We start from the raw sequence: 114148 nt of genomic DNA, 5'->3' as shown, positions 1-114148 counted from the left end.
GTCGGCGGCCCGGCGCAGCGCCTCCAGCGTCACGGCCACCGACAGCGGGGAGCGAAGGGAGATCTCCTCACCGGCAGCACGGGCCGCCGGGTCCGGGTGCGCGCGGAGTCGCTCGACGACGGCCGCGGCGTCGTCGCCGGCATAGCACTCGTCGATCCACGGCCGGGCGGAGCGGATCGCCGAGCCGTCCCCCTTCGTCGCACCGGAGGGGACCGGCTCGACCGGGCCACGGGCAGCGACGGCCGCGAGCAGCTCGGGTACACGGGCGGAGTCGACGACGGCGTCGGCGAGGCCGAGGTGGACGGCGTCGGCGCCCGTCACGGTCGTGCCGGTGAGCGCGACGTGCGTGCCCGTCTCGCCCGGGGCGCGCGAGAGCCGGTAGGTCGCGGCGACGTCGGGGAAGAAGCCGATGACGGTCTCGGGCATCGCGATCCGCGACCGCTCGGTGGCCCAGCGCGCCGTGGCAAACATCGAGATGCCGAGCCCGCCGCCCATGACGATGCCGTCCATGACGGCGATGACGGGCTTGGGGTACTCGGCGATCTGCGCGTCGAGCGAGTACTCGTCGGCCCAGAAGTCCACTCCCCCACTGGTGCCCGCGAGGTGCGCCTCCCGCACCTGGCGCACGTCGCCGCCCGCACACAGCCCGCGCTCGCCCGCGCCCTCGAGGGAGACCGCGGCGACGGCGTCGTCGTCGGCCCACGCCACGAGCCGCTCGGACATCGCGCGCACCATGTCGCGGGTCAGCGAGTTGATGGCCCGAGGGCGGTTGAGCAGCACCCTGCCGAGGGACCCCTCGACGGCGAAGAGCACCTCGTCGGTGCCGGTGGGCCCGGGAGCGAAGTCAGACATGGGCGAAACCTTGGCACAGGCCCGCCCGGTCGATCTCAACCGGGTCAGCTCCTGGCCGGCGCGGCCGCGGTGGACGCCCGGACGACGAGCTCGGGCTTGAACATGTACTCCTTGGCCGGGATCGGCTCGCCACCGATCGCGTCGGAGAGGGCGGCGACCGCCGCCGCGCCGAGCCCCTGGACCGGTTGCCGGACGGTCGTGAGCGGAGGGTCGAGGAAGCCGACCATCGTCGAGTCGTCGAAGCCGACGACCGAGACGTCCTCGGGGACCGAGAGGCCCATGTCGCGCACCTCGCGGATGGCGCCGATCGCCATGAGGTCGGAGGCGCACACGAGCCCGGTGGCGCCGCGCTCGACGAGGCTCCGGGCGGCGGCGGCGCCGCCCTCGACGGTGAAGAGTCCCTCGTCGACCCACTCGGAGGCCTCCTCCGCGGACAGTCCGAGGTGCCGCTGCAGAGCGCTGGTGAAGCCGGCGAGCTTGCGGATCGAGGGCACGTAGCGCCGCGGCCCCGTAGCGAGCCCGATGCGACGGTGCCCGAGCTGCGCGAGGTGCGCGACCGCGAGCGCCATCGCGTCCTCGTCGTCGGTCGAGAAGAAGGGGACGTCGATGTCGTCGACGAAGCCGTTGATGAAGGCGACGGGCATCCCGCGCGCGACGAGGCTGCGGTAGCGCTCGTGGTCGGCCGTCGTGTCCGCGTGCCGCCCCGAGACGAAGATGATGCCGGCGACGCCGTGGTCGAGGAGCGACTCGACGTACTCGTCCTCCGAGATGCCGCCGGGCGACTGGGTGCAGAGCACGGGCGTGTACCGGCGCCGGGCGAGGCCGTCCTCGATGACCTGGGCGAAGGCGGGGAAGACCGGGTTGTCGAGCTCCGGGACGACGAGCCCGACGAGGCCACCGCTCCTGCGACGCAGCTTGGCCGGCCGCTCGAAGCCGAGGATGTCGAGCGCGGTGAGCACCGACTGCCGCGACGACTCGCTCACCCCCGACTTGCCGTTGAGCACGCGACTGACGGTTGCCTCGCTGACGCCGGCCTGAGCGGCGATGTTCGACAGGGTGCCCATGGGTGCATCGAACACCTCTTTCACGACTTGCGCAAGGTCTTCCAAATCATGCAAGACCTTGCTAGGTTCCGATAACGCCCTTCACGGGTTCACCCTTCGCCACCTCTCCAAGGAGCACGCCATGCGTCGTTCGTTGCCCGGCATCACCGCTGCTGCCGGCGCTCTCGCCCTCGCCCTCACCGCCTGCGGTGGGAGCGGCACCAGCGGGAGCGACTCGTCGTCGAAGAGCCAGGCCGAGGTCGACCCGGCCACGCTCAAGGCCGAGCTGACGTGGTGGGACACCTCAGACCCCACCAACGAGGCGCCGGTCTTCAAGGACCTCATCAAGCGCTTCAACAAGAAGTACCCGAACGTCAAGATCAAGTACCAGTCCGTCCCCTTCGCCGACGCGCAGAACAAGTTCAAGACCGCGGCCGAGGCCGGGGAGGGCGCACCGGACGTCATGCGGGCCGAGGTCGCCTGGGTCCCGGAGTTCGCCGCCGCCGGCCACCTCTACGCCCTCGACGGCACCTCCCTGCTCGAGGACAAGGACTTCCTCGAGACGCCGCTGTCCTCGAACGTCTACAAGGGCAAGACCTACGGCGTCCCGCAGGTCACCGACACGCTCGGCCTCATGTACAACAAGAAGCTCTTCAAGGAGGCGGGCATCAACAAGCCCCCGACCACCTGGCAGGAGGTCGAGGAGGCCTCGAAGAAGCTCAAGGACAAGGCCGGTGTCGACGGCATCTACCTCAACAGCGCCGGGTACTTCGTGCTCCCCTTCATGTACGGCGAAGGGGGTGACCTCGTCGACGACGAGAAGAAGCAGATCCTCGTGGGGTCGGACGAGAACAAGGCGGGCATCAAGACCGCCGTCGACCTCATCGACTCCGGCGCGGCGCCGAAGCCGGACGCCAACGACGCCTACGGGACGATGATGACCCTCTTCAAGGAGGGCAAGGTCGGGATGATCATGAACGGTCCGTGGGAGGTCGCGAACATCATCAAGGACCCGGGCTTCGGAGGCACGAAGAACCTCGGCATCGCCCCGGTCCCGGCTGGCTCGAAGGGGGCCGGCTCCCCCGTGGGCGGTCACAACTACGTCGTCTACTCGGGCCTGGACGAGAAGAAGGCCGACGCGGCCACCGCCTTCATCGAGTACATGAGCTCGCCGGAGTCGCAGGCCTACATCGCCGACGAGCTCGGCCTGCTGCCGACGAGCGAGAAGGCCTACGAGCTCGTCAAGGACAACGCGCAGGTGACGGCATGGGAGGAGCCGCTCAAGGTCTCCAAGCCCCGCCCGTGGATCCCCGAGGGCGGCCTCTTCTTCACGCCGCTCGACGCGATGGCGACGAAGACCCTCGTCAAGGGCGACGACGTCTCGAGCACGCTCGACGCGACGGCGAAGACGTACAAGTCCGACGTCGTCCCGGATTACGAGCTGCCGTGACCTCGTCGATCACCGCGGAGCCCGACCTCGAGTCGGGCTCCGCCCCTCGGGGCCGGGTCCGTCAGCTCCTCGACAAGCACTGGTACGCGTGGGCGATGGTCCTGCCCACCGTCCTCGTTCTCGGGGTGCTCGTCATCGCCCCGCTGCTGCAGGGCATCTACCAGTCCTTCACGAACCTCAACGAGTCCAACAACCGCGACGTCGTCTGCACGAAGACGCTCGGCGGCGGCCAGGAGTGCGTCGACAACCCTGACTCAGCGCACTGGGTCGGTCTGCACAACTACGTCGAGCTCCTCACCGGCGGCCAGGGCAACTTCTGGATGCTCTTCGTCAACACCGTCGTGTGGACCGCCTCGTGCGTCGCCCTGCACTACCTCGTCGGACTCGGTCTCGCCGTCCTGCTCAACCGCAACTTCCGCGGGCGCTCGCTCTACCGCGTGCTGCTCATCGTCCCGTGGGCCGTGCCCGCCTTCGTCAGCGCCTTCGCGTGGAAGTTCCTCTTCAACCCGCGCTTCGGGATCATCAACTCCACGCTGAGCGGCATCGGGCTCGACCCCGTCGACTGGTTCAACCACCGCTGGACCGCGATGTTCGCCGCCATCGTCACCAATGTCTGGCTCGGTGTGCCCTTCATGATGGTCGCCCTGCTCGGCGGGCTGCAGTCCATCCCCGCCGACCTCTACGAGGCGGCCGAGATGGACGGAGCCACGCCGTGGCAGCGCTTCCGCGACGTGACCCTGCCCGGCCTGCGACCCGTCAGCTCAACGGTCATCCTGCTCGGCACCATCTGGACCTTCAACATGTTCCCGATCATCTTCTTCGTCACCGGTGGAGAGCCCGCCGGCGAGACCGAGATCCTCGTGACCGGGGCCTTCCGCGCGGCCTTCGAGGGCCTGCGCAACTACTCGCTCGCGGCGACCTATGGCGTGCTCATCCTCTCGATGCTCATCGTCTACGCCGGCATCTACCGCCGCATCCTCAGCAAGAAGGGAGAGGTCTGGTGAGTCGTCGTCCCCGCGGTCGCGGGCAGCGGAGCGTCGGTGCATCGATCGCGCTGCACGCCACCCTCATCACCGCCACCGTCATCGCGCTCTTCCCCGTCGTCTGGGTCTTCCTGTCCTCGCTCAAGCCGAGGAGCGCCATCCAGTCGAGCCGGATCACCCTCTTCGACCAGCCGAGCCTCGACAACTACCGCCGCGTGCTCCTCGAGACGAGCTTCCCGACGTGGTTCCTCAACTCGATCGTCGTGGCCGGGCTGACGATGGTCTTCGGCCTGGCGATGTCCGCCACCGCCGGGTACGCGTTGAGCCGCTTCAACTTCCCCGGCAAGCGCGGGCTCATGTGGCTCTTCCTCGTGACGCAGATGTTCCCCGTCGCGATTCTCATCGTGCCGATCTACACGATCATGGCCAACCTCGGGCTCATCGACACCAAGCTGTCGCTCGTCATCGCCTACTGCTCGGTCGCCGTCCCCTTCTGCACCTGGATGCTCCGGGGGTACTTCGACACGATCCCCCGCGACCTCGACGAGGCAGCGGCTCTCGACGGCCTGGGCCCCTTCGCGACCTTCTGGCACGTCGTCCTGCCGCTCGCCAGGCCGGGGCTGGCCGTGACCGCCTTCTACACCTTCCTCACCGCGTGGGGCGAGGTGGCCTACGCCATCGCCTTCACGCTGAGCGACTCGAAGCTGACCCTCGGTGCGGGGCTCCAGCAGTTCGTGCCGCAGTACAACCCGCAGTGGGACCTGCTCACCGCTGGAGCGGTGCTCATCATGGTCCCCGCGTCGCTCGTCTTCTACTTCGCCCAGAAACACCTTGTCGCCGGCCTCACCGCTGGTGGGACCAAGGGATAGGAGCCCCGATGTCCACCCCCGTCCTCTTCGACTCCGCCAGCCGGGTCTACCCCGGCTCGACCACGCCCGCCGTCGACGCTCTCCACCTCGACATCGACCCCGGTGAGTTCCTCGTCCTCGTCGGCCCCTCCGGGTGCGGCAAGTCCACGAGCCTGCGCATGCTCGCCGGGCTCGAGGACGTGACCTCCGGCTCGATCCACGTCGGTGGTCGGGACGTGACGCACCTGCCGCCGAAGGACCGCGACATCGCCATGGTCTTCCAGAGCTATGCGCTCTACCCGCACCTCACCGTCGGGGAGAACATGGGCTTCGCCCTGAAGATCGCTCGCGTGTCGAAGTCCGAGATCCGCTCGCGCGTCGCCGAGGCCGCAAAGGTGCTCGACCTCGAGCCCCTGCTCGACCGCAAGCCGGCCGCCCTCTCCGGCGGTCAGCGCCAGCGCGTCGCGATGGGCCGGGCGATCGTCCGCGAGCCGCAGGTCTTCCTCATGGACGAGCCGCTGTCGAACCTCGACGCCAAGCTTCGCGTCCAGACCCGCACGCAGATCGCGGCGCTCCAGCAGCGCCTCGGCGTCACGACCGTCTACGTCACGCACGACCAGGTCGAGGCGATGACGATGGGCGACCGCGTCGCGGTGCTCAAGGACGGCGTCCTGCAGCAGGCGGCCTCGCCGCTCGAGCTCTACGACCGTCCGACCAATGCCTTCGTCGCCGGCTTCATCGGGTCCCCGGCGATGAACCTCGGGACCTTCCGCGTCACCGACGGCGCGGCGGTCGTGGGAGGCGCCAGGGTCCCGCTGTCCCGCGCGACCATCGCGGCCCTCACCGAGGACGAGGTCGTGCTCGGCTTCCGCCCCGAGGCCGTCGAGGTGGTGAGCCAGGGCACCGAGGGCGCGCTGGCCATCGAGGTGCTCGTCGCCGAGGAGCTGGGCTCCGAGGCCTTCCTCTACGGCAACCTCGTGGGCGGCGAGCTCCACGCGCCGCACCTCGTCGCCAAGGTCCCGCCGCGCAGCGTCCCGGAGAAGGGCAGCCTGGTCCACCTGCGGATCCAGCAGGACCGGCTGCACCTCTTCTCCGCGAGCACGGGCGAGGCGCTGCCCTCCTGACCCGATCGAGCGGCCCTGACCGGCTCGGAGGTCAGCGCGGGGCGGGACAGCGTCGGTCGAAGTCGTCCTTCAGCAGCTGCGGCTGGAAGTCCGGGTTGTCCTTGGACCAGAAGTAGACCTCGATGGTGGAGGAGTCCCGCTCCATGACCTCCGAGACCTTCATCGTCGTGTCGGCCGCGGCCCGCGCCTGGGTCCACCGCTCCCGCTTGCCGGACGCGGAGTCGGTCTCCGGGAGCGTGTAGACGACCTTGAGGTCGGTCGTCGCGAGCTTGCGGGCGACCTCGCCGAGCGGCTCGTCGTGCAGGGCCATGCAGTGCAGCGGCTGCCCCTCGGCGAAGAGCCCCTCGGGCGCGGGGACCACCGGCGTGGCCTTGGACGTCGACCGGGTTGTCGTCGACGTGGACGTCGAGGCAGGAGCGGCCGGCACCGTCGCGGGTCCGCTGGGCCCGCCGTCGGACGCGGCCCACAGGGCGACCCCGACGAGGGAGGCCGCGACCCCGGCCGCCGCCAGTCCGGCGATCAGCCGCAGGGGTCGCCCCGTCCTGCCGCGGCCGGATCCGGTCGCGGACCCCAGCGGTCGGTCGGCACCGTCCAGCGCGGCGAGCCGCTCGCGGGCCGCGGCCACCTGCGTGTCGTCGACGCCGGTCAGGTCGGCGCGGTGGCCCTGCACCGCCACGAGGTCGTGGTCGTCGTGGTTGATCTCGTCGTGCTCGAGCACATCCCGGCTCATGGGTGACCCCCCTCGGTGTCGTGGTCGGTGCCGTCGTGGTCGGTGAGCGCCGCGCGGACCCGGGCGCGTGCCCGGTGCAGCCGTGAGCGCACGGTGCCGATGGGCAGGTTGAGCGCCTCCGCCACCTCCGCGTGGCTCATCTGGGCGTGGGCGACGAGCAGCAGCACGTCACGCTCGTCGTCGCGCAGGTCGGCCAGCGCGCCGGCGAGGGCCCGCCCGCGGGCCTGCGCATCGACCCGGGCGTCGATCTCGCCGAGGCCGGTGTACCCCTCGACGAGCGGGTCCGCACCGAGTCGCGCGTGGGCCCGGTAGCCGCGAACCTCGCTGCGCCGGTGCTTGGCGAGGAGGTTGGTCGCGATGCCGAAGAGCCAGGCGCGATGACCTCCCTTCGTCGGGTCGAAGCGGTCGCCGTGCTCCAGCGCGCGGACGAAGGTCTCGCTCGCGAGGTCCTCGGCCGTGTGGGCGTCCACCCGTCGCGCGAGGTACCCGTGGACGTCCCGGTAGTGCTGGTCGAAGACCTCGAGCAGCGTGACCGGGCGCGAGGTCGCCCCTGCGCGGCCTCATGCCCGGTCATCACTGCTCCCTTCGTCGCCCATGTCGCCATGGTGCTCTCCGTCGCGCTCACACCTGTTCTTCCCCGCACGTCGCGGATCGGTTCCCGCCCCCGCTCGACGGGCCGCGACCGGCTGGCACACTGGGCTCGCGATGACGGAGCACCGGGCGGGGAGACGCTGGAGGACGCTGCTGGCGTGGGCCGGCTTCGGCGTCCTCGTCCTGTGCGTGCTCGCCGTCGCCGCCATGTACCTGCGCGGTGGCCGCACGAGCATCGGGGTCGTCATCGCCGCCGCCCTGCCCGTCGTCGTCGGGGTCGCCCTGGTGGCCGCGCTCGTGTCGTGGCGCCACCTGCGCTGGTGGCGGCTCGCCCTCGTCGCCGCCCTGCTGCTCAGCCAGGCACCGCTGCTCGACCACGTCGTCGCCGACCCGCGGCCCGCGGCCGAGGACGGGCCGACGATCACGGTCGCGACGCTCAACACGGCGTGGGCGGGCCCAACCGACGCGGAGCTCGTCGACCTCGCCGACGGCGCCGACGTGCTCGCCCTGCAGGAGTGGGACCCCGGACGCACCGATGGCCTGGGTCGCGCCCTCGGCCCGCAGTGGCGGCTCGCCGCCAGCGACCACGACGACTACATCGGGACCGACGTCGACGTCTGGGTGCGCAGCCCGTGGACGGTCGCCTCGTCCACCCCGCTCGCCGGTCGGCAGCCCGGAAGTGCACTGCGGCTGCGCCGGGGTGGCACGGAAGTCACCGTCGTCGGCACGCGCCTGCAGAACCCCGCCTTCCTCGCGGCCGACCGCTGGGGCGAGGGGCTGGACTCCCTTCGTCTGGCGACCGAAGGGAGTGACGGTCCGGTCATCGTCCTCGGCGACCTCAACGCACCGCCCAGCGCGGTCGCCTACCGGCGGTGGGTGAAGCGAACAGGCTTGCGGGACTGCACCGCTCAGCTCGGGTCCGGGTTCCCCGGCACGTGGGGGCGGACGCGCGGAGCCGCCTACGGGCCGGTGCCGATCGACCACGTGACGACCCGCGGGGCCGCGTGCACCGCGCTCGAGGTCACCCGCGAGCGCGGCAGCGACCACCGCGCGCTGACCGCGACGGTCGCGCTGCCCTGATCAGCCGAGCCGGGCGAAGGCGCCGTCCTGAGGTGCGCGGGCCCCCGGGCCCGAGCCTCGAAGGGGGGCCGCCGCCTCCAGCTCGAAGGCGAGCTCGAGGAGCAGCCGCTCCTGCCCCCTTCGCGCGGAGAGCATGACGCCGATCGGGCGACCGTCGTCGGTGTGACCGAGCGGGAGCGAGATCGACGGCTGCCCGCTCGCATTGTGCAGCGGGGTGAAGCCGACGTAGTCCGGCAGGCGCGCGAAGTGGGTCTCGAAGTCGAGGTCACCGGACAGGTAGCCGATGCGCGGGGTGGTGTGCGCGAGCGTCGGCGTGAGGATGACGTCGACCGCCGGGAAGTTGCGCTGCGCCACCGGACCGACCGCGGCCAGGCGGGCGAGGTAGAGCGGGGCGCGGTACAGCCGCTTGGTGGCGCGCTTGGCCAGGCCGAGGGTGAAGGGGTCGAGCTGCGCGGCGTCGAAGCCTTCGCCGTAGACCCGGCGGCCCTGCTTGGCGGAAGCGAGGGCGAGCAGCCCCCAGTAGTCCTCGAAGTCGGTCTTGAAGAAGGCCGGCACCGGCACCTCGACGTCGTCGACGTCGTGGCCGAGCCCGTCGAGCAGCCGGGCCGCCCCCTCGACGGCCTCACGGGTCTGGGAGTCGGTCGGGGGGACGAGCGGCGAGTCGATCATCACGCCGACCCTCCGGCGGCGGGATGACGGGCCCTCGACGAGGCCGACGGGCGGCAGCTTGCGTGCCGGCTGGTGCTGCTCGGCCGCGGCGACGAAGGCCGCGGTGTCGCGCACGGTGCGGGTGAGCACGCCGTTGACGACGATCGGGATCGGCGTCTGGTCGGTGCTCGGGTCACCCTGCAGTCGGCCGCGGCTCACCTTGAGACCCACGAGCCCGCAGGCCGCGGCGGGGATGCGGATCGACCCGCCGCCGTCGTTGCCGTGGGCGATCGGCAGGGCCCCGGAGGCGACGAGTGCCGCGGACCCGCCGGAGGAACCGCCCGAGGAGTAGCCGGTGGCCCAGGGGTTACGGGTGATCCGGCCGCCCGGCCGCTCGGTCGTCGCCGTCCAGCCGAAGGGAGGACAGGTCGTCGTCGCCACCGGCACCACGCCCGTGGACAGGTACTGCCGGACGAAGGCCCCGTCCTCGGTCGCGGGCCGGTCCGGCAGCGCGTCGGACCCCATGCGCACGGGCAGCCCGGCCACGTGGACGTTGTCCTTGAAGGCCGTCGGCACCCCGGCGAAGGGGGCCCGCGCCCCGGCCCCCTTGGCGTCGGGAGCGATCGCGGCGGCCCGCTCGCGGGCGCGGTCGGTGTCGAGGACGGTCGTCGCACCCAGCTCCGGGTCGACGGCGGCGACGCGGGCGATGGCGGCTTCGACGGCCTCGGTCGCGCTGATCCGGCCGGCCCGGATCTCCTCGGCGACGCCCGTCGCGTCGAGGGAGCCGAGTGCGTCGTCGCGGTAGGCCGACACCCGTCGGGACTCGTGGTCCTCGCGAACCTGCTCGTAGGGCACGGTGGGGCGGGTGTCGGCGCTCATGTGCCCGATGTTACCCGTGGGTCACCGTTGCGGCCCCTGAGGAGGGAGGCCGCCCGCGGCCGACCGTCTCGAAGGGACGGCCTACACCTGCGACCGGTGGAAGCCCGCGAACGAGCGACTCGCCGTCGGGCCCCGTTGGCCCTGGTAGTGCGACCCGTAGGCCGCCGAGCCGTAGGGGTGCTCGGCCGGTGAGGAGAGGCGGAAGAAGCACAGCTGTCCGACCTTCATGCCCGGCCAGAGACGGATCGGCAGGGTGGCGACATTGCTCAGCTCGAGCGTCACGTGCCCCGAGAAGCCCGGGTCGACGAAGCCGGCCGTCGCGTGGGTCAGCAGCCCGAGGCGACCGAGCGAGGACTTGCCCTCGACGCGGGCGGCGAGGTCGTCGGGCAGGGTGATCGTCTCGAGGGTGGAGCCGAGGACGAACTCACCCGGGTGGAGGACGAAGCCCTCGTCGGGCTCGACCTCGATGAGCCGGGTGAGCTCGGGCTGGTCCTGGGCCGGGTCGATGACCGGGTACTTGTGGTTGTCGAAGAGCCGGAAGAACTTGTCCAGCCGCACGTCCACGCTGCTCGGCTGGACCATCGTCGGGTCCCACGGGTCGAGCACGACCCGCCCACCGTCGATCTCGGCCCGGATGTCCCTGTCGGAGAGCAGCATGCTCCGACCCTAGAGCGGGAGGGGCCTCACTGGGTGAAGTTGATGTCGACCGGCACGGTCGGGACGTGGTCGAAGACGACCGCGGCCACCGGGGAGTCCTTGCCCCCCGAGCGCTCGAAGGTGACGCCATCCGGCGGATAGGGCTCCCCGGGCTCCGCCGCCATGTCGACACCGTCCTCGGGGTCGATGGTCATGGTCCCGCCGATCTCCCAGGCATTCGTCGTCCCGGAGACCGCCCAGAAACGCACCGGGATGCCCTCGGCATTGGTCGCCTTGGTCATCGCCTCCCAGTTCATCGTCTCGGGGATCTCGATGCGCACGCCCCCCTCGGGCGTGAGGGCGATGTCCTTGCGGTACCTCTCGATGACCTTGCGCTCGCTCGCGTCCACGGGCTCCCACACGCTGCCGGTGACGAAGGGAGTGGGGTTGGGGTTGGTCGGGGCGGCCGAGGAGCTCTGGTCCGAGCTGGTGGCCGGGGGCGCCGACTCGGGGCCGCCCGTGGCGACCACGACTCCCCCGACGACGACGGCGGCGGCCACGGCGGCCGCGCCGCCCAGCAGCCAGGAGCGGCCGCCCTTCCTGCTCCGGGGCTCGGCGTGGGAGCGGGCCCCCTGCACGCGCTCCCACGCGACCCGTCGCTGCGCCTGAGTCGGCCCAGGCACGTCGGCCCGCAGCTCGCGCAGCGCGTCCATCTCCGGCCCGTCGAGCAGGCCGATCTCGTCAGTGGTCATCGTGGCTCCCCTTGGTGTCGTCGAGCGCGGCCTGCACGATGCCCCGGGCGCGGTTGAGCCGGGAGCGCACGGTCCCGACCGGCAGGTCGAGGGCCTGGGCGACCTCGGCATAGGTGAGGCCCGCATGGGCGACGAGCAGCAGCACGTCCCGGTCGCCGTCGGAGAGGTCGGCGAGGGCGGTGACGAGAGCCGGCCGGCGTGACTGCGAGTCGACCCGGTCGATGGCTCGATCGGTCTCGTCGCCCGCGGTCACCAGCGGGTCGACGCCGGTGCGGGCCCAGGCCCGGTAGGCGCGGACCTCTTCGCGGTGGTGGCGGGAGAGCAGGTTGCTCGCGATGCCGAAGATCCACCCCCGCAGCGCCCCCCGCTCCGGGTCGAAGGTGTGCCCTCGGGTCACCGCCTGGACGAAGGTCTCGCTCGCGAGGTCCTCCGCGACGTCGGCCGGCACGCGCCGGGCGAGGTAGCGGTAGACGTCGGCGTGGTGCCGGTCGAAGACCTCGTCGATCGGTACCCCGCCGACGCTCGGCGACCGCCGCAGCGCCTTGACCTGCCCCATCGGCGGCCTGCCCGTGTCCGTCCCCAGTGTGCTCACACCTGTACTTGCCCGCAGGGCGAAGGGGGGTTCACGCCCACTCCTCGTCGCCGATCGATGTGCGTGGGTGACCCCCAGCGCACCCAGTTACATCAACCCAGTCCCCGACCCGCGCGCAAAAGCCCTCGGCCCCGTCACCGAGCGGTGACGGGGCCGAGAAACTGCTGAGGGGTGTTGCCCTAATTCGCGCCGACCCTAGCTTTCCAGGCTTCCAATCTGTGCCCGTCGCACCCTTCACACGCACGGTGCAACTTCTTCACATGCATGCGGGGAGCCCTACAGTGCCTCAGCTTCGTGGCGGCGTGCGAGTGTCGATAGGTCGGCGTGGTAGGTCACGGCCCCAACTCGCCGCGCACGGCTGCCCGACGCGCGGCAGCTCGCGCCTTATCCACTCGAGGCTGGTACCTCTCAACGCCGCGCGCGCCCAGTGCGGCCAAGTCGGCGTCGGACGACGCCGCCAGCTGGGCACATGTCTCAAGGTGCGCCGCAAGTCGCTCGTACTCCGTTCCGGTGCCCGTGCCGACCTCCAGGGTCCAGAGGAGATCATCAGGAGTCCATCCCATGGGTCGCAGGGCGCGTGCCAAGTCGGACAATGGAAGACGCACGTGGAACTGAAACTGCATCGCATGCAGGAGTTGGCCCACGCTGAGGGGGAAGCCAGGCTCAGCCACTTCCTTGGAGATCCAATCCGTGTCGTCGCATGCAAGCACCCAGAACGCGTTCGCCGCGCGTGGCGAGTCGCGGACCCTTCTCCATACAGCTTGCCGGTTATGGACCGAGAGTTCCGCGGCGGAGTCCTTCCAAACATCGTAGGACCCCATGCTGTCCGGTGACACTACGTGGCGAACCATCAGGTCCATGAAGGATTCTGGAGCAACTCTTGCCAGCGCCTTTAGAGCTTCGTTCTGGGCCCAGTTGTGTGGCGCGTCCTGATCAACGTCCAAGGCTTCCATCGCCTCAGCCCACTCTGCGTCAAGGACGGCGTCCTTCCGCCCCATCAAACGATCTGCCGCCCAGAGCACTGCGGTTCCACTCCGCACCTGAGGGCTCGGGTGCTGAAACAAGAGGGCCAGCGTAGATGCGCCCGCATTTCCGAGGGGTGCCCCCCACTCAAGGCTGGCGAGGTCCTCCCCCGACAAATCCTCGACGACCATGTCGACGAGGCTCTGGTCGTGACAGTCTGCGATGACCGCGGGCACGAACGCGGTTCGGGCGCCTCGGTCTGCCAACATCCGCCGCGACAGCGCTTCAGTCATGAGACCCAAATCGAGGCACTTGCGAATCACAGGCCCTGCCACACGACCAAGACCGTGGTCTAGCGCCGCCCGCAACCACTCCGTTGGGTTGGGCTCCGCAGCGAGGCGGGCAAACACCAGATGCAGCGCGGCCGCGCCCGAAACCATGGAGAGGTCTTGCTGATGTCCTTCAAGCCAGGCCATAAGGGTCTCAGCTGGCCTGACCAGGTAGGCAGCGAGCGCGGCATCGACGGACTCCGCGTGCCGGCGTTGGTCTTCTTCCCAGCCGCAGCCGAAGTCATGCTCGCGGGTCAGCGCGCGGAACAGGTCGTCCGGTTCATTCAGTGGCGCCGCCACCTCGCCCACTGCGCGGTTGAATACGGTTCGAAGACCCGGCGTCGAGATCTGACGACCGACATCGGCAGCTAGGGCGCGTGCGATCTCGGCCCCCGCGGACCTCTGTTCCTCCGTGGGCAGGCCCCCGAATGGAAGCTGACGCCCCGCAGCAAGACCAACGAACTTCTCAAGAAGCATGATGAGTTGCCGCAGTTGAGTGACGTCCGCCTGCTCAGCGCGCCCGGCCAGGCTGGTACGGAGGAGATCAAACAACTCGGTCAACACATGCGCGGGCCAGGTGAAGGACTGCAATACCCATCGAGCGCTCGACTCAGGGTCCTTGTAGTTCCCGTCGACGGTAGGGGTAAGGATTTCAACAGCCAACTCGAGCCACACCTGTCGTGGGAGCTCCGAGCACTGCGGGCCCGAGATGGCCATCGCAAGCCTCGTGATGGGGTCGGGAGACGGCCATTCACCGGGAGGGGCAGCACGGACTCCCTCGACCAGAGCCTTCACCGCAGCGCTACAGTCCCACCCCTGCCCGATGACAAGCACAAACGCCTCGAACAGTTGCCCTGTAGAGGTGTTGTCGTCTCGCTGGAGCGCCTCCGCCGTCCTATGAGCAAGCTCCACTAGCTGGCTTAAGGCAATTGCTGCCTGACCGGTCGCCACGGCGCTAGCTACGCCCTTCGCAAGATGGCCGTCGACGATATTGGCGTAGCGAGGCCCAATAAGGGCGTAGGTTCTGAGCAATTCCATTCGCTCAGAACTCTCACTGGTGCCTTCGAGCGCCGAGATGAACTCGACCTCAGTCGGGATCAGTGGCTCGTCCGCCCCAAGCAGAGCGGCATGAATCTGAGACTGCACTACGTGCGGCGAGAGCTCAGGTAGCGCCTCCTTGATGTCCCTGATCGAGATCGCAGGCGCGCTGGCAGCAAAGTAGACGTCAGAAGCAATACTGGCCGCGACAACTGGCGGTACCACTCGGTAGAACTCCTCCACCGTAGGCCCATCACCCTCCCACGTGGACCGGCGTTGCACATCCAGAAGTCCGGCGATGGCCACCGAACGAGTCAACCCTGCGCGCCGAGTGGGGGTCAGCTCAAACAACTTGCCCAACTCGCGCATTTGACGTTCGTTGACCCCACCTGCGAGCGCGACAGTAGCCAGCAGGTGAATTGCCTCATCTTCAGCGTTAGATCGCCGCAGAAATGAAAGAATTTGCTGGCGGAGGGCTCGACCTGACCACACGGATTGCCAGTCCCGACGGTCCACGAGGAGGTCCGCGAGGTTGATAGCCCACGCAGGACGGCCCTGCGCCTGATCGAGAATGTGCGCCAGAACCGCGGTACGGGTCACACCTCGTTCCCGCAGAATTGCTCCGAGTTCTTCGCGCGTCAAGAGATCGACCTCGCAACTGGTGGCGCCAGGCAGTGCGTCGCCAACTGCTCCAACCTCGTGTGGCCAACACGTGGCCACAATGCGAAAGTCGAGGTTCTCCGCCTCGCGGGCGCCCCAGAGCCGCTGGACATCGGCAGCCCGCGCGCCCGCGTCATCAACCACGACGACGTCCGGGGTCGTTGAGATTAGGTCATCCACCAGCTGCTCGGGCAGAGCATGCTCAGCGAGGAAGAGCGCACCGGGCAACTTCCCGGCGACGTGGCTCTTTCCCGCGCCCGGGACGCCCCAGATGACAAGGTCGTGATCAGTGGCCGCCGCCGTGGCGAGAAGTTCGTCGCGACCGATGGTCGAGAGTTGCGTCTCCTCGGGGCGCGCACCGCGGGCCGTCCGAGAGAAGCTGGAGAACCCTCCTGAGATGCCCAAGACCTTCAGTCGCCAGTCCGGGCTCCTGAGAAACTCATTCGCGAACCATGCACGGTCGAAGACCTGCATCAAGTCGCAGTCGAACTCGTTGGCGATCTTGGCCAGTTGAAGGCGCTTGGTCTGGTTGACCTCCGCGAGATTGGCCACCATCACGTGTTCCAACTTGCGGCCATGTTCCCGCGCGGACTTCAGGCTGCCACGCAGACTCTTCTTGGCTCCGTCCCAACTGCGGGACGACGTGACCACGAGCCCGAGCACGTGCCCGTTGGGTCTGACGAGCTCAGCATCGAGCCCGTGGTCCGTCCCGCCTGGAATTGGGGCCAGCCCCGGGTACAACCGCCCGATCAGTTCCGTCGCGCAGTCTTCGAAATCACCGGATTGAAGGCGATGCCCGTCGTCGTCCAGACGGCTCTGGATCCGATCGATCAGGTTCACGTGCTTCCCTCTCGAAGAGCGTCCGTGTCGTGGGAGAAGAACAACATCGCTGACGCTCCCATGTCTCCTCCTCGACTGATTCGCCACCGTCTGCTCAAGAAATAGCACGGAGCAACGACAACGTGGGCGGCCCGGCTGAGGGCCCGCTGGTCCGACCACCCGGCGAACCTACTTTCCTATGCCGAACGTGAACGCCAGCCTCTGTGAGCACGGACCGTCCAGGTCGCCCGCTCAATCGCCGACGATGCCTTGGGCGAGCGCTGCGTGTACTGCGCGGACCAGCGGGGTGCTCGCCAACCACACCGCGGGCGAGACGTCGGCGACTGCGGTCGCGCCGAAGGCCTCAGCAACCGTATTGCCCGGGATACGCCCGGACAACAGGGCGGCCATGTCTTCGAGCACCTCCTTGCGCACGATGGCGAGGTGGAGGCGTTCCGCAGCCTCCTCAAGATCGGCCAATACGTTCCGCAGGTACTCCAACGACATCTCGGCGATTCGATGCGGACGCTGTTGCGCGTCAACCCACCAGATGCCTTGGTCGAAGACACGGAGGTCCAGAGTCCCATTCGCGTGCTGTCCCCACGCGGTGAACGGCAACTCCCCGGGCAGAAGGTCTCGGTCAGACGGCACAGGGCTCGGTTCGAAGGGACCACGTGGCGCAGCGTGTGTGTCACTCATGCCAGGGAGGATGCTGACGACCCTCCAGCGCGTCAGTGGTGAGAGACCTACAGCGGGGTGAAGTTGTCCCACGCGGGGGCGAAGTCGTAGGAGATCGGAGTGAGTTCACCTGCGTCCGGGTCGAAGGGGCCGATGAAGAAATCACCCGACTCGGGGTCGATGTCGCCGTTCTCGTCCAGCTGGAGGAACGTCAGGATGCCCAAGATGCACGCATCCGGGTGACTCCGAGCGTGCGCAACTTCATTGCGCGTGACGATGACCGTGTCAGCGCTGCCCATGGTGCCCTTGGCCTCGAGGTAGCGCGTGGTCTCGCCCTTCGTAGCTAGAGCGTCGTACGGCTCCGTGTAGCGGACGTCGCGAACATCCCAACCAAGGTCCCGGTAGTACCTCATGAGTCGGTCTTGGGCCGCGTCCTCGATCTGCTTTCGCAATCTGGCGTCGACCACACGCCCCTGGCCGCGCCCCCCAGCGGGCGACGGCGCTACGCCATTGTCGACAGCACGGCCCACGAACTCGGCCCACATCGCGGCGAGGCCAGACACCACCTCAGGACGAACGCCCTGACCACTGGACTGAGGAGTCCAATGCTGCTGCGGGAACACCTCCTTCAGGCTCTCCAGCGGTAGGGGCGCGTCCTCGTCGACGACCGCAGTCCACGACACCTCCACGTAGCTGAGTTCTCCGGGTACCTCTGGGTCCCAGTGGTCGTCGACGAAGATCTCGCTCGTGACCGTGCCCGAGGCGACGATCCCTCGCGGCTCCTCCCCCTGCTTGAGCATGTACACGGTGTCGCCGGGACCAATCCCCTGAACCCGCTTGGCCACCGACCATCGGCCAGGTGCAGGCTGCCCCAACGAGATCGCCGCCTGCGCTTCCCGCGCCTCCAAGGCGTAGAAATCGTAGAGCGCCGGATTCATTGTCAGCAGGACTGCATTGCCTGGCTCAGGCTCAGTGACCTCGAGCTCGCTGGTGTCGAAGTAGGAAACCGGGTTCCGCCCGCTTGGCACCGTCCGCCCCATCAGCTCCTTGCTCACCGGGTGGGTGGCGGGCAGGACCTGCCCATGCAGAATCTTCAGGCCGTCCTCATCCGTGGTGAACCCGTCCAGCCGGGCGACCAAGCGCACTGTGCCTTCGAACGACATCGTTGCGTAGTTCTCCCGCGCGAGGCGCTCCGCGCTGACATTCCACTGCCCCCTGTTGACGTGCCAAGTGCCCTGCAAGGTCACGTTGTCGTCCCAGCCCGCCCAAGTTCGCCCTAGCGAGTCGTTCGCGTAGATGGGCACTTCACCGCGAGGTAGCAGCTTGAAGTTGATGGCCATCGAAACTCCTTTGTCTCTGATCTCGGTCAGATCCGGCCGTCAGGCTCGCCTGCCCAAGCCTGGGGCGCCCATCGTCGTGACCGTGTAGGCACGCTTGCCCGAACAAGTGCCGCAACGCTTGGCTGCCTTCGATCCAGCCGGCGGACGAAAGAGACGACCGCAGCGCGTGCACTCCCGACCGCCCTGAGCCCGAAGACACGTCGCGCACACGCTGTACCGCCCGAAGCGGGACCGTCGCCCGCACGTCGCGCACTTGCGCCGGATCTTCGACGCAGCCGGCTGTGCCGCGACAACGGGCACCCCTTGCAGCACCTCGGGCAATTGCTCTCGCTGCTTCTGGGAGACCAAGCGCTGTGACACGGGCTTCGCTGGCTGGCTCTTCTGCGCCTTCTGCGCTGTCTTCTTGGCCTTGGCTTCCGCGCGCCGCTGCCGACGAGCCAGCCCGTGCGCGCACTGCGCGAAGGGGAGGTTGCACAGGTCGCAGTGTTGCTCCCCGGTCACTGCTGATCCCTGATCTCCAGCGCCGGCAGCGCATCCACGATCTTCATCGTCTCCAGGCTCACTGTGACGATCCGGGCGAGCAGGTCAACGATGTAGCGCGGGTCCTCGACCTCACGCGACCAGTCGTTCGGGTCGTTGACAATGCCCGACGACTTGTCGGTCTTCACCTGGTAGCGGTCCATCACCCACTCGATCGCCGAGCGCGACCCAAGCATGTACCGGTACGCCTGCTCCGGGATCCCCGAGAGCGTGATGCGGTCGTTGTAGACGATCGTCGAACGGTCCGCGACCTTCTTGTTCGTCTCAGGGTCAAGGACCTTGGCGAACCTCATCTTCTCGACCCGGAAGAACTCGTACGGGTCCGATGGGCCGGGGTCCGTGTCGAGTCCGTTGAGGGCGTAGGGCGCAACGGACTCGTAGGAGAGGTGGAGTTCGGAGAGCTTGCCTCCGGCTTCGACAAAGGGACCAGCATCCATCACGAGCGGGATCCGCGGGAGGGACTTCTTCAGGTCGGCCGCGTACGTCTCCCGGTAGTCGGGCGAGTGGAGTAGTCCATATACGTAGGAGAAGACGTCGTCCTTCGTGAAGGATTCGCCGTAGGCGCGCACGAAGTAGAGCCAGATCTCGTCAGTAACGTTGTCAATTCTTTGGTGACCGTCAACCGTTTCGCGGGTGACGTCCTCAATGGCCAGTTGGTTTCCGCGGTCAGCAGATGCCTCGTAACGCCAGCGAGGAAACCCTTGGGTGGTGTCGATGACGTGCTGGTTCGGCTCATGACCGGTCATCAGTACTGAGAAGGGGGCGTGGGATGACACACCCGCCACGGCAATGCAGCGGTTCGATGCTCGCGGCGTGGGAAACGCCCACGGACCAAGCCCAGGGCGATGGATCCACCTACGATCTGGGTAGCGCAACCGTCGTTCGAAAGGTCGGTAGGCGGCTGGGAAGGGGGTCTCGTCTGAAGCCAGGATCTGCTCGCCCCGAACAAATCGCTGTTCCAGCGAGGACGACCACTTGATCCTCTTGGTGTCCAGGACGCGTTGACCATCGTGGAGGGACTGCTGATAGGCCGAGACCGCGGTACGCATGTTATTTGACAGGCCCAACGCCGATGATCCGTACACCCAGACATCCCGATTCGACTGGACTCCGGGACCGACACGACCAAATACGCCGGGTTCGTCCCCGGACCCGGACAGTGGGAGGAACGACTGGAACCGAGAGGTTCGGTGGCTCAACCAGTCGCCGTACTCGTTGGCCACAATCTTTCGCGAATCGAGACCAGAGTAGGTCCCGGCACGTGCGACCTTGTCCAGCTTCTCTCCGCGGTCCAAGAATTCGCCGATGTCGACGAAGGTGATATTCGGGGCCTCACTCGAAGGGCGGGGATCCTTCACAAGGATGGCGACAGCAACCGCAGTCGTGCTGCCTTGATCGAAGATCTTGCCTCCTTCGCGTTGCCAATCGCCTTTCTGGTCACCGCGCAGATTCAGGATGTAGATGTCGCTGAACTCTTGGGCGAGGGTCAGTCGCATGCCGTCGGCGGTGTTGGAGTCGAGCCAGCCGCCGTTGGTGACGTAGGCGATGACGCCTCGGTCCTTGATCCGCAGGGAGGCCCATTTGATGGCGCGGATGTAGGAGTCGTAGAGGCTGTTCTTGTTCGTCGCGGTCGAGCGGGCGGCGTAGGTGTCCCGGATGGCTGCATCGAGGGCGGGGTACTTCTCGTTGGCGTTGTCGTCGTTGGCCGAGTCTTGCCCGGAGGAGTAGGGCGGGTTGCCGACGATGACCGTGATCGGCAGCTGCCGTTGCCGGTTGATGCGCTCGTTGTTGACGGGGAACACCCCGAGGTCGTCCTCGTCGCCGTCCTCGTAGGACTGGAAGGTGTCCGTCAGGACCAGGCCTTCAAAGGGCTCGTACTCGGCCTGCCCGTCGCTCAGGTCGCCGCGGCGCAGGTCCTGGTACGTGGTCTCGATGTTGACCGCAGCGATGTAGTACGCCAGCAGGAGCATCTCGTTGGCGTGCAGCTCGTTGGCGTACTTGCGGGCCAGATCGTGGGGTTCGATCAGGCCGGACTGCAGCAGGCGGGTCATGAAGGTCCCAGTGCCGGTGAACCCGTCGAGGATGTGCACCCCTTCGTCCGTCAACCCCTGCCCGAAGTGCTGCCGCAGGAGCTCGTCGGCGGAGTTGAGGATGAAGTCGACGATCTCCACGGGCGTGTAGACGATGCCGAGCTTGTCGACGGTGCGCTTGAAGGCGGTGGCGAAGAACTTGTCGTAGAGCTCGACGATGATCCGCTGCCGGCCCTCGGCGTTGTCGATGCCCTCGACCCGGGCGCGCACGGAGTCGTAGAACTTCTCCAGGGCGGCGTTCTCGTCATCGAGGGAGTGCTCGTCGAGGACCTCGAGCATGCGCTCCATGGTCTGGGCGACGGGGTTGGAGTGCGCGAAGTCGTACCCGGCGAAGAGGGCCTCGAAGACCGGGCGGGTGATCAGGTGCTGGGCGAGCATCTCGATCGCGTCGGTCTGGGTGATGCCGTCGTTGAGGTTGCCGCGCAGGCCCTCGAGGAAGGCGTCGAACTCCTTGGCGGCGTTCGAGTCCCGGTCGGCCAGCAGTGCGGTGATCCGGGTGATGTGCTGCTGGGCGATCTTGGCGATGTCCTTTGCCCAGGTCTCCCAGTACCGCCGTTCGCCGACCTTCTTGACGATCCGCGCGTAGATCGCATCGCGCCAGCCCTCGATGTCGAAGGACAACTCGAGCTGGGTGTCGGCGTCATCATCGGCGGGGCGGTCGCTGACGTGCCCGATACCCAGACCCTTGGGCCGCTTCTTGTTCAGCTCGATCTGGTTGACCATCGCGTTGAACCGGTCGTCGTGGGCGCGCAGGGCCTGCAGGACCTGCCAGACGACCTGGAAGCGCTTGTTGTCCGCCAGGGCCGACTCCGGGCTCGCGCCGGCCGGCACGACGACGGGCAGGATGATGTAGCCGAGCTTCTTCCCTTCGGCCTTGCGCATCACCCGCCCGACGGACTGCACGACGTCGACCTGCGACCCGCGCGGGGTCAGGAACAGCACCGCGTCCAGAGCCGGGACGTCCACGCCTTCGGACAGGCAGCGGGCGTTGGACAGGATCCGGCAGGTGTTCTCGTCCTCGGGGGCGCCGTCTTTGAGCCAGGCGAGTTCCTGCCCGCGCTGCAGGGCGTTCATGGTGCCGTCGACGTGGTGGACGTCCACGCGCAGCGCGTCCTCGATCTCCTCGGGCTGGACGCCGGAGGCGACGGGTTCGGCGCTGATGTGCCGCTCGACGATGTCGGGGAAGGCGTTGGTGATCGACTTGGACGCCTTGATGCTGTGGGAGAACGCGACTGCCCGGCGCATCGGCTGCACGCCGACGAGGGCACGTTCGTCGTCGTCGATGTCGCCGAACTGCTTGGCCAAGCCGTTCCAGCAGCCGATGATCTTCGCCGCGTCCCCCAGCGGCAGCTCGCCGGCGGCGGCCATCTCGGTTTGGAAGTTGCGGGCGACGTAGTCCTCGTCGACCGTCAGCACCAAGACCTTGTAGTCGGTCAGCAGGTCCCGCTCGACGGCCTCGCCGAAGCCCAGGCGGTGGAAGACCGGCCCGAACACTGCTTCGTCGTCCATCGACGCCAGGACCGCGTCGGCCCCCTTCGCCTTGTCCTTGGTCTCGGGGTTGAACAGCCTCGGGGTCGCGGTCATGTACAGCCGCTTCGTGCCACGGATGAAGCCCTGATCGTGCACGCGCACGAACGGCGACTCGTCCTGATCAGCAAGTGTGACACCCGTGGTGCGGTGGGCCTCGTCGCAGATGATCAGGTCGAAGTCCGGCATCCCGGCTGCCTGGGCCTGCGCGACTACGTCGATCGACTGGTACGTGGAGAACACGACCGTGAACTTGTCGTCCTCGCCACGCGCTGCGATCTGGCTCGCCAGCGCCGTCGTGTCCGTGGTCGCTGGCACCACGAGGTCGTGTACCGACATGTCCTCGCTCGTGGAGTGCCGCCCGACCTTGACGTCGGAGCACACCGCGAACGCGCGGAAGGGGATCTCGGACTCTTGCTTCCACTCCCGCAGCGTCTGGTTCAGCAGCTGGATCGAGGGCACGAGGAACAGCACCGTGGTCGACTCGCCCTTGCGGGAGGTCGCGACTTCCTCCGCGGCCTTCAGGGACGTGAACGTCTTGCCCGTCCCGCAGGCCATCAGCAGCTGCCCGCGGTCGTGCTCGGTGAACCCGGCGCGCACCTGCTTCAAGGCTTCGCGCTGGTGCGGGCGCGGGGTCTTCTTCCCCGATGTCGGCAGCACCTCCGGCAGCGGGCTCGACCAGTCGATCGACTCCCAGTCGACCTTCGACTCCAGCAGGTCGCTCAAGCCGATGCGGGTGACCTCGGCGGCGTCGAGAACGTGCTTGGCGGTCGGACCCCAGCTCGTGGTCGTCGAGACGAAGAGCTTGCTGGTGAAGGCTTTGTTGCTCGCGGCACTGAGGAAGGTGTCGATGTCCGTCTTGTTGATGTGCGACTGGGGATCGTAGAACTTCGCCTGAACGGCGCACCACCCACCGGTGTGGATGTCCTTGGCCACGATGTCGATGCCATGATCAGCCTGCCCGCCACGCTCGGGCCAGTCCTGCCACAGGTACACGTCCTCGAAGCGGTCCGCGAACTCCGGAGCCGTGCGCAGGTAGCTCGCGATCAGGTGCTCGAACGAGGAGCCCTTCTCGACCGTGTTCTGCGCGCCGAACCAGATCTTGTCGAGCAGATCTTCAAGCGTGACCGACACCGTCGATGCCCCTTCCGTCCGTGAGGTTTGGCCGCAGCCTAACCAGTCGTCTCGGTGGCATGGCGCGATCGCCGGGGGGGCCTGTGCTCTGTGGAGTTGTCAAGGTTCTGACGCTGACGTGAGCGCGTATGTACTAGTCCGGTGTCGAGTCGGATCGGCAACCGGGGGTGTCGCCGGACGTGAAAGAAGGGGGAGCCAGTTGGCTCCCCCTCCTTCGGTCAGTGCCGTCCGGCTTTCGCTGGACGGCAGTTGATCAGGCCGCTTGCCACGGCGGGATGCTGATCCCGGCACGACGTGCGATGGCCTGGCAGATGCCGCACTCCGGGTGCAGGACGCTCGCGTCGTGCTCGAGGCTCAGGTCTGCATCCAGCCAGTCGGGGAACTTCTGGTCCGCGACCCCTGGGAACTCCCGGTCGATGGTGCTTTCGACCTGGAGCTGCTCCAGGAAGACGTCGACTGCGTCGTCGAGGTTGTGGCTCCGGCGCTCGATGGCCAGCCGGGCCAGCCTCCACCGAACGTCCAGGAGGGAGTCGAGCCTCGCCCGGCGGAGGCGGAGGTCGTCGGCCCTCGCAGTTGAGGGCCGTGAGCTGGTGCTGATCTTGTTTGTCGACATGCGGTGGCTCCTAGTGAGCCTTGGCGCCCGACCCGCCCGTTGCGGGCCGGTGACGCGGAGCGACGAAGCGCTCGCCGACACCTGTTGGCGCGTGTTGCTGTCACCCAAGTGGCGGACTCGAAATCGCCACGGCCTACCGGCGTGCCGGTGTCAGGGCGTTCGGGGCCGTTCCCGATAGGAGTTCATGACGCGCCACCATCCCCAGCGACTGCCGAGGTCGCCGTTGGCGAGGGGCAAGGGTGCGGCAGGGCTCTCCCACCATCCCGTGAAGTTGCCCGAGTCTCGCCACTCGAGGCGAACCCAGATGTACGCCAGAAAGTAGCCGTAGTCCAAGCCGCTGGTCGCCCCGTCTGTCTCGTATCGCGTAGCTGGCAATAGGCCGAAGAACGTCTCGAGCCCATCGCCACCGGCGGCGCACATCAACTTGTGTCCCTGGATCCCGCGCCAGTTGCGGGCCAAGGTGAAGTTGATGGTCGGGCACTGAGGCGAGCCGTCGAGGAACTGGATCAGTTCGTCGGGCATGGGCAGGCGGTAGGCCGCCAGCATGCACCCCATCTGCTTGCCGAAGTAGCGCGCAAGGTGCGCTGCATCCTGCTCCCAGGCCGGACCGTAGACGTCCGCCCACGTGAGTCGTCGCCATCGGCCCAAGACCTCAAGGTGAGTCAGAACGAAGGTCTCGAACTGGTCAAGCGCTCTGTCGAACGGTTGACTGCGGTCGTTGTTGCACGGGGCGCACAGGCTGGGCGGCCACCGGACCTCCGCTCCCTTTCGCAGACTGCGCAAATCGCCCCGGAATCGCTCGCTGCTCTTGAACAGGTTCGTCGGCACCACCTTGCCGTCATCGTTGGTGGCTGCTCGGCGCAACGAGCTGGCCTTGAACCGGTGCTCCGCCGTCGTCGCAGGCGCGCCACACCACCAGCACGCTTCTGACACAGAAGGACCTTCCGCCCAGTGCTGAAGCCCATCCCTCGTCATGAGGAGAATCATGCTCGTAGGCAACGACAACCTGGGATACCCCTCGCGCGTCAGCGCTCGGGGGGATTGACGCAGAGTCGCCGGCCCGGACGTTCCGGGTCATGACGAAGACTTCAGCACCCAAGATCCTGTCCGACGCCGACGTTGACGCGAAGATGTCCACCTACGTCCCCGCGAGCCTGCCCGCCGAGACGTGGGAGGCGTGGGAAGACGAAGTGGCGGACATGGCTCGAGCTGCCGAGCCGTCCAGCTTCCAGGACCTGACCTACGTCCTCGGCTCCATCTGTGCCTTCCTCGCGTGGTCGACCCCCACCCATGGAGACGACGATCTGGCTGCCCAGGTCACCCCGGACCAGATCACTCGATACTTGGCCGTCCTCGAGCAGGGCGGCACGGCGACGGGCACCCGTGAGAACCGACGCAGCCAGCTTTTCCGCGTGCAGCGGGGCCTGGCTGGGCGCCCCGCGCGCAAGGCCATCGCTCGCGGGCGTAGCCCCTTCGCCCCGCCCTACTCCCCCGCCGAGGTGGCCGCGCTGCGGGCCATCGACGCCCCGTCGGTGACGCTCGCGAAGCTGCTCGCGCTCCTGGACGACGACTCCACCGCTGCCGAAAGCGTCGTGGCCGCTCTGGAAGGCATCGCGACGGAGGCGATGTGTCGTGAGTTCGCGACGGCAGGTCTGAAGTTCGACCGTCGGCGCTGGCGGCCCACCTGGGCCAGTCGGCTGGTCAGAAACGACCTGGACTTCGCAACGTTGGCCCGCAGCCATGGGTTCAGCCGCAACGACTGCGAGCGCTACCTGCAGCATCACCCAGCAGCCCCCGGAACCATCGATCAGCTCCGCGGCTGACGCCTGAGATCCCCGCCAGAAAAAACTTCTGGCGGGGATTGCCGTAGCAGCAGCAATGAGCACCTTCCCGGTTGTCCCCGCTTGGGGATCGCCCAAACAACCGGAGGCCAAGATGTCCCAGATCCAGCCGCTCGTCGCCCGCCGTCCCCGCACCGCTCGCCGCCTCAGCGGCGCCGCCGTGCTGCGAGCCCGAGCAGAAGCCAACAACGTCCAGAACGAGCCGCTGCCCGAGGAGTACCTCACGTGGCTGCGGGAGAACTACCGCTCGAAGAAGCTGACCGACCGCCAGCTGGAGCGGATGCGCCCCAAGATCGTCGAAGCGATCAGTCACGTGCCCGGTCGCGGTCTGCGCAGTCTCGAGCTGCGCACCGGGCAGATCGTGGCTGTGCTGGTCTGGGCCGAGCAGCAGCACGGCCTGACCGAGGTCGCCGACATCTTCACCCACCAGCTGATCGAGGACTTCTGCAGCACCGCGCTGCAGAGCGCCAGCGAGAAGACCCGCTCCGACTACCGCGGCCGCCTGCGCCCCATCGCTGACTCCCTCCACCCCGCGACGGCGCCCCTGCCGGCGCCGGTCCTGCGCCGCAAGGAGGTCCTGGCGCCGTACACCGATGAGGAGATCCGGGTCATCCGTCGCGTCATCCTCGTCCAGCCCACCGACGAGATGGTCCGCCAGCTGTGCGTGTGTGTTGGCCTCGGCCTCGGTGCCGGCATCAACTCCAACGAGCTCAAGCAGATCCGTACCAGCGACGTGCACATCGCGGAAGACGGTGCGGTGCAGGTCGACATCCCCGGCACCAAGGCCCGCACGGTCTGGGTCCGGCGCGAGTGGGAAGACATCGTCGCCCGCGGAGTGCGTGGACGCGCACAGGATGCGTACCTGCTCGGCGAGGACCCGGCTCGCCGCAACGTCGCGGCCCGCGTCTTCGACCGCGCCCACCTCTACGGCGACGTGCCACCCCTCTCACAGGACCGTCTGCGTGCCACCTGGATCGTCGGGCACCTCACACGAGCCACCCCCTTCGCCGTGCTCTGCCACGCCGCAGGCCTGTCCTCGACCCGAGCGCTGTTCGACCTGCTCGACTTCGTTCCCGCCACCCCGGCCCAGATCGCTCTGCGTGGGGAGGGCTGCTGACATGCCCGCCACGAACCCGACCAAGCGCACCGACAACGACGCACAGACGATCGAGGCGCTCCTGACGCACCTGCAGCGCATCGAGTACATCGTCGACGCCGCCGTCATCGACGACCCCGAAGACCCCAACCAGCAGGTGTCCGTCGTCGAGCTCCTCGAGCGCTTCGAACGCACCAGCAACCGAGGACGCCGCAAGCAGGGAGCGACAGTACGCCTCTTCCTGATCCTGATGCTCTTGTGCTGTCGCTTCCACACCAAGACCCTGCAGATCCGAGCGATGCACCAGCTGGCCGTCGGCAACCTCCCGAGGGACCTCCAATGGCGCCTAGGCATCATAACGCTCGACGGCCAGGGGAAGGCGCGCATGCTCTCCGAGAAGCAGTTGAACACCATCGCCCAGAACCTCAACGCCAACCTCGACCCCCAGTCGGCCGACAGCGAGGAGGCGCGCGAGTACCGACGCCGCAACCTGGCGGCCATCCGCGACGCGCTCATCACGGCCACCCACGTCGTGCCCCGGCAGGGGACGTCCTACGCCGTGGACGAGACGGGCGTGTGGAGCTGGAGCCTCTCCCAGCGCAAGCCCACCTACAAGGCCGAGGCTGAGATCATCGACGAGGACGAGGCAGACCTTGCCACGACCACCGACTGCGAGGGCCACGACCAGGACCAGGAATCAGCCTTTGTCGCCAGTGATGAGCGCTGCTCCAACGTTCGTCGGGAAGCCAAGCAGTGCAATTTCGCCGCGTGGGGTAGCAAGACGCACAAGAACGGCGGGTCCTCCAGCTTCTACGGGTACGGGCTCCACGCACTGGTCCGCGTGCCTGACGTGATCAAGCGGGGCGGGAAGGCGATTGCCGACCCTCACCTCGAGCCCCTCCTGGTCGAGCAGATCGCACTCACCCCCGCCAGCACCGACATCGTCGACCCCACCCTCGACATGATCCACCGCACCCTGGGTCGAGGTCTGGTGATCGGCGACCTCATCGGCGACCGCCACTACAGCTACAAGAAGTACGAGCGCTGGGCACTGCCACTGGCCAAGCTCGGCATCCGACAGGTCCTCGACATGCGCGCCAGAGATCACGGCCCCAAGGACTACAAGGGCGCCGTGATCCTCGACGGCACCCCGCACTGCCCCATGACCCCACAGGGCCTTCGTGGCCTCGAGCGCCCTGGTCTGACCGCCAGCCGCGAAGAGATCGACGCCTACGAGCAACTCATCACGGAGCGCGAGCAGTACGCAATGCGCCGGAAGAAGACCGCTCAGCAGGACCGCGACGGAAAGACGCGGTGGCTGTGCCCCGCAGCGGCCGGCAAGATCGGATGCAGCATCCTGCCCGGCAGCGTCGCGGCAGCACGGGAGGCCGGGATCCCCGTCGTGCGCCCCCCGGCGGACCACGAGAGCGTCTTCTGCGAGCCCAAGCCGCCGGTCGTGCAGATCCCAGCGCACGTGATCATGAAGTACCAGCAGGCCGAGTACTACGGCAGCCGCCCGTGGCTCATCAGCTTCAACCGACGAACGTACGTGGAGAGCATCTTCGGCAACCTCAAGAACCTGAGCACGCGAAGCATCAAACGAGGCTTCACCCGCTTCATCGGAGAACCACTGATGACCTTGGCCTTGGTCGCGCAAGTCGTCGACTACAACCTCAAGGAGCTCGAGGACTGGCACGCACGCGCGAGCGCTGAGCCGCGCGAGTACGCCGCCGCCACCGCCTACTCGAGCCACCCGCTCCACACGGCACGCACCGAGCACACCTTCGGCTTCCAGATGCTGACCCACGAGCAGCAGATCCAGCTCGACCAGCAGCACGGCGCCCCTGTCGCTGCCTGACAACGACGATGTCCAACAACTCCATCAACGACTGAAGGGCCGCCCCGTCTGGGGCGGCCCTTCAACCATTCCGGGTGTTACACCGAATTCGGGCAACAGATTCCGCAAATTCGGGCAACACCCCGCTGAGCCGGTGACGGGAATCGAACCCGCGTGTCCAGCTTGGGAAGCTGGCGCTCTACCATTGAGCTACACCGGCGCGCGAGGCGCAGGCGACATGCTAACTCACCGCCAGCGCCTTCCCGGCACCGGCTCTGCAGTGACCACGCTGGGTGCGGGGTCGGACCTCGGGATGCTTGGATTGGCCGATGAGCACCGAGTGGGACGAGCGCACCGAGGCGCCGGTCGTGGAGGCCACAGGATTTGCGCAGGCGGCCCTGCCTGAGGTCGGCACCCGCCAGTTGACTCGCCTGACCCACCCGGACGACCCGCGGCTGACGATCGACACCCTCCTGCTGCGTCGTGACCATCCCGACCTCGTCGTCGTGCTCCACGGTGCGCTGGTGCGCAAGGACGTGACGCTGCCGCGCTTCGAGTGGCTGCGGACCCTGCGCGAGCGCCCCGAGAGCCTGCTCTTCGTCTCGGACCCGTCGCTGCAGGTCGACGAGGCGATCCCGCTCGCCTGGTACATCGGGCCGCAGGAGCACGATGTCACCGCCCGCCTCGCCGACGAGGTGACGGCGATGGCCGGCCGCCTCGGCGCACGGCGCACGGTCTTCACCGGCAGCAGCGGTGGCGGCTACGCGTCGATCGCCCTCGCGGCGCACACACCCGGCTCGCTCGCCGTGCCCTTCTCCCCGCAGACGCGCGTCTCGCGCTACGAGCGCATGCCGGTGAAGATCTTCCGCACCCGGCTCTTCCCCGAGCACCCCGACATGGACTCCGTCGAGGCGGCCCACCGCGACCGCGTCGACCTGACCCACCGCTGGGCGGCCGGCCCCGACCAGCCCGATGCCTGGGTGCGCCTCGTCCACAACAGCGGCGACCCCGGTCACCTCGAGGACCACGTCCGCCCCTTCCTCTCCGCCGCCGGCGTCGACCCCGACGACCTCGAGGGACACCCCCGCTTCTCGCTCGTCTTCGACGACTTCGCCGACGGCCACTCCCCGCCCCGGCCGACGCAGATGCGCGACCAGCTCGACGCAGCCCTGGCCTGGCACGACGCGGTGCGCTGAGCCGCCCACCTCGAGCAGGTGACCTCGTCCCCCTTCGTCCATGGCGAAGGGGGACGAGTTGCGTTGTGCCTCAGGTCACCTGACATTCGCTTGCCCCAGCAAGCGCGGCGGGGTGAAGATGAATCGAATGGACAGTAAGCGCTTGCTTACTGTCTTGTCCCCAGCGTCGGGCAGGCCCGGCGCACGACACGACCAGGAGACGCCTGCATGGGTCACTACAAGAGCAACCTGCGCGACATCGAGTTCAACCTCTTCGAGGTCTTCGGTCGCGACGAGGTCCTGGGCCAGGGCCCCTACGAGGCGGTCGACGCCGACACCGCGCGCGAGATGCTCAAGGAGTACGCGCGTCTGGCCGAGAACGAGCTCGCCGAGTCCTTCGCCGACGCCGACCGCAACCCCCCGGTCTTCGACCCCGAGACCTCGTCCGTGGCGATGCCCGAGTCCTTCAAGAAGTCGTACAAGGCCTTCCAGGACGCCGGCTTCTGGTCGCTCGACCTGCCCGAGGAGCTCGACGGCACCGTCGCTCCCCCGTCGTTGCGCTGGGCGATGAACGAGCTCGTCCTCGGCGCCAACCCGGCGATCGGCATGTTCGGCGCGAGCTACTCCTTCGCCAAGCTGCTCTACCTGCTCGGCACCGACGAGCAGAAGAAGCTCGCGAAGTGGATTGCCGAGAAGGGCTGGCACTGCACCATGGTGCTCACCGAGCCCGACGCCGGCTCGGACGTCGGCGCCGGGCGGACCAAGGCCACCGACAACGGCGACGGCACGTGGAACATCGAGGGCGTCAAGCGCTTCATCACCTCGGCCGAGTCGGACATGACCGACAACGTCGTCCACTTCGTCCTCGCCCGCCCCGAGGGCGCCGGCCCGGGCACCAAGGGCCTGAGCCTCTTCATCCTCACCAAGTACGCCGTCGACCTCGAGACCGGCGAGTTGGGCGAGCGCAACGGCGTCTACGTCACCAACGTCGAGAAGAAGATGGGCCTGAAGGTCTCGACGACCTGCGAGGTGACCTTCGGCGAGAAGCACGCCGCCGTCGGCACCCTCTTCGGCGACGTCCACGACGGCATCGCCCAGATGTTCCGCGTCATCGAGAACGCCCGGATGATGGTCGGCACCAAGGCCATCGCCACCCTCTCCACCGGCTACCTCAACGCGCTCGAGTACGCCAAGGAGCGCGTCCAGGGCGCCGACCTGACGACGCCCGCCAAGGACGCGCCGCGTGTGACGATCACCCACCACCCGGACGTGCGCCGCAGCCTCATGCTGCAGAAGGCCTACGCCGAGGGCCTGCGGGCGCTCGTCACGCTCACGTCGAGCCAGCAGGACACCGTCGACGTCGAGCAGCTCGCGACGGGCGTCGAGGAGATCGCCGACGACTCCCCCGCCGCGATGGCCAACCGGGTCAACGACCTGCTGCTGCCGATCGTCAAGGGCCTGGGCTCCGAGCGGGCCTGGACCCTCCTCGGCACCGAGTCGCTGCAGACCTTCGGTGGCTCCGGCTTCCTGCAGGAGTACCCGATCGAGCAGTACGTCCGCGACGCGAAGATCGACACCCTCTACGAGGGCACCACGGCCATCCAGGGTCAGGACTTCTTCTTCCGCAAGATCGTGCGTGACAACGGCCAGGCGCTGGGTCACCTCGCGATGCAGATCCAGGAGTTCGCCCAGGACGTCGACGCGCAGGGCGGTGCGCTCAAGCACGAGCGCGAGCTGCTCGGCCAGGGCCTGGAAAACGTCCAGGGCATCCTCGGCGCGATGTTCCAGGCGCTCATGGCCTCCGACCCCAAGCAGGAGGGCTCGGACATCACCAACATCTACAAGGTGGGCCAGAACACCTCGCGTCTGCTGCTCGGCGCCGGCGACCTCGTCGTCGGCTGGCTGCTGCTGCGCCAGGCCGCCGTTGCCACCGAGGCCCTCGAGGCCGGCGCGGAGGGCAAGGACAAGGACTTCTACACGGGCAAGATCGCCGCGGCGAGCTTCTTCGCCAAGAACGTCCTGCCGCTCCTGGCCGGCGAGCGCGCCATCGCCGAGGCCACGGACAACACCCTCATGGACGTGCCCGAGTCGGCCTTCTGACCCGCACGCACATGACGAAGGGGGGCCCGCCAGCTGGCGGGCCCCCCTTCGTCGTGCTCGGGAGCGTCAGTAGCGACGGTCGTCGCGGACCACGGTCTCGCGACGGCGGTTGGTGAGCAGGAAGCTCAGGACGATCGCGAGGACGCCCAGACCGATGGCGATCCACCCTAGGGCCGCGAGGTCGAGCCCGGCGATCGACATATCGCCGTTGTAGGCGAAGACGATGACGAGTCCGACGAGCAGCAGGAAGATCCCGGCGCCGATTACATGTGTCGTGCTCCTGACTCCGCTCAGAGCCGGTTGGTGGTCTCGGTGGGGTCGACCCGCTCGGCCGGCTGGTGCCGACCGCGGGGGTCCTTGGGGTCGGTGTGGACGGACAGCCGCGTGGGCACCTCGCGCGAACGGCGCGGCCGCTCGAGGAGGAAGAAACCCGCGATCATCAGCAGGCTGAAGACGACGATGAAGATCCAGAACAGGGCTTCGCCGCCCATGGAGTACCCCTCTCTTCGGCGTTTCGCCCCAGCCTAGACCCGCGGACGAGGCACACTGCGATTGTGACCACACCAGTCACATGAGTCACACCCGCCACGCCCCTGCCTCTCTCGTCCCTGGAGCCCTCAGATGCGCCCGAGCACCCGCCGCGCGATGGTCCTCACCGCCACGACCGCCCTCGCCGTCTCCCTCGTCCCCGCCGCCAGCACGAGCGCGGCCCCCGCCGCTCCGGCCGCCCCGGCGGCGACCACCGCCAAGAGCAGCCCCGGCTTCAACCTCACCGTCGAGCCGCTGTGGAGCGGGGTCAACGAGCGACTGACCGTCATCGGCGAGCTCTACGACTCGAAGACCTACCGCCCGCTGACCGGTCGCTCGATCTCGCTGCAGGCCCGCAACGTCGGCTCCACGACGTGGCGCACGGTCGCCCGCCCGGAGACCAACTCCAACGGCGCCTTCTCCGTCTCGCTGACGGCCGACCGCTCGAAGACCTACCGCGCGGTCTACTCGGGCAATGCTTGGTACACCGGCCGCCACAGCAACTGGGAGCGCCAGACGGCCAAGCCGGGCACGTGGGTGCGCACGACCGCCAAGCCGGTCGCGACGAGCAACGGCGGCACCAAGGTCACCGGCCGGGTCACCCAGCTCGTCTCCAGCCCGACCCGCCCGCTGCGCTACGTCAACGTCCACATCCAGGCCCGTCAGGCCTACGGCACCTACTGGTTCGACGCCGGCCGGACGAGGACCAACGGTCACGGGTACTTCGGCTGGAACACCTCGGTCAAGCCGAGCGCCTGCTACCGCTACCGCGCGATCTACAAGGGCAACTCCAACGGCTGGGCCGCCAAGAGCACCACCGCCGAGTGGAGCAACTGCGGCTGACCGCCGCCCACACGCACCCGGAGCCGGGCCCCACAATGGGGCCCGGCTCCGTCGTCGTCCGGCCCGCGCTGACGGCCGGGCTCGCGCCGTGCGTCAGTCCTCGCGGGAGAGGCCGGCCAGGTGCCTGTTGTAGGCCTCGAGCTCGGCGTCACCGTCGCGGTCGGCCGCCCGGTCGCGCCGTGCGGTCTCGCGGTCGTCCGAGCGCATCCACTGCCAGGCCACGGCGATGGCCAGCACGAGGGTCGGCGCCTCGCCCACGCCCCAGGCGATCGCGCCACCGCGCTGCTGGTCGGCGATCGGGTCACGCATCCACGACAGGTCGAGACGGCCGAAGAAGTCCTCGGCGAGCAGCTGCGTCGACTGGGTGAGGATGACGCCGAAGAAGGCGTGGAAGCTGATCGTCGCGAAGAGCACGACGAGCAGGGCGAGCGGCGACCACCGCTTGGGGCCCGGGTCGATGCCGATGAGCACCCACGTGAACATGTACCCGGTGAGCAGGAAGTGCACCATCATCAGCACGTGGCCGGTGTGCGTGCGCATCGCCAGCTCGAAGAGCGGGCTGTAGTAGAAGATCGCCAGGCTGAAGAAGAAGAGCGAGGCCGCGACCGCAGGGTTGGCCAGCACCCGCAGGTAGCTCGAGTGGACCGTCGCCAGGATGAGCTCGCGGGGCCCGAGGGTCTTGTCCTTGCGTGCTGGCAGGGCCCGCAGCGCCAGGGTGATCGGGGCACCCGGCACGAGCAGCAGCGGGGCAATCATCGCCACGCCCATGTGCTCGATCATGTGCCAGGAGAAGAGGATCTTGCCGTAGACGGCCGGCCCGCCCGAGGTGAAGTAGACGAAGACGACCCAGCCGAGGACCCAGCTGATCGTGCGCAGCAGCGGCCAGTGGTCGCCACGAGCCCGCAGCCGCAGGGCCCACCGGACGTAGACGACGACCGCGACGACGGCGACGGTCAGCCACAGCCAGTCGATCTGCCAGTCGCTGATCCAGCTCGTCGCGCTCGGCGGCCCGGGGTCGGGGTAGCCGGAGAGGTCGTAGACGACGGCGTTCTCCGGCGCGGTCTGCGCGGTCTCGGGGGTCGGCGTGCGACCGACGGCCACGCCGAGCCCCATGGCGGTGGCCATGACGGCGATCTCGCCGAGCGCGAGCCGGACGAAGGCGCTGTCCTGAGGTGCGAGGGCCTTCAGGCCCGAGCCTCGACGGGGGGACGCCCCCTGGGCGCCTGCCTCCAGTCCGGCGATGATCCGGTTGCGGTGCCACCAGCCGATGACCCCGAGGACGATCGCCGCGACGGCCTTGAGGATGAGCAGGACCCCGTAGCGCGAGTCGAGTCCGCCGAGGCCACCGATGTTGATCCACGTCGCGAGCAGGCCGGAGAGGACGAGGAACGCGAAGCACCACGCGGCGATGCTCGAGTAGCGCCGCACGGTCACGGCCAGGTGGGTGCCGAGCGATGGGCGCACGACGAGGAGGGCGACGAGCCCACCGATCCACACCGTCGCCGAGACGAGGTGGAAGGCGAGGGCGTTGACCCCGCTCATGTGGTCGAGGCTGGCGGCGGAGTGCCCGGAGAGGGCGAGCGGGAGCAGCGCGAGGACCGAGCCGGCGGCGGCCCAGGCCAGCGTTCCCTTCGTCCGGGCCAGCGGAGCGGCGATCGCGATGACGCCGACGATGGCCGAGGAGATGACCGCCGTACGGGTGCTGTCCAACTCCCAGACGAAGGCGACGAGCTGGGAGAAGTAGGTGGAGTCGGTGAGGCGCAGACCCGCGAGGGAGGCGAAGTCGGTGAGCATCCGGCCGATGCCCGCGAGGAACCAGACGATCGCCGCACCGCCAGCCAGCTGGGCCAGGCTCTCGCGTCGGGCCGTGCGAGTCGTCTCGGGCACGAGGAAGGCGGCGACGACGAGGGCTCCGACGGTCACGGCGGCCGCGGCGTCGTGGACCACGCGGAGCACGGGCAGCGACCAGCGGACGAAGCCGCCGGGGTCGCCGAGCTCGAGCGGCGCCGCACCGCCACCGAAGGCCGTGGCCGCGACGACCGCGAGGACGCTGACGAGGCCGAGGATCCCGAGCGGGACGGAGGTGGTGCGGGGGGCGCCCGGGCTGGCTGACATGCCCTCTAATCTAGGCAACGAGTCCGGGGACCACCGCATCGTGTGCTGTCATGGACCGATCGAAGGGAGTGCCCGTGACCACGTCGTCGTCCGCAGAGCTGAGCACCAGCGTCATCCGGATGCTGCGCATGCTCCACGCCACGCGCGTGCGCGCCCCTCGCGTGCACCCCGCCGTCGAGGCGAGCCACCACTCGGTGCTCGTCGCCGTCCGCGACGCCCCGAGCAGGGTCGGCGACATCGCCGAGCGCAACCTCTCCGACGCGTCGACGGTCAGCCGCCAGGTGAGCCACCTGACCTCCCTCGGACTGCTGCACAAGGTGCCCGACCCGCAGGACGGCCGCGCCCAGCTCGTCGCGCTGACCGACGAGGGCGCTGCTCTGCTCGACGAGCTCGTGGAGCGCCGCGAGGCCTGGTTCGCCGAGCTGCTCGACGACTGGAGCGAGAACGACATCGCGGCCTTCATCGGCTACGTCGACCGCTTCTGCGACGCCGTCTCCACGGACCAGCGCCACCGCCCCTGACACCGCTGCTGACACCGGGGCAACCCGGCAGACCGGCCGGGCGTCTGCCAAGATGACGACGTCATCTGCCTCAGACCGGGGGAACCCACCATGCGTTATCGCAGTGCTGCACTCACCGCACTCGTCCTCGCGACGTCGAGCGCGCTCATCGGCTCGTCCGCCGGTGCCGCCCCCGCCGCACCGACCAGCACCGGCATCGACGTCAACTGCGAGGGCATCGGCGCCGACACCGTGACCCTCACCGGCGACCTCACTCGCGGTGGCACCGCCGAGATCGAGCGGGGCCCGTTGACCGTCGTCGGCCGCCCCGGCTTCACCGGCGAGGACGCCTCCGGCCACCAGGTCGAGGTCGCGCCCACCGGCGACGGCGCCCTGTGCACCGCCGACGAGGAGACGACGGCCAGCGCGATCGCCAAGGTGCTGCCGGCCACCCAGGCCGCCAAGGCCCCCTCCTCCGGCACGGTGACCGGGCAGCTGACCTTCACCGTCGAGGTCGACACCAGCGCCGCGGTGGCGCCGCAGGCCGCCGCCCAGGGCGACACGATGTCGACCGCCGCCGCACTCCCCTTCGAGTCGGAGCTGCGCAGCTATCTCAACTCCCGCCCCGGTGCCGTCGGGGTCGCCGTCCGCCGACCCGGCACCGGCAAGTCCTGGACCTACACCAAGGTCTCCTCCCGCAACGTCACCGCGAGCATCGTCAAGGTCCAGATCATGTCGGCCGTGATGATGAAGGCCCAGAGCGAGGGGCGCGCCCTGTCCTCCTGGGAGAAGTCGAAGATCTCCCCGATGATCCGCAACAGCGACAACGACGCGACGACGGCACTCTTCAACCACATCGGTGGCCGGCGGGCGATCGACAGCACCGCCGACCGGCTCGGCATGACGAGCACCGTCGCCGACCCCTACAACCACTGGGGCCTGACGAGCACGACCGCGGCCGACCAGGCCCGGCTCATGGAGCACTACGCCCGCCCGTCCAGCGTGCTCAGCGCGACCAACCGCATGTACGGCCTGAGCCTGATGCGCCAGATCAACTCGAGCCAGGACTGGGGCGTCACGGCCGGCCCGCCCGCCGGCAAGGTGGCGCTGAAGAACGGCTGGCTGCCGCGCACCGACGGCTGGCACGTCAACTCCATCGGCTGGGTCAACGCCGACTACCCCGACTACACGATCGCCGTGCTCACCCACGACAACCCCGGCGCGATGAGCACCGAGGTCGCGACCATCGAGGGGGTCTCGCGCATCGTGTGGAAGAACCGCGCGAAGCTCGGCGGATCGACCACCCCCACGCCGACGACCCGCGGCAAGCGCGGTGACGTCGACGCCGACGGCAAGGCCGACCTCATGGGCATGTCGGCCACCGGCCGGATCTACCGGATGAAGGGATCGGGCACCGACTTCGGCGCGAAGAAGGTCGTCAAGTCCGGCTTCTCGGACGCCACCTGGCTGGGCACCGCCGGTGACGTCAACAAGGACAAGCGCTCCGACGTCCTCGTGCGCCGTGGCGACGGCCGGCTGCAGCTGATGCTCACGACGAGCAGCGGCGCCCTGGGCACTCCCAAGACGATCGCGACCGGCTGGGGCTCCTACACCGACATCGCCGCGGGTGGCGACGTCGACCGCAACGGCAAGCTCGACGTCCTCAACCGCAAGGTCGGCGGCGCGGTCGACCACTACGAGATGTCCGACTCCGGCAGCCTCAAGCGGATCCGCACGATGGGCAAGCCGGCCGTCTACTACCAGAGCATCATGCTCGTGGCCGACGTCAACGGCGACGGCCGCGACGACCTGCGTGGCGTCGCCGCCGGCGGCCGCATGCGCACCTGGACCTCCACGGGCACCGCGTGGAAGCAGGCGAGCGCGACGAGCACCGGCTGGAGCGCCTACCGCACGGTCCTCTCCCCCGGCGACATCAACGTCTCCTCGTCGAAGCAGGACGACATCGTCGCGGTGTGGCCCTCCGGTCGCGGCCGGATGCACTACGGCACCAAGGGCGGCGGCCAGGGCACGAGCTACCGCAACATCAGCGAGGGGCTGGGCAGCCTGACGTACGTCTGGTGACCCGCCGCGCGACTGCATTGCCCTACGGCAATGCAGAGTCTTGACGTCGAGAGATTGCATTGCCGTAGGGCAATGCAGAGTCCACGGGTGAGGAGCCTGCGGGGCGGGCTCTCGGGCCACCTCGAGTCCGCCTGCCTGTCTTGGCGCCGCCCATGACGAAGGGAGGGCCCCGCCGGTTGTCGCCGGCGGGGCCCTCCCTTCGCCCGAGCAGGACTGCATTGCCCTACGGCAATGCAGAGCCTTGACGTCGAGAGATTGCATTGCCGTAGGGCAATGCAGAGTCCACGCAGGTCAGGCCCAGAGGAAGGCCGTGCCCGGGTCGTGGAGCAGGGCACCGACGTCGGCGAGCAGCTTGGAGCCGAGCTCGCCGTCGATCAGCCGGTGGTCGAAGGAGAGCGCGAGCTGGGTGACCCAGCGCGGCTCGATCGATTCGCTGCCGTCGGCGGCGGTGACGACCCACGGCATGCGCCGCACGGCCCCCAAGGCGAGGATCGCGGCCTCGCCGGGGTTGAGGATCGGGGTGCCGGTGTCGACGCCGAAGACGCCGACATTGGTGATCGTCGCGGTGCCGCCGGACAGGTCGGCTGGCGGCGTGCGGCCCTCTCGGGCCGTCGCGACGAGGTCGCCGAGCGCGGCGGCCAGGTCGTGCAGCGAGAGTCCGTCGGCCCCCTTGATGTTGGGCACGAGCAGCCCGCGCGGGGTCGCCGCGGCGACGCCGAGGTTGACCTGCGGGTGCAGGACGATCTCCTGGGCGGACTGGTCCCAGCTCGCATTGGCCTCGCCGTGCCGCCGCAGCGCCAGGCAGAAGGCCTTGGCGACGAGCAGCAGCGGCGTGACCTTGACGTCGGCGAAGGCCCGGTCGCGCTTGAGTCGGTCGACCATCTCCATCATCGCGGTGACGTCGACGGTGACGAACTCGGTGACGTGCGGGGCGGTGAAGGCCGAGGCGACCATCGCCTCCGCCGTCGCCTTGCGCACGCCCTTGATCGGGATGCGCACCTCGTCGACGGGCGTCCCCGCGAGATGCTGCGGCCGCTGGACGTGGGCCTCGGCGACCGGGGCGGCCGACGCCGTCGACGCACCCTCGACGTCCGCGCGGGTGACGATGCCGCCTTCGCCCGTGGGGGCCACCGACTGCAGGTCGACGCCGAGGTCCTTGGCGAGCTTGCGCACCGGCGGCTTGGCCAGGGCGCGGGTCTGCGCGCCCGTGAGCGGCTGCGCCGGGGCCGACCCATCGAGACGGCGCTGGCGCGCCTCCTCAGGGACCGGGGGTGCCGCGTCGGCGCCGCCCTTGCGGGCACGACGTCGGGTGCTGCCGGCCTTGGCGCCGTAGCCGACGAGGTTGGGGCCGGAGGCCTCCTCCGCCTCACCGGCCTCGGGAGCCGCCGGCTCCGGGTCGACGCCGGCGACCTCCACGGTGATGATCGGGGCGCCGACGTCGACGGTGTCGCCCTCGGCGACGAGCAGCTCGACGACGGTGCCGGCGAAGGGGATGGGCAGCTCGACGAGCGACTTGGCGGTCTCGACCTCGATGACGATGTCGTTGATGGCGACGGTGTCGCCGACCTTGACCTTCCAGGTCGTCACCTCGGCCTCGGTGAGGCCCTCGCCGGGGTCGGGCAGGTTGAACTTCTTGACGGCCACGGGGACTCCTGTCAGTGCGCGAGCGAGCGGTCGACGGCGTCGAGGACCCGGTCGAGGGTCGGGAGGAACTCCTCCTCGAAGCGGCTGGGCGGGTAGGGGATGTTGTAGCCACCGACCCGCAGCACCGGCGCCTCGAGATGGTAGAAGCACTCCTCCTGGACCCGGGCGGCGATCTCCGCACCCAGCCCGACGAAGGTCTGCGCCTCGTGGACGATGACGGCGCGACCGGTCTTCTTCACCGAGTCGGTGATCGTCGGCAGGTCCAGCGGGCTGAGCGAGCGCAGGTCGACGACCTCGAGGTCGCGGCCCTCCTCGCGCGCGGCCTCGGCCGCCTGCAGGCAGGTCTTGACCATCGGGCCGTAGCACAGGAGCGTCGCGTCACGACCCTCCCGGACCACGCGGGCGTCGTAGAGACCGAGGTCGGGGGCACCCCCTTCGTCGATCTCGGTCTCGCCGCGCTCGTGGTAGCGGCGCTTGGGCTCGAAGAAGATCACCGGGTCGTCGGTCTCGATGGCCTGCTGGATCATCCAGTAGGCATCGGCCGCATTGCTGCACGAGACGACCCGCAGGCCGGCGGTGTGCGCGAAGTAGGCCTCGTTGGACTCGCTGTGGTGCTCGACCGCACCGATGCCGCCGCCGCAGGGGATGCGGATGACCATCGGCACCCTGAGGTGACCGAGGGAACGCGCGTGCATCTTGGCGACTTGGCTGACGATCTGGTCGAAGGCCGGGTAGACGAAGCCGTCGAACTGGATCTCGACGACGGGCCGGTAGCCACGCAGCGCCAGACCGACGGCGGTGCCGACGATGCCGGACTCGGCGAGCGGGGTGTCGAGGACCCGGTGCTCGCCGAAGTCCTTCTGCAGGCCCTCGGTGATGCGGAAGACGCCGCCGAGCTTGCCGACGTCCTCGCCCATGAGGACGACCTTGGGGTCCTTGTCCATGGCCTTGCGCAGGCCGGCGTTGAGGCCCTTGGCGAGAGAGAGGCGCTGGCCGCTCATCGGGCGTCTCCTTCCTCGGCGAAGCCGGCGTGGTAGGCGAGGAACTCCTCGCGCTCGGCGTCGACGACGGGGTGCGGCTCGGTGTACTGGTGGTCGAACATCGTCGGCAGCTCCGGGTCGGGCATCTCCTGGCAGGCCGTGCGGATGCGCTCGGCGACCTGCCCGGCCTCGGCGTCGACCGCGTCGAAGAAGGCCTGGTCGGCGTGGCCACGCTCGGTCATGAAGCCGCGCATGCGCTTGATCGGGTCCTTGTGCTTCCAGATCTCGACCTCGGCGTCGCTGCGGTACTTCGTCGGGTCGTCGGAGGTCGTGTGCGCGCCCATCCGGTAGGTGTAGGCCTCGATGAGCGTCGGGCCCTGACCGCTGCGCGCCTTGTCGAGCGCGTCCTTGGCGACGGCATAGGTGGCCAGCGGGTCGTTGCCGTCGACGAGCACGCCGGGGAAGCCGAAGCCGCGGGCCCGCTGGTAGGGCGGGATGATGAACTGCTTGTCGTTGGGCTCGGAGATCGCCCACTGGTTGTTCTGCACGAAGAACACGACCGGGGCGTTGGTCACGGCCGCGAAGACGAGCGCCTCGTTGAAGTCGCCCTGGCTCGTGCCGCCGTCACCGGTGAAAGCCATGACGGCGCTGTCGCGCTCCGGGTCCCCGGTGCCCATGGCCCCGTCGGCCGTGATGCCCATGGCGTAGCCGACCGCGTGGAGCATCTGGTTGCCGATGACGATCGTGTAGAGGTGGAAGTTCTTTTCGTTGGAGTCCCACCCGCCGTGGTTAACCCCGCGGAACATCCCGAAGAGGCTCACCGGGTCGACGCCGCGGCACCAGGCGACACCGTGCTCACGGTAGCCGGGGAAGGCGTAGTCGTGGGGGCGCAGCGCGCGGCCGGCCCCGACCTGCGCGGCCTCCTGGCCGAAGAGGCTCGGCCACAGGCCGAGCTCGCCCTGACGCTGGAGGGCGAAGCCCTCGGCGTCGATGCGGCGCACGAGGACGAGGTCGCGGTAGATGGTGCGCGCGTCCTCGCTCGTCATGTCCTCGACGATCTGGGCGTAGGGCGCGTTGGTCGGATTGGTCTCCAGGCGGGTGCCCTCGGCGTCGACGAACTGGACCATCTCGGGGTTGTCGTCGGAGAAGTGCCCGGTGATCTGGGACGGTGGCGTCGGCCCCATCTCGGGCGAGGGCTCGAAGGCCCCCGCCACGTGTCCTCGGGTGCCGGCGTGGCCGGCGACGTCGCTGTCGCTCACGGTGTGCTCCCTTCGGCCCGGCCCGGGGGTCGCCCGTCCGCGGCACTGGGGGCGTCGACGTCGACGCCCCGGTCGGCTGCGGCGGGCTTGTGACCCGAGCCACAGTTCACTGGCTGGGGCCAACCTAGCGTCTCAACAGGTGGACGCCCAAACCGGTCCCGACCCACTGCGCGAGGGGGGCTAGGGTGCGCGCATGGACACCCCGCGGCTGCGCTCCGCCCTCGACCAGGTCCCCGCCTACGTGGCCGGCAAACCGCCTGCCCCGCGTGACGGAGTGACGGTCTACAAGGTCTCCTCCAACGAAAACCCGCACCCTCCTCTCCCTTCGGTCGTGGAGGTCATCCGCGAGGCGGCTGAAGGGGTCAACCGCTACCCCGACATGGGCGTCACGGCCCTCACCGACGCCCTCGCCGCGCACCTCGACGTGCCGCGCGAGCAGCTCGCGACCGGCACCGGGTCGGTGGGCGTGCTCGCGCAGATCATCCAGTCCACGTGCGACCCGGGCGACGAGGTCGTCTACGCGTGGCGCTCCTTCGAGGCCTACCCGATCGTCGTGGCGATCGCCGGCGCCGTGTCGGTCCAGGTGCCGCTGACCGACGACCAGCGCCACGACCTCGACGCGATGGCCGCCGCGATCACCGACCGCACCCGCGTCGTGCTCGTGTGCACCCCCAACAACCCGACCGGCACATCGGTGACCCACGCCGAGCTCGAGGCCTTCCTCGCCAAGGTGCCCCGCGACGTCCTCGTCGTCGTCGACGAGGCCTACCTCGAGTTCGTCGAGGGCGAAGGGGAGGTCGACGGCCTCTCCCTTCGCCGCGAGCACGGCAATGTCATGCTCCTGCGCACCTTTTCCAAGGCCTACGGCCTCGCCGGGCTGCGGGTCGGCTACGCCGTCGCGCCGGAGCCGGTGGCCGAGGCGCTGCGCAAGACCGCGACCCCCTTCGGCGTCAACCTCATCGCCCAGGCCGCGGCGATCGCCTCCCTCGAGGCGAAGGACGAGCTCGACGTGCGGGTCAAGGAGATCGTCGCCGAGCGCGAGCGGGTGCTCGCCGCCCTCGCCGAGGCGGGCTGGCAGATGACGCCGAGCCAGGCCAACTTCGTGTGGTTCCCGCTCGGCGAGCGCACGGCCGACTTCGTCGCGGCGTGCACCGAGGCGGGCCTGTCGGTGCGCCCCTACGGCAGCGACGGCGTGCGGGTGACGATCGGCGAGACCGAGGCCAACGACCGACTCATCGAGGTGGCCCGGGAGTTCCTGCGCGCCGCTTCCTGACACCCGTGGACTCTGCATTGCCCTACGGCAATGCAACCTCTCGACGTCAAGCCTCTGCATTGCCGTAGGGCAATGCAGTCTCACCCGGGCGAAGGGGAGGTCAGCGGGCCTCGGCCACAGCGACGGCTTCGGCGATCCGCCGCAGGATCGTCGAGGGGTCGTCCAGGTCGGCCCAGCCCAGTCGCACGAAGACCCACCCTTCGGCCTCGAGGGCCGCCTGCCGCGCCAGCTGGTCCACCATCACCTCGGGGCCGGTGTACTTGCCCTCGCCGTCGAACTCGATGGCGACCTTGTACTCACGCAGCGCGAAGTCCAGCCGGAACCTGCGGCCGCCCGCACGCACCCACAGCTGCGGCTCGAACTCCCAGGACCCTTGCCGCAGGATCACCGCGGTGAGGGTCTCGCCCGCCGACTCGTGGCGCGGATCGATGTCCGCCAGCCACGCTCGTGCACGGTCGATGCCCGTGGATCCCGCGTGCGCCTTCAGCGACGCCGCGATGTCCTCCACGGTGCACATACCCTGGGCCACGGCGAAGTCCGCGGCCACGAGGGCGCCCGGCGCGCTGTTGATCGCGGCCATCCCGACGATCGCCGTCGCGGGGTCCACGACGCGCACCGCGCCGCCCACCAAGGGGACGTCGACGTCACGGCAGGCTCCCCCCTTCGCCGCGTACTCGCTGACGCGCACTCCCGTGCGGGTCCGGCCGTGACCAGAACCGGCAGTCGCGATCTCCACGGTGGCCAGATCGCACCGGGCGATCGGCAGACCGAGCAACAGGGCCGCCGAGACGCGGCACGCGGCTGCCCCCTCCCCGAGGAGCCGCAACCGGGCGACCGTCCTCAGGACGTGCCGCTCGTCATCGGTCGCGTCCACCAGGCAGGAGTACCAACCGGGCGCGACGCGCCAGACCTGCTCGCGACGGATGAGGGCGGTCAGGTCGTGCCCGGAGATCCGCGCCTCACGGGCCTGCTCGGTCGTGAAGAGCGGGAGGCCGCGGAAGGCGGAGAGGTCGACGTGTCGCGCGATGACGGGTGCCATGCGACCACGTTGGTCGAATCACCGACCCGAGTCCCGGAGTTATCCACAGTGAGGCTGGTTGAGCCCCGCCAACTCTGCATTGCCCTACGGCAATGCAGAGTCTTGATCTCGAGAGAGTGCATTGCCGTAGGGCAATGCAGAGTCCGGGGGTCAGCGGTCGAGGTCTTCCTTCTCCGGCAGGACCCAGTTGAGGATCATCGAGACGATCGTGATGACGAGGGCACCGATGACCGCGTCCCACCAGAACTCGGTGATCTCGAAGTCCAGGCCCAGCGGCGAGGAGATCCACTCGGTGAGCTGGAGCAGGAAGGCGTTGACCACGAAGGTGAACAGCCCCAGCGTCAGGACGATGAAGGGGAAGGTCAGCACCTTGGCGATCGGCTTCACGACCGCGTTGACGACACCGAAGATCAGCGCAACGAGCACGATGGTCGCGAACTTCGAGGCGAAGGTCGCGTCACCGTCGGCCAGGTGGATCCCGTCGATGAGCCACGCGGCGACCCACAGCGCCACGGCGTTGACGCCGGTCCGGATGAGGAAGTTGGTCATGGGCCCAGCATGGCAGCACACGTGACCATGGGCACAGGACCCGCCCGACGGGCGGCGGCTGTGGTCCCCTAGTGGGTCATACTTGACCGGCCGGTAGCGAGGGAGCACCGGTGATGGAGGAGAGACGGATGAGCGACGGCCGCCCCGGACGACGGCACGACCTCTGGGACGAGGACGACGACCTCGGCACCACCTCGGGCCCAGCCGACACCTCGGCCGCAGCCGGGAGCACCGCTGCGGCGACCCCGACGAAGGGGGACGAGCCCGCCCCGTCGAGGCACTCCCGTCGCCGGGACGAGGCCGCGAGCAAGCGCAAGCGCTGGCTGCTGCCGATCGCTGCCCTGCTCGTGCTGGCCCTGTGCGGCGGTGGCGCCTTCGCGGCCTTCGGCCGCGGCGGTGACGACAGCGCGTGCGGCGGCGACGCCCTCACCGTCGCCGCGACCCCCGAGATCGCCGATGCGCTCGAGGACGCCCTGGACAAGGTGCGCGAGCAGGACGAGTGCGCCAACTTCGACGTCTCGGCCACCTCGGCCGCCGACGCCGCCCAGGGCATCAACGATGGCACCGCCCCCGATGTCTGGATCCCCGACAGCTCGACCTGGATCGACGCGGTCGACCCGGGCAAGAGCACGGGCCAGTGGCTCGAGGGCCAGTCGATCGCCTCCTCCCCCGTCGTCCTCGCGACGAGCGACGAGCAGAAGGACAACCGCACCGGCTTCACCTCGTGGTCCTCGCTGCTCAACCAGGACGGCGGCCTGCGCATGGCCAACCCCGACTCCGACACCGCGAGCCGTCTGGCCTTCCACGCCAGCCGCATCGGGCAGCCCGGCCGGATCGGTCTCGACACCGGCAAGCGACTGATCTTCATGTCGCGCTTCGCCGCCCCCTCGATCGACAAGCTCCTCGACGACTACGCCGCCGACCCGAGCAAGACCCAGCCCTTCCCCGCCTCCGAGCAGCAGATCGCCGCGTGGAACGCCGACAACGGTGACGCCTCCCCCCTTCGCGCGGTGATGCCGAAGAAGGGGACGTTGACGCTGGACTACCCGTGGATCACCAACCCCGAGCTCGCCGGCGACGAGCTCAAGACCGCCGACCGGGCCCGCACCGAGCTGGGCTCGCTCGAGGTGCGCGAGGCCCTCACCGAGGCCGGCTTCCGCGACTCCAACGGACAGGGCGGCCCCGAGATCGACGGTGCCACCCCGCCGAAGCTCACCGAGCTCGAGCCGCTCGACCGCAACGAGCGGATCTCCGCCGTCGAGCAGTGGGACGTCATGCGCACGGACATGCGCATGCTCGCGCTCGTCGACGCCTCCGGCTCGATGAAGTGGGACAGCCCCACGCCCGGCGAGACCCGGTGGGACGTGACGAAGGGGGCGCTCACCCAGGGCGCCGACATGCTCCCCGCCGGCAGCCAGGTCGGCGCGTGGGTCTTCAGCAGCGGCCGCAGCAAGGGCAAGGACTACGAGGAGCTCGCCCCGGTCAAGCGGCTCGACGCCGCCGCCGGCTCCGGCTCCCACCGCGACCGGCTCAAGCGGATCGTCGCGGGCAGCGACAAGCTCGTCGAGGGCGACACCGCGCTCTACGACTCGATCTGGGCCGCCCACCAGCAGATGGTCAAGGACTACGACGACGACTACGTCAACTCGATCGTCGTCTTCACCGACGGCGAGAACGACGACCCCAACGGCGGCCTCTCGCTCAACCAGCTGCTGAGCAAGCTCGACACGTCCTACGACCCGAAGCGACCGGTCCGGGTCATCACCATCGGCATGGGCGAGGCCAACCCCACGGCCCTGCAGAAGATCGCCGACGAGACCGGCGGCACGAGCTACATCGCCGAGACGCCCGACGACATCGAGCGGGTCTTCGTCCAGGCGCTGCTCGCCCGCCGCAGCTGACCCCGCCCTTCGAGACCCTCGGCCGCAGGCGGCCTCGCTCCTCAGGGAGCGGGGCAGAGTCACGAGACGGTCAAGGTCGCGGCGGGGCAGTCCCCGCCGCGACCACCGCGGTGGCACCATGTCCGGCACCGGGCACGCACCCAGTGCCCCCCTGCTCGATGGAGGATCCACCATGCGCCGCGCCCACGTCGCTCTCTTCGCCTCGCTGACCCTCGGGGTCAGCGCCCTCACCGCCTGCGGGTCCGACTCGCTCGAGGGCTCCGACTCCGGCGGGGGCGGCGAGACCGCCTCCGCGGCCGAGGTCGAGGTCGACGACGCCGTCGCCGAGCTCGTGCCCGAGGACATCAAGAGCAAGGGCACGCTCAACATCGGCTCCGACGCCTCCTACGCTCCCAACGAGTTCCTCGGGGACGACGGCAAGACCGTCGAGGGCATGGACGTCGAGCTCTTCGACGCGGCCGCCGCCAAGATGGGCCTGAAGACGAAGTGGAGCAATGCCTCCTTCGACTCGCTCATCCTCGGTGTCTCCTCGGACAAGTACGACGTCGCGGTCAGCTCCTTCACGATCAACGACGAGCGCAAGAAGCAGGTCAACATGATCAGCTACTTCGACGCCGGCACCCAGTGGGTCACCGCCAAGGGCAACCCCGGCAAGGTCGACCCCAAGGACCCGTGCGGCGCGACCGTCGGCGTGCAGAAGGGCACCGTCCAGTTCGACGAGCTCGAGGAGCTCAACAAGAAGTGCGACGACAAGATCAAGATCGTCGTCGAGCAGGAGCAGTCCAAGGTCACCGCGAGCCTCGTCTCCGGCAAGACCGAGGCCATGGCCGCTGACTCCCCGATCAGCCTCTACGCCGTCAAGCAGCAGGGCGAGGAGCTCGAGGCCCTCGGCGACATCTACGACTCCGCCCCCTACGGCATCGTCATCCCGAAGGACCAGGAGGAGTTCGGCGAGGCCATCGCCGCCGCCTTCGAGTCCATGAAGGAGGACGGCACCTACGAGCAGATCCTCAAGGACTGGGGCAACGAGTCCGGCGGCATCGACGAGTTCGCCGTCAACCCCTGATGTCCGACACGAGCAGCGCGGCGGTCCCCCCTTCGTCCGACGAAGGGGGGACCGCCCCCGTGTCCGAGGACGCCGGCCCCATCGACGCCGTCCCGGTGCGTCACCCGGGTCGGTGGGTGGCCCTAGTGGTCATCGCGGTGATCTTCGCGATGATGATCTCCAGCTTCGTCACCAACCCGCGGTGGGACATCCCCTTCGCGCTGCAGGTGATGAACTTCAACCCGGTGCTCGAGGGGCTGCTCAAGGGCACGATCATCGCGACGATCGGGTCGATGATCATCGGCGTCAGCCTCGGCATCGTCATCGGCGTCATGCGGCTCTCGGACAACCCGGTGCTGAAGTTCGTCGGCTTCCTCTACACGTGGTTCTTCCGCGGGATCCCGCGCCTGGTGCTCGTCACGCTCTTCGGTACCGGCATCGGCTACCTCTATCCGCGCTTCGACATCGGGCCCTTCCCCTTCAGCCAGCAGCTCGCCGGCTACCTCGGGCTGAGCAGCGACCTCACCCTCTTCACGCTCAACGTCAACCAGATCAGCACGACGCTCATCTGGGGCATCATCGCGATGGGTCTGTCCGAGGCGGCCTACATGGCCGAGATCGCCCGCGCCGGCATCATGTCGGTCGACGAGGGCCAGCGCGAGGCCGCCGCGGCCCTGGGCATGAAGCCGAGCCTGTCGATGCGTCGCATCGTCCTGCCGCAGGCCATGCGGGTGATCATCCCGCCGACGGGCAACGAGACCATCGCGATGCTCAAGGACACCTCGCTCCTGGTCGCACTACCGCTGGGCACCGAGTTGTTCAACCAGACCTCGATCATCGGCAACCGGACGCTGAAGATCATGCCGACGCTCGTCGCTGCGTGCGCCTGGTACCTGATCCTCACGTCGCTGCTCATGGTCGGGCAGTACTACCTCGAGCGGCACTTCGGTCGCGGCTACGGCAACACCCGCACGCAGACCAAGGACGACACCACCCGCACCCGCCTCATGGGCCTGACGATCGGAGGCGGCAAGTGAGCCAGCCACTCGTGCGCGCGGTGCAGGTGCGCAAGTCCTACGGCAGCAACGAGGTGCTCAAGGGCATCGACATGGAGGTCTCCCCCGGTGAGGTCGTCTGCCTGCTCGGGCCCTCCGGCTCGGGCAAGACGACCTTCCTGCGGTGCATCAACCAGCTCGAGGACATCCAGGCCGGGCGGATCTTCGTCGACGGCGACCTCATGGGCTACAAGCTCAAGGGCGAGCGCCTGCACCGGCTGAAGGACAAGGAGATCGCCGCCCAGCGCCGCGAGATCGGCATGGTCTTCCAGCGGTTCAACCTCTTCCCGCACATGACGGCCATCGACAACGTCATGGAGGCGCCGGTCCGCGTGCAGGGCCGATCCCGGTCCGAGGTCCGTGCCGAGGCGACCGAGCTGCTCGACAAGGTGGGCCTCGGCGACAAGGGGCACGCCTACCCCAACCAGCTCTCTGGCGGCCAGCAGCAGCGCGTGGCCATCGCCCGGGCCCTGGCGATGAAGCCCAAGCTCATGCTCTTCGACGAGCCGACCTCGGCGCTCGACCCCGAGCTCGTCGGCGAGGTCCTCGAGGTCATGCGCGACCTCGCCGGTCAGGGCATGACGATGATCGTCGTCACCCACGAGATGGCCTTCGCCCGTGACGTCGCCGACCGGGTCGTCTTCATGGACGCCGGCGTCGTCGTCGAGCAGGGCAAGCCGAGCGAGGTCATCAACAACCCGCAGCACGCGCGGACCAAGGACTTCCTCAAGCGACTGCGCGCCGAGCACGAAAGGGTCGCCGAGGCCGTCGCCGACCTGGGGTGAGCGACCGCCTCGGCGAGGCTCACCCGAGGTGGTGCACCGGGGCCAGCGCGTGGACCGGGGTGTCGAGGCCCTCGTAGCGCGCCTTGAGCTGGAGCGCCAGGTAGAGCGAGTAGTGCCGCGACTGGTGCAGGTTGCCGCCGTGGAACCACAGGTTCTCCTGCTGCGTCGGCTTCCACATGTTGCGCTGCTCGCCCTCCCACGGCCCGGGGTCCTTGGTCGTCTCGGAGCCGAGGCCCCACACCTTGCCGACCTTGTCCGCCACCTCTTGGCTGATGAGGTCGGCGGCCCAGCCGTTCATCGAGCCGTAGCCCGTCGCGTAGACGACGAGATCGGCCTCGAGCTCGGTGCCGTCGGCGAGGACCACCGCGTCCTCGGTGAGGTGGTCGAGCTGGCCCTTGACGAGCTTGACGCTGCCGTCAGCGACGAGCTCGGCCGCGCCGACGTCGATGTAGTAGCCGGACCCGCGACGTAGGTACTTGAGGAAGAGCCCCGAGCCGTCGTCACCGAAGTCGAGGTCGAAGCCGGCCGCCTCGAGCCGCGCGTAGAAGTCGGCGTCGACCTGCTTCATCTTGTCGTAGAGCGGGATCTGGAACTCGTGCATGATCCGGTACGGCAACGAGGCGAAGACGAGATCGGCCTTCTCCGTCGTCATGCCGGCGGCGAGCGCCCGCTCGGAGTAGAGGTCGCCGAGACCGATCTCCATGAGGCTGGCGCTCTTGACGATGTGCGTCGACGAGCGCTGCACCATCGTCACGTCGGCTCCGTGCTCCCACAGCGCGCCGCAGATGTCGAAGGCGGAGTTGTTGGACCCGATGACGACGACCTTCTTGCCGGCGTAGGCGTCCGGGCCGGGATGCCCGGACGAGTGGTGCTGCTCGCCGCGGAAGATGTCCTGCCCCGGGACGACCGGCACGTTGGGCTTGCCGGACATGCCGGTGGCCAGGACGAGCTGGGTCGGCCGGAGGGTCATCGGCGTGCCGTCACGCTCGATCTCGACGGTCCACTCCCCCTTCGCCTCGTCGTAGCTGGCGCTCTTGACCGTCGTGGAGCCCCAGTAGGGCACCTCCATGATCTTCGTGTAGCTCTCCAGCCAATCGCCGATCTTGTCCTTCGGGGCGAAGACCGGCCAGTTGTCGGGGAACTTCAGGTACGGCAGGTGGTCGTACCAGACCGGGTCGTGCAGGCAGAGGGACTTGTAGCGCTGTCGCCACTGGTCACCGGGTCGCTCGTTGCGGTCGAGCACGAGCGAGGGCACCCCGAGCTGGCGCAGCCGGGCGCCGAGGGCGATGCCGCCCTGCCCGCCGCCGACGAAGAGGACGTAGGGCTGGGTGCTCACACCCATCGCCGCGTCCTCGGCCTCGCGCTTCTCCTTCCAGCTGAGGCGCTGGGGGTCGACCCCGTGCTCGGCCCCCTTCGGCCGGTACTCGCCGCGCGGCTCCTCGTGGCCCTTGAGCTCGTAGAGGGTGGTGAGGAAGGTCCAGGCGCGGTCCTCGCCGTCCTCGGTGACGAGCCGGGCGAGCCCGCGGCCGCGGCCGACCGCGGTCTCGAAGGTGAACCAGGCGGTGATCACCCCGTCCTCCTCGGTGGCCTCCTCGGAGAGGGCGAAGCTGCGAGCCGCGGTCGCACGCGCCGTGCTCTCGAGCAGCTCGCTCACCCCCTCCCGGTGCTCGACGGTGACGAGGTTCCACGAGAAGGCGACGAGATCTCGCCAATAGCTCTCGGTGGCGAAGAGATCTGCGGCCGCCGCCACGTCCTGCGCCGTGAGGGCCGCCTCGAGGGCACCGAACCAGGCCGTTGCCCGCTCGGTCGCCGTCGTCGTCTGCTGCTCGGTCATCTGGGTCACGATCCGCTCCTTTGCGTTGTACCGTGACCCACACAACTCCGGCAGCGGCGCCGGGCGACAGGGTTGCATGACGTTGCATCCCTCCCGCTCCCCCCGCCGTCGGGTGAGGAGCGAGCCATGGACCCGAGCGAGCGGGAGCGTGCGCGGCAGCGCGACGCCCACCTCGGCGCGCGCTCGAAGGGCGATCCCCCCGGCCGCGCGGACGTCATCGCGTCGTGGCGAAGGGTGAGCGCCGCGGGGGTCGACCCCGGCGGACGGCCCCGCATCGCGCCCCTCGATGAGGCCGAGGTGCAGCGCCGCCGCACCCACCACGGGCTCGACCGCATCACCTCCGAGCTCACCCCCTACCTCCAGTCGGTCGTCGACGGCGGCCACCTCGTCGTCGTCACCGACGCCGACGGGCACGTGCTGTGGCGGATGGGCCGCCCTGGGGTGCGCCGCTTCGCCGACGACCTCGGCTTCGTCCCCGGCTCCGAGTGGACCGAGGGCAATGTCGGGACCAATGCCATCGGCACCGCCCTCGTCCTCGGCGAACCGGTGCACATCCAGGGCTCGGAGCACTTCGTCGAGTCACACGCCCGGTGGGGGTGCTCCGCCGCTCCGCTGCGCGACCCGTGGACCGACGAGGTCGTCGGGGTCGTCGACATCAGCGGTCCGCGCACGGCGATGCACCCGAGCGTGCTCGCGACCGCGGCCATGGCCTCCCGGCTCGCCTCGATGGAGCTGCTCGAGCGGCACCGCCGCTCCCTCGAGGAGCTGCGCACCGGGTCGGGCCACGTCCTCACCCGCGTCAGCAGCCCTGCCGCCGTCGTCGACCGCGCCGGGCACGTCGCCGCGACCTCCGGCCTGCTGACCCAGCGGCGGGTCGCCCTTCCCGACGACCTCCAGCCCGGCGTCGTCCACCTCGCCGGGCTCGGCGACGTCGTCGTCGAGCCGTTGCCCGGCGGCTGGCTGCTGCGCGGCGGGCCCGCCGAGGGCCCGCTCGCGCCGCGGGCCGTGCTCGACCTCACCGCCGAGCCGAGCATCGAGGTGGTCGCCGAGTCCGGCGCGTGGACACGGCGGCTCACACCCCGCCACGCCGAGCTGCTCCTCGCGCTCGTCGGCGCGGGCGACACGGGGCTGAACGCCGCGGCCCTCGCCGACGAGGTCTTCGCCGACCCGAGCCGGGTCGTCACGGTCCGCGCCGAGATGTCCCGGCTGCGGCGGGTACTCGGCGGGCTGCTGCTCGCGCGCCCCTACCGAGTCGCCCCGACCGTCGACCTCGAGGTCCGGTGGCCGGCGAGCGGGACGCAGTTGCTGCCCGGAGCCAGCGCCCCCGTCGTCATCCGTGCGCGGGGGGCTCTGGCGCGGGCGTAGGGTGACGCGGTGCGTCGCCTCCGGGGCCTGCTGGCCGACACCCGTCCCCTGCAGGTGCCGGCATACCGGCGACTCTTCACCGCCCAGATCGTCACGGTCATCGGTGCACAGCTGACCGTCGTCACGGTGCCCGCCCAGATCTACTCGATGACCGGCTCGAGCGCCTACGTCGGGCTGACCGGCATCTTCGGGCTCGTGCCGCTCGTCGTCTTCGGGCTCTACGGCGGGTCACTGGCCGACCACTTCGACCGGCGTCGGATCCTCACCGTGACGACGTGGGGCCTGATCATCACCTCGGCCCTGTTCTTCGTGCAGGCCGCGCTCGGCAACACCAATGTCTGGCTGCTGCTCGCCATCTTTTCCCTGCAGCAGGCCTTCTTCGCGGTCAACCAGCCGACCCGGTCGGCGGTCCTGCCACGCATCGTGCCGGCCGAGCTCCTCCCTTCGGCCAACACGCTCAACATGACGGTCTTCACCGGCGGTGCCATCGCCGGCCCGCTCGTCGGTGGCGCGCTCATCCCCGTGCTCGGCTTCTCCTGGCTCTACCTCGCCGACACGATCTGCCTCTTCGCGACCCTGTGGGCGGTCATCTCGCTACCGCCGCTGCCGGTCGAGGCGGTCGCCGGGTCGACCCCGGGGCTGCGGTCGGTGCTCGACGGATTCGTCTACCTCGCCGGGCACCCGGTGCTGCTCATGTCCTTCGTCGTCGACCTCATCGCGATGATCTTCGGCATGCCGCGAGCGCTCATCCCCGAGATGGCGCACCTCGACTTCGGCGGACCGGTCGACGGTGGGCTGGCCTTCGCGGTGCTCTTCGCCGCCATGCCCGCCGGCGCCTTCCTCGGCGGGGTGATGTCCGGGTGGGTCTCGCGGGTGGAGCGGCACGGCCTGGCCGTCATCGTCGCGATCCTCGTGTGGGGTGGCGCGATCACCGGCTTCGGCATCGCGGTCGCCCTCGCCGACGGGTCGGCCGGCCTCTGGCTCGCGGTCGCCGTCGTCTTCTTCGCGGCCGGTGGCGCGGCCGACGTCGCCTCCGCGGCCTTCCGCTCGACGATGCTGCAGAGCTCGGCCACCGATGCGATGCGCGGCCGGCTCCAGGGCGTCTTCATCGTCGTCGTCGCCGGCGGTCCGCGCGTCGCCGACGTGCTCCACGGGCTCGTCGCCGGGCAGATCGGCGCGGCCACGACGACCATCGTCGGTGGCCTCCTCGTCATCGTCCTGACGCTGCTCGCCTCGGCGCTCGTGCCGGCCTTCGCGAAGTACCGGGTGCCGCGGGCCTGAGGGGTCTCGAGGCTCGCAAGCTCGCACCTCGACCAGCGGAAAGGACGGCTCGCAAGCTCGCACCTCGACCAGCGGAAAGGACGGCTCGCAAGCTCGCACCTCGACCAGCGGAAGGGGGACGGCTCGCAAGCTCGCACCTCGACCAGCGCAAGGGGGACGGCTCGCAAGCTCGCACCTCGACCAGCGGAAGGGGGACGGCTCGACCAACGGCGGGGACAACCCTGACCATTGCCTGACCGGACCTTCATGCGTGGACCACGTTGCAGGGCAGGCTGGTTCACGAAGGGGGGCTGCTGGGTTCACCCGGCGTCGACAGGCTGCAGGTCATGACCCTGAGTCGACGCCACGTCCTCGCCGGCGGCATCGCCGCCGGCGCCACCACGATCGCCATCTCCCCCGCCTCGGCGGCCCCGCTCCTCACCGCTGCGGGACCGGTGCGGACCTCCCCCTTCGCCCTGGGTGTCGCCTCGGGCGACCCGACGCCCACCGGCGTCGTCCTGTGGACCCGTCTGGCGGTCGACCCGCTGGCCCCCGACGGCAAGGGCGGCATGCCGAGCCGCGACATCACGGTCCAGTGGGAGGTCGCCGACAACGACCGGATGCACCGCCCCGTCGCCCGGGGCGCCGTCCGCGCCCGCACCGCCGACGCGCACAGCGTGCACGTCGAGGTCGAGGGCCTGCGGTCCGGCCGCGAGTACTGGTACCGCTTCCGCGTCGACGGCCACCTCAGCCCCGTCGGCCGCACCCGCACCGCCCCGCGACGCGACGAGATGCCGGCGACGCTCGCGATGTCCGCGGCCAGCTGCGCCAACTGGGAGGCCGGCTTCTTCACCGCCTACCGCTACCTCGCCGACGACGCGCCGGACCTCGTGCTGCACCTGGGCGACTACCAGTACGAGGGCAAGGGCACCACCAACCCGGCCGCGCCGCGGGTCCACGCGGGCAGCGAGACCGTGACGCTCGAGGGGTACCGCCTGCGTCACGCGCAGTACAAGACCGACCCCGACCTGCAGACCGCCCACGCGATCGCCCCGTGGCTCGTCGTCTGGGACGACCACGAGGTCGACAACAACTGGGCCGCCGGTGTCCCCCAGGACGCCAAGGCCCCGGAGTGGAACGACACCCCCGAGCGCTTCCTCGCCCGGCGGGCCAATGCCTTCAAGGCCTACTACGAGAACATGCCGCTGCGCCGCTCCTCGATCCCCCGCGGCTCCGACATGCAGATCTACCGGCGCCTCGGGTGGGGCCGGCTGGCGAGCTTCCACATGCTCGACACGCGCCAGTACCGCGACGACCAGGCCTGCGACGACGGGTGGGACACCAACTGCGCCGGCGCACTCGACCCGAGCCGCACGATCACCGGCTCCGCTCAGGAGCAGTGGCTGCGAGAGGGCTTCTCCCGCAGCGGTGCTCGCTGGGACTTCCTCGGCCAGCAGGTCTTCTTCGCGCAGCGTGACGGCAAGGTCGAGCAGGAGCTGCTCCACACGAGCAATGACGCGTGGGACGGCTACGTCGGCTCGCGCGACCGCGTTACCCGCGCGTGGATGGACGCCGGCGTGCGCAACCCCGTCGTGCTCACCGGTGACGTCCACAAGCACTGGGCCGCCGACGTCAAGACCGACTACGCCGACCCCGACGCACCTGTCGTCGGCACCGAGCTCGTCGCGTCGTCGATCACCTCCGGCGGCAACGGCAATGCCGCGTGGTCGGACCCGATCATGGAGTGGAACCCGCACCTGCGCTTCTCCGGCGACCTGCGCGGGTACCTGCGCACGACGGTCACCCCGGACGGGCTGCGGGCCGACTTCCGCTCGGTCGACCGGGTGACGACCCGCGGCGGGGCCGTGGCGACCCAGGCGAGCTTCGAGGTCGCGGACGGGCAGCGGGGGCTGCGGCCCGTGGGGTGAGTCGCAAGGGGTGAGCCGTGGGGAGCGGGCGAAGGGAGGCCTCGCCGCACATCAAGCCGAAGTCCGTCGCGACGACGTGAGCGTCCCGGGGACGCAGGGACTTCGGCGGGCGGCGGGGTCTCCCTTCGTCCGTCCGGGTCTCGAGGCTCCTTCGTCGCACCGCCCACGCGGAGCGTGGGACCCCAGACCAACGGACTGGAGGTCTCGAGGCTCCTTCGTCGCACCGCCCACGCGGAGCGTGGGACCCAGACCAACGGACTGGAGGCCTCGAGGCTCCTTCGTCGCACCGCCCACGCGGAGCGTGGGACCCAGACCAGCGGACTGGAGGTCTCGAGGCTCCTTCGTCGCACCTCGACCGGCGAGGGGGGTAGCATCTACTACGTCATGTCGTATTCATCGACGTAGTAGAAGGAACCTGGATGGACGTCCTCGACCTCGCACGGTGGCAGTTCGCGATCACCACCGTCTACCACTTCTTCTTCGTGCCGATCACGATCGGGCTGTCCGCGATCGTCGCCTGGTACCACTCGCGGTGGATCCGCACGCGCGACGAGGGCCACCTGCGGATGGCGAAGTTCCTCGGCAAGCTCTTCACGATCAACTTCGCCCTCGGCCTGGTCACCGGCATCGTCCAGGAGTTCCAGTTCGGGATGAACTGGAGCAGCTACAGCCGCTTCGTCGGTGACATCTTCGGCGCGCCGTTAGCCCTCGAGGCGCTACTCGCCTTCTTCCTCGAGTCGACCTTCCTCGGCCTGTGGATCTTCGGCTGGGGCCGCATCCCCGAGCGTCTGCACGCGGCCTGCATGTGGATCGTGCACGTCGGCACCCTGCTGTCGGCGTACTTCATCCTTGCGGCCAACTCCTTCATGCAGCACCCCGTCGGCTACCGGATCAACCCCGAGACCGGTCGGGCCGAGATGGCCGACTTCGTCGCGATCCTCACCAACGAGGTCCAGCTCGTCGCCTTCCCCCACGTCATCACCGCCTGCTACCTCGTCGGCGGCGCCCTGGTCATGGCCGTGGGGCTGCACAAGCTGCGCCGGACCGTGACGAAGGGGGGACCCGACGCCGACCGCAGGATGTACCGACACGCGGCGCGGCTCGGTGCCGTCGTCGTCCTGCTCGGCGGCCTCGGCGTGGCGATCAGTGGCGACCTCCAGGGCAAGGTCATGACCGAGGTCCAGCCGATGAAGATGGCCGCGGCAGAAGCCCTCTACGACACCCCGCCCGAGGGCGAGTGCGCGCCCTTCTCCGTCCTGACCGTCGCCGGCCTCGGCGGCGAGGACCCCAAGCACGTCATCGAGATCCCGTGCCTGCTCTCCTTCCTCGGCACCGGGAGCTTCGACGGTGAGGTCCGGGGCATCGCCGACCTCGAGGCCGAGTACCGCGAGAGCTTCGGCGACGACGAGCTGACGCAGGCCGAGACCTACATCCCGCCGATCGCCATGACCTACTGGAACTTCCGCCTGATGATGACCACCGGCTTCTTCGCCATGGCCGTCGGCGCCTGGGCGCTGTGGGCCACGCGCAAGGACCGCGTGCCGATGCAGCGCTGGGTCTTCCCGATCATCGTGCTCACCCCGATCGCCACCGTCCTCGGGCACAGCTTCGGCTGGATCTTCACCGAGGTCGGGCGCCAGCCGTGGGTCGTCTTCGGCGAGATGGCCACGCACACCGCCGTCTCCCCTTCGGTCGGTGCCGCCGACGTGTGGACGTCGATGATCGTCTTCACCCTGCTCTACGGAGGCCTGGCCGTCGTCGAGGTCCGCCTCCTCCTCGCCTACATCCGCAAGGGCGCCGAGCCCTTCGAGCAGCCACGTCTCGTCGAGGACGACCAGCCGCTCGAGTTCGCCTACTGACCGGGAGCACTGACATGGATCTCATCACCATCTGGTTCGTCCTGCTGGCGGTCCTGTGGACCGGTTACCTCGTCACCGAGGGCTTCGACTTCGGTGTCGGGATGCTCCTGCCCGTGCTCGACAAGGGTTCCGGCGCCGGCGATCTCGAGGCTCGGCCGCGGACGGCCTCGCACCTCGATCAACGTGGGGGCGACAAGGGAGGCGAGGAGCGGGAGACGCGGCGGCGCACGATGCTCACGACCATCGGCCCCCACTGGGACGGCAACGAGGTGTGGCTGCTCACCGCGGGCGGCGCGACCTTCGCCGCCTTCCCGCACTGGTACGCGACGATGTTCTCCGGCATGTACCTCGCGCTGCTGCTCCTGCTCGTCACGCTCATCCTGCGCAACATGGGGCTGGAGTACCGGCACAAGCGGCACGACCGTGAGTGGGTGCGCCGCTGGGACCTGGCGATCGTCGCCGGCTCCTTCGTCGCCCCCTTCCTCGTCGGCGTCGCCCTGACCAACCTCGTCGCCGGCCTGCCGATGACCGAGCACATGATGGGCAGCACGGCCTACACCGAGTTCGACGGCAACCTGCTCAGCTTGCTCACGCCGGTCGCGATCCTCGGCGGCCTCACCGTCACGGCCGCCTGCCTGACGCACGGCGCCCACTTCCTCGCGCTGAAGACCACCGGCGACATCCGCACCCGGGCCCGGTCGGTCGCCACCCGCGCCGGCCTGGTCACCGCGGTGCTCGCCGTCGCGCTCTTCGTCTGGCTCGGCACCCAGCGCGGCACGACCGCCGCGTGGGTCGCGATGGCCCTCGCCGCCGTCGCGCTGCTCGCCGCCATCGCCGCCAACACGAAGGGGAGGGAGGGCTGGGCCTTCGTCGGCACCTCCGTGACGATCGGCCTGACGGTCGTCGCCTACTTCCTCATGCTGACGCCCAATGCCATCAACGGTCGCGGCGACAGCCCCGACCTGACCCTCGAGGCCGCGGCCAGCTCGCCGATGACCCTGACGATCATGACGTGGGCCGCCGTCGTCTTCACGCCGATCATGCTCGCCTACACGGTGTGGACCTACTGGGTCTTCCGCCGTCGACTGTCCGTCGAGCACATGCCGGTCCGCGAGCAGGCCGGCGCGGAGGCGCACTGACATGAGGCCCTTCGACCCACGCATCCTGCGGGTGGTCCCGGCCACCCGCAGGCCGGTGGCGGCGCTGGCCGGCATCGGCATCGTGCAGGGCGTCGCGACGATCGCGACGGCCTTCGCCCTCGCCTCGCTCGTCGTCGCGGTGGTGCGTGGGTCCGACCTCACCGGGCCCGCGCTGTGGACCGGCGGGCTCTTCGCGGCCCGTGCCGTGCTCGGGGCGCTCTCCGAGACGGTGGCGGCGCGGGCCGGCGCCACCGTGGCGACGGGGCTGCGCGAGCAGCTGCTCGCGGCCTGGTCACGGCGACCGACGGACCAGCGTGACGTCACGGACGAGGCCGGGGAGTCCCCCTTCGTCCGGGGCCGCTCGCGGGCACTCACCCTCGCGACGCAGGGCACGAGCGCCGTCGAGCCCTATGTCGCGAAGTACCTGCCCGCCCTCGTCTCCGCCGCGGTCGTGCCGGCGCTCGCCATCGCCTGCCTCGCCGTCGTCGACTGGCCGAGCGCGGCGATCGTCGTCGGCACGGTGTGGCTGCTCCCGCTCTTCGCGGCGCTCATCGGCGCGACGACGCAGGAGGACACCGAGCGCAGGTGGGGCGCGCTGACGGACCTGTCGGGGCACTTCCTCGACGTCGTGCGCGGGCTGCCGACGCTCGTGGTCTACGGCCGCGCCGAGCGGCAGGTCGACACGATCGGCGAGGTGAGCCAGCGGCACCGACGGGCCACGATGCGCACGCTGCGGCTGGCCTTCATGTCGGCCGCGGCGCTGGAGCTGCTCGCGACGATCTCGGTCGCCATCGTCGCCGTCGCCGTCGGGCTGCGCCTGACCCACGGCTCGATGGACCTGCTCGTCGGGCTCACTGCGATCCTCCTCGCGCCCGAGGCCTACTGGCCGATCCGACGGGTCGGGACCGAGTTCCACTCCGCCGCCGACGGTGCCGCGGCCCTCGACGCCATCCTCGCCGAGCTCGACAGTCCGCATTGCCCTACGGCAATGCAGGCTGGAGGGGGCGCGAGTCCGCATTGCCGTACGGCAATGCGGAGTGAAGGGGGCGGGGCCGAGGAGGTCGTCACCGTCACCGGGGTCGACTACACCCACCCCGGGGCGAAGGGGGCGACCCTCACCGGTGTCGACCTCGTCGCCGGCCCCGGGCTCACGGTCGTCACCGGACCGTCCGGCTGCGGCAAGACGACGCTGCTCGAGCTCGTCGCCGGCATCCGCCGACCGGACAGCGGCCGGGTCAGCGCCCCACTCGTCCACCTCGTGACCCAGCGCCCCTTCCTCGGCGCCGGGACCCTGCGCGACAACCTCACCATCGGCGGCCCGCACGAGTCCCACGACCTGTGGGAGGCGCTGCGCGAGGTCGGCCTCGACGGCACCGTCGCCGGGCTGCCCGACGGGCTCGACACGCGGATCGGCGACGACGGCTTCGGCCTGTCGGCCGGTCAGCGTGCCCGGCTGGTCCTGGCACGGGCCCTCCTCTCCCCCGAGGCCGTCGTCCTCCTCGACGAGGTCACCGCCCACGTCGACGCCGACTCTGCCGCGACGATCGGCGAGGTCGTCGAGCGCCTCGCCCGCACCCGCACCGTCATCGCGGTGACCCACCAGAGCGATCTCGTCGCCCGCGCCGACGCGCACCTCGCCCTGCGCCAGCCGGAGGTGGCCCGATGAAGCTCCTGCACCTGAGCCGAGGGCTCGTCGTCGCCGGCCTGCTCGGCGGCGTCGCGACCGCGTCGGGCATTGCCCTGACGACGACCTCCGGCTGGCTCATCGTCCGGGCCGACCAGCGACCCCAGATCATGCTGCTGCTCACGGCGATCGTCGCGGTGCGCACCTTTGGTCTCGCCCGGCCGGTCTTCCGCTACTGGGAGCGGCTGCGCAGCCACGATGCCGCGCTCGCCGACCTCGCCGAGGCCCGCACCGCCACCTATGCCGCGCTCATCCCCCTGACGCCAGCGCGGCTCGGGCGACGGGGCCGCACCGAGGTGCTCACCGGGGTCGTCGACGACCTCACCGACGTCGTCGAGGCCTCGGTGCGGGTCACCGTGCCGGCCCTGACAGCGCTCGTCGCCGGCGTCCTCGCCGCGGCCCTCACGGCTCTCGTCGACCCGCGAGTCGGCCTCGTGCTCGCGGCGATGCTCCTCGCCGTCGCCGGCGTCGCGTGGCTCGCCGACCGGCTCGAGTCGCGCGCTCAGACCCGCGTGCTCGACGCCCGCGCCGAGGTCTCGCGCGTCGCCGAGCTCATCGCCACGCACGCTGACGAGCTGCGCGCGGTCGGTGGCACCGAGACGGCAGCCGGCTGGTTGCGCGAGGCGCACACCGAGCTGCGAGTGAGCGTCGCCCGGCAGGCGTGGGGCCGATCCCTCTCCGCCGCAGCGGTGCTCGTCATCACGGGCATCGCGACGCTGGCCGCCGCGGGGCTCGCCACGACCTCGGGCGCCAGCACCCCGGTCCAGGCACTGCTCGTCCTCGCCCCGGTCGCGACCGGCGAAGCCCTCGGCGTACTCACCGACGCCACCCGCGCGCTGGCGCGGGCACGTGCCTGCGCCGCGCGACTCGACGAGCTGCTCGACCAGGAGCCGGCGGTCGCGACTCCCCAGGGCCCGGTACCGCCGGCCGTGCAGGACCCCACCGTCCTGCCGAGCTCGGGTGCGGCACAGGGCGTGCGGGCCCCGCGGCTCGAGCTGCGCGGGCTCACCGCCGGATGGGTCCCCGGCCGCACCGACCTGGGGCCGGTCGACCTCGTCGTCGAACCCGGCGAGCACCTCGCGGTCACCGGGCCCAACGGCGCCGGCAAGTCCACCCTGCTGGCCGTCCTCGCCCGCCACCTCGACCCCACCGCCGGCACCTACACCGTGGACGACCGCGACGTCACGACGACCGAGCTCGCCGACATCCGCTCCCACATCGCCGTCGTCGACGACGAGCCCCACGTCTTCGCCGGCACCCTGCGCGCCAACCTCGTCCTCGCCGCTCCGGAGGCGGACGACGAGGCGCTCGTCGACTCCCTTCGTCGGGCGGGGCTCGGCACGTGGCTCGACGCCCTCCCCGAGGGCCTCGACACGCGACTCGGCGCCGACGGTCGTGGCATCTCCGGAGGCGAGCGCGCCCGCCTGGCCATCGCCCGCGCCATCGCCAGCCAGCGACCGGTGATCCTCCTCGACGAGCCCGTCGCCCACCTCGACCACCCGACCGCCGACGCGGTCATCGCCGACCTGCTGCAGCACGCCGGCGGGCGGTCGGTGATCATGGTGACCCACCACGGCGTCGGCCTCGATCGTCTCGACCGCACCGTCACCATCACCAGGGAAGGAGCCCACCATGGCCAAGAACGCGTCCCTCGGTGACCTCGAGCAGGCGATCATGGACGTCCTGTGGTCCAGCGACGCCGACCACGGCCTCACCGTCCGCGAGGTCCTCGACGGCCTCACCGGTCGCGACCTCGCCTACACGACCGTCATGACGGTCCTCTCCCGCCTCGAGGCGAAGGGGGTGACCACCCGTGAGCGGGACGGCCGCGCTTGGCGCTACCGCCCAGCCGCCAGCCGCGAGTCCCTCACCGCCGAGGCCATGCGCAGCCCGCTGCACGACCTGAGCGGCGCCGAGCGACAGGCGGCGATCCTGCACTTCCTCGCGGAGGCGAGTCCCGACGACCTGGCCGCCGTCCGCGAGGCGATGGCCGCGGTCGAGGCCCAGGGCGATCGCCCCGCACGGCGACGCGGTCGGGGTGCGGCACACTCACGAGGGTGATCGCCGCCCTGCTGCTGCTCTGCGCAGCGGCACTCCTCGCCGCCCCGCGCCTGCTCGTGCGCGTCGAGCGGCTGCGCACGAGCCCCCGGGCGGCGCTCCTGGTGTGGCAGTCGCTCTCCCTGTCGGCCGTGCTCTGCCTGCTCACGGCCGCCCCGCTCGCCCTCGTCCACCCACAGCCCTGGCCGGCGCCCGTCGAGGTCGCGATCCTCGTCGTCGCCGCCATCGCGTCCGTCGGCGTGCTCGTGCGGCTCCTCGTCAACGGGCACAACGTCGGCACCCGGATCCGCGCCTCCCGCGACGAGCACCGTCGCCTCGTCGACCTCGTGGGGCGGCACGAGGGCGACCACACCCGCGTGTTGCCCTCCCAGGAGCTCTCGGCCTACTGCGTCCCGGGCGCGGGGTCGCGTCTGGTCATCACCGAAGCGGCCCTGGCGGCCCTGCCCGACGAGCAGCTCGCCGCCGTCGTCGCCCACGAGGAGGCCCACCTGCGGGAGCGGCACGACCTCGTGCTCGAGTTCTTCACCGTGCTGCACACCGCCACGCCGCGCCTGCTGCGCACCGACGCCGCCCTGCGTGAGGTCGCGCTGCTCGTCGAGGTGCTCGCCGACCGCGCGGCACGCGACGAGGTCGGCGAGGTCGCGCTCGGGCGAGCCCTCGTCGCACTCGCCGAGGCCACGGGTGAGGACCTCACCCCCGGGGCATCGGTCGGCGCCGGCGCGGCCGCGGCACGGATCCGCCTGCTCGTCGCCGACGACCCGGCCCCGTGGCAGACGCTCGTGCTCTACGGCATCTGCGTGGCGTCCTTCGTCACCCCGCCGGTGCTCGCGGTCACGGTGGCCCTCTGAGCGGGGCTCACGCCTCGCCGCGACGGACCGGCTGCCACCGGGTCGGGCCCTGGTTGTCCTGCTGCGGCGGCCCCCAGGTGCCGCCGGTTGACGGCGGCGGCGGGGGCGGCACCGGCCGCGGGCCGGTCGTCTCGTCCGGGTCGCTCGCCGGCCACGTCCGCTCCGGCTGACCGGCCACCCCACTGCCCGCCACGCCGTCGCCACCCGGGCCCCCGCCCGCAGCAGCGGGCGGGGCCGGCGGGGGCATCGTCGACGCCGGCAGCGCCTGGTCGCGCGGCTGGCTGAGGAAGTCGCCGTGCCGGCCGGCCCGCTCCGGCGGAGGCGTCGGGATGCCGTCGGACCCCCCTTCGCGCTGCGGGGCCTGGGGAGCACCTGCCGGCGCCCCACCAGTCGTGTGGAGCGTGAAGTCGCGGATCGCACCGCGCTGCTCGAGGGCGGTCAGCGCACCCAGCAGCCGGTGCTGGGTCGCCTCGTCGACCGGCCGCCCGGTCGCCGCGAGATAGGCCAGGACCCCGAGGTCGCGGTAGTGCTTGTCGATCTCGCCGAGGTCCTTGCTCGCCGTCGCACGGTCGAAGGCGTCGTCGGTGCGCCCGGCGAGGTTGTCATAGCCAGCGCGTGCTCGCTCGAAGAAGCTCATCGATCGTCCTTGCCTCGGGGGGTGGCAACAAGGCCAGCAGGGGGTCAACACCCTAGAGGGCTCACGCGGATGGCTCTACAGTTGCGTCCAGACGGCGCCGCAGGGGGCGCCCCACCCGAAGGGCTCGCACACCATGCCGATCCACGGTTCTCTCTTCCAGGACTTCCGCGAGGAGTCCTCGACCGACCAGTTCTCGCTGCAGAACAAGAAGCTGCTCAAGATCCAGATGGGCCACGGCCCCGTCATGGCCCGGACCGGCTCGATTGTCGCCTACCAGGGTGACATCCGCTTCGAGAACAAGGGCTCGGGCGGCGTCGGCAAGTTCCTCAAGCAGGCCACGACGGGCGAGGGCGTCAAGATGATGACGTGCACCGGTCAGGGCGAGCTCTTCGTCGCCAACGAGGCGCAGGACATCCTGGTGATCTACCTGGAAAACGACATGATCTCCGTCAACGGCAACAGCATCCTCGCCTTCAGCGCCTCGATCGACTGGGACATCCACCGCATCCAGGCACGCGGCGCCGCGATGACCGGCGGCCTCTACAACGTCACCCTCCGCGGCAGCGGCTACGTGGCCCTGACGACGAAGGGAGAGCCCGTCGCCCTCGACGTCGCGAGCGCCCCGACCTTCGGCGACGCGCAGGCCGTCGTCATGTGGACCGGCGGCGTCCGGATGGACATCAAGGTCGACACCGGCGGGCTGAAGTCGATGGTCCGCGGAGGGACCGGCGAGACCTTCCAGATGGCCTTCGGCGGGCAGGGCTACGTCCTCGTCCAGCCCGCGGAGTCGGTGACCGACGGCGGCCACCAGGGCTCCGGCGGCAGCAGCGGCGGGCTGAGCGACCTCCTCGGTGGCTGACCGGGTGCGGCGCTGGCCGGCGGCGCTCGGCGGTCTCGCCGCCGGCTCCGTCGGCCTGCTGCTCGTGGTCGGCGCGGTCGGTGTCGCGGAGTCGGTGCTCGCCGGCGGGCAGACGCATGAGTGGTGCGAGGAGCTCACCGACGACCCGACGGTCACCGTGCGTGAGCGGTGCGTCCGCGAGCGCGACAACCGCAATCTCGTCGCGCCCGACGAGCACCTCGTGGAGTTCTACTACAGCGACACCGGGGGCGTGCGCTTCGAGCCGCACCCGTGGCCACTGTCCGGCGAGGTCGACGTGGAGTTCGGCGATGGGTCGGTCACCCTGCGCAACGACGCGGGGATGACGACGACCTACCCCGACGAGGTCTTCCGCGACGCTCGCTGAGGGCGCCGCGGGCTCTGGCCCCCGGCGTCAGCGCACGACGACGGTCGACCCGACGGGCATGAGGTCCTCGTCCCAGATCATGTCCATCGCCGGGTTGCTCACCCGGGCGCAGCCGTGCGAGGCGGGATAGGCCGGGATCGAGCCGGACCCGTGGACGGCGTAGCCGCCGTAGAAGTAGCGCGGGCTGTAGAGCGTGCCGAGCGGCGCCACCTCCGCCCCGCGGAAGGTGCGCCCGACCCGGAAGGTCCCCGTCGGCGTCACGGCGACCGCCGGCTGCCCGCGGGAGATGTAGGTCTCGCCGGAGGCGGTGCTGGTGTTGATGACGTGCGTGATGCTGCCCCCGCGCACGACCACGAGCACCTGGCGCTCGAGGTCGATCTCGACGCGGTTGGCCGGACCGCTGGGCAGCGGCGGCAGGGTGCCCTCGGCGAGCGCGTCCAGGGTCTTGCGTCCGGCGACCCCGTCGCGGGTGAGGCCCGCGGACTTCTGCAGGGCCATGACGGCCTGCTCGGTCAGGTGCCCGTAGGTGCCGTCGGGGGTGCCCAGCCAGTAGCCGGCAGCGTTGAGGTCGCGCTGCAGGGCGCGCACGGCCCGACCCTCGTCACCCGGACGAAGGGGGCGACTCGCCGCCGTCGTCGCCGGCGCCGTGGTCGTGGGTGTCGTCGTCGTGGGTGTCGTCGTCGTGCTCGACGACGTCGACGGCGTGCTGCTCGTGGTCGAACCACTCGAGCTCGACGACGTCGCGGCGGTCGGTTCCCCCGTCGGCGCCGCCTGGGTGCCGCAGCCTGCGAGCGCCGCCCCTGCCATCAGCGCCACCAGCGCTGCCCGTCCCTGAGTCATGGAAGTGTCCCCTGATCGTGCGGCCGGCCGCCCCCTGCGGCCGGTCCTCGTCATTGTGGACGTCCGGGAGCGCTGTCCGGTTGCGTCCTGACCAGGAGTGACCGAGACGTGACCTGCGGGTGCGGCGGCGAGGCCCCGGCGAGCATGCGACACAATCGGTGACATGACTGACCTCCCCACCGCCGGCGACTCCGGCTGGAGCGACCCGGACACGCTCGGTGCGATCCCGCCCGTCGTGGCGGTCACCTACTGCGGTCACTGCGGCAAGTCCGCCACCAAGGGCAACCACGTGCTGTGCCACGAGGAGCTCGCCGCGCACGCCCCGACCTTCTGCACCACCTGCCGCCGCACGCTCACGGTGACGACCGAGGGCACGACGTGGACCGCCGTGTGCAAGAAGCACGGCGAGACGAGCGGGACAGCCCGGGCCGACTGAGTCGGCTCGCGGGGCCCCGGGGAGCTCTCCCCCTTCCTGCCCGACGCGACCCGCCCTATGTTGGTCACAGCATCAGGGACAGGGCAGCACGATGATCAGCGAAGGCATGGATGTTGCCCGGGGGCGACAGATATCGGTCCTCCTGCACGGCCAGGGCCAGCGCCTGTCAGCGCTGTCATCCGAGGGCTCCGGTCTGCTGCGAGCACTGGAGCAGGTGTGGGAGGGTCCCGACAGCGAGATTTTTGCCCGCGACTGGTCGGTCGCGGAGCGGCAGGCCCACGTCTGCAGCGACCGGTTGACCACCTTTGCCGACCTGCTGCGCAGGCAGGCAGACGAGCAGGAAGGCGCCTCGGAGGGCGAAGGGCTGATCCCGCGATCCAGCCCCGTGGACCGGGCCGGCGCACAGGACGGCGAAGGGGGCGGCGGACCCAAGCAGAAGCCCGACCCCAAGGGCATGGACGACACGCCACCCGAGGAGCGCATCGACGGACCCCTCTTCACCGGCGAGGAGGGCGAGCCGCAGATCCAGCCCACCGACGTGCAGCAGGGCAGCCTGGCCGACTGCTGGTTCATCACCTCGATGCAGACGGTCGCCGCTTCCAACCCCGACCTCATCGAGAAGAACGTCACGGACAACGGCGACGGCACCTACACGGTCACGCTCTACGAGGACGGCGAACCGGTCGAATACGTCGTCACACCGGACTTCCCCGCCACCAACGGCGACCCGGAGTTCGCCGACAACCCCGGCGAGCGCGAGCTGTGGCCGCTGCTCTACGAAAAGGCGATGGCCCAGCACATGGGCGGCAGCTGGGAGGACATGGAGTACGACACCGCTGAGCGGGGTATCGAGGCGATCACCGGTCAGGAGGCCGACACCGAGGGCACCGGCAGCGGCTTCCTCGGGCTGAACCCGCCCCCTTCGTCCGATGAGATCCGCGACATCCTCGACAACGACGGGCAGGTGGCCCTGTCCTCTCACGACGACGCGGGCGACCGGCCGGCCTATCAAGGGGAGGACGGCATCGTCACCGACCACATCTACTGGGTGTCCGAGGTCAAGGACGACGGCACGCTCGTGCTCGTCAACCCGCACGACCCGAGCGAGCCGGCACACGAGATGTCGTACGACGAGTACCGCGAGAACTTCACCCACATCACGACCTCCCAACCGTGACGCCGGGACGAGCCGGACGAGGAGATGACATGACTGACGACGTGGTCCTGCGGCAGAACCTGCCGACCAAGGTCGAGGGGGCCCGCCTCATCGCCTACAACATCGCACCGGAGTCGGCTGTGCTGAGCAACGACGGGGCACGGTCGATGATCCACCCCGACGACGTCGTTTCCGTCGCAGGCCTGGCCTACGCCGTGCACGAGCTCGCGCCCCACGACGACGCACGCCCCGAGCACCGCCCCAACGGCTGGGTGCGCCTTCGCCAGGTGCGTCCATGAGTGCCCGCAGTCGGGTGGTGGTCGCGGTGTGCGCGCTCACCGCCCTCGCCGGGTGCGGTGCCAACCAGCCCGACCCCGTGGCCGACGCGACGCAGCTGCGGCAGAACATCCCGACGCGGGTCCAGGACCATCGGGTCATCGCTTACAACATGGACGACGAGTCCGCGGTCATGTCGGTGGACTCCGAGACCTCCGAGGTCACCGTCGGCAGCACCGTGAGGCTCGGCGAACAGGAGTACGAAGTCGTCCAGATCGTCCCCGACAGCGGCCACGGCGACGGCCCCGACGGATGGGTGTCGATCCGCGAGCAGTGAGCCGGCTCAGCAGGTCGCGTCGCCGAGGAGGTCGGTGAGGGTCTGCCGAAGGGAGGCCACCTGCAGCCGTTGCGCTCGAGGTGGGCGAGGCGGTCGCCGCCTCCGACGCCCTGATCGTCGTCACGCCCGAGTACAACGGCACCCTCTCGAGCGTCGTCAAGAACACCATCGACTGGGCCTCGCGCCCCCGCGAGGCCGCATCCATCCACGGCAAGCAGGCCATCGTCCTGGCCGCCTCGGGCGCTCCCTACGGTGCCGAGTGGGCCCGCAAGGACGCCGTCCGCTCCCTGCAGATCGCCGGCGCGGACGTCGTCGAGGACACCTTCGGCATCGGCGCCTCCTACGAGGCCTTCGCCGAGGGCCGCCTCGTCGACGGCGAGGCCGACGCCGCACTGCAGGCGCTCGTCGCGCGCCTCGGTGCCCCCGTCGCCGCCTGACCCACCTCCCTTCGAGGCGTTCGCTGCGCGACCTCCTCAGGGAGCGCGTGACACGAAGGGGGTCGATCTCCAGCCGGAGGCCGACCCCCTTCGCCGTGCCTGAAGACGGAGAGCGGACGGGGAGGACTGCGGGTTTTGCACGAAGGAGGAGGAAGTGCAAAACTGCACTCCGTGACCGAAAGTGCAACCACGCGGGCAGGCAGCCGTCGCTCCGCGATCATCACCGCCGCGCAGCGGCTGGCCGTGGACTGCGGCTACGCGGGCTTCACGGTCGAGGACCTCGCCCGCGCCGTCGGCGTCTCCCGCCGCACGCTCTTCAACCACGTCTCCTCCAAGGAGGAGGCCGTCCTCGGCCTGCTCCCCGTCCTCACCGACGAGCAGGCCGCGACCCTGCGCTCGGGCGGACCGACCGGACACCTCGTCGACGACGTGCTCACCGTCGTCCTCGACTGCCTGCACGCCGACGACGGGACACCCGCCGACTTCGAGCAGCTGCACGACGTCAGCGAGCGCAACCCCGAGCTCTTCGTGCGGGTCAAGACCCACGTCGAGGAGCTCGGCGAGCAGCTCGTGACCCACCTGTCGGCCCGGGACGACGCCGACGACTCCCGCTCACGCATGGCTCTGGCGATCGTCGGCGGCATCGTCCAGCACTCCGTCGTCCAGTGCATCGCCACCCCCAGCCTCGGCCCGCTGTCCGACCGGGCCCGCGCCAACCTGACCACCGCCCGGGAGATCCTCGCCGACCCGGCGTGACCCCCCTTCGTCCTGCCCGTCCCACCCGACCCGCACCACCGGCCCCGACGACGCGGTCGCCCACCCTCAACGCCCCGAAAGGCACCCCATGGCCCACGCCCTCTACCGGCTCGGACGCCTCGCGCACCGACGCTGGCCCGCCTTCCTCATCGGCTGGCTCGTCGTCCTCGTCGCGATCGGCGGCGCGGCCGCGACGATGTCGCAGCCGATGAGCGACAAGTTCTCCATCCCCGGGATCGAGTCCGAGCAGGCGCAGAACCTGCAGCAGGAGCTCTTCCCGCAGACCCAGGACGCCTTCGACCAGGCCACCGGCACCGTCGTCGTCCAGGCACCCGAGGGCGAAAAGCTCTCCGACCCGGCCAACTCCGCCGCCGTCGACGACCTGCTCGCCGAGCTGCGCGAGGCCCCGCAGGTCGGTGACCCCGAGCAGTTCGTCAACCCGGTCACCGCGGCCGCCGGACTCGAGCGCCAGATGCTCGCCGAGGCGAAGAAGAACGGCCAGCCGCAGGCGGTGGCCGAGACCAACGCCGCCGCGCTCTCCCCGCTCACCGAGGACGGGCGCACCGGCCTGATCCAGTGGAACTTCGACGTCGACACCGTGACCGACGTCGAGCAGTCCAGCCGTGACGCGGTCACCGAGGCCGTCGACGACGCGCGCGACGCCGGCCTGACCGCCGAGGTCACCGGCACCGGCATGCAGGGCACCCCCGAGATGGGCATGACCAGCGAGCTCATCGGCATCGCCGTCGCGCTGCTCGTCCTCGTCCTGACCTTCGGCTCGCTCGTCGCCGCGGGCCTGCCGATCCTCACCGCCCTCGTCGGCGTCGGCACCGGCATCCTCGGCATCACCGCCGCGACCGCCTTCTTCGACCTCGGCACGACGACCCCGATCCTCGCCTCGATGCTCGGCCTCGCCGTCGGCATCGACTACGCCCTCTTCATCCTCTCCCGCTACCGGACCGAACTGCGGCACACGGACGACCGCCAGCACGCCATCGGCCTGGCCGTCGGGCGCGCCGGCTCCGCGGTCGTCTTCGCCGGCCTGACGGTGATCATCGCCCTCGCCGCCCTCGCCGTCGTGCAGATCCCCTTCCTCACCGCGATGGGTCTGGCCGCGGCGGGGACCGTCCTCGTCGCCGTCCTCGTGGCGCTCACCCTGCTCCCCGCGATCGTCGGCGCCCTCGGGACCCGGGCCTTCGCCGGACAGATCCGCAAGAACAAGGTCGTCGACGAGGGCGAGCACGTCGACAACGGCGGCACCCGCTGGGCGCGCGCCATCGGTGCGCACCCGATCATCGCCGCCCTCGTCGCGGTCCTCGCGCTCGGCGCCCTCGCCGTGCCGGCCAAGGACCTCCACCTCGCCCTGCCGAGCGACTCGACCGCCGCGGCGGACACCTCGCAGCGTCGGGCGGCCGACCTCATCGCCGACGGCTTCGGCGTCGGCCAGGAGGCCCGCATGGTCGTCGTCGTCGACGGCCGTGACCTCGAGGACCCGCGTCAGGCCCCGGCGGCCTACGGCCAGGTCGTCGAGTGGCTGAGCGGCTTCGACGGCGTCGCCAACGCGCAGGTCGTCGGCATGAACGAGGAGGGCACCGGCGCCCAGCTGCTCGTCACCCCGAAGACCGGCGCTGCCGACGAGGCCACCGAGACCCTGCTCACCGACATCCGCGCGGGTCAGGGCCAGCAGGAGGAGATAACCGGCACCACGATCGGCGTCACCGGCCTGACCGCGATCCAGACCGACGTGTCCGAAAAGCTCCAAAACGCGCTGCTGCCCTACCTCGGCGTCGTCGTCGGGCTGGCCTTCGTGCTGCTCATGCTCGTCTTCCGCTCGCTGCTCGTGCCGCTCACCGCGACGCTCGGCTTCGTGCTCTCGACGCTCGGCACGGTCGGCGCGACGGTCCTGATCTTCCAGGAGGGGGCCCTCGGCCTCGTCGACGGCGCCCCGCTCGTGAGCTTCCTGCCGATCCTGATGATCGGCATCGTCTTCGGGCTCGCGATGGACTACCAGGTCTTCCTCGTCACCCGGATGCGTGAGGCCTACGTCCACGGCGACACCGCCCGCGAGGCCGTCGTCGACGGCTTCCGCCACGGCGCCCGGGTCGTCACCGCCGCCGCGCTCATCATGATCTCGGTCTTCGCCGCCTTCATGCTGCAGCCGGACAACCTCATCAAGTCGATGGGCTTCGCCCTCGCCGCGGCCGTCCTGCTCGACGCCTTCGTCGTGCGGATGACGCTCATCCCGGCGCTCATGTACCTCATGGGCGACGCGGCGTGGTCGATGCCGCGGTGGCTGGACAGGCTCCTGCCCAATGTCGACGTCGAAGGGGAGGCCCTCACCCAGCTCACGTCCGCGGCCCGGACCGAGGACCGGCCCGTGGAGGAGCCCGCCGCGGCGAGGTGACCTCCCTTCGCCTCGCGGCCACGGAAGCGGCCGGCCCGACAGCTCGTCGGACCGGCCGCTTCGGCAACCCCGGAGGTTAGGATCGCGGCAACGGCAGCCGGGATCGGCAGGCCGATGGCTCGGCAAGGGGTGAGCAGCAGTGGAGCGCACGCGCGTGGCCGTCATGGGGGCGGGCAGCATCGGCACCTACTTCGGCGGGTGGCTGGCCGCCGCGGCCGATGTGACGCTCATCGGCCGGGCGCCGAACGTCGACGCCATCACCCGCGACGGCCTGACCGTCACCGACCTCGCCGGGCGCACCCGCACGGTGCCCCCCGAGACGCTCACGCTCGCGACCGAGCCGAGTGCCGTCGTCGGCGCCGACTACGTGCTCCTCACGACCAAGACCCACGGCCTGGCCGCCGCGACCCAGCAGATCGCGCCCTACCTCCAGCACGACTCGGTCGTCATCTCCCTGCAAAACGGCCTGCGCAATGCGAGCGCGATCGACGAGGCGCTTGCCGGTGCCTTCCCCAGCCGGGCCTCCCGACCGCTCGTGCTCTCGGGCATGGTCCCCTTCAACGTCGTGCGCACCGCCGAGACGCACTGGACCCAGACGACGAGCGGGCGGCCGGTGGTCAAGGACCACCCGCGCGTCGACCCCTTCGTCCGGGTCGCGCAGGGCGGCGGGCTGCGCGTCGAGGTCGACCCCGACATGCGGGCGGTGCTCTTCGGCAAGCTCCTGCTCAACCTCAACAACGCGGTCAACGCGCTGACCGGCCTGCCCCTCGCCGTCGAGCTGCGCGACCGTGACTGCCGGACCGTCCTGGCCGCCTGCCAGGACGAGGCGCTGGCCCTCGCCCGGCGAATCGGGATCTCCCCCGCGCGGATGACCCCGCTGCCGGCCGCCGCGATGCCGGCCCTGCTGCGCTCCCCCACGCCCGTCTTCAGCAACCTTGCTCGCGCCTCGCTCAAGGTCGCGCCGACGGCCCGCTCCTCCATGGCCGACGACCTCGATGCCGGTCGGCCGACCGAGATCGACGAGTTGCAGGGGGCCGTCGTGCAGCTCGGGGCCGACCACGGGTCGGCGGCCCCGGTGTGCGCCCGGATCGTCGAGCTCGTCCGCGAGGCCGAGGCGAGCGGCCCCGACCGTCGGCGCTGGAGCGGTGCCCAGCTGCGGGCGGCCGTGGGCCTGTGAGCGTCGAGACCACGCTCGACGAGCTCGCCCTGCCGCGGGTCGTCCTCGTCACGGGCGCCGGCAGCACCGGGCCCGAGCACGCCGCTGCCACCGCGGCCCTGGCCGTGCTCCTCGCCGACGCCGGTCGCGATGTGGGCATCGCCGTCCCGGTCGTCACGGCGACGGGCGAGGGGGACGGCGAGGTCATCACGCGGCTGAGCGGCCGGTCGGCGCAGGAGTGGCAGCGCCTGCACGACGCCCTCCCCCCGGTCGCGGCCGCCGAGCGGGCCGGGGTCAGCCTTCCGCCGGCGGTCAAGCACGCGCTGCGTGCCGCCGGCACCGAGCACGACGCCCTGCTCCTCCACGGCGCCCACGGTCTGCTCGTGCCCCTCGACGCCCGCGGCGGGACGCTCGCGGACGTGGGCACCGCCCTTCGCTACAAGGGGGTCTCCACGGGGATCGTCCTCGTCACCGACCTGGCCGCCACCGCTCTCAACCACGTCGCGCTCGCCGCCGAGGCTCTCGGCCGGCGCGACCTGCCGGTCGTGGGGGTCGTCGTCACCGGGGTCGGCACGGAGGGCGCTCTCGAGCGGGCACACCTGCAGTCGCTCCCGCGCCTGGCCGGCGCCCCGCTGCTCGCCCTCGTACCTGCCGGGGCCGCCGACCTCGACGCGGCCACGCTCTCCTCACAGGCCCCCGCATGGTTCTCCCCAGACGACTGGTGGACGATGTCGTCATGACCTACCGGATCACCGTCGTGTGCACGGGCAACATCTGCCGCTCGCCGATGGCGGAGTGGGTGCTGCGTGAGCGCTTCGAGGCGGCCGGGCTCGGCGACCGGGTCGCGGTCGACTCCGCCGGCACCACCGCGTGGGAGGAGGGCCACCCCGCCGACCCGCGGACCATCGCGGCGATGCACCGCCACGGCCACACCGGCGACTACGCGCAGCACCGCGCCCGCGTCTTCGACAAGCGCTGGTTCGCCGACCGCGACCTCGTGCTCGCCGCCGACCACGGGCACTACACCGTGCTGCGGCGCCTCGCCGGGGTCCCCGAGGCCAAGGACCGCATCCGGATGATCCGCTCCTTCGACCCCGCCGGCCTCAAGGGTGACGCCCTGGCCATCGACGACCCCTGGTACGGCGACGACTCCGACTTCGACCGCACCTACGCGGAGATCACCGGCGCCGCCGACGGCATCGTCGACCACGTGCGCGGGCAGCTCGAGGCATGAGCAACGGGCGCCGACTCCCCTGAGAGTCGACGCCCGTCACGTGGGTGGGGCGCTGGTCAGGCGCCGAGCCGGTGCCCGTCAGGCACCGTTGGTGGCGGTCAGGCCCGCCTTGACCGAGCAGACCGGCCAAGCGCCTGGGCCCTGGCCCTCGAGGACCTTCTGGGCGATCTCGACCTGCTGCTCCGGCGTGGCCTGGGCGGCGCGGCGGGTGGTGCTGTGACGGGTGGTGGCCATGGTGATGACTCCTCCTCCTCGTCTCGTGGCGCGGCCCGCCGAGGGCCACGAGCGGTCGATCCTGACCGCATCGGTCACCCCGGCGGTCCGACCACCGGGCGTCGCCCACCGTAAGCACACCACCCGGCCAGGTCTCAAATCGGTAACGGCGACGAAGGGGGTGCCCGTCACCTGAGCGAGGTGACGGGCACCCCCTTCTCCAGTGGGAGGATGGGCGCCATGCAGAGCCTTGCTGACGCCACTCCCCAGATCGCCCTGGGCGCGCTCGACGGCCGCTACCGGCCCGCCGTCTCGCCGCTCATCGACTACCTGAGCGAGCCCGCGCTCAACCGCATGCGGGTCCACGTCGAGGTCGAGTGGCTGATCCACCTGACCTCCCGCCAGGTCGTGCCCGGCGTGCGGCAGCTCACCGACGACGAGCAGGCGGCCCTGCGCCGGGTCGTCGAGGACTTCGGCCCTGACGCGATCGCCGAGCTCGCGGCGACCGAAAAGGTCACCCAGCACGACGTCAAGGCCGTCGAGTACTACCTCAAGGAGCGGCTCGCGCAGATCGCCCCGGCCCCCGAGGACAAGGGTCTGGCCGAGCTGATCCACTTCTGCTGCACGAGCGAGGACATCAACAACCTCTCCTACGCCCTCATGGTCCAGGGCGCTGTCGAGGAGGTCTGGCTGCCGCGCGCCGACGCGCTCGCCGAGGCGGTCGCGTCGATGGCCGACGAGCTGCGCGACGTGCCGCTGCTGGCGCACACCCACGGTCAGCCGGCGACGCCGACGACCATGGGCAAGGAGCTGGCCGTCCTGGCGCACCGCCTGATGCGCCAGCTGAAGCGGATCCAGCAGGACGAGTACCTCGGCAAGATCAACGGCGCGACCGGCACCTTCGGTGCACACCTGGCGGCCGTGCCCGAGGCCGACTGGCTGGAGATCTCGCAGTCCTTCGTCGAGGGCCTCGGCCTGACGTGGAACCCCCTCACGACGCAGATCGAGTCGCACGACTGGCAGGCGGAGATCTACGCCGACATCGCCCGCTACAACCGCGTGCTGCACAACCTGTGCACCGACGTGTGGAGCTACATCTCGATGGGCTACTTCGCGCAGGTGCGCGGCCAGGGCACCGTCGGCTCGAGCACCATGCCGCACAAGGTCAACCCGATCCGCTTCGAAAATGCCGAGGCCAACCTCGAGGTGAGCAATGCACTCCTCGACGTCCTCGCGAGCACCCTCGTCACCTCGCGGCTGCAGCGCGACCTCACCGACAGCTCGATGCAGCGCAACATCGGCACGGCGCTCGGCCACTCCCTCCTCGCGATCGACAACGCAGGCCGCGGTCTGGCCGGGCTCGACGCCGTGCCCGAGGCGATGGCCGCCGACCTCGACCGCAACTGGGAGGTGCTCGGCGAGCCGATCCAGTCGGTGATGCGGGCCCTCGGCGCGCAGGGCGTGCCCGGCATGGAGGAGCCTTACGAGCGGCTCAAGGAGCTCACCCGCGGGCAGCGCATCGGCCAGCCGGAGCTCGTCGGGTTCGTCCGCGGGCTGGGCCTGCCGGCCGACGTCGAGGAGCGCGTCGCGGCGATGACCCCCGCGACCTACACCGGCATCGCGCCCCAGCTGGTCGACCTGCTGGACTGAGCTCCTCCCGGCACGGGGCGCAGCGGGTCAGCGCGGCTCGTCGTCGGCCATCCGCCCGGACCCGGGCCACCAGATGCGGTTGCCCAGGTCCGCGGCCAGCGCCGGCACGAGGACCGAGCGGGTGACGATCGTGTCGAGGAGCACCCCGAAGGCGACGATGAAGGCGATCTGCGCGAGGAAGAGCAGCGGGATCACCCACAGCGCGGAGAAGGTCGCCGCCAGGACGACGCCGGCGCTGGTGATGACCCCACCCGTGACCGCGACGGCGCGGCGCACGCCGCGGCGGGTCCCGACGTGCAACGACTCCTCCCTGGCCCTCGTCATGAGGAAGATCGAGTAGTCCACGGCGAGGGCGACGAGGAAGACGAACCCGAGGACGGGCGTCGAGGGGTCGGCGCCGGGCTGGTCGAGGACCCGGGTGAAGAGGATCGCCGAGACGCCCAGGGTCGCGGCGAAGGTCAGCACGTTGACCGCCACGAGCAGCACGGCCGCGGCGACGGAGCGCAGCAGGGCCATGAGGATGAGGGTGACGACGAGCAGGATCGCGGGCACGACGACCCGGTAGTCGCGCGTGCTCGCGTCGTCGGTGTCGACCGAGGTCGCGGTCGCGCCACCGACGATGATGCCGGGATCGACCGCGTGGAGCTCGTCGCGCAGGTCGCGCACGACCTCGCGGGCCTCCGGCGACTCCGACCCGACGGTCAGGGTGGCCGAGAGCAGGGTCGAGCCCGATCCGGACGTGGACTCCCGCGACTCGACCCGGCCGGCGACGTCGTCGTGGTCGGCGAGGACTCCCTGCGCCTCGCGGACGCTCGCGTCGGGGACGACGACCTGCACGGGCTGCTGGTCACCGCCGTCGAAGTGCCGGTCGAGGACACCCTGCCCGTCGACGGACTCCACATCGGTGGTGAAGAACTGCGCCTGGGAGATGCCCTGGGTCGGGAAGGTCAGCGCGGCAGCCGCGGCGACGAGCAGCACGGCGGTGGTGACCACCCAGGTGGCGCGCGGGCGGGCCGTGACCCGACGCGCCACGCCGGACCACAGCCGGTGCTGCGGTCGGGACCCCCGACGCGGCACCGACGGCCAGAAGGCGGCCCGACCGAGCAGGGCCAGGGCCGCGGGCAGCAGGGTGAGCGAGGCGACCATGGCGCCGGCGATGCCGAGGGCACCGACGGGCCCCAGGCCCGAGATGTTGCCGAGGTCGGACAGCAGCAGGCACAGCAGACCGGCGATGACGGTGCCGCCGCTGGCGGCGACCGGGCCGAGGGTCTGGCGCCACGCGATGCGCAGCGCCGGCAGGGGATCGGCCGCGTGCAGCTCCTCCCGGTAGCGGGCGACGAGCAGCAGCGAGTAGTCCGTCGCGGCGCCGACGACGAGGATGAAGAGGATCCCCTGGCTCTGCCCGGACAGCTGGATCCACTCGGCCGCGGCCATCGGGTGGATGACCAGGGCAGCGAGCGCCAGCCCGAAGATGCTCGTCAGGAGCACGACGAAGGGGAGGACGGGGCTGCGGTAGACGACGAGCAGGATGACGAGCACGACGACGAGCGTGACGAGGAGCAGCAGACCATCGATCCCCGCGAAGGCCTCGCCGAGGTCGGCGGCGAACCCCGCGGGACCGGTCACCGACACCTGCGCCCCGTCGACGTCAGGAGCAAGGTCACCGCGCAGGTCGTCGACGACCAGGTCGGAAATGGCCGTCTCGTCGACGGTCTCCTCGACGGCAGCCGCGTCGAGAGCCAGGACGACGATCGCCGCGTCGCCGTCCTCCGACGGGATCACCGGGATGCGTTGCGCCGCAAGGTAGTCCGACACCGTGCCCGGCACTGAGTCGAGCTGCTGCCGCGGCAGCTGCTTGGCCCAGGCGCCGAGCTCCGCCAGCTGCTGGCGGTCCAACCCGTCGGCTGACTCCACCGCCACGATGAGCGGCAGGGTCGCGTCGGCCTCGAAGTCGGGGAGCTGCTCGGCCACCCGGGTCGACTCGGCCTCCTGGGGCAGGAAGGAAGCCTGGTCGTTGTCCTGCACGCTCGACAGCTGGCCGACGAGCGGGCCACCCACCGCCGCCACGACAAACCAGAGCACGATGACGAGGCCGGCGAGGAGTCGGGGGACGACTCCGGACCGCGAGAGGGAGGGCATGGCCAAACCTTAGACGAACATTGAACAATCCTCCACGGCGCCAGCGCGGTGACCGGGGGGCCTCGCGATCGACCCACTCGGGGGCTGGGTCAACGCATCGCGTCGGCGAGCGCCAGCGCGCTCGCACCCCAGCCCGCGGCCGTCGGGTGGACGAACTCCTTGAGCTCACGCCCCGGCGCGAGGACCGGGACCAGCCAGGCATTGCTGTTGTTCGCGACGACGTGCGGGTCGATACCGTGCGTGTAGCCGCCCCAGTCACGCTTGACGTCGACGAAGGTGAACCCGCCCTGACCACCGTTGGCTCGTGACAGCTCGGCCATCGCCGCCCGCTGCAGGGTGTCGCCGCGCAGCTGCATCCGCGAGAGCTCTTGCCCGGCGTCGTAGGTCGAGCTCAGGCGGAAGCTGCCGGTGTTGATCAGGTGCGGGTACCCCAGCAGGTAGACGTGCGCACGCCCGCCGGAGCGGTCGTGGACCGCCTGCAGCGCCTCTACGAGCCGGGGCTTCAGCGACGTCAGCTCGACGTTTGCCGCGTCGATGCGGGCCTTGCAGCTTCCCGCCGCGCGCAGCACGAGGCAGTCGATGACGATCGAGGTGAAGCCCACGTCGTTGCCGCCCGTGGTGACGAAGACGGCGTCCGTCGAACGGTCGACCGCGTCGATCTGCGGTGCGGCCTGCAGCTGGCAGCGGACCGTCGCGGTGTAGAGATCGCCCGCCGACGCGCTCGAGCTGAGGGTGTAGACGTAGGAGAAGTCCGGCTGGGCGGGAGTGCCGCAGAGGTGGTCCGCCTTCGCCCTCGCCAGCCACTGGACCCGGGCATCGACGGCCCCGACCGGGATCCGGTAGGTGCGCGTGCGCCACGACGGCGACCCGATGTCGCGCGGCTGGAGGATGTCTGCGGTCACGCCACCGCTGCACGCCGCATTGGTGTAGGTCGCGCCCTTGAGCTGCGCGACCCGAGCGCCGTAGTTGTTCGGCGAGCGCCAGCACGACTTCTCCTCGTAGCTGCCCGCGCCGTTGCCCGAGGAGAAGGAGTCGCCGAGCTGGACGAAGTGCTGGCGCGACTCGGCCGGGGCGCTTGGAGCGGCGTTCGAGGGACCCGCACCGACGGTGGCGGCCGCGGCCGCAACGACGGTGACGATGGACAAGGTGCGAGCGCGCATGGCGTCCTCCCGGGCAGAGCCGGTCGCCGTCGACCGGTGTTACTTCACAGTAACTTCCGGTCCGGTGACGCGCACGGCCAGGCGCACGACGTCCCGGGGCGCGGGAAGGTGCGGCCGGCCCCCCTTCGTCCGGGGCCGTGGGCTCAGGCCAGGCGCACGAGCGCTGAGGGGTCCTCCTGCGGGAGCCGGCCCTCGGTGAGCGCGGCGGTGACGACCTGACGGTTGAAGGTCGTACGGCCACCGCGCGTGGTGAGGAAGGCGGTGTCGGCCGCGTCGCGGCCGGTGGCGATGCGGACCATCGCCTCGCGGGGGGCCAGTCGGGTCGCGTCGACGATGTGCCACGCGTCGTCGACCCAGGCCTCGGCCACGGCGTGGAAGTCCATCGGCTGCAGCCCCGGGGCGTAGACCGAGACGAGCCGCGCGGGGGTGCCGAGCGCCCGCAGCAGGGCGACGACGACGTGCGCGAAGTCGCGGCACACCCCGGAGGCCTGGAGGATCGAGTCGACGGCGCCGTCGGTGCCCCGGCTCGACCCGGAGATGTAGGCCATGTGCGTGTTGACCCACTCGCCGACGGCATTGACCCGCTCGATCCCGGACTGGCTCGGGAAGAGCCGAGCAGCCATGGGGGCCAGTCGATCCGACTCGGCGTAGCGGCTCGGACGGGTGAAGACCCAGCGGTCGAAGTCGATCTCACGCCCCACCTGGTCACCGGTCGGCCTGGTGATGTCGACAACCGCGCGATAGGTCACCTCGAGCCAGCCGTCGCCCACCTCGTCGACGACGTGCAGCCGAGTGCCGTGGTTGCCGGCAAGCTCTCGCGCCTCGACCTGCTTGCCACCCGCGTGGATGAGGATCTCCTCCTCGAGGATGTCGTGCGCAGCGGACACGGCGAAAGAGAGGAGCGCCTCGCGGACTCCGGTCGTGCCGTAGGCGAACTTGGTCCCCACGGTGGCGGTGAGCGGCGTGGGGTCGGCGTCGACGATCGCGAGGTCGGTCATGGACCCATAGGACCGCGCCGGGGCGGCTGGCGTCAAAGCGAAGGGGGCGGGGGGCTCAGCCGGCGGGGGCGACCGCGAGCAGGGTCGACAGGGCGCCGAGGGCCTCGGGGTTGATCCAGTAGTAGACGAAGGTGCCGCGGCGCTCGCAGTCGACGAGCCCGGCCTCGCGCAGCAGCTTGAGGTGGTGCGAGATCGTGCCCGACGACAGGTCGAAGGCCGGGGTGATCTCGCAGACGCACAGCTCGGGCTGCGCGGCGATCATCGAGACCATGCGCAGCCGGACCGGGTCGCCGAGCGCCTTGAAGACCGGCGCCAGACGGGCCGCGTCGGCCTCGGTGACGGGCGAGGTCGCCAGCCCGCAGCAGGTCACGGCCTGCTCACCAGGGACCGACTCGAGGATGCTCACGAGCTTATCTTGACATATCTCAAATCAACGGACCATGCTGGCCGCAGCAGTTGATTCGACATCCATCGAAGCAGGAGCTTCTCGTGATCCCCACGACCCCCACCCGCGATGCCGTGCGCGAGCGCTATGCCGCTGCCGCCCGATCCCACCTCACGGGAGACGCCAGCCCGTGCTGCAGCGGGTCCAGCCCCGGGGGCGAGCCCGACCCGATCACCGTCGGTCTCTACGAGGGGACGGACTCCCCTTCGGACGCGGCACTCGCAGCCTCGCTCGGGTGCGGCAACCCGACGGCCCTCGCCGACCTCTCCCCCGGCGAGGACGTCCTCGACCTGGGCTCCGGCGGCGGTCTCGACGTGCTGCTCTCCGCGCGGCGCGTCGGCCCCACCGGCACCGCGACCGGGCTCGACATGACTGACGAGATGCTCGAGCTCGCCCGCCGCAACCAGGCCGAGGCCGGCATCGCCAATGCGCGCTTCGTCCGTGGCCGGATCGAGGCCATCCCGCTCGATGACGCGAGCGTCGACGTCGTCATCTCCAACTGCGTCATCAACCTCAGCGCGGACAAGGACGCCGTGATCCGTGAGGCGCACCGCGTGCTGCGGCCGGGCGGACGCTTCGCCGTCGCCGACGTCGTCCTCCTCCGCGGGATCCCCGATGCGCTGCGCGGCATCGTCGGTCTGTGGACCGGCTGCATCTCCGGAGCCCTGCTCGACACCGCCTACGTCGAGCGGCTCACGGCGGTGGGCTTCACCGACGCCTCCGTGGAGATCACGCGCACCTACGGCCGCGACGACCTGCACCGCCTGTCCGGCCTCGTGGGCGACCAGCTGCCGCATGGCTGGACGCTCGAGCAGGTGGTCGACGCGCTCGACGGGTCCTTCGCCAGCGCCTTCGTCCGCGCGAGCAAGCCCGCCGAGCAGTGAGCGTCGACACCGCGCCCGGACAGGCGCCCGCTCGCCTGTCGACCCTCGACCGGTGGCTGCCGGCGTGGATCGGGCTGGCGATGGTCGCCGGCCTCCTCCTCGGCCGGCTCGTCCCCGGCCTCGGCGACCTGCTGGGCGCCATCGAGGTCGACGGGATCTCGCTGCCGATCGCGCTCGGACTGCTCGTGATGATGTACCCCGTGCTCGCCAAGGTGCGCTACGACCGGCTCGACACCGTGACCTCCGACCGCCGCCTGCTCGGGTCCTCGCTGCTGCTCAACTGGCTCGTCGGACCGGCGCTGATGTTTGCCCTCGCCTGGACCCTCCTGCCCGACCTGCCCGAGTACCGCACCGGCCTGATCATCGTCGGGCTCGCCCGCTGCATCGCCATGGTCATCATCTGGAACGACCTCGCCTGCGGCGACCGCGACGCCGCCGCCGTTCTCGTGGCACTCAACTCGCTCTTCCAGGTCGTCGCCTTCGCCGGGCTCGGCTGGTTCTACCTGTCGGTCCTGCCCGGCTGGCTCGGCCTCGAGCAGGCCGCCCTCGACGTCTCTGCGTGGCAGATCGCCAAGTCCGTCCTGATCTTCCTCGGCATCCCCCTGCTCGCCGGCTACCTCTCCCGTCGCGTCGGCGAGCGCCATTGGGGGCGAAGGGAGTACGAGGAGACCTTCCTGCCGAAGGTCGGGCCCTGGGCCCTCTACGGGTTGCTCTTCACCATCGTCGTGCTCTTCGCCCTGCAGGGCGAGGCCATCACCTCCCGGCCCCTCGACGTCGGCCGGATCGCCCTGCCGCTGCTCGCCTACTTCGCCCTGATGTGGGGTGCCGGCTACCTCCTCGGCCGGACCCTAGGCATGGGCTACGAGCGCACGACGACGCTCGCCTTCACCGCGGCGGGCAACAACTTCGAGCTCGCCATCGCCGTGGCCATCGCGACCTTCGGCGCGACGAGCGGCCAGGCCCTCGCCGGCGTCGTCGGGCCGCTCATCGAGGTCCCCGTCCTCGTCGGCCTGGTCTACGTCAGCCTCGCCCTTCGCACGCGCTTTCCCTCCCCTTCGCCCGACCTGCAGGAGGTCCGATGACCCCGTCCGTGCTCTACGTCTGCGTGCACAACGCCGGCCGCTCGCAGATGGCCGCGGCCTGGACCCGTGTGCTGTCCGGCGGCACCGTCGAGGTGCGCTCCGCCGGCTCCGCCCCCGCCGACTCGATCAACCCGGCCGTTCGCGCGGCGATGCTCGAAGAGGGCATCGACCTGTCCGCCGAGCGGCCCAAGGTCCTGACCACCGACGCGGTGCAGGCCAGCGACGTCGTCATCACGATGGGGTGCGGTGATGCCTGCCCGATCTTCCCCGGCAAGCGCTACGAGGACTGGCAGCTCGACGACCCCGCCGGCCAGGGTATCGAGGCCGTGCGGCCGATCCGCGACGAGATCCGGGGGCGGGTGCAGGAGCTGCTCGCCTCGCTCGGGATGGACGCGTGACGGGTCACTGACCGGGTCTCGAGGCTCAGCCGTGGACGGCCTCGCACCTCGACCAACGGTGGGTCGCGGACCTCAGCCGGTGGGCTGCGCCAGGGCGAGGACCTCGGCGCTCGGCAGCGCCGCGAGCTCGGCCGCGTCGACGAGCAGCTTGGAGCCGCGCACGCCCGAGCCGATGACGACCTCGCCGGCGGCAACGACCGCCTCGTCGACGAGCACGGGCCACCCCTCCGGCAGCCCGACGGGGGTGATGCCGCCGTACTCCATGCCGGTGACCTCGACGGCCTCGTCCATCGGGGCGAAGGAGATCTTGCGCGCGTCGACGTGACGGCGCACGACACCGTTGATGTCCGCCCGGTCCGTCGCGAGGACGAGGACGGCGGCGTGCTTGGTCTCCCCTCCCCTTCGGCCTGCGACGACGACGCAGTTGGCGGACAACTGCGGCGGCGACGCATAGGCCTCGCAGAAGGCGGCGGTGTCCGCCAGCTCGGGGTCGATCTCGGCCACGCGGGCCGAGGGGACCGCCGCGATCGCGGCGGCGACGGGCGCGGCGAGCAGATCCGTGCGCTCGGCCGCCGGAGTCCAGGTCAGGGTGCCGGCTGCGGTGCTCATCCCTCGACTCTAGGCCCCGCCCGGCCTACCCTGACCGGGGACCACGAGGAGGTGGCCGATGGTGGAGTCGGGTCGGCGGCGCACGCTGGAGCGCGCCTGGGAGCACTGGCGCGAGGGCAGTGCCCCCGAGCAGGTGCGCCCCGAGATCCTCTCGTCGTGGGAGCGGTCCGCCGAGCACCTGCCTGCCAGCGTCGACGCGGCCCCCCTGGCCGACGAAGGGGAGACCGCCAGCCTCTTCGCGGAGTCACCGCTGTCGGCCGCGGTCGCCCGGCTCGAGGGGGCGCTGCGGTCCGCGGCCGAGGACGGCGACCTCGTCGTCGCTGTCACCGACCCCCAGACACGGATCCTGTGGACCTATGGCGGGCGGGTCATGCGCAGCGCTGCCGAGCAGGTCAACTTCGTCGCCGGCGGCCGGTGGGACGAGGGCAGCGTCGGGACCAATGCGCTCAACCTCGCGCTGCGCATGGACTCCGTCTCAACCGTCTTCGCCGCCGAGCACTACGCCCCGATCATCCACAACTGGGTCTGCTGGGCCGCGCCCGTCCACGACCCGGGGACCGGTGCCCAGCTCGGGGTGCTCGACCTGTCGACGACGTGGGACCGCAGCCACCCCATCGGCGCCGCCACCGCCCAGGCGCTGGCGCGTCTCCTCGAGACGGCGATCCCCGCCTCGTCGATCGCCTCGACGCTGACCGTGCCAGCGCAGCAGGGGCTGCACCTACGGCTGCTCGGCGCGAGCGAGGTCCACCTCGACGGCTCGCGCCTGCTGCTCACCCGCCGCCAGGTCGAGATCCTCGCGATCCTCGCGCTGCACCCCGACGGGCTCTCGCTCGGCGAGCTGCACGCCCACCTCTACGGCGACGAGCGGGTCTCGACGAGCACCCTGAAGTCGGAGGTCAGCCACCTGCGCTCGGCCCTCGGCGGCCGGCTCGCATCGCGCCCCTACCGGCTCGACCTGCCGGTGACGAGCGATGTCGACGCCGTCCGGGCCGCCGTGCGGCGCGGTGACGCCCGGGCCGCCGTCGACGCCTACGGCGGCGACCTCGTCCCCGGGACCAGCTCGCCGCTGCTCACCGAGACGGCCGACTACCTCGCCGTCGCCGTCCGCGAGTGCCTGCTCACCGACCCCGACCCCTCGGCGGTCCTCGCCTACAGCGAGGTCGTCGCCGACACCGAGGTGCTGCAGCGGGCGCTCGACGAGCTGGGCGATGGGCGCCACCCGGCCCGGGCACCGCTCACCGCGCGGTTGGCGGCGGTGCTGCGGTAGGGCGGTAGCGTCGCACCATGAGCGCAGCCGATCGCGCGGGCCAGCCCGCACTGCCCGAGGACCTCATCGACGTCAGCCACGTCGTCACCGCCTACTACGCGGTCCAGCCCGACCCCGAGGACGTCGACCAGCAGGTCGCCTTCGGCACGAGCGGGCACCGGGGCTCCTCGCTCACCGCGTCCTTCAACGAAGCCCACATCCTCGCCACGACCCAGGCGATCGTCGACCACCGCCGCGCGGCCGGCATCGACGGCCCGCTCTTCCTCGGCCGCGACACCCACGCCCTCTCCGAGCCGGCGTGGACCACCGCCCTCGAGGTCCTCGTCGCCGGCGGCGTCACCGTCCTCGTCGACTCCCGCGACGGCTACACCCCGACGCCCGCGATCTCGCACGCGATCCTCACGGCCAACCGGGGCAAGGACCTCACGGCGAAGGGGGGTGGCCTCGCCGACGGCATCGTCGTCACCCCGTCGCACAACCCCCCGAGCGACGGCGGCTTCAAGTACAACCCGCCCCACGGCGGCCCCGCCGACACCGACGTCACGAGCGCCATCGCGGACGCGGCCAATGCACACCTGCGCGATGGGCTGCGGCAGGTGCGGCGGACTTCCTTCGCCCGGGCCCGGGCCATCGCGACCGACCACGACTACCTCGACGCCTACGTCACCGACCTTCCCGATGTGGTCGACCTGCAACGGATCCGAGACGCCGGCGTGCGGATCGGTGCCGACCCGATGGGCGGCGCGGCCGTGCACTACTGGGGCGAGATCGGCGAGCGGCACGGCCTCGACCTCACGGTGGTCAACCCGCTCGTCGACCCGACGTGGCGCTTCATGACCCTCGACAAGGACGGCAGGATCCGGATGGACTGCAGCTCGCCGTCCGCGATGGCCAGCCTTGTCGCACAACGCGATCGGTACGACATCGCGACCGGCAACGACGCAGACTCCGACCGGCACGGCATCGTCACGCCCGACGCGGGGCTGATGAACCCCAACCACTACCTCGCCGTCGCGATCCAGTACCTGCACGGCGGCGCGCGTCCGGGATGGTCGAGCCGGCGCATCGGCAAGACGCTCGTGTCGAGCTCCATGATCGACCGCGTCGCGGCCGACCTCGGCATGGACCTGTGGGAGGTGCCGGTCGGCTTCAAGTGGTTCGTCCCCGGCCTGCTCGACGGCTCGGTCGGCTTCGGCGGCGAGGAGTCGGCCGGCGCCTCCTTCCTCCGCCACGACGGGTCGGTGTGGACCACTGACAAGGACGGCATCATCCTCGCGCTGCTCGCCTCCGAGATCCTCGCGACCACCGGTCGCTCTCCCAGCGAGCACTACGCCGACCTCGTCGCGCGGCACGGCGAGCCCGCCTACGCCCGCGTCGACGCGCCCGCGACCCGTGAGCAGAAGGCTGCCCTCAAGGCCCTCACCCCGGCCGCTGTCTCCGCGGACTCCCTTGCAGGAGAGGCGATCACGGCCAAGGTCACCGAGGCCCCCGGCAACGGCGCGGCCATCGGTGGGCTCAAGGTCACCACCGAGTCGGCGTGGTGCGCCGCCCGCCCGTCGGGCACCGAGGACGTCTACAAGATCTACGCCGAGTCCTTCCGCGGGCCCGAGCACCTGGCGCAGGTGCAGGCGGACGCCAAGGCCATCGTGGACGCGGCACTGGGCGGCGCCTGACCACCCGCCTGACCGACCCGGGCAGGCCACGGACTACCCGTTAGGGCAGTTACGGCCGTCCTCTCACGTCACTAACTTGGGCCGAACCAGACAGCGACGTCGGAAGGACGACACCATGGCAGACGAGCAGCACGACGGTCTCGAGCAAGACGCTCAGGTCGACGCAGTCGCCGATGACCTCGTGGAAGAGGTCTCCATCGACGGCATGTGCGGCGTCTACTGATCCGCGCCTCGACCAGAGATCGATGATCGCGATGAACGCGGAAACGCCACGGATGCTGATGCGGCCCTGGGAGCTGTCGGCATCCGTGGCGCTTCGCCCCGAACCCTTCGGGGCCCTGGCCTACAACTTCCACAACCGCAAGCTGTCCTTCCTCAAGCGACCGGAGCTCGTCCGCGTCGTGGAGCACCTCGCCGACCACCCGGACGTGCAGAGCACCCTGGTCGCCGAGGGCATCCCGCAGGAGCAGCACGACGGGTACCTGCGTGCGCTGCAGGGTCTTGCCGCCAACGGCATGATCCGCCCACGCACCGACTCCTGAGGAGCCAGCATGACCCTCACCACCGACCGACCCGCGGCCCGGCAGGCACCAGCCCGCCCCGAGGGCGGCACGCTCGTCGAGCAGTTCGAGTTCGGCCTCGACGCCCCGATCTGCCTGACCTGGGAGCTGACCTACGCCTGCAACCTCGAGTGCGCCCACTGCCTCTCCAGCTCGGGTCGGCGAGACCCGCGCGAGTTGAGCACCGAGCAGTGCAAGGCCGTCATCGACGAGTTGCAGCGGATGCAGGTCTTCTACGTCAACATCGGCGGTGGTGAGCCGACGATCCGCCCCGACTTCTGGGAGCTGCTCGAGTACGCGGTCGCCCACGACGTGGGCGTGAAGTTCTCGACGAACGGCGCCCGGATCACCCCCGAGCGCGCGGCCTTCCTCGCCGCGACCGACTACGTCGACGTACAGATCTCCCTCGACGGCGCGACCGCCGAGGTCAACGACTACGTCCGCGGCCCCGGCTCCTACGACATGGCGCTGCGTGCCCTCGACAACCTGCAGGCCGCCGGGTTCGGTGACGCCAAGATCTCCGTCGTCTGCACCCGACAGAACATCAGCCAGCTCGACGACTTCAAGGCCATCGCCGACCGCTACGGCGCCACGCTGCGCCTGACCCGGCTGCGTCCCTCGGGCCGCGGCGCCGACGTGTGGGACGAACTGCACCCGTTGCCGGAGCAGCAGCGGGTGCTCTACGACTGGCTCATGGCTCACGGAGAGGACGTGCTCACCGGCGACTCCTTCTTCCACCTTGCGGCCTTCGGCGAGTCCCTGCCCGGGCTCAACCTCTGCGGCGCCGGCCGCGTCGTCTGCCTCATCGACCCCGTCGGTGACGTCTACGCGTGCCCCTTCGCGATCCACGACCAGTTCCACGCCGGGAACCTGCTCACCGACGGCGGCTTCGGCGGGGTGTGGCGCGACTCCGAGCTCTTCCGCGAGCTGCGCTCCCCTCAGACCGGTGGCGCCTGCTCGAAGTGCGCCCACTTCGACAGCTGCCGCGGCGGCTGCATGGCCGCGAAGTTCTTCACCGGCCTGCCGCTCGACGGCCCCGACCCGGAGTGCGTCCAGGGCTACGGCGAGTCCGCCCTCTCGGGCGAGCGCACCGTGCCCGCCGCCAGCCAGGACCACTCCAAGGCCAACCCCACCCGCAACGAGCCCGTGATGCTCAAGCTCATGCGCCGCCGGCCCGAAGGGGAGACCGCTGCCCCGCCGCGTCCGGTCTCGCCGTGCGCCGAGAGCCCGCTCGCTGGCTTCGACCCTCGATGACGAGGACGAGACGATGAACAAGCCCGAGTGGCTCACCAACCCCTGGAAGCAGAACCCGTGGTTCGAGTCCGTCGCCGTCGCCCAGGAGCGCGCCCGCAAAAAGCTGCCCGCTCCCGTCTACGGCGCACTCGTCGCCGGGTCGGAGCGCGGCCAGAGTCGCGACGACAACCAGAGCGCCTTCGCCGAGATCGGCTTGGCTCCGCACGTCGTCGGCCAGCAGCCCGAGCGTGACCAGTCGACGACCGTCTTCGGCCAGCAGATCGGCTCGCCGGTCATCATCAGCCCCACCGGCGTCCAGGCGGTCCACCCCGACGGCGAGGTCGCCGTCGCCCGGGCCGCCGCGGCCCGCGGCACGATCATGGGCCTGTCCAACTTCGCCTCGAAGTCCGTCGAGGAGGTCTGCGACACCGGAGCGACGACCTTCTTCCAGATGTACTGGACCGGCGACCGCGACACGATGATCCAGCGGATGACCCGCGCCCACGAGGCCGGCGCCAAGGGCCTCATCGCCACCCTCGACTGGTCCTTCTCCATCGGCCGTGACTGGGGCAGCCCGGAGATCCCCGAGAAGGTCGACCTCAAGGCGATGATCCGGCTCGCCCCGCAGGTCGCGACGAAGCCTCGCTGGCTCGTCGACTTCGGCCGCCAGTTCATCGACACCGGCAAGCTGCCCGACCTCACCGCGCCCAACCTCACCCCGCCCGGAGGGGAGGCGCCGACCTTCTTCGGTGCCTACTACGAGTGGATGACCACGCCGCCGCCCTCCTGGCAGGACGTCGCGTGGATGCGGGAGCAGTGGTCGCAGATCAGCGGCACCCCCTTCGTCCTCAAGGGTGTCTCCCGCGTCGACGACGCGCTGCGCGCGGTCGACGTCGGCGTCGCCGGCATCTCGGTGTCCAACCACGGCGGCAACAACCTCGACGGTACCCCCGCCGCGATCCGCATGGTCCACCCGATCTCGCAGCGGGTCGGCCACCAGGTCGACGTCGTCATGGACGGCGGCATCCGCCGCGGCTCCGACGTCGTCAAGGCCCTCGCCCTCGGCGCCAAGGCCGTCCTCATCGGCCGGGCCTACCTCTGGGGGCTCGCCGCCAACGGCCAGGCCGGGGTGGAAAACGTCCTCGACCTGCTCAACGGCGGCGTCGACTCCGCCCTGCGCGGCCTCGCCCTCTCCTCCGTCGCCGAGCTGGGCCCCGAGCACCTGCTCGTCCCCGAGGGTTTCCACCGCGAGCTCGGTGTGCCCGCGGCCGCGACGACGCGCTGACGGGCATGCCCTCCCCCGACCGGCCGCGCGAGCTGGCCCACCTTGCCTCCGCGGAGGCCGAAGGGGTGGACCTCCTCGTCGTGCCGGTCGGGTCGCTCGAGCAGCACGGCCCGCACCTGCCGCTCGACACCGACGCGCTCATCGCCACCGCCGTCGCCCAGGGCGTGGCCGAGCGGCTCACCGCCGCGGGGACGACGGCGTGGGTCGCGCCCGTCGTCGCGCTCGGGTCGAGCGGCGAGCACCAGCACTTCCCCGGGACCATCTCGATCGGCACCGAAGTCCTGCGCCAGGTCGTCGTCGAGCTCGTCCGCTCGGCCCGCACCTGGGCCCCACGGGTGCTGCTCGTCAACGGGCACGGCGGCAACAGCCAGGCGCTGACCGCCGCCGTGGGGCAGCTCGTCGACGAGGGCCACGACGTCGGCTGGGCCGCGTGCGCCACCGAGAGCGTCGACCTGCACGCCGGGCGGACCGAGACCTCGCTGCTGCTCCACCTGCGCCCCGAGACCGTCCGCCTCGACCGCGCCGAACCCGGCGACACCCGGCCCCTCGCCGAGATCCTGCCCACGATGATGGCCGGCGGGGTCATCGCCGTCTCGCCCAACGGCGTGCTCGGCGACCCGACCGGAGCGAGCGCCGCCGAGGGTAATTCGGTCCTCACCGCGATGGTCGACGACGTCGTCGAGCAGGCCCTGGAGCCCACGGTGGAACCGTCGTCATGAACCGGGTCGCGCTCGTCACCGGGGCCGCCCGCGGGATGGGGGCGGCGACCGCCCTTCGTCTCGCGGAGGAGGGCTACGACGTCCTCGCGCTCGACGCGTGCGCCGGCCCCACCGCCCACCCCTACCCGATGCCGACGGTCGACGACCTCGAGTCGGTCGCCGCCGACCCGCGAGCCGGCGGCCGGGTCGTCACCCGGGTCGCCGACGTGCGCGACCCCGCGGCCGTGGCCGACGCGGTCGTCGACGCCGTCGAGCGGTGGGGGCGGCTCGACGCCGCGGTCGCCGCCGCCGGGATCGTCGCCGGAGGCCAACCCCTCTGGGAGACACCGACCGACCAGCTCGACCTGCTCTGGCAGGTCGACGCGCTCGGCGTCTGGCACACCGCGGCCGCCGCCGTCCCCGCGATGCTCGCTGGGCCGGACCCCTCGGGCGGCCGGTTCGTCGCCATCGCCTCCGCGGCCGGAGGGCGCGGCCTCTTCCACCTCGCCGCCTACAACGCCGCCAAGCACGCCGTCGTCGGCATGGTGCGCGGGCTCGCCGCCGACCTCGTCGGCACCGGCGTCACCGCCGTCGCCGTGAGCCCCGGCGGCACCGACACCCCGATGCTCGCGGCGACGGCCGCCCTCTACGGCACGACGAGCGAGCACCTCGCCGAGCACCAGCTGCTCCGCCGCCCCCTCGACCCCGACGAGATCGCCGCCACCGTGAGCCTGTGCTGCTCCCCCGCCGGAGCCGCGCTCAACGGCGGCGTCGTCGCCGCCGACGGGGGGTTCAGCGGATGACCACCCGGTTTGCCCCCGGCTACGAGGCCCGGATCCGCCACGACGTGCGGGCCTACGACGACGGCCTGCTCGTCGGCGGCTCCCCGCTGCGGGCCGTGCGCCTGGGCGCCGCCGCCCGCGAGCGCGTCGTCGACGGTCGCCTCGTCGTGCGCGGCCCCGCCGACGAGCCCCTCGTCGCCCGCCTCGTCGACGGCAACCTCGCCGACCCCGTGCTCCACGGCGCCGGCCCCGACCCGTCGGAGATCACCGTCGTCATCCCGATCCGCGACCGGCCCGAGCAGCTCGCACGAGCCCTCGACGCCCTCGACGGACTGCGCTGCATCGTCGTCGATGATGCGTCGCACGACCCCGACGCGGTCGCCCGGGTCGCCGCCGACCACGGCGCGCGGGTCATCTCCCTGCCCGTCAACCTCGGCCCCGCCGGGGCCCGCAACGCCGGCGTTCTCGCGGTGGAGACCCCCTTCGTCGCGCTCGTCGACTCCGACGTCCAGGCCGACGCTGCGATGCTGCGCCGGCTGGCCCGACACTTCGCCGACGACCAGGTAGCGCTCGTCGGGCCCCTCGTGCGCAGCCGGGCCCGCGCCGACGACCCCGCGTGGTTCGAGCGCTACGACGAGCAGGTCTCCTCGCTCGCCCTCGGGCGCCGCGCCTGCTCGGTGCGGCCGGGGGCCGCCGTCGGGTGGCTGCCCAGCGCCTGCCTCGTGGCCCGCGTCGACCGGCTGCGCGCCGCCGGCGGATTTGCCGAGGACATGCGCGTCGGCGAGGACGTCGACCTCGTCTGGCGGCTCGTCGACGCCGGCCAGACCGTGCGCTACGACCCCGACGAGATCGCCTGGCACGACACCCGCGCCACCGTCGGCGGCTGGCTCGGCCGCAAGTTCCTCTACGGCACCGGCGGCGCCGGCCTCGCCGCCCGCCACGGGCGCAAGGGCGCCCCCGCCGTCATGTCCGCGACGATGGCCGTCACCGCCGCGGCCGTGCTCGCCCGCCGCCGCTGGTCGCTGCCCGTGGCCGGCTTCGGCCTGCTCTGGGGCGTGCGCTCGCTCGACCGACGACTGCCCGAGGGGCCGCAGCGGCGCGAGCTCGCCGTGCGCCTCGGCGCCCAGGGCCTCGGCTGGGCCGTCCGGCAGGAGACCGCGCTGCTGCTGCGCCACTGGTGGCCGCTCGCCGCCGTCGCCGCGACCCGCAGCAGCACCGTGCGTCGAGCCCTCGTCACCTCGCTGCTCGTCGACGTCGTCGTCGCCCGGACCGACCACCCCGAGGCGACCTACGACCCGATCAGCCGCCGCCTCGACGACCTCGCCTACGGCGCCGGCCTCTGGGTCGGCGCCACGCGAGCCCGGTCCCTCGGAGCCCTCCTGCCCCGCCGTCCCGGCGGCTGACGGCGGCCCTCCCTTCGCCCCACGAGCCGAGCCGGCACCGCGGGGCGATGACCCACGTCCGGGCGCTCTGCAGGGCCCTGCCCGATCGGGCAGGTGGGCACCTGCCACGGGGGTGGGGATCTGGACTCTGGACTGTCCGGCCGGTGCACCGCCGCCCTAGGTTCCGAGAGCAACCCACCCCCGGTCAAAGGAGACCCGCCATGCAGGTTGATGAGCTGCTCAAGCCATTCCCGATCAAGGAGTTCCACCCCTTCCCGCGCGCCATGATGGGTCCCGGCGCCTGGGAGATGATCGGTCCGGAGGCCCTCAAGCTCGGCTTCCGCAAGACGCTCGTCATGACGACCGGCCTGCGCGGCACGGACATCGTCAAGAACATCGTCGAGTCGATGAGGTACCACGGCCTCGAGGTCGTCGTCTACGACAAGGTCGAGTCCAACCCCAAGGACTACAACGTCATGGACTCCGTGGCGCTCTATCAGGAGAACTCCTGCGACTCCTTCGTCTCCATCGGCGGCGGCTCCGCGCACGACGCCTGCAAGGGCGCGCGCATCTCCGTCGCGCACGACGGTCGCAATGTCAACGAGTTCGAGGGCTTCAACATGTCCGAGAACCCGAAGAACCCGCCGCACATCGCGGTCTCCACCACGGCCGGCACCGGCTCCGAGACCTCGTGGGCCTACGTCATCACCGACACGACGACCGACCCGGACAACCCCCACAAGTACGTCGCCTTCGACGACGCGTCCGTCGCCAGCCTCGCCGTCGACGACCCGGTGCTCTACTACGACTGCCCGATCGACTACACCGCCCAGTGTGGCTTCGACGTCCTCGCGCACGCCTCCGAGCCCTACGTCTCGCGGCTGAACTTCGAGCCCTCGCTCGGCAACGCGATCCGCGCCATCAAGCTCACCTCCGAGAACCTGCGCGAGGCGGTCTGGAACGGCCAGGACCTCAAGGGCCGCGAGGGCATGATGTACGCCCAGTACATCGCCGCCCAGGCCTTCAACTCCGGTGGCCTCGGCATCATCCACTCGATCAGCCACGCGGTGAGCGCCTTCTACGACACGCACCACGGGCTCAACAACGCCATCGCCCTGCCGCGCGTGTGGGCCTTCAACATGCCCGCCTGCTACGGCCGCTTCGCCGACATCGCGGAGGCCATGGGCGTCGACACCCACGGCATGACCAAGGTGCAGGCCGCCGACGCCGCGCTCGAGGCGTCGATCCGGCTGCTGCGCGACGTGGGCATCCCCGAGCGCTTCGTCGACGTCACCCAGGACAGCTACTCCAAGAACCGCCTGGGCACCGGGCCGACGGAGTACTACAAGAACTCCCCGGAGATCAAGGGTGACGCCGCGGACGTCGACCGCATCACCAACCACGTCCTCGGCGACGCCTGCACCCCGGGCAACGCCAAGGAGTGCACCTTCGAGACCGTGCGCCCCGTCGTCGAGCACTGCATGACCGGTGACCTCGACGACCTCATCAGCTGACGCACCTCACCAAGCCGCGGCGGTCCCCCTTCGTCCCCACCGGGTAGGAGGACGAAGGGGGACCGCCGCACCCCCGGACGAACCACCGACAGGAGCGCCATGTCCACCACCACGACGGACGCCGTGCCCGCCCTCGCGAGCGTCGAGGACACCATCGAGCAGTTCCGCGAGCACGGGTACCTCGCCGACCGCAAGCTCGCGACCACCGTCTTCCTCCAGACCCGCCTGGAGAAGCCGGTCCTCCTCGAGGGGCCGGCCGGCGTGGGCAAGACGCAGCTGGCCCAGAGCCTCGCCGAGGTGACCGGACGCCGCCTCATCCGCCTGCAGTGCTACGAGGGCCAGGACGAGTCGAAGGCCCTCTACGAGTGGGACTACGGCAAGCAGCTGCTCTACACGCAGATCCTGCGGGAGAAGATCGGGCAGATCGTCTCCGACGCCGCCGACCTCACCGAGGCCGTCGACCAGATCTCGGCGCACGACAGCATCTTCTTCTCCGAGCGCTTCCTCGCCGCCCGCCCGCTCCTCGAGGCGATCACGAGCGAGGAGCCCGTCGTGCTGCTCATCGACGAGGTCGACCGCGCCGACGAGGCCCTCGAGGCGGTCCTGCTCGAGCTGCTCTCCGAGTTCCAGATCTCCATCCCCGAGATCGGGACGATCGAGGCGACGCACCTGCCGCTCGTCGTGCTGACCTCCAACAACACCCGCGACCTGTCAGCCGCGCTCAAGCGCCGCTGCCTGCACCTCTTCCTCGACTACCCGAGCCCCGAGCGCGAGCTGGACATCCTGCGCTCCAAGGAGACCGGGCTGCAGGACGCGCTCGCCGCGCGCCTCGTCGAGATCGTCCGCGGCCTGCGCGAGCTCGAGCTGCGCAAGGCGCCGAGCATCTCCGAGACCATCGACTGGGCGCGCACGCTCGCCGTCCTCGGGGTCGACGAGCTCGACGCGACCCTGCTGTCGGACACGCTGAGCGTCGTCGTCAAGTACGACCGCGACCTGCGCCGTGCCGGCGAGGCGCTGCCCAAGCTCGTCGACCCCAATGCCGTCGTCCCCGAGGGGCACGACCACGGGCACGGGCACGACCACACGCACGACCACCCTCATCCCCACGGCTCCGACCACGGGGACGACGACGTCGACGGGCGCGAGGCCCGCAAGGCGAAGGACGCCCCCGGCCGCCACGACACCGACTACTACGGAGCACCCGGGGGTCTCGGGACCTCCCGCAAGGTGACACCGGGTCAGGGCGACCGCTCCTTCGCCGGTCGGGGCGCGCGCAAGCGCCCCCTGTGAGGAGGGAGCGACGATGGAGACCACCCTCCACCGCTTCGTGCGGATCCTGCGGCTGCGGGGTGTCCCGGCGAGCGTCGCCGAGGCCATCGACGGGCTGAAGGCCGCCGCGCAGCCGGGCGTCCTGGAGGACCGCGAGGTCCTCCGGGCCGCCCTCGCGGTCAGCCTCATCAAGGACCGCCGGGACATGCCGGTCTTCGACGAGACCTTCGACCGCTTCTTCTCGCTGCGGCCGGTGCTCACCCAGGACCCCGAGCACGGGCACAGCCACGACGACCTCTCCGACGACGGCGAGCTCACCGAGTTCTCCCTGTCAGAGGAGCCGGGTGACATGCCGCAGGACGGTCACTCGCACGGCAAGCCGGTCGACCTGCACGACTTCTTCCGGCCCGAGGACATGGCGCAGCAGTACAACCTGCACCAGGAGGCCAACCGCCTCGACATGGCCAACCTCACCGACGAGATCGTCCTGTCCGACGGGACCCAGGCCGGCCCTGACGAGGCCGCGCGCGTGCAGATCTCCACCTCGCGGCTGCACAACCCCGGGGCACCGGGCGACCTCGCCCGCCGACCGGGCATGCAGGTCGACGCCGAGCTGAGCGTCGCGCAGGAGATGGCCCTGCTCGCGTGGCTCGACGAGTCCTCCGACCTGCCCGAGGGCGACGAGGACGAGGGACCGGAGATGGCGGCGCTGCGCGAGGCGCTGCAGCCCTTCCTCGACGCGCTGCCCGAGCGGCTCAAGGGATTCCTCGAGGAGCTCATGGCCCGCGAGGCCGAGCTGGAGATGCGCGAGATCGAGGCGGCCCAGGCCGAGACCGTCGACGAGGCCGACCGGGCCGCGCTCGAGGACTCGATCCGCCGGCTGCTGCGCTCGCTGCACGGCGCGCCCCGCCCCCGGCGGCACACCGCGGCCCGCGGGACGATCGACGGCCGGCTGACGATGCGCCGCAACATGCGCTACGACGGCGTGCCCTTCCGCCCCGTCACGGTGAGCAAGGTCGAGGACCGGCCGCGGCTGCTCGTGCTGTGCGACGTCTCGCTGTCGGTGCGGCAGACCTCGCGCTTCATGCTCCACCTCGTCCACTCGCTGCAGTCCGTGGCGGCCAAGGTTCGCTCCTTCGCCTTCGTCCAGGACTGCGTCGAGATCACCGACCTCTTCGCCGACCACCCCGTCGAGGAGGCGCTGTCGCTCGTCATGTCCGGCCTGCCCGCGGGTGGGGTGCTCGACGTCGACGCCGACTCCGACTTCGGGTCCGCCTTCGAGGTCTTCCTCGAGCAGTACGGCGGCGCGCTCAACCGGCGCACGACGGTCATCGTCCTCGGCGACGGGCGCAACAACGGCAACGACCCGCGGATCGAGGTCTTCGAGGAGATCGCCCGGCGGGTGCGCTCGGTCATCTGGCTCACGCCCGAGCCGCGCTACTCGTGGGGCCTCGGCAGCTGCGACCTGCCTCTCTACGCCGAGTCGTGCGACCGCGTGCAGGTGGTGCGCAGCCTCGGCGGGCTCGAGCGCGTGTCCGCCGCGACCGTGGGGGCGGGGACGTGATCCCCGTCGTCGCGAGCGCCGAGCCGCGGCCCATCGACCCGCTCGCCCCCGGGCGGCCCGCCTACGTCGACGACCTCGTCCGGGTCGTGCGCACCGACGGCGAGCTGCCGCGGCGCACCCTGCGGACCGTGCGGACCGAGCACTTCGACATCAGCCACGAAGGGGGCCGGGTCGCCATCGCGCACCGCGTCCCCCTCGAGGAGGTGCACGCCGGTCTCGCGGAGCTGCTCTCCCGGGAGATCTTCGGCCCCGGGTGGCTGCGCGGCGCCGACGTCTTCGAGCGGATCATGACGGGCATCGTCCTGACGTCCGCCGACGACCCGCTGAGCGCGTGGGAGCACTTCTACCGCACGAGCCTGCGCACGATCGAGGCCGCGACCGACCTCGCCAACTCGCCCTCCGCGGGGATGCACGGCGCGGTCGCCGGGTACGCCCCCGTCTACGCGCGCGCCGAGGAGGTGCTCGTCGGCGACTCGGTCGTCGAGCTGGGCTCGTGCTTCGGCTTCTTCTCCCTGCGCCAGGCCGGGACCCGCGAGGTGACGGCCATCGACGTCTCCGCAGGGTCGATCCGCCTGCTCGAGCAGGTCTCGGCGCAACTCGGCACGCCGGTGGGGGCGCTCACCGCGGACGCCGCCCACGTGCCGCTGCCCGACGGGTGCGCCGACACCGTCGTCGCGCTCCACCTGCTCGAGCACCTCGAGCCGCAGCACGGCTGGCGGGTCGTCACCGAGGCGGTCCGCCTCGCCCGCCGCCGCGTCGTCATCGCCGTTCCCTACGAGGACGAGCCCGAGGAGCTGTGGGGTCACGTGCGCACCCTCACCCGCGAGGACCTGGCCGCCTACGGCCTGCGCACCGGCCTCCCCTTCGCCGTCGAGGAGCACCACGGGGGCTGGCTCGTGCTCGACCTCGCCTGAGCGAAGGGGGTCAGAGCAGGCCGGCCTTGGAGGCCGCGTACACGGCCTCGGCCCGGCGCGAGACGCCGAGCTTGCGCAGGATGTTGCCGACGTGGAACTTCGCGGTCGTCTCGGAGATGAAGAGCTCGGCGCCGATCTTGCTGTTGGACAGGCCCGACGCGAGCAGCCGCAGGACCTCGAGCTCGCGGCTCGTCAGCTCCTTGGGCTGCTCCTCCTCCGCCCCGTGCAGCCCGCGGACCATCGCGGCCGCCGACCGGGCATCGAAGGCGCTGCCCCCGCGGCTCACGTCACGGATCGCCCGGACGAGGCCCGAGGTGTCGACGTCCTTGACGACGTAGCCACGCGCGCCGGCCCGGATCGCCCGCAGCACGAGCCGCTCGTCGAGGAAGGTCGTCAGCACGAGCACCGCGATGTCGGGGTGGAGCGTCGTGAGCTCCTCGCACAGGGCGATGCCCTCGCTGTCGGAGGAGGTCGAGAGCTTGAGGTCGAGGCAGACCATCTGCGGGGAGAGCTCGGCCACGAGCTCCTTGGCCCGGGCCGCGTCCTCGGCCTCGCCGACGACCCGGATGCCCTCCTCGCGCTGGAGCACCGAGCGCAGGCCCTGGCGCACGATGGCGTGGTCGTCGACGAGGAGCAGCCGGATCTCGTCCTCGTCGGTGGTGCTCGTCGCTGTCGTCATGCTCGTCCCCTCTCACCGGTCCGGTCACCCTGCGCGAGCTGCTCGATGAGGCTGTGCCGCTCGCCGTCCGACGGGACGGGCACCCGGATCTCGACCCGCACTCCCCCGATGCGGGCGCGGCGGAACCGCACCCGCCCGCCGAGGTCGGCCACCCGCGCCTCGATGTTGGCCAGGCCGCGGTGGCTGCCGTCGGTGCTGCGACGCTCGACGCGCAGCAGCCGCCCGAGCACGACCGGGTCGCCGCAGCCGTCGTCGGCCACCGACGCGACGACCTCGTCGGGCCGGTAGTTCAGGCGCACCACCGCCCGCGTCGCCTGCGCGTGGAGCGCGACGTTGAACATCGCCTCGCCGACCGCCCGGGCGATGTCGTGCTCGGCGTCGACGCCCAGCGGCACGGCCTCGCCCGCGACGCGGACCTTGACCTGCAGGTGGCTGCGGTGGTGCTCGGCGACCTCGCGGACGAGGTCGGGCAGCGAGGCGAGGGTCTCGCCCTGGGAGCGGCTCAGCGCGTAGATCGCCCGGCGCAGCTGGCTCACGGCCTGCTGGGTGAGGTCCTTGGCGGTGACGAGCTGCTCGTGCATCGGGTCGGCGGTCCCCGACCGTGCCTCGACCTCGCCCCGCGCGATCTCGACCGCCATGCCGGCCGAGAGGACGTACTGCGTCACCGAGTCGTGCAGCTCGCGGGCGATCCGGCCGCGCTCGGTGTCGATGAGCTCGCGCTGCCGGGCCAGCTCGAGCCTCTTCTCGAGGCGGTGCAGCTCGTGGGTGCGCTGGTCGAGGTCGCGGGCCTGCGCCTGCACCTCGTCGTAGAGGCTCTGCGCCCGGCGGTGCTGGCGCTGGCCCTCGAGATACTGCTCCGACGTGTGCAGCGAGACGGCGGCCTGGTTGGCGAGGATCCGCAGCACCGCGAGGTCGCCGGGCTCGGGGTCCGCGGCCAGGCCGTGCAGCCCGGCGAGCGCGCCGACGGGGGTCCCGGCGAGCACGACCGGCACCCGCACCCACGGCCCCTCGTCGGCCGTGCGCACCGCGAGACCCGCACGGATCGCGCCCAGCTCGCGGCGCACCATCGGCGGCAGCTGCTCCTCGTCGTCGACGGGGGTGGTCTCCCCCTTCGCCAGGGCGAGGACGCGGGGCCGGGCCCCGATGAGCCGGCCGTCGGCGATCGTGAGGATCATCCACTGCGCCTCGAGGTGGGACGCCGCCGCGCGCACGACCTCTTCGAGGAGTCCTCGCGGACCCTCGTGGGTGCGCACGAGCGCCCGGGAGATCGAGTCCATCGCCCGCACGGCCCGCTGGGTGCGCTCGTCGGAGCGGACGTAGGCGCGGTAGTAGGACCCCTTGCCCGAGCGGACACCGGTGAGCGCCTCGAGGTCGGGGGCCGACCGCGGGGTGCTCACAGCGCGCCCCGGAAGAGCGCCCGGATGTCGTCCTGGTCGGCCGCCCGCGGGTTGGTTGTCAGGCAGGCGTCCTCCAGGGTGGTCGCCGAGAGGGAGTCGAGGTCCTCCTCCCGCACGCCGAGGTCGCGCAGGCCCCGCGGGACGCCGACGTCGTCGGCCAGCCGGCGCACGTGGTCGGCGAGCAGCTCGGCGGCCTCGTCGCCCGGCACGTCGCCGACGGTCAGCCCGGCCGAGCGCGCCAGCCTGACGAAGCGGTCGGGCGCCGCACGGGCGTTGTAGCGGATGACGTGCGGCAGCAGCACGCCGTTGATCACCCCGTGGGGTGCGTCGAGGAGGCCGCCGACCTGGTGGCTCATCGCGTGCGTCGCGCCGAGGATCGCGTTGGTGAAGGCCATGCCGGCCTGCAGGCTCGCCTGCGCCATCTTGCCCCGCGGCCCGAGGTCGAAGGGGTGGTCCATCGTCTCGCGCAGGTGGCCGCAGACGAGCCCCACGGCGCTCAGCGCCTGACCGTCGGCGATCGGGTTGTGCGCCCGGGAGACGTACGACTCGACGGCATGGGTCAGCGCGTCGAGACCGGTCGCGGCGTTGAGGTCCTCGGGCATCGTCGTGAGCAGCCGCGGGTCGGTGATCGAGATGTCCGGGACGAGGGCGCGGCCCATGATCGTCAGCTTTACCCGGCGCTCGGTGTCGGTGACGATGCAGAACTGCGAGACGTCGGCACCCGTGCCCGAGGTGCTCGGGATGATCAGGACCGGCGGGATCGGCGCGTCGACCTTGTCGATACCGGCGTAGTCGCGGATGTCGCCACCATTGCCCGCGAGGACCGCAACCCCCTTCGCCGCGTCGGCGCAGGAACCCCCTCCGATGGCGACGATGACGTCGCCACCCACCTCGAGGTAGCGCTCGTAGGCGGCGGCGATCTCGTGGTCCCTGGGGTTGGGCGTCACCGAGGTCCACACCGTCGGCTGGAGACCCTCGGCGGTCAACAGGGGGACGAGCTGGTCGACCCAGCCCGCCTCGACGAGGCCCGGGTCGGAGACGACAAAGGGACGCTGGGCGCCCAATCGCGCTGCGGCACGGCCGGATTCGTCGAGGGAGCCGGGACCGAAGAGGATCTCGGGGGCGTGGAACTTCAGGAGGAAGGGGCCGTCGGACGGACCGGTCACCTCGGACGCGGACTCCGGGTCCGCGTGTCGGTGTCGTTCCGTCGTCGTCGACGTGATCCCTCCCGGTGTCATCCGGTCACCGTAGCCCGACGTCGGGGCAGAAGGTAGGTCGACGGAGCAGCCCTACCCGATCGGGTAGGTGGGTGCGCACGCGACCAACCTTCGACCAACCTCCCCCGTCCTACGGTCGGCTCAGGACGACTTCGCAACGGTGCGTCGTCGATTGACCCCAGGAGGCAGACATGGCCGTCTACAGCCCGCCCGGCAGCTCGGACTCGACCATCGAGGTCAAGGAGCAGTACGACAACTTCATCGGTGGCGAGTGGGTCGCCCCGGTGAACGGCGAGTACTTCGACAACATCACCCCGGTGACCGGTCAGGTCTTCACCCGGGTCGCCCGTAGCACCGCCGAGGACATCGACAAGGCGCTGGACGCCGCGCACGCCGCCAAGGACGCGTGGGGCCGCACCTCGACCACCGACCGCTCCAACATCCTGCTCAAGATCGCCGACACCATCGAGGCCAACCTCGAGGACATCGCGGTCATCGAGACCTGGGACAACGGCAAGGCCGTGCGCGAGACGCTCGCCGCCGACATCCCGCTCGCGGTCGACCACTTCCGCTACTTCGCCGGCGCGATCCGTGCCCAGGAAGGCAGCATCTCGGAGATCGACCACAACACGATGGCGTACCACTTCCACGAGCCTCTCGGCGTCGTCGGCCAGATCATCCCGTGGAACTTCCCGATCCTCATGGGCGTGTGGAAGATCGCCCCGGCGCTGGCCGCCGGCAACTGCATCGTCCTCAAGCCGGCCGAGCAGACCCCGTGGTCGATCCTCAAGGTCGTCGAGCTCATCGCAGACCTGCTGCCCCCGGGCGTGCTCAACGTCGTCAACGGCTTCGGCGTCGAGGCCGGCAAGCCGCTCGCCTCCAGTCCCCGCATCGCCAAGATCGCCTTCACCGGCGAGACGACCACCGGCCGGCTGATCATGCAGTACGCCAGCCAGAACATCATCCCCGTCACCCTCGAGCTCGGCGGCAAGTCGCCCAACGTCTTCTTCGACGACGTCGCGGCCGAGCAGGACGCCTTCTACGACAAGGCGCTCGAGGGCTTCACGATGTTCGCCCTCAACCAGGGCGAGATCTGCACCTGCCCCTCCCGCGCGCTCGTGCAGCAGGGCATGTACGAGCAGTTCGTCGGCGACGCCGTCAAGCGCGTCGAGGCGATCACGCAGGGCAACCCGCTCGACACCGAGACGACGATGGGCGCCCAGGCGAGCAACGACCAGTTCGAGAAGATCAAGAGCTACCTGGCGATCGGCCGCGAAGAGGGCGCCAAGGTGCTCACCGGTGGCGAGTCCGTCGACCTCGGCGGTGACCTGTCCGGCGGCTACTACATCGCGCCGACGGTCTTCGAGGGCAAGAACTCGATGCGGATCTTCCAGGAGGAGATCTTCGGCCCGGTCGTCTCGCTGACCTCCTTCGCCGACGAGGACGAGGCACTGCACATCGCGAACGACACCCTCTACGGCCTCGGCGCCGGTGTCTGGTCGCGCAGCGCCCACACCACCTTCGCCATGGGGCGCGGGATCCAGGCCGGGCGCGTGTGGACCAACTGCTACCACCAGTACCCGGCCCACGCCGCCTTCGGTGGCTACAAGCAGTCCGGCATCGGCCGCGAGAACCACAAGATGATGCTCGAGCACTACCAGCAGACCAAGAACCTGCTCGTCAGCTACGACCAGAACAAGCTCGGCTTCTTCTGATCGAGCCGGAGCGAAGGGAGTCCCCCGCCATGGGTGCACGCGTCGACCTCACCGACGAGGCAGCAGCACTGCTCGCGAAGCTCGAGCAGCGCCACGGCCCGCTGATGTTCCACCAGAGCGGCGGCTGCTGCGACGGGTCGTCGCCGATGTGCTACCCGGCGGGGGACTTCATCACCAGCGAGGCCGACATCAACCTCGGCACGCTCACCGGCGAGGGCTTCACGCCGATCGAGTTCTGGATGAGCGTGTCGCAGTACGAGTACTGGAAGCACACCCACCTCACGGTCGACGTCGTCCCGGGGCGCGGTTCCGGCTTCTCGGTCGAGGCGCCAGAGGGCGTGCGCTTCCTCATCCGGTCGCGCCTGATGACCGAGGACGAGCTGCGGGAGTTCGACCTCCTCTGAGCGGGCTTCGCGGCTCGCCGGCGCTCGCACCTCAGCCACCGTGGGTCGAGGTGGCCGAGCGCCAGCGAGGCCCTCGAGACCGCGCACCAGGTCTCGAGGCTCGTCACAGAGCTCCTCACACCTCGACCACCGGTGTGGACGGGGCGGGTGAGACGGGCCGGGCCGGGGCGACCGGGCGCGACTACGGTGGGCAGGTGACCGCTCCCCTCCTCACCGCTGCCGCCGTCGACGAGGCGGCAGCCGTGCTCGCCGGTGTCCTGCCGCCGACCCCGCTGCACCGCAGCGAGCGCCTGTCGGCCGCGACCGGCGCCGACGTCTGGCTCAAGCGCGAGGACCTGCAGCCGGTGCGGTCCTACAAGTTGCGAGGCGCCTTCACCCTCATCGCCCACCTCAGCGAGGAGCAGCGCGCGAAGGGAGTCGTCGCCGCCTCCGCGGGCAACCACGCCCAGGGGGTCGCCTTCGCCGGCCAGCGCCTCGGCGTCAAGGCCCGGATCTACCTGCCGCGCAACACTCCTCGGCAGAAGCGCGACCGCGTCGCAGCCCTCGGCGGCGGCATGGTCGACGTCATCGTCACCGGTGAGGTCTACGACGACGCAGCACGCGCAGCCGCGGCAGACGCTGCGGAGTCCGGTGCTGTCGTCGTGCCGGCCTTCGACGCCCTCGACACCATGGCCGGTCAGGGCACGGTCGCCGTCGAGATCGCACGCCAGCTCGGCCGCACCCCCGACCTCGTCACCGTGCCCGTCGGCGGGGGCGGGCTGCTCGGCGGGATGGCGACGTGGATGGCGGCCCACTCCTCGAGCACCCGGCTCGTCGGGGTCGAGCCCGAGGACGCCGCCTCGATGGCCGCCGCCCTGGCCGCCGGGGCTCCGGTCGACCTCGAGACGGTCTCCCCCTTCGTCGACGGGGCCGCGGTGCGCCGCGCCGGTGACCTGACCCACGCGGCCGTCGCCGCCACCGGCACCGAGCTGACGTCGGTCGCCGAGGGCGCCATCTGCGTCGAGATGCTCGCGATGTACCAGACCGACGGGATCATCGCCGAGCCCGCCGGTGCCATGGCGACCACGGTCCTCGCCGACCTCGACATCACGCCCGGGTCGACCGTCGTCGCCGTCGTCTCGGGCGGCAACAACGACGTCTCGCGCTACGCCGAGATCGTCGAGCGGGCGCTCATCCACGAGGGCCGCAAGCACTACTTCCTCGTCGACTTCCCGCAGGAGCCGGGCGCGCTGCGGCGCTTCCTCGACGAGGTGCTCGGGCCGGACGACGACATCGCCTACTTCGAGTACGTCAAGCGGAGCAACCGCGAGACCGGGCCAGCGCTCGTCGGCCTCGAGCTCGGCCACCCCCGCGACCTGCTGCCGCTGCTCGCCCGCATGGAGACCTCGCCGCTCACGATCGAGCGGGTCGACCCGGGCAGCCCGCTCTTCCGCTTCATCGGCTGAGGGCCTTCGGCGGAATACCCCCCGGGGGGTATCCTGTTGGCCAGTGCACGACCCCCAGGAGGATCACATGGCCGGCTACAGCGGCAGCAAGGACGACTACCTCAAGCGGCTGCGCCGCGTCGAGGGGCAGATCCGCGGCATCTCGCGGATGGTCGAGGAGGACACCTACTGCATCGACATCCTCACCCAGGTGTCGGCGGCGACCAAGGCGCTGCAGGCCGTGAGCCTGGGCCTGCTCGAGGACCACGTCGGGCACTGCGTCGTCGACGCCGCGAAGGAGTCCGACGAGGCCGCAGCCGAGAAGGTGGCCGAGGCCAGCGCCGCCATCGCCCGCCTCGTCCGCTCCTGAGCGGCGACGCGCCCCTTCGCCTCCCTGACCCGCCGCGCCCGAGCCGAGACAATGACCCCCATGAGCACCACCACCGCCCCCGATCCCGTCGCCGAGCCGGAGGCGACCTCGCGCAGCGTCGACCTGGCGATCACCGGCATGACGTGCGCGTCCTGCAGCGCCCGGATCGAGCGCAACCTCGGCAAGATCGACGGCGTCGAGGCCACGGTCAACCTCGCCTCCGAGCGGGCGACCGTCTCCCACCCGGCCGACCTCCCGGTGGACGAGCTCATCAAGACCGTCGAGGCCAGCGGCTACGGCGCCACGGTCATCGAAGGCGAGTCGCGCCTCACCCCGCCGACGCACACGCCGATCGCGCGTGCCGACCTCCAGCGGCGCGCGGCCGTCGCCGGTGGTCTCGCCTTCGTCGTCCTCGTCCTGGCGATGGGTCCGTGGGAGTCCGCGGCCAGTCCCTGGCTCCAGTGGCTGCTGACGACGCCGGTCGTCGGCTGGGCCGCGTGGCCCTTCCACAAGGCCGCCTACTCAGCCGCCCGCCACCTGCAGTCGACGATGGACACCCTCGTCAGCCTCGGCGTGAGCGCCGCCTACCTGTGGTCGACGGTGACCCTGCTCGCCGGGGCCGGGGTCGACGGGCACTACTACTTCGAGACGGCCGCGGTCATCACCGCCTTCCTCCTGATCGGGCGCTGGCTCGAGGCCCGGACCAAGGACGAGGGCCGCTCCGCCCTCACCGAGCTCATGGACCTCGGGTCGAAGGGAGTGGCCGTCCAGCGGATCGACTCCCGCAGCCGGGCGACGACCGAGGTCGTCCTGCCCCTCGAGGAGCTCCAGGTCGGCGACCACTTCATCGTGCGCCCCGGCGAAAAGGTCGCCACCGACGGTCGCGTCGTCGACGGCTCGAGCGCCATCGACACCTCCCTCGTCACGGGCGAGTCGGTGCCGGTCGACGTGCGCTCCGGTGACCGCCTCGACGCCGGCACGGTCAACACCTCGGGACGGCTCGTGGTGGAGGCGACCGCCGTCGGCGCCGACACGACCTATGCCCAGATCGTCCGGCTCGTCGAGCAGGCGCAGATCGGCAAGGCCGACGTCCAGCGGCTCGCCGACCGGGTCTCCTCCTACTTCGTCCCGGCCGTCCTGGGTCTGGCGCTGCTGACCTTCGTCGGCTGGTGGATCGGCTCGGGGTCGGCGACGACCGCGCTCGGGGTCGCCGTCACCGTCCTGATCATCGCCTGCCCGTGCGCGCTCGGCCTCGCGACGCCCATGGCGCTGCTCGTCGGCACCAGCCGCGGCGCCCAGCGGGGCGTGCTCATCAAGGGGGCACAGGTCCTCGAGGACACCCGTCGCGTCGACACCCTCGTCCTCGACAAGACCGGCACCATCACCACCGGCGTCGCCCAGGTCACCGACCTCGCGGCCTCGCCCGGCCTCCACCCGGCGGCCGTGCTCACCGCTGCGGCGGCCGTCGAGTCGGGCAGCGAGCACCCGATCGCGCGCGCCATCGTGCGCCGCGCGCAGGACAAGGGGATCAAGGTCCCGGCGATCCGCGACTTCGAGGCCCTCCCGGGCGCCGGAGCGGTCGCGACCATCAAGGACACGCGGGTCACGGTCGGGCGAGCCGACCTCTTCGACGAGGTGCCGGCCGAGCTGGCGACACTCGAGCGCCCGGGCACGACGGTCTTCGTCGGTTGGGACGGCGTCGCCCGGGGCGCGCTGACGGTGGCCGACGAGATCCGCGAGACCTCCGGCGATGCGATCCGCGCGCTGCGCGCCGAGGGGCTGCAGGTCTGGCTGCTCAGCGGCGACAACGAGCACAACGCCACGACGATCGCCGCCCAGGTCGGCATCGACCCCGAGCACGTCGTCGCCGACGTGCGTCCCCAGGACAAGCACGACGTCATCGCCGAGCTGCAGGAGCAGGGCCGGGTCGTCGCGATGGTCGGTGACGGGGTCAACGATGCCGCCGCGATCGTCAAGGCCGACCTCGGCATGGCCATGGGCACCGGCACCGACGTCGCCATGGAGTCGGCCGACATCGTCCTCGTGCACGCCGACCTCGAGTCGGTCCCGCGCGCGATCACGCTGTCTCGCGAGACCCTGCAGGTGATCAAGCAAAACCTCGGGTGGGCCTTCGGCTACAACATCCTGGCGATCCCGCTGGCGATGGCCGGACTGCTCAACCCGATGATCGCCGGCGCCGCGATGGCGCTGAGCTCGATCCTCGTCGTGCTCAACTCCCTTCGCCTGCGGCGGGCGATCACGGACTGAGCCGCGGGGCCGATCCGAGCCCTACGCCATTGCTCCACAGTACGGGTCGCCACACGACGGGCACCTGACAGCTTGACCGGAGCACTATGCCAACCCAACTCCGTCTCCTCCCCCGGACCGCATCCAGCCTGACCCACAGCACGGAGCAACGGCGTAGCCACCCAGCCGGCTCTTCCCCCTTCCCCCTTTCCGTTCGCCGTTCCCCCCAGCCAGCCAGGGCAGACGACCGGCCGGGCACCACCCCTGACAGGTGCCCGGCCGATCGAGTCCGTGGCCGCCGACGCCGCGGTACGGCGCCGGCGGCGAGTGCTCACAGCTCGGCGTTCCACGCCTCCTTGTAGGTGAGCTTGCCGCCCGTCTGCATCAGCGCCCGGCGGTAGATCCGCTCGGCGACGAGGATGACGCCGACGGTGACCGCCGCGAGGATCCCCAGGCTGATCAGGGCGTGCCACCACTGCGACTCGCCCGACACCAGGCGCATCGGCTGCAGCACCGCGGAGAAGGGCGGGATCCAGGCGAGGACCTCGGCGAGGCGGCCGGTGGCGAACATCGCGCCGAAGAACATGAACATCAGCAGCATCGTCACGGGCATCGACGTGGACTGGATGTCCTCCTGTCGCGAGGCGAGCGCGCCAGCCACCGCGTAGAGCGCCGCGATCAACGTGAAGCCCGCGATGAAGAAGACGACGAACCACGCCAGCCCACTCGTGAAGCTCGGCAGCATGTCACCCCAGTCGGTGAAGCTCACCCCGATGACCGCCACGGCCGCGTAGAGCAGCAGCTGGGCCACCGCGAGCACGACGGCCGCGATGAGCTTGCCGAAGAGCAGGTGTCGTAGCGGGATCGACGTCGCGATGATCTCGACGATGCGCGACTGCTTCTCCTCGGTGACGCTCATCGCGAGGTACATCCCGAAGATCACGGCCGACATGTAGAAGAGGATCGCCATGCCGAAGCCCACCGCCTTGGCGATGCCCTGCTGCTCCGCGTCCCCGTCGAGGATGTCGGTCGTGACGGCGGTCCCCTGCTGGAGGGTTGCGACATCGGTGCCTGCCTGCTGCGCGTTGGCCGCGAGCACCGTGCTGCTCACCGTCTCGGTGGCGATGTCCCGCAGCCCCGAGCTGACCTCCGAGCGGCCGACGAGCTCCCAGCCGTCGTCGGTGGGGTGCAGCCAGGCGTCGGCGGACTCGTCCATGACGGCGGCCTCGGCGGCCCGGGCGTCGTCGACCTCGACGAGCTCGATCGTCACCTTGTCGTCGATGTCCGGCGCGGCCGCGACGATCGACTCCCCCATCTGCTGCGACTGGGTGGTGACGGCGAGGTCGTAGGTGACCTCCTTGTTGGCATTCCACGCCTGGAAGCCGAAGACGGCCACGAGGATGACGAGCGACAGCAGGGTCGACCCGATGAAGGTCTTGTCCCGCAGCCGCACCGACAGCTCACGCTGGGCGACGAGGGCCCAGGCGCTGCGGGTGGAGGTGGACTCGGCGCCCGATCCGGTCGAGGTGGGCGAAGGGGAGGTCGTCGCGGTGCTCATGCCGTCACCTCCCGGTAGACCTCGGACAGCGGCGGCACGATCGGCGTCAGCTCGGTGACGCCACCACGGCGCAGCCCCTCGGCGAGGACCTCGCCGAGCACCCGCTGGCGCTCGGCCTCGGAGTCGCCGGTGAGGTCGAGGACGGCCGTGGGGCCGTCGACGTCGAGGGTCGTGACCCCCGACAGGTCACGGACCCAGCCGGCGTCACGGACCGCAACGAGCTTGTGCCGGCGCGGGGCGCCGCCCCGCAGCTGCGTCGGGGTGCCGGTCGCCCGCACCGTCCCCTTGGCGAGGATGACGAGCTGGTCGCACAGCCGGTCGACGAGGTCGAGCTGGTGGCTGGAGAAGAGCACCGGCACACCGCGTGCCGTGTGCTCGCGCAGCAGGTCGGCCATCGAGTCCACGGCGTCGGGGTCGAGGCCGGAGAAGGGCTCGTCGAGGATCAGCGCGGCCGGCTCGATCATCAGCGCGGCCGCGATCTGCACCCGCTGCTGGTTGCCGAGCGAGAGCGACTCGACCGTGTCGTCGGTGCGCTCCCCCAGGCCGAGGCGCTCGAGGAGGGTCATGACCGACTCCCGGGAGCGCCGGGCGCTCAGGCCGCGCAGCTGACCGAGGTAGATCAGCTGATCGGCGACCTTCTGCTTGGGGTAGAGCCCGCGCTCCTCCGGCATGTAGCCGATGGTGCGCTGGTCGGCGGCGGTGATCGGCCGGTCGCCCCAGAGGACCCGCCCCTCGGAGATCGTGAGGACGCCCATGATCATGCGCATCGTCGTCGTCTTGCCGGCGCCGTTGCCTCCGACGAAGCCGGTCATCTGTCCCTGCGGCACCGTGAAGTCGACGTGGTCGACGGCGGTGAAGTCACCGAACCGTCGCGTCAGCCCCTCCACGGTGATCGTCTGCGATGTCCTGTCCATGGCCCCAACGCTAGGGACGAAGGGAGTCCACGGGATCCGTCTCCGGGGTGGTCTTGGCCCTCCCCCTGCGGGGGGAGGAGCCTCAGCCCCCGCCGACGACGCCCGACTCGTGGGCGATGATCACCGCGCCCACCCGGTCTCGCACCTGGAGCTTGGCGAAGATGCTCGACACGTGCGTCTTGACCGTCGCCGCGCCGATGACGAGGTCGGCGGCGATCTCGGAGTTGGAGCGCCCGGCCCCGATGAGCCGCAGCACGTCGAGCTCCCGGTCGGTCAGGTGCGCCAGCAGCTCGGCGTGGGCACCACCGGTGGGTGCCCCGGTGCCTGTCGCACCCGCTCCCCCGCCGGCTCCCGGCGGTGACATCTGCTCGATGACCCGCTTGGTCACCTCGGGCGCGAGCAGCGCGTGACCGTGGCCGACGGCACGCAGTGCCTCGACGAGCTGCTCGGCCTCGGCGTTCTTGAGCAGGAACCCGCTGGCCCCGGCCCGCAGCGCGTCGAAGAGATAGCTGTCGGCGTCGAAGGTCGTCAGGATGATGACCCGACCGAGATCCTCGGCGACGATCTCGCGGGTCGCGGCGATGCCGTCCATGACGGGCATCTGCACGTCCATGACGATGACATCGGGGCGCTGCGCCCGGGCGAGCTCGATGGCCTCGCGCCCGTCGGCCGCCTCACCGACGACCTCAAGGTCGTCCTCGACCGAGAGCACCATCGCGAAGCCGGACCGGATGATCGGCTGGTCGTCGACGAGCAGCACGCGCAGCACCTCGCTCATCGCGCACCCCCGGAGCGCAGGGGGATCCGCGCCCGGACGCGATATCCGCCCAGCGGGCGCGGCCCGATCTCGACGCTCCCGTGGTGCGACTGGACCCGCTCGCGGATGCCGAGCTGGCCCATGCCGGTGCCGGAGGTCCCGGGGCGCGGCCGCCCGTCGTCGGTGACCTCGACCTCGGCGTGCTCGGCGTCGACGCGCACGGTCACGCGGGCGGTGCGGGCGGTCGAGTGCTTCGTGACATTGGTCAGCGCCTCCTGGGCGGTGCGGTAGAGCGAGTGCCCCACCGAGGCCGGCACGGCCTCGACGTCACCCTCACGAGCCTCGACGAGCTCGTGGACCACGGTCAGACCCGACCCGCTGCGGGCCCGCGCCATCTCGGCGATGTCCCCGAGGGTCGGCTCGGGCGCGTGATCGACTGCGCCGGTAGGCGACTCGCGCATCCGCAGGGTGCCGAGGAGCCCACGCATCTGGGTGACGGCGTCGCGGCTGCCACCCTCGATCCGGGCCAACGCCCCCTTCGCCGCCTCGGGGTCACGGTCCATGACGCGACGGGCCGCGGCCGCCTGCACCCCGATCCCGGAGACGTGGTGCGCGACGACGTCGTGCAGCTCACGGGCGATGCGCAGGCGCTCATCGATGACGGCGCTCTCGCGCAGGCGTTCGGTCTGCTCGCGGATCGTGACCGTCTGCTGCTCGAGGCGCGCGCGCTGGCGTGCGGAGCGCCAGGCGACCTGCCCGCCGAGGACGGCCCCGCCGAAGTAGAGGACGTTGATGACCCCGAGCATGAGCGGGGCGGCGATGGTGGCCGGCACCCACGCGTCGGGGTCGCTCGCCGCCACCATGTCGCTGAGAACCTGGCCGACGGCGATGCCCCACACCAGCCAGAGGAACATCAGGAAGAGGACCACCGCGTAGACCGCCGCCATCGCCCGGCGGCTGCGCGCCCAGGCGACCCCGCCGAGGATGACGAGGAAGTAGGCGATCTGGGTCGACAGCAGGCTGGCCATGAGCGGCTCGAGCGTCGAGATGGCCCAGTAGGCGATCGAGGCGCCGATGACCGTGGTGAGGGGGAGGCGGCGCCGGGTGAGCAGGAAGAGCGCGGGGACGGCGGTGTAGAGCCACTGCTGCCAGCGGGGGGCGTCGATCTCGACGAGCCCGCCGAGCGCGCGCATCAGCTCCAGGACGAAGAGCGAGGCGGCGACGACCGCGAGGGTGAAGAGGACGTCACCGCGACTGACGGTGCCGCCGGGGCGGACCCAGTCGTCGTCGAGGGCGAAGAACTCGCCGAGGCGATCGAGCCGGGCCATGGGAGGGCGGTCAGAGGGTGACCGGACCACCGGGGGTGTTGAAGGTGACCGACATCAGGCCGGGGGTGCCGTGCGGCGCGACGAAGTCGAAGGTGATGACCGAGGAGGTCTCCTCGGGCGGGAGCCCTCCGAGCCAGTCGGTGACCCGGGCCTGGTCGCCGGCGATCATCAGCGAGGAGATCGTCACCTCGGTCGAGGCCTCCTCGGAGGGGTGCGGCGAGCCCTCGCCCCACTTGACGAAGAAGGGCAGCTGCGGGTCGGCGAGTGTGCCCTTGATGCCGATCTGCTTCCACAGGAACTCGCGGCCGTCGGAGAGGCGCCGGTTGCCCGCGACCGCCTTGCGGTCGAGGCGCTCCTCGACGGCCTCGATCTCCTCGTCGACCCGGATGACCCAGCCCATCCAGCCGCCGCCGGCCTCGGAGCGGGCGCGCACGACCTGACCGAAGGGGGCCTTGTCGGAGCTCGGGTGGTCGAGGACCTCGACGATCTCGACGTAGCGCTCGTGGGCGAGCGGGAGGATCATGTTGCGCGTGCCGAAACGCGGGTGGATCCCGCCGTCGACGGGCGTGACGCCCAGGGCCTCGCCGAGGCGCTCGGCCGTGGCCTTGACACCGGACTGGTCTGCAGCATAGGAGACGTGGTCAACGCGCATGCAGGCATCGTGGCACAGGGCGGGGCCACCCCCGTAATCGGGGTGGTTCAGGACGTCCGGCGCTGACGCACGGCCTCGTAGACGACGATCGCGGCCGAGGTGGCGACGTTGAGCGAGTTCGCCTGTCCCACCATGGGGATCCGCACGCGGTGCTGGGCCCGGGCGAGGGCGGCATCGGTCAGTCCGTACTTCTCGGAGCCGACGGCGACGGCGACCGCGCCGGTGAGATCGGCGTCGGTGTGCTCGACGTCGGTGTCAGGGGTGGTCGCGACGACCTCGACCCCGTGCTCGGCGAGCCAGGCCCACGCCTCGTCGGTGCTCGCGGCCGCGACAGGCACCGAGAAGACCGTCCCCTTGCTCGAGCGGATGACGTTGGGGTTGCCCCAGTCGGTCACCGGGTCCGCCGAGAGGACGAGCGCGACGCCGGCGGCGTCAGCGGTGCGGAGCATGGCGCCGAGGTTGCCCGGCTTCTCCACGCCCTCGCACAGCAGGACGAGCGCGCCGTCGGGCAGCTCGACGTCCTCGAGGCGGCGGCCGGGAGCGGGCACCTTGGCGAGGATCCCGTCGGGCCCCTCGCGGTAGGCCACCTTGTCGAAGGCGGTGCGCCCCAGCTCGACGATCTCGGCCCCCAGGTTGCGGGCGCGCTCGACGAGCGCGGCACCGACCTGCGGGTCGAGCATGAGCTCGGGGCAGTGGAAGAGGGCGAGCGGCCGGACCCCGGCGTCGAGCGCGAGGGTGGTCTCCTCGAGACCCTCGACGAGGGTGGTCCCGGTGGCCTCACGGGCCCGGCGACGACGCAGGGTGACGAGGTCCTTGAGGCGTTGGTTGGCCGGTGAGGTGATGACGAGATCGGACATGGCGGGTCAAGCATGCCGCACAATCGGTGGATGCCGACCGACCGCCGCGTCTCCCCCCTTCGCGTCGTCGCTGCGGTGTCGGCCATGACCGCCGTCATGCTCCTCGTCGCGGCGCTGGGTGAGTGGGCGATCCTCCCCTCCGCGACGCTGCGCGAGCTCGACGAAGGGAGCGCCTCCCGGGCCACCGCGGTCCTCGCCGACCACGACCGGCTCGGCACGGCGGCGCACGTGTGGGCCGCGCTCAGCGGACCGTGGGTCGTGCACCCGCTCGTCGCGATCTGGGCCGGGGTGCTCGTCGCCCGGCGACGCCTCGCCCTCCGCGCCGCGGTCGTCACCGTCGCGGTGGGCGTGCTCGGGTGGGCGCTCGGTGCGGTGTGCAAGGAGATCGTCGACCGCCCCCGCCCCAGCGTCGCGCTCGCCGAGGTCGGCAGCTGGT

General features: G+C 70.7%; 102 protein-coding genes, 1 tRNA gene and 1 pseudogene (2 of these 104 cut by a window edge). 63 read left to right on the top strand and 41 right to left on the bottom strand.

Annotated features, from left to right (window positions below; translation table 11 throughout):
- On the bottom strand, positions 1–852 hold the 5' portion of the coding sequence (locus B9B60_RS03415) for a 3-hydroxyisobutyryl-CoA hydrolase (protein WP_084449861.1). Its footprint begins 183 nt before the window's first position; the window shows 852 of its 1035 coding nt (coding positions 1–852); its start codon is at positions 850–852; its stop codon lies beyond the left edge, outside the window.
- 44 nt (positions 853–896) lie between these two features.
- On the bottom strand, positions 897–1916 hold the full coding sequence (locus B9B60_RS03410) for a LacI family DNA-binding transcriptional regulator (RefSeq protein WP_084449860.1): 1020 nt from the start codon (positions 1914–1916) through the stop codon (positions 897–899).
- Positions 1917–2037: 121 nt separating this feature from the next.
- Between B9B60_RS03410 and B9B60_RS03405 the strand changes: the two genes are divergently transcribed.
- The 4 genes from B9B60_RS03405 to B9B60_RS03390 are packed head-to-tail and all read left to right on the top strand — an operon-like array spanning position 2038 to position 6300.
- Positions 2038–3345, top strand: a complete 1308-nt coding sequence (locus B9B60_RS03405; RefSeq protein WP_084449859.1) for an extracellular solute-binding protein — start codon at positions 2038–2040, stop codon at positions 3343–3345.
- Positions 3342–4349, top strand: coding sequence for a carbohydrate ABC transporter permease (locus B9B60_RS03400; protein ID WP_234993715.1), 1008 nt, complete (start codon positions 3342–3344; stop codon positions 4347–4349). Before B9B60_RS03405 ends, B9B60_RS03400 begins: the two co-directional genes overlap by 4 nt.
- Positions 4346–5197, top strand: coding sequence for a sugar ABC transporter permease (locus tag B9B60_RS03395; RefSeq protein ID WP_234993714.1), 852 nt, complete (start codon positions 4346–4348; stop codon positions 5195–5197). Before B9B60_RS03400 ends, B9B60_RS03395 begins: the two co-directional genes overlap by 4 nt.
- A gap of 8 nt (positions 5198–5205) precedes the next feature.
- On the top strand, positions 5206–6300 hold the full coding sequence (locus B9B60_RS03390) for an ABC transporter ATP-binding protein (RefSeq protein ID WP_068318986.1): 1095 nt from the start codon (positions 5206–5208) through the stop codon (positions 6298–6300).
- A gap of 31 nt (positions 6301–6331) precedes the next feature.
- On the opposite strand, the gene B9B60_RS03385 is transcribed toward B9B60_RS03390, so the two are convergent.
- Positions 6332–7030 carry a hypothetical protein gene (locus B9B60_RS03385; protein WP_143445415.1) on the bottom strand — a complete coding sequence of 233 codons (699 nt, stop codon included), beginning with the start codon at positions 7028–7030 and terminating at the stop codon, positions 6332–6334.
- Positions 7027–7557, bottom strand: coding sequence for an RNA polymerase sigma factor (locus B9B60_RS03380; RefSeq protein WP_084449858.1), 531 nt, complete (start codon positions 7555–7557; stop codon positions 7027–7029). Before B9B60_RS03380 ends, B9B60_RS03385 begins: the two co-directional genes overlap by 4 nt.
- Positions 7558–7735: 178 nt before the next feature.
- Between B9B60_RS03380 and B9B60_RS03375 the strand changes: the two genes are divergently transcribed.
- A complete protein-coding gene (locus B9B60_RS03375) occupies positions 7736–8701 on the top strand; it encodes an endonuclease/exonuclease/phosphatase family protein (protein WP_084449857.1) in 966 nt (321 codons plus the stop codon).
- Here B9B60_RS03375 and B9B60_RS03370 read toward each other — a convergent pair whose 3' ends face one another.
- From B9B60_RS03370 to B9B60_RS03325, 10 genes are all read right to left on the bottom strand, one after another.
- Positions 8702–10228 carry an amidase gene (locus B9B60_RS03370; protein WP_084449856.1) on the bottom strand — a complete coding sequence of 509 codons (1527 nt, stop codon included), beginning with the start codon at positions 10226–10228 and terminating at the stop codon, positions 8702–8704.
- Between the two features lie 81 nt (positions 10229–10309).
- Positions 10310–10885: a dCTP deaminase gene (gene dcd, locus B9B60_RS03365; protein ID WP_084449855.1), complete on the bottom strand. Its 576-nt coding sequence runs from the start codon at positions 10883–10885 to the stop codon at positions 10310–10312.
- 26 nt (positions 10886–10911) lie between these two features.
- Entirely contained in the window at positions 10912–11616 is a 705-nt protein-coding gene (locus B9B60_RS03360) for a hypothetical protein (protein ID WP_084449854.1), read from the bottom strand.
- Positions 11606–12208, bottom strand: coding sequence for an RNA polymerase sigma factor (locus B9B60_RS03355; protein WP_200811139.1), 603 nt, complete (start codon positions 12206–12208; stop codon positions 11606–11608). Before B9B60_RS03355 ends, B9B60_RS03360 begins: the two co-directional genes overlap by 11 nt.
- Before the next feature lie 332 nt (positions 12209–12540).
- On the bottom strand, positions 12541–16038 hold the full coding sequence (locus B9B60_RS03350) for a hypothetical protein (protein ID WP_084449852.1): 3498 nt from the start codon (positions 16036–16038) through the stop codon (positions 12541–12543).
- Positions 16039–16269: 231 nt separating this feature from the next.
- Positions 16270–16716, bottom strand: a complete 447-nt coding sequence (locus B9B60_RS03345; RefSeq protein ID WP_143445414.1) for a hypothetical protein — start codon at positions 16714–16716, stop codon at positions 16270–16272.
- A gap of 47 nt (positions 16717–16763) precedes the next feature.
- Entirely contained in the window at positions 16764–18035 is a 1272-nt protein-coding gene (locus B9B60_RS03340; RefSeq protein ID WP_084449850.1) for a protein NO VEIN domain-containing protein, read from the bottom strand.
- A gap of 497 nt (positions 18036–18532) precedes the next feature.
- A complete protein-coding gene (locus B9B60_RS03335) occupies positions 18533–23326 on the bottom strand; it encodes a DEAD/DEAH box helicase (RefSeq protein WP_084449849.1) in 4794 nt (1597 codons plus the stop codon).
- Between the two features lie 253 nt (positions 23327–23579).
- Positions 23580–24047: a hypothetical protein gene (locus B9B60_RS03330; protein WP_159451144.1), complete on the bottom strand. Its 468-nt coding sequence runs from the start codon at positions 24045–24047 to the stop codon at positions 23580–23582.
- Positions 24048–24089: 42 nt separating this feature from the next.
- On the bottom strand, positions 24090–24926 hold the full coding sequence (locus B9B60_RS03325; RefSeq protein ID WP_143445413.1) for a hypothetical protein: 837 nt from the start codon (positions 24924–24926) through the stop codon (positions 24090–24092).
- 89 nt (positions 24927–25015) lie between these two features.
- On the opposite strand from B9B60_RS03325, the gene B9B60_RS03320 reads away from it, so the two are divergent.
- From B9B60_RS03320 to B9B60_RS03310, 3 genes are all read left to right on the top strand, one after another.
- Complete coding sequence (locus tag B9B60_RS03320) at positions 25016–25762, top strand: hypothetical protein (protein WP_084449846.1); 747 nt, start codon at positions 25016–25018, stop codon at positions 25760–25762.
- Positions 25763–25874: 112 nt separating this feature from the next.
- Positions 25875–26897 carry a hypothetical protein gene (locus B9B60_RS03315; RefSeq protein ID WP_084449845.1) on the top strand — a complete coding sequence of 341 codons (1023 nt, stop codon included), beginning with the start codon at positions 25875–25877 and terminating at the stop codon, positions 26895–26897.
- A gap of 1 nt (position 26898) precedes the next feature.
- Positions 26899–28734 (top strand): hypothetical protein, encoded by a 1836-nt coding sequence (locus B9B60_RS03310; RefSeq protein WP_084449844.1) that lies wholly within the window; start codon positions 26899–26901, stop codon positions 28732–28734.
- A 128-nt stretch (positions 28735–28862) separates the two neighbouring features.
- Here B9B60_RS03310 and B9B60_RS03305 read toward each other — a convergent pair.
- Positions 28863–28933: transfer RNA gene (locus tag B9B60_RS03305), tRNA-Gly, on the bottom strand.
- 109 nt (positions 28934–29042) lie between these two features.
- Here B9B60_RS03305 and B9B60_RS03300 point away from each other — a divergent pair.
- Positions 29043–29909 (top strand): hypothetical protein, encoded by an 867-nt coding sequence (locus B9B60_RS03300; protein ID WP_084449843.1) that lies wholly within the window; start codon positions 29043–29045, stop codon positions 29907–29909.
- Positions 29910–30116: 207 nt separating this feature from the next.
- Positions 30117–31988: an acyl-CoA dehydrogenase gene (locus B9B60_RS03295; protein WP_084449842.1), complete on the top strand. Its 1872-nt coding sequence runs from the start codon at positions 30117–30119 to the stop codon at positions 31986–31988.
- A gap of 66 nt (positions 31989–32054) precedes the next feature.
- Here the strand turns inward: B9B60_RS03295 and B9B60_RS17435 are convergent, their stop codons facing one another.
- Positions 32055–32240, bottom strand: a complete 186-nt coding sequence (locus B9B60_RS17435) for a DUF6458 family protein (protein ID WP_268766693.1) — start codon at positions 32238–32240, stop codon at positions 32055–32057.
- Between the two features lie 38 nt (positions 32241–32278).
- Positions 32279–32479, bottom strand: a complete 201-nt coding sequence (locus B9B60_RS03290) for a hypothetical protein (protein WP_084449841.1) — start codon at positions 32477–32479, stop codon at positions 32279–32281.
- A gap of 130 nt (positions 32480–32609) precedes the next feature.
- Here B9B60_RS03290 and B9B60_RS03285 point away from each other — a divergent pair, with 130 nt between their 5' ends.
- On the top strand, positions 32610–33359 hold the full coding sequence (locus tag B9B60_RS03285; RefSeq protein WP_084449840.1) for a hypothetical protein: 750 nt from the start codon (positions 32610–32612) through the stop codon (positions 33357–33359).
- A gap of 93 nt (positions 33360–33452) precedes the next feature.
- On the opposite strand, the gene B9B60_RS03280 is transcribed toward B9B60_RS03285, so the two are convergent.
- The gene (locus B9B60_RS03280) at positions 33453–35474 is read right to left on the bottom strand and encodes a bifunctional copper resistance protein CopD/cytochrome c oxidase assembly protein (RefSeq protein WP_084449839.1); all 2022 of its coding nucleotides are present in this window, start codon (positions 35472–35474) and stop codon (positions 33453–33455) included.
- A 74-nt stretch (positions 35475–35548) separates the two neighbouring features.
- On the opposite strand from B9B60_RS03280, the gene B9B60_RS03275 reads away from it, so the two are divergent.
- Together B9B60_RS03275 and B9B60_RS03270 are read left to right on the top strand one after the other, a co-directional pair.
- Positions 35549–35995, top strand: coding sequence for a MarR family winged helix-turn-helix transcriptional regulator (locus tag B9B60_RS03275; RefSeq protein ID WP_159451143.1), 447 nt, complete (start codon positions 35549–35551; stop codon positions 35993–35995).
- A gap of 90 nt (positions 35996–36085) precedes the next feature.
- Complete coding sequence (locus tag B9B60_RS03270) at positions 36086–38056, top strand: FG-GAP-like repeat-containing protein (protein ID WP_084449837.1); 1971 nt, start codon at positions 36086–36088, stop codon at positions 38054–38056.
- A 291-nt stretch (positions 38057–38347) separates the two neighbouring features.
- Here B9B60_RS03270 and B9B60_RS03265 read toward each other — a convergent pair whose 3' ends face one another.
- The 3 genes from B9B60_RS03265 to pdhA are packed head-to-tail and all read right to left on the bottom strand — an operon-like array spanning position 38348 to position 41939.
- Complete coding sequence (locus B9B60_RS03265) at positions 38348–39700, bottom strand: dihydrolipoamide acetyltransferase family protein (protein ID WP_084449836.1); 1353 nt, start codon at positions 39698–39700, stop codon at positions 38348–38350.
- 11 nt (positions 39701–39711) lie between these two features.
- Positions 39712–40701, bottom strand: a complete 990-nt coding sequence (locus B9B60_RS03260; RefSeq protein ID WP_084449835.1) for an alpha-ketoacid dehydrogenase subunit beta — start codon at positions 40699–40701, stop codon at positions 39712–39714.
- Entirely contained in the window at positions 40698–41939 is a 1242-nt protein-coding gene (gene pdhA / locus B9B60_RS03255) for a pyruvate dehydrogenase (acetyl-transferring) E1 component subunit alpha (protein ID WP_200811138.1), read from the bottom strand. The genes B9B60_RS03260 and pdhA overlap by 4 nt, the downstream gene beginning before the upstream one ends.
- Before the next feature lie 193 nt (positions 41940–42132).
- On the opposite strand from pdhA, the gene hisC reads away from it, so the two are divergent.
- Positions 42133–43212, top strand: coding sequence for a histidinol-phosphate transaminase (gene hisC / locus B9B60_RS03250; RefSeq protein ID WP_072625655.1), 1080 nt, complete (start codon positions 42133–42135; stop codon positions 43210–43212).
- Between the two features lie 100 nt (positions 43213–43312).
- Here hisC and B9B60_RS03245 read toward each other — a convergent pair whose 3' ends face one another.
- Positions 43313–44251: an endonuclease domain-containing protein gene (locus B9B60_RS03245; protein ID WP_084449834.1), complete on the bottom strand. Its 939-nt coding sequence runs from the start codon at positions 44249–44251 to the stop codon at positions 43313–43315.
- A 150-nt stretch (positions 44252–44401) separates the two neighbouring features.
- A complete protein-coding gene (locus B9B60_RS03240) occupies positions 44402–44800 on the bottom strand; it encodes a phage holin family protein (RefSeq protein WP_072625657.1) in 399 nt (132 codons plus the stop codon).
- A 128-nt stretch (positions 44801–44928) separates the two neighbouring features.
- On the opposite strand from B9B60_RS03240, the gene B9B60_RS03235 reads away from it, so the two are divergent.
- The 4 genes from B9B60_RS03235 (at position 44929) to B9B60_RS03220 (ending at position 49586) form a co-directional block, all read left to right on the top strand.
- Entirely contained in the window at positions 44929–46701 is a 1773-nt protein-coding gene (locus B9B60_RS03235; protein WP_159451142.1) for a substrate-binding and VWA domain-containing protein, read from the top strand.
- A 172-nt stretch (positions 46702–46873) separates the two neighbouring features.
- Positions 46874–47767: an ABC transporter substrate-binding protein gene (locus B9B60_RS03230; RefSeq protein WP_084449832.1), complete on the top strand. Its 894-nt coding sequence runs from the start codon at positions 46874–46876 to the stop codon at positions 47765–47767.
- On the top strand, positions 47767–48783 hold the full coding sequence (locus B9B60_RS03225; RefSeq protein WP_084449831.1) for an amino acid ABC transporter permease: 1017 nt from the start codon (positions 47767–47769) through the stop codon (positions 48781–48783). Before B9B60_RS03230 ends, B9B60_RS03225 begins: the two co-directional genes overlap by 1 nt.
- Positions 48780–49586: an amino acid ABC transporter ATP-binding protein gene (locus tag B9B60_RS03220; protein WP_084449830.1), complete on the top strand. Its 807-nt coding sequence runs from the start codon at positions 48780–48782 to the stop codon at positions 49584–49586. The genes B9B60_RS03225 and B9B60_RS03220 overlap by 4 nt, the downstream gene beginning before the upstream one ends.
- A 19-nt stretch (positions 49587–49605) precedes the next feature.
- Here the strand turns inward: B9B60_RS03220 and B9B60_RS03215 are convergent, their stop codons facing one another.
- A complete protein-coding gene (locus tag B9B60_RS03215; protein ID WP_143445419.1) occupies positions 49606–51420 on the bottom strand; it encodes a flavin-containing monooxygenase in 1815 nt (604 codons plus the stop codon).
- Positions 51421–51546: 126 nt separating this feature from the next.
- Here B9B60_RS03215 and B9B60_RS03210 point away from each other — a divergent pair, with 126 nt between their 5' ends.
- The 9 genes from B9B60_RS03210 to B9B60_RS03165 all read left to right on the top strand — a co-directional run bounded on the left by B9B60_RS03210 (position 51547) and on the right by B9B60_RS03165 (position 63561).
- The gene (locus tag B9B60_RS03210; protein ID WP_084449828.1) at positions 51547–52785 is read left to right on the top strand and encodes a GAF domain-containing protein; all 1239 of its coding nucleotides are present in this window, start codon (positions 51547–51549) and stop codon (positions 52783–52785) included.
- A 9-nt stretch (positions 52786–52794) separates the two neighbouring features.
- Positions 52795–54066: an MFS transporter gene (locus B9B60_RS03205; RefSeq protein WP_084449827.1), complete on the top strand. Its 1272-nt coding sequence runs from the start codon at positions 52795–52797 to the stop codon at positions 54064–54066.
- A gap of 326 nt (positions 54067–54392) precedes the next feature.
- Positions 54393–55973, top strand: coding sequence for an alkaline phosphatase D family protein (locus B9B60_RS03200; RefSeq protein WP_084449826.1), 1581 nt, complete (start codon positions 54393–54395; stop codon positions 55971–55973).
- A 419-nt stretch (positions 55974–56392) separates the two neighbouring features.
- Positions 56393–57832: a cytochrome ubiquinol oxidase subunit I gene (locus B9B60_RS03190; RefSeq protein WP_084449824.1), complete on the top strand. Its 1440-nt coding sequence runs from the start codon at positions 56393–56395 to the stop codon at positions 57830–57832.
- A 14-nt stretch (positions 57833–57846) separates the two neighbouring features.
- The gene (cydB, locus tag B9B60_RS03185) at positions 57847–58971 is read left to right on the top strand and encodes a cytochrome d ubiquinol oxidase subunit II (protein ID WP_084449823.1); all 1125 of its coding nucleotides are present in this window, start codon (positions 57847–57849) and stop codon (positions 58969–58971) included.
- Between the two features lies 1 nt (position 58972).
- Positions 58973–60637: a thiol reductant ABC exporter subunit CydD gene (gene cydD, locus B9B60_RS03180; RefSeq protein ID WP_084449822.1), complete on the top strand. Its 1665-nt coding sequence runs from the start codon at positions 58973–58975 to the stop codon at positions 60635–60637.
- The gene (cydC, locus tag B9B60_RS03175; protein ID WP_084449821.1) at positions 60634–62313 is read left to right on the top strand and encodes a thiol reductant ABC exporter subunit CydC; all 1680 of its coding nucleotides are present in this window, start codon (positions 60634–60636) and stop codon (positions 62311–62313) included. The genes cydD and cydC overlap by 4 nt, the downstream gene beginning before the upstream one ends.
- On the top strand, positions 62288–62716 hold the full coding sequence (locus B9B60_RS03170) for a BlaI/MecI/CopY family transcriptional regulator (protein ID WP_084449820.1): 429 nt from the start codon (positions 62288–62290) through the stop codon (positions 62714–62716). Before cydC ends, B9B60_RS03170 begins: the two co-directional genes overlap by 26 nt.
- Positions 62713–63561 (top strand): M56 family metallopeptidase, encoded by an 849-nt coding sequence (locus B9B60_RS03165; protein ID WP_084449819.1) that lies wholly within the window; start codon positions 62713–62715, stop codon positions 63559–63561. The genes B9B60_RS03170 and B9B60_RS03165 overlap by 4 nt, the downstream gene beginning before the upstream one ends.
- A 7-nt stretch (positions 63562–63568) precedes the next feature.
- Here B9B60_RS03165 and B9B60_RS03160 read toward each other — a convergent pair whose 3' ends face one another.
- Positions 63569–64198, bottom strand: coding sequence for a hypothetical protein (locus tag B9B60_RS03160; RefSeq protein WP_084449818.1), 630 nt, complete (start codon positions 64196–64198; stop codon positions 63569–63571).
- 133 nt (positions 64199–64331) lie between these two features.
- Here B9B60_RS03160 and B9B60_RS03155 point away from each other — a divergent pair, with 133 nt between their 5' ends.
- Entirely contained in the window at positions 64332–65057 is a 726-nt protein-coding gene (locus tag B9B60_RS03155) for an AIM24 family protein (protein WP_084449817.1), read from the top strand.
- A complete protein-coding gene (locus B9B60_RS03150) occupies positions 65050–65442 on the top strand; it encodes a hypothetical protein (RefSeq protein ID WP_084449816.1) in 393 nt (130 codons plus the stop codon). The genes B9B60_RS03155 and B9B60_RS03150 overlap by 8 nt, the downstream gene beginning before the upstream one ends.
- A gap of 27 nt (positions 65443–65469) precedes the next feature.
- On the opposite strand, the gene B9B60_RS03145 is transcribed toward B9B60_RS03150, so the two are convergent.
- A complete protein-coding gene (locus tag B9B60_RS03145) occupies positions 65470–66030 on the bottom strand; it encodes a L,D-transpeptidase family protein (RefSeq protein WP_084449815.1) in 561 nt (186 codons plus the stop codon).
- A 64-nt stretch (positions 66031–66094) separates the two neighbouring features.
- On the opposite strand from B9B60_RS03145, the gene B9B60_RS17100 reads away from it, so the two are divergent.
- The 11 genes and pseudogenes from B9B60_RS17100 (at position 66095) to B9B60_RS03090 (ending at position 74474) form a co-directional block, all read left to right on the top strand.
- Complete coding sequence (locus tag B9B60_RS17100) at positions 66095–66277, top strand: hypothetical protein (protein ID WP_159451141.1); 183 nt, start codon at positions 66095–66097, stop codon at positions 66275–66277.
- 168 nt (positions 66278–66445) lie between these two features.
- Entirely contained in the window at positions 66446–66718 is a 273-nt protein-coding gene (gene bsaP, locus B9B60_RS03135; RefSeq protein WP_084449813.1) for a biotin synthase auxiliary protein BsaP, read from the top strand.
- A 106-nt stretch (positions 66719–66824) separates the two neighbouring features.
- Positions 66825–67895: a C2 family cysteine protease gene (locus B9B60_RS03130; protein ID WP_159451140.1), complete on the top strand. Its 1071-nt coding sequence runs from the start codon at positions 66825–66827 to the stop codon at positions 67893–67895.
- Positions 67896–67924: 29 nt separating this feature from the next.
- Positions 67925–68173 (top strand): hypothetical protein, encoded by a 249-nt coding sequence (locus tag B9B60_RS03125; RefSeq protein ID WP_084449811.1) that lies wholly within the window; start codon positions 67925–67927, stop codon positions 68171–68173.
- Entirely contained in the window at positions 68170–68487 is a 318-nt protein-coding gene (locus tag B9B60_RS03120; RefSeq protein ID WP_143445410.1) for a hypothetical protein, read from the top strand. The genes B9B60_RS03125 and B9B60_RS03120 overlap by 4 nt, the downstream gene beginning before the upstream one ends.
- Positions 68488–68561: 74 nt before the next feature.
- Positions 68562–68924 (top strand): annotated as a pseudogene (locus B9B60_RS03115) (NADPH-dependent FMN reductase); the annotation flags it as partial.
- 171 nt (positions 68925–69095) lie between these two features.
- Positions 69096–69680 carry a TetR/AcrR family transcriptional regulator gene (locus B9B60_RS03110; RefSeq protein WP_143445409.1) on the top strand — a complete coding sequence of 195 codons (585 nt, stop codon included), beginning with the start codon at positions 69096–69098 and terminating at the stop codon, positions 69678–69680.
- 88 nt (positions 69681–69768) lie between these two features.
- The gene (locus tag B9B60_RS03105) at positions 69769–72084 is read left to right on the top strand and encodes an MMPL family transporter (RefSeq protein WP_084449808.1); all 2316 of its coding nucleotides are present in this window, start codon (positions 69769–69771) and stop codon (positions 72082–72084) included.
- Positions 72085–72223: 139 nt separating this feature from the next.
- Positions 72224–73261, top strand: a complete 1038-nt coding sequence (locus B9B60_RS03100; protein WP_200811137.1) for a 2-dehydropantoate 2-reductase — start codon at positions 72224–72226, stop codon at positions 73259–73261.
- Complete coding sequence (bioD, locus tag B9B60_RS03095) at positions 73258–73980, top strand: ATP-dependent dethiobiotin synthetase BioD (RefSeq protein WP_159451139.1); 723 nt, start codon at positions 73258–73260, stop codon at positions 73978–73980. The genes B9B60_RS03100 and bioD overlap by 4 nt, the downstream gene beginning before the upstream one ends.
- On the top strand, positions 73977–74474 hold the full coding sequence (locus B9B60_RS03090) for a low molecular weight protein-tyrosine-phosphatase (protein WP_084449905.1): 498 nt from the start codon (positions 73977–73979) through the stop codon (positions 74472–74474). Before bioD ends, B9B60_RS03090 begins: the two co-directional genes overlap by 4 nt.
- A gap of 78 nt (positions 74475–74552) precedes the next feature.
- Here the strand turns inward: B9B60_RS03090 and B9B60_RS16775 are convergent, their stop codons facing one another.
- Complete coding sequence (locus B9B60_RS16775; RefSeq protein WP_200811136.1) at positions 74553–74708, bottom strand: transglycosylase family protein; 156 nt, start codon at positions 74706–74708, stop codon at positions 74553–74555.
- Positions 74709–74927: 219 nt separating this feature from the next.
- On the opposite strand from B9B60_RS16775, the gene purB reads away from it, so the two are divergent.
- The gene (gene purB, locus B9B60_RS03080; protein WP_084449904.1) at positions 74928–76337 is read left to right on the top strand and encodes an adenylosuccinate lyase; all 1410 of its coding nucleotides are present in this window, start codon (positions 74928–74930) and stop codon (positions 76335–76337) included.
- A gap of 27 nt (positions 76338–76364) precedes the next feature.
- On the opposite strand, the gene B9B60_RS03075 is transcribed toward purB, so the two are convergent.
- From B9B60_RS03075 to B9B60_RS03060, 4 genes are all read right to left on the bottom strand, one after another.
- Complete coding sequence (locus B9B60_RS03075) at positions 76365–78476, bottom strand: MMPL family transporter (RefSeq protein WP_084449806.1); 2112 nt, start codon at positions 78474–78476, stop codon at positions 76365–76367.
- Between the two features lie 89 nt (positions 78477–78565).
- Entirely contained in the window at positions 78566–79636 is a 1071-nt protein-coding gene (locus tag B9B60_RS03070; RefSeq protein ID WP_084449805.1) for an SGNH/GDSL hydrolase family protein, read from the bottom strand.
- 143 nt (positions 79637–79779) lie between these two features.
- On the bottom strand, positions 79780–80634 hold the full coding sequence (locus B9B60_RS03065) for a transglutaminase-like domain-containing protein (protein WP_084449804.1): 855 nt from the start codon (positions 80632–80634) through the stop codon (positions 79780–79782).
- A gap of 55 nt (positions 80635–80689) precedes the next feature.
- Positions 80690–81040, bottom strand: a complete 351-nt coding sequence (locus tag B9B60_RS03060) for an ArsR/SmtB family transcription factor (protein WP_084449803.1) — start codon at positions 81038–81040, stop codon at positions 80690–80692.
- An 83-nt stretch (positions 81041–81123) separates the two neighbouring features.
- On the opposite strand from B9B60_RS03060, the gene arsM reads away from it, so the two are divergent.
- From arsM to B9B60_RS03045, 3 genes are read left to right on the top strand one after another with little or no spacing between them, the layout of a single operon-like run.
- On the top strand, positions 81124–81963 hold the full coding sequence (gene arsM / locus B9B60_RS03055; RefSeq protein ID WP_200811135.1) for an arsenite methyltransferase: 840 nt from the start codon (positions 81124–81126) through the stop codon (positions 81961–81963).
- The gene (arsB, locus tag B9B60_RS03050; RefSeq protein ID WP_084449802.1) at positions 81960–83045 is read left to right on the top strand and encodes an ACR3 family arsenite efflux transporter; all 1086 of its coding nucleotides are present in this window, start codon (positions 81960–81962) and stop codon (positions 83043–83045) included. The genes arsM and arsB overlap by 4 nt, the downstream gene beginning before the upstream one ends.
- Positions 83042–83443, top strand: coding sequence for an arsenate reductase ArsC (locus B9B60_RS03045; protein ID WP_084449801.1), 402 nt, complete (start codon positions 83042–83044; stop codon positions 83441–83443). Before arsB ends, B9B60_RS03045 begins: the two co-directional genes overlap by 4 nt.
- A gap of 72 nt (positions 83444–83515) precedes the next feature.
- Here B9B60_RS03045 and B9B60_RS03040 read toward each other — a convergent pair whose 3' ends face one another.
- Positions 83516–84052 carry a YbaK/EbsC family protein gene (locus B9B60_RS03040; protein WP_084449800.1) on the bottom strand — a complete coding sequence of 179 codons (537 nt, stop codon included), beginning with the start codon at positions 84050–84052 and terminating at the stop codon, positions 83516–83518.
- A gap of 58 nt (positions 84053–84110) precedes the next feature.
- Between B9B60_RS03040 and B9B60_RS03035 the strand changes: the two genes are divergently transcribed.
- From B9B60_RS03035 to mftM, 13 genes are all read left to right on the top strand, one after another.
- Complete coding sequence (locus tag B9B60_RS03035) at positions 84111–85319, top strand: sigma-54-dependent transcriptional regulator family protein (RefSeq protein WP_084449799.1); 1209 nt, start codon at positions 84111–84113, stop codon at positions 85317–85319.
- A gap of 17 nt (positions 85320–85336) precedes the next feature.
- Entirely contained in the window at positions 85337–86992 is a 1656-nt protein-coding gene (pgm, locus tag B9B60_RS03030; protein WP_084449798.1) for a phosphoglucomutase (alpha-D-glucose-1,6-bisphosphate-dependent), read from the top strand.
- A gap of 115 nt (positions 86993–87107) precedes the next feature.
- The gene (gene mftA / locus B9B60_RS03025) at positions 87108–87215 is read left to right on the top strand and encodes a mycofactocin precursor MftA (protein ID WP_082807721.1); all 108 of its coding nucleotides are present in this window, start codon (positions 87108–87110) and stop codon (positions 87213–87215) included.
- Between the two features lie 52 nt (positions 87216–87267).
- The gene (gene mftB, locus B9B60_RS03020) at positions 87268–87534 is read left to right on the top strand and encodes a mycofactocin biosynthesis chaperone MftB (protein WP_200811133.1); all 267 of its coding nucleotides are present in this window, start codon (positions 87268–87270) and stop codon (positions 87532–87534) included.
- Between the two features lie 9 nt (positions 87535–87543).
- Positions 87544–88806, top strand: a complete 1263-nt coding sequence (mftC, locus tag B9B60_RS03015) for a mycofactocin radical SAM maturase (protein ID WP_068328741.1) — start codon at positions 87544–87546, stop codon at positions 88804–88806.
- A gap of 13 nt (positions 88807–88819) precedes the next feature.
- Positions 88820–90070: a pre-mycofactocin synthase MftD gene (gene mftD, locus B9B60_RS03010; RefSeq protein WP_084449797.1), complete on the top strand. Its 1251-nt coding sequence runs from the start codon at positions 88820–88822 to the stop codon at positions 90068–90070.
- Between the two features lie 5 nt (positions 90071–90075).
- Positions 90076–90789: a mycofactocin biosynthesis peptidyl-dipeptidase MftE gene (gene mftE / locus B9B60_RS03005; RefSeq protein ID WP_084449796.1), complete on the top strand. Its 714-nt coding sequence runs from the start codon at positions 90076–90078 to the stop codon at positions 90787–90789.
- Positions 90786–91571, top strand: coding sequence for a mycofactocin-coupled SDR family oxidoreductase (locus B9B60_RS03000; RefSeq protein WP_084449795.1), 786 nt, complete (start codon positions 90786–90788; stop codon positions 91569–91571). Before mftE ends, B9B60_RS03000 begins: the two co-directional genes overlap by 4 nt.
- Positions 91568–92953 carry a mycofactocin biosynthesis glycosyltransferase MftF gene (gene mftF / locus B9B60_RS02995; RefSeq protein ID WP_084449794.1) on the top strand — a complete coding sequence of 462 codons (1386 nt, stop codon included), beginning with the start codon at positions 91568–91570 and terminating at the stop codon, positions 92951–92953. The genes B9B60_RS03000 and mftF overlap by 4 nt, the downstream gene beginning before the upstream one ends.
- 200 nt (positions 92954–93153) lie before the next feature.
- The gene (mdo, locus tag B9B60_RS02990; RefSeq protein WP_084449793.1) at positions 93154–94446 is read left to right on the top strand and encodes an NDMA-dependent methanol dehydrogenase; all 1293 of its coding nucleotides are present in this window, start codon (positions 93154–93156) and stop codon (positions 94444–94446) included.
- 99 nt (positions 94447–94545) lie between these two features.
- A complete protein-coding gene (locus B9B60_RS02985; RefSeq protein ID WP_084449792.1) occupies positions 94546–95736 on the top strand; it encodes an AAA family ATPase in 1191 nt (396 codons plus the stop codon).
- 13 nt (positions 95737–95749) lie between these two features.
- Positions 95750–97279, top strand: a complete 1530-nt coding sequence (locus B9B60_RS02980; protein ID WP_068328723.1) for a VWA domain-containing protein — start codon at positions 95750–95752, stop codon at positions 97277–97279.
- A complete protein-coding gene (gene mftM / locus B9B60_RS02975) occupies positions 97276–98193 on the top strand; it encodes a mycofactocin oligosaccharide methyltransferase MftM (protein WP_084449791.1) in 918 nt (305 codons plus the stop codon). The genes B9B60_RS02980 and mftM overlap by 4 nt, the downstream gene beginning before the upstream one ends.
- A gap of 10 nt (positions 98194–98203) precedes the next feature.
- On the opposite strand, the gene B9B60_RS02970 is transcribed toward mftM, so the two are convergent.
- Genes B9B60_RS02970 through B9B60_RS02960 form a run of 3 tightly spaced genes read right to left on the bottom strand, consistent with a single transcriptional unit; the run spans position 98204 to position 101507 of the window.
- Complete coding sequence (locus tag B9B60_RS02970; protein WP_068328717.1) at positions 98204–98872, bottom strand: MadR family response regulator transcription factor; 669 nt, start codon at positions 98870–98872, stop codon at positions 98204–98206.
- Complete coding sequence (locus B9B60_RS02965; protein ID WP_084449790.1) at positions 98869–100269, bottom strand: MadS family sensor histidine kinase; 1401 nt, start codon at positions 100267–100269, stop codon at positions 98869–98871. The genes B9B60_RS02970 and B9B60_RS02965 overlap by 4 nt, the downstream gene beginning before the upstream one ends.
- A complete protein-coding gene (locus B9B60_RS02960; RefSeq protein WP_084449789.1) occupies positions 100266–101507 on the bottom strand; it encodes an iron-containing alcohol dehydrogenase in 1242 nt (413 codons plus the stop codon). The genes B9B60_RS02965 and B9B60_RS02960 overlap by 4 nt, the downstream gene beginning before the upstream one ends.
- Positions 101508–101677: 170 nt before the next feature.
- Between B9B60_RS02960 and exaC the strand changes: the two genes are divergently transcribed.
- The 5 genes from exaC to B9B60_RS02935 all read left to right on the top strand — a co-directional run bounded on the left by exaC (position 101678) and on the right by B9B60_RS02935 (position 107667).
- Positions 101678–103201: an acetaldehyde dehydrogenase ExaC gene (gene exaC, locus B9B60_RS02955; protein WP_084449788.1), complete on the top strand. Its 1524-nt coding sequence runs from the start codon at positions 101678–101680 to the stop codon at positions 103199–103201.
- 29 nt (positions 103202–103230) lie between these two features.
- Positions 103231–103605: a DUF779 domain-containing protein gene (locus tag B9B60_RS02950; RefSeq protein WP_084449787.1), complete on the top strand. Its 375-nt coding sequence runs from the start codon at positions 103231–103233 to the stop codon at positions 103603–103605.
- Positions 103606–103799: 194 nt separating this feature from the next.
- Positions 103800–105050, top strand: coding sequence for a threonine ammonia-lyase IlvA (ilvA, locus tag B9B60_RS02945; protein WP_084449902.1), 1251 nt, complete (start codon positions 103800–103802; stop codon positions 105048–105050).
- 67 nt (positions 105051–105117) lie between these two features.
- Positions 105118–105399: a metal-sensitive transcriptional regulator gene (locus B9B60_RS02940; RefSeq protein WP_072625692.1), complete on the top strand. Its 282-nt coding sequence runs from the start codon at positions 105118–105120 to the stop codon at positions 105397–105399.
- 60 nt (positions 105400–105459) lie between these two features.
- Positions 105460–107667 (top strand): heavy metal translocating P-type ATPase, encoded by a 2208-nt coding sequence (locus B9B60_RS02935; protein WP_084449786.1) that lies wholly within the window; start codon positions 105460–105462, stop codon positions 107665–107667.
- Positions 107668–107977: 310 nt separating this feature from the next.
- Here the strand turns inward: B9B60_RS02935 and B9B60_RS02930 are convergent, their stop codons facing one another.
- From B9B60_RS02930 to B9B60_RS02905, 6 genes are all read right to left on the bottom strand, one after another.
- Positions 107978–109204, bottom strand: coding sequence for an ABC transporter permease (locus B9B60_RS02930; RefSeq protein ID WP_084449785.1), 1227 nt, complete (start codon positions 109202–109204; stop codon positions 107978–107980).
- A complete protein-coding gene (locus B9B60_RS02925; RefSeq protein ID WP_072625695.1) occupies positions 109201–110118 on the bottom strand; it encodes an ABC transporter ATP-binding protein in 918 nt (305 codons plus the stop codon). The genes B9B60_RS02930 and B9B60_RS02925 overlap by 4 nt, the downstream gene beginning before the upstream one ends.
- Positions 110119–110200: 82 nt before the next feature.
- Positions 110201–110896 carry a response regulator gene (locus B9B60_RS02920; protein ID WP_084449784.1) on the bottom strand — a complete coding sequence of 232 codons (696 nt, stop codon included), beginning with the start codon at positions 110894–110896 and terminating at the stop codon, positions 110201–110203.
- The gene (locus B9B60_RS02915; RefSeq protein WP_084449783.1) at positions 110893–112203 is read right to left on the bottom strand and encodes a sensor histidine kinase; all 1311 of its coding nucleotides are present in this window, start codon (positions 112201–112203) and stop codon (positions 110893–110895) included. The genes B9B60_RS02920 and B9B60_RS02915 overlap by 4 nt, the downstream gene beginning before the upstream one ends.
- Positions 112204–112213: 10 nt before the next feature.
- Positions 112214–112855: a VOC family protein gene (locus B9B60_RS02910; RefSeq protein ID WP_084449782.1), complete on the bottom strand. Its 642-nt coding sequence runs from the start codon at positions 112853–112855 to the stop codon at positions 112214–112216.
- Positions 112856–112902: 47 nt separating this feature from the next.
- A complete protein-coding gene (locus tag B9B60_RS02905; protein ID WP_084449781.1) occupies positions 112903–113712 on the bottom strand; it encodes a TrmH family RNA methyltransferase in 810 nt (269 codons plus the stop codon).
- Positions 113713–113742: 30 nt separating this feature from the next.
- Here B9B60_RS02905 and B9B60_RS02900 point away from each other — a divergent pair, with 30 nt between their 5' ends.
- Positions 113743–114148, top strand: the 5' portion of a protein-coding gene (locus tag B9B60_RS02900) for a phosphatase PAP2 family protein (protein ID WP_159451138.1). Its footprint extends 260 nt past the window's final position; only the first 406 of its 666 coding nucleotides appear in the window; the start codon lies at positions 113743–113745; its stop codon lies beyond the right edge, outside the window.

The sequence above is a fragment of the Janibacter indicus genome, from assembly GCF_900176385.1.
In the GTDB taxonomy this organism is placed as follows: domain Bacteria; phylum Actinomycetota; class Actinomycetes; order Actinomycetales; family Dermatophilaceae; genus Janibacter; species Janibacter indicus.
Note: the sequence above shows the minus strand (reverse complement) of the source record. Positions and strands in the feature narration are given on the sequence as shown.

What these genes read in the sequence shown, in the direction of transcription:
- B9B60_RS03410 (WP_084449860.1), bottom strand. Translation starts at nt 1,916, where the DNA reads ATGGGCACCCTGTCGAACATCGCCGCTCAGGCCGGCGTCAGCGAGGCA.
- B9B60_RS03405 (WP_084449859.1), top strand. Translation starts at nt 2,038, where the DNA reads ATGCGTCGTTCGTTGCCCGGCATCACCGCTGCTGCCGGCGCTCTCGCC.
- B9B60_RS03390 (WP_068318986.1), top strand. Translation starts at nt 5,206, where the DNA reads ATGTCCACCCCCGTCCTCTTCGACTCCGCCAGCCGGGTCTACCCCGGC.
- B9B60_RS03385 (WP_143445415.1), bottom strand. Translation starts at nt 7,030, where the DNA reads ATGAGCCGGGATGTGCTCGAGCACGACGAGATCAACCACGACGACCAC.
- B9B60_RS03375 (WP_084449857.1), top strand. Translation starts at nt 7,736, where the DNA reads ATGACGGAGCACCGGGCGGGGAGACGCTGGAGGACGCTGCTGGCGTGG.
- B9B60_RS03370 (WP_084449856.1), bottom strand. Translation starts at nt 10,228, where the DNA reads ATGAGCGCCGACACCCGCCCCACCGTGCCCTACGAGCAGGTTCGCGAG.
- dcd (WP_084449855.1), bottom strand. Translation starts at nt 10,885, where the DNA reads ATGCTGCTCTCCGACAGGGACATCCGGGCCGAGATCGACGGTGGGCGG.
- B9B60_RS03360 (WP_084449854.1), bottom strand. Translation starts at nt 11,616, where the DNA reads ATGACCACTGACGAGATCGGCCTGCTCGACGGGCCGGAGATGGACGCG.
- B9B60_RS03345 (WP_143445414.1), bottom strand. Translation starts at nt 16,716, where the DNA reads ATGAGTGACACACACGCTGCGCCACGTGGTCCCTTCGAACCGAGCCCT.
- B9B60_RS03340 (WP_084449850.1), bottom strand. Translation starts at nt 18,035, where the DNA reads ATGGCCATCAACTTCAAGCTGCTACCTCGCGGTGAAGTGCCCATCTAC.
- B9B60_RS03325 (WP_143445413.1), bottom strand. Translation starts at nt 24,926, where the DNA reads ATGATTCTCCTCATGACGAGGGATGGGCTTCAGCACTGGGCGGAAGGT.
- B9B60_RS03320 (WP_084449846.1), top strand. Translation starts at nt 25,016, where the DNA reads ATGACGAAGACTTCAGCACCCAAGATCCTGTCCGACGCCGACGTTGAC.
- B9B60_RS03315 (WP_084449845.1), top strand. Translation starts at nt 25,875, where the DNA reads ATGTCCCAGATCCAGCCGCTCGTCGCCCGCCGTCCCCGCACCGCTCGC.
- B9B60_RS03310 (WP_084449844.1), top strand. Translation starts at nt 26,899, where the DNA reads ATGCCCGCCACGAACCCGACCAAGCGCACCGACAACGACGCACAGACG.
- B9B60_RS03300 (WP_084449843.1), top strand. Translation starts at nt 29,043, where the DNA reads ATGAGCACCGAGTGGGACGAGCGCACCGAGGCGCCGGTCGTGGAGGCC.
- B9B60_RS03295 (WP_084449842.1), top strand. Translation starts at nt 30,117, where the DNA reads ATGGGTCACTACAAGAGCAACCTGCGCGACATCGAGTTCAACCTCTTC.
- B9B60_RS03290 (WP_084449841.1), bottom strand. Translation starts at nt 32,479, where the DNA reads ATGGGCGGCGAAGCCCTGTTCTGGATCTTCATCGTCGTCTTCAGCCTG.
- B9B60_RS03285 (WP_084449840.1), top strand. Translation starts at nt 32,610, where the DNA reads ATGCGCCCGAGCACCCGCCGCGCGATGGTCCTCACCGCCACGACCGCC.
- B9B60_RS03280 (WP_084449839.1), bottom strand. Translation starts at nt 35,474, where the DNA reads ATGTCAGCCAGCCCGGGCGCCCCCCGCACCACCTCCGTCCCGCTCGGG.
- B9B60_RS03270 (WP_084449837.1), top strand. Translation starts at nt 36,086, where the DNA reads ATGCGTTATCGCAGTGCTGCACTCACCGCACTCGTCCTCGCGACGTCG.
- B9B60_RS03260 (WP_084449835.1), bottom strand. Translation starts at nt 40,701, where the DNA reads ATGAGCGGCCAGCGCCTCTCTCTCGCCAAGGGCCTCAACGCCGGCCTG.
- hisC (WP_072625655.1), top strand. Translation starts at nt 42,133, where the DNA reads ATGGACACCCCGCGGCTGCGCTCCGCCCTCGACCAGGTCCCCGCCTAC.
- B9B60_RS03245 (WP_084449834.1), bottom strand. Translation starts at nt 44,251, where the DNA reads ATGGCACCCGTCATCGCGCGACACGTCGACCTCTCCGCCTTCCGCGGC.
- B9B60_RS03240 (WP_072625657.1), bottom strand. Translation starts at nt 44,800, where the DNA reads ATGACCAACTTCCTCATCCGGACCGGCGTCAACGCCGTGGCGCTGTGG.
- B9B60_RS03235 (WP_159451142.1), top strand. Translation starts at nt 44,929, where the DNA reads ATGAGCGACGGCCGCCCCGGACGACGGCACGACCTCTGGGACGAGGAC.
- B9B60_RS03230 (WP_084449832.1), top strand. Translation starts at nt 46,874, where the DNA reads ATGCGCCGCGCCCACGTCGCTCTCTTCGCCTCGCTGACCCTCGGGGTC.
- B9B60_RS03225 (WP_084449831.1), top strand. Translation starts at nt 47,767, where the DNA reads ATGTCCGACACGAGCAGCGCGGCGGTCCCCCCTTCGTCCGACGAAGGG.
- B9B60_RS03215 (WP_143445419.1), bottom strand. Translation starts at nt 51,420, where the DNA reads ATGACCGAGCAGCAGACGACGACGGCGACCGAGCGGGCAACGGCCTGG.
- B9B60_RS03210 (WP_084449828.1), top strand. Translation starts at nt 51,547, where the DNA reads ATGGACCCGAGCGAGCGGGAGCGTGCGCGGCAGCGCGACGCCCACCTC.
- B9B60_RS03200 (WP_084449826.1), top strand. Translation starts at nt 54,393, where the DNA reads ATGACCCTGAGTCGACGCCACGTCCTCGCCGGCGGCATCGCCGCCGGC.
- B9B60_RS03190 (WP_084449824.1), top strand. Translation starts at nt 56,393, where the DNA reads ATGGACGTCCTCGACCTCGCACGGTGGCAGTTCGCGATCACCACCGTC.
- cydB (WP_084449823.1), top strand. Translation starts at nt 57,847, where the DNA reads ATGGATCTCATCACCATCTGGTTCGTCCTGCTGGCGGTCCTGTGGACC.
- cydD (WP_084449822.1), top strand. Translation starts at nt 58,973, where the DNA reads ATGAGGCCCTTCGACCCACGCATCCTGCGGGTGGTCCCGGCCACCCGC.
- cydC (WP_084449821.1), top strand. Translation starts at nt 60,634, where the DNA reads ATGAAGCTCCTGCACCTGAGCCGAGGGCTCGTCGTCGCCGGCCTGCTC.
- B9B60_RS03170 (WP_084449820.1), top strand. Translation starts at nt 62,288, where the DNA reads ATGGCCAAGAACGCGTCCCTCGGTGACCTCGAGCAGGCGATCATGGAC.
- B9B60_RS03160 (WP_084449818.1), bottom strand. Translation starts at nt 64,198, where the DNA reads ATGAGCTTCTTCGAGCGAGCACGCGCTGGCTATGACAACCTCGCCGGG.
- B9B60_RS03155 (WP_084449817.1), top strand. Translation starts at nt 64,332, where the DNA reads ATGCCGATCCACGGTTCTCTCTTCCAGGACTTCCGCGAGGAGTCCTCG.
- bsaP (WP_084449813.1), top strand. Translation starts at nt 66,446, where the DNA reads ATGACTGACCTCCCCACCGCCGGCGACTCCGGCTGGAGCGACCCGGAC.
- B9B60_RS03130 (WP_159451140.1), top strand. Translation starts at nt 66,825, where the DNA reads ATGGATGTTGCCCGGGGGCGACAGATATCGGTCCTCCTGCACGGCCAG.
- B9B60_RS03125 (WP_084449811.1), top strand. Translation starts at nt 67,925, where the DNA reads ATGACTGACGACGTGGTCCTGCGGCAGAACCTGCCGACCAAGGTCGAG.
- B9B60_RS03120 (WP_143445410.1), top strand. Translation starts at nt 68,170, where the DNA reads ATGAGTGCCCGCAGTCGGGTGGTGGTCGCGGTGTGCGCGCTCACCGCC.
- B9B60_RS03105 (WP_084449808.1), top strand. Translation starts at nt 69,769, where the DNA reads ATGGCCCACGCCCTCTACCGGCTCGGACGCCTCGCGCACCGACGCTGG.
- B9B60_RS03090 (WP_084449905.1), top strand. Translation starts at nt 73,977, where the DNA reads ATGACCTACCGGATCACCGTCGTGTGCACGGGCAACATCTGCCGCTCG.
- B9B60_RS16775 (WP_200811136.1), bottom strand. Translation starts at nt 74,708, where the DNA reads ATGGCCACCACCCGTCACAGCACCACCCGCCGCGCCGCCCAGGCCACG.
- purB (WP_084449904.1), top strand. Translation starts at nt 74,928, where the DNA reads ATGCAGAGCCTTGCTGACGCCACTCCCCAGATCGCCCTGGGCGCGCTC.
- B9B60_RS03075 (WP_084449806.1), bottom strand. Translation starts at nt 78,476, where the DNA reads ATGCCCTCCCTCTCGCGGTCCGGAGTCGTCCCCCGACTCCTCGCCGGC.
- B9B60_RS03070 (WP_084449805.1), bottom strand. Translation starts at nt 79,636, where the DNA reads ATGCGCGCTCGCACCTTGTCCATCGTCACCGTCGTTGCGGCCGCGGCC.
- B9B60_RS03065 (WP_084449804.1), bottom strand. Translation starts at nt 80,634, where the DNA reads ATGACCGACCTCGCGATCGTCGACGCCGACCCCACGCCGCTCACCGCC.
- B9B60_RS03045 (WP_084449801.1), top strand. Translation starts at nt 83,042, where the DNA reads ATGACCCCGTCCGTGCTCTACGTCTGCGTGCACAACGCCGGCCGCTCG.
- B9B60_RS03040 (WP_084449800.1), bottom strand. Translation starts at nt 84,052, where the DNA reads ATGAGCACCGCAGCCGGCACCCTGACCTGGACTCCGGCGGCCGAGCGC.
- B9B60_RS03035 (WP_084449799.1), top strand. Translation starts at nt 84,111, where the DNA reads ATGGTGGAGTCGGGTCGGCGGCGCACGCTGGAGCGCGCCTGGGAGCAC.
- pgm (WP_084449798.1), top strand. Translation starts at nt 85,337, where the DNA reads ATGAGCGCAGCCGATCGCGCGGGCCAGCCCGCACTGCCCGAGGACCTC.
- mftA (WP_082807721.1), top strand. Translation starts at nt 87,108, where the DNA reads ATGGCAGACGAGCAGCACGACGGTCTCGAGCAAGACGCTCAGGTCGAC.
- mftB (WP_200811133.1), top strand. Translation starts at nt 87,268, where the DNA reads ATGCTGATGCGGCCCTGGGAGCTGTCGGCATCCGTGGCGCTTCGCCCC.
- mftC (WP_068328741.1), top strand. Translation starts at nt 87,544, where the DNA reads ATGACCCTCACCACCGACCGACCCGCGGCCCGGCAGGCACCAGCCCGC.
- mftD (WP_084449797.1), top strand. Translation starts at nt 88,820, where the DNA reads ATGAACAAGCCCGAGTGGCTCACCAACCCCTGGAAGCAGAACCCGTGG.
- mftE (WP_084449796.1), top strand. Translation starts at nt 90,076, where the DNA reads ATGCCCTCCCCCGACCGGCCGCGCGAGCTGGCCCACCTTGCCTCCGCG.
- B9B60_RS03000 (WP_084449795.1), top strand. Translation starts at nt 90,786, where the DNA reads ATGAACCGGGTCGCGCTCGTCACCGGGGCCGCCCGCGGGATGGGGGCG.
- mftF (WP_084449794.1), top strand. Translation starts at nt 91,568, where the DNA reads ATGACCACCCGGTTTGCCCCCGGCTACGAGGCCCGGATCCGCCACGAC.
- mdo (WP_084449793.1), top strand. Translation starts at nt 93,154, where the DNA reads ATGCAGGTTGATGAGCTGCTCAAGCCATTCCCGATCAAGGAGTTCCAC.
- B9B60_RS02985 (WP_084449792.1), top strand. Translation starts at nt 94,546, where the DNA reads ATGTCCACCACCACGACGGACGCCGTGCCCGCCCTCGCGAGCGTCGAG.
- B9B60_RS02980 (WP_068328723.1), top strand. Translation starts at nt 95,750, where the DNA reads ATGGAGACCACCCTCCACCGCTTCGTGCGGATCCTGCGGCTGCGGGGT.
- B9B60_RS02970 (WP_068328717.1), bottom strand. Translation starts at nt 98,872, where the DNA reads ATGACGACAGCGACGAGCACCACCGACGAGGACGAGATCCGGCTGCTC.
- B9B60_RS02960 (WP_084449789.1), bottom strand. Translation starts at nt 101,507, where the DNA reads ATGACACCGGGAGGGATCACGTCGACGACGACGGAACGACACCGACAC.
- exaC (WP_084449788.1), top strand. Translation starts at nt 101,678, where the DNA reads ATGGCCGTCTACAGCCCGCCCGGCAGCTCGGACTCGACCATCGAGGTC.
- B9B60_RS02950 (WP_084449787.1), top strand. Translation starts at nt 103,231, where the DNA reads ATGGGTGCACGCGTCGACCTCACCGACGAGGCAGCAGCACTGCTCGCG.
- B9B60_RS02940 (WP_072625692.1), top strand. Translation starts at nt 105,118, where the DNA reads ATGGCCGGCTACAGCGGCAGCAAGGACGACTACCTCAAGCGGCTGCGC.
- B9B60_RS02935 (WP_084449786.1), top strand. Translation starts at nt 105,460, where the DNA reads ATGAGCACCACCACCGCCCCCGATCCCGTCGCCGAGCCGGAGGCGACC.
- B9B60_RS02930 (WP_084449785.1), bottom strand. Translation starts at nt 109,204, where the DNA reads ATGAGCACCGCGACGACCTCCCCTTCGCCCACCTCGACCGGATCGGGC.
- B9B60_RS02925 (WP_072625695.1), bottom strand. Translation starts at nt 110,118, where the DNA reads ATGGACAGGACATCGCAGACGATCACCGTGGAGGGGCTGACGCGACGG.
- B9B60_RS02920 (WP_084449784.1), bottom strand. Translation starts at nt 110,896, where the DNA reads ATGAGCGAGGTGCTGCGCGTGCTGCTCGTCGACGACCAGCCGATCATC.
- B9B60_RS02915 (WP_084449783.1), bottom strand. Translation starts at nt 112,203, where the DNA reads ATGGCCCGGCTCGATCGCCTCGGCGAGTTCTTCGCCCTCGACGACGAC.
- B9B60_RS02910 (WP_084449782.1), bottom strand. Translation starts at nt 112,855, where the DNA reads ATGCGCGTTGACCACGTCTCCTATGCTGCAGACCAGTCCGGTGTCAAG.
- B9B60_RS02905 (WP_084449781.1), bottom strand. Translation starts at nt 113,712, where the DNA reads ATGTCCGATCTCGTCATCACCTCACCGGCCAACCAACGCCTCAAGGAC.